Annotated in this window: 99 protein-coding genes and 1 tRNA gene (1 of these 100 running past the window's edge); 34 read left to right on the top strand and 66 right to left on the bottom strand. The window is 73.1% G+C overall.

What is annotated here, in order from left to right; genetic code table 11:
* Together C8054_RS13060 and C8054_RS13055 are read left to right on the top strand one after the other, a co-directional pair.
* Positions 1-8, top strand: partial view of a PP2C family protein-serine/threonine phosphatase gene (locus C8054_RS13060; protein WP_233219621.1) — the 3' portion only. It extends 1,660 nt beyond the left edge of the window; 8 of the gene's 1,668 nt are visible here — the last part of the coding sequence; its start codon lies beyond the left edge, outside the window; it ends in the stop codon at positions 6-8.
* Positions 5-1,000, top strand: a complete 996-nt coding sequence (locus C8054_RS13055) for a B12-binding domain-containing protein (protein WP_107157054.1) — start codon at positions 5-7, stop codon at positions 998-1,000. Before C8054_RS13060 ends, C8054_RS13055 begins: the two co-directional genes overlap by 4 nt.
* A gap of 64 nt (positions 1,001-1,064) precedes the next feature.
* Here C8054_RS13055 and C8054_RS13050 read toward each other — a convergent pair whose 3' ends face one another.
* Positions 1,065-1,643: a MarR family winged helix-turn-helix transcriptional regulator gene (locus C8054_RS13050; protein WP_107157053.1), complete on the bottom strand. Its 579-nt coding sequence runs from the start codon at positions 1,641-1,643 to the stop codon at positions 1,065-1,067.
* A gap of 95 nt (positions 1,644-1,738) precedes the next feature.
* On the opposite strand from C8054_RS13050, the gene C8054_RS13045 reads away from it, so the two are divergent.
* Entirely contained in the window at positions 1,739-2,872 is a 1,134-nt protein-coding gene (locus tag C8054_RS13045) for a PP2C family protein-serine/threonine phosphatase (RefSeq protein ID WP_107157052.1), read from the top strand.
* Here C8054_RS13045 and C8054_RS13040 read toward each other — a convergent pair.
* The 7 genes from C8054_RS13040 to C8054_RS13010 all read right to left on the bottom strand — a co-directional run bounded on the left by C8054_RS13040 (position 2,866) and on the right by C8054_RS13010 (position 11,391).
* Positions 2,866-4,347 carry a sugar transferase gene (locus C8054_RS13040; protein WP_107157051.1) on the bottom strand — a complete coding sequence of 494 codons (1,482 nt, stop codon included), beginning with the start codon at positions 4,345-4,347 and terminating at the stop codon, positions 2,866-2,868. The two genes, C8054_RS13045 and C8054_RS13040, sit on opposite strands and share 7 nt — an antisense overlap.
* 214 nt (positions 4,348-4,561) lie before the next feature.
* Entirely contained in the window at positions 4,562-6,316 is a 1,755-nt protein-coding gene (locus tag C8054_RS13035) for a substrate-binding domain-containing protein (RefSeq protein ID WP_107157050.1), read from the bottom strand.
* A 177-nt stretch (positions 6,317-6,493) separates the two neighbouring features.
* On the bottom strand, positions 6,494-7,528 hold the full coding sequence (locus C8054_RS13030; protein WP_107157049.1) for a lactonase family protein: 1,035 nt from the start codon (positions 7,526-7,528) through the stop codon (positions 6,494-6,496).
* Positions 7,529-7,637: 109 nt separating this feature from the next.
* Positions 7,638-8,240, bottom strand: a complete 603-nt coding sequence (locus C8054_RS13025; protein WP_107157048.1) for an ATP/GTP-binding protein — start codon at positions 8,238-8,240, stop codon at positions 7,638-7,640.
* Entirely contained in the window at positions 8,221-8,610 is a 390-nt protein-coding gene (locus tag C8054_RS13020) for a DUF742 domain-containing protein (RefSeq protein WP_107157047.1), read from the bottom strand. Before C8054_RS13020 ends, C8054_RS13025 begins: the two co-directional genes overlap by 20 nt.
* Entirely contained in the window at positions 8,600-9,022 is a 423-nt protein-coding gene (locus C8054_RS13015; protein WP_107157046.1) for a roadblock/LC7 domain-containing protein, read from the bottom strand. Before C8054_RS13015 ends, C8054_RS13020 begins: the two co-directional genes overlap by 11 nt.
* Positions 9,022-11,391: a nitrate- and nitrite sensing domain-containing protein gene (locus tag C8054_RS13010; protein ID WP_107157045.1), complete on the bottom strand. Its 2,370-nt coding sequence runs from the start codon at positions 11,389-11,391 to the stop codon at positions 9,022-9,024. The genes C8054_RS13015 and C8054_RS13010 overlap by 1 nt, the downstream gene beginning before the upstream one ends.
* Before the next feature lie 302 nt (positions 11,392-11,693).
* Between C8054_RS13010 and C8054_RS13005 the strand changes: the two genes are divergently transcribed.
* The 5 genes from C8054_RS13005 (at position 11,694) to C8054_RS12985 (ending at position 16,090) form a co-directional block, all read left to right on the top strand.
* Positions 11,694-12,293, top strand: coding sequence for a hypothetical protein (locus C8054_RS13005; protein ID WP_107157044.1), 600 nt, complete (start codon positions 11,694-11,696; stop codon positions 12,291-12,293).
* Positions 12,294-12,305: 12 nt separating this feature from the next.
* On the top strand, positions 12,306-13,448 hold the full coding sequence (locus C8054_RS13000) for a hypothetical protein (protein ID WP_107157043.1): 1,143 nt from the start codon (positions 12,306-12,308) through the stop codon (positions 13,446-13,448).
* A gap of 178 nt (positions 13,449-13,626) precedes the next feature.
* The gene (locus tag C8054_RS12995) at positions 13,627-15,282 is read left to right on the top strand and encodes a sodium:solute symporter family protein (RefSeq protein ID WP_107157042.1); all 1,656 of its coding nucleotides are present in this window, start codon (positions 13,627-13,629) and stop codon (positions 15,280-15,282) included.
* A 16-nt stretch (positions 15,283-15,298) separates the two neighbouring features.
* On the top strand, positions 15,299-15,619 hold the full coding sequence (locus C8054_RS12990) for a hypothetical protein (protein WP_107157041.1): 321 nt from the start codon (positions 15,299-15,301) through the stop codon (positions 15,617-15,619).
* Positions 15,620-15,706: 87 nt separating this feature from the next.
* Positions 15,707-16,090 (top strand): hypothetical protein, encoded by a 384-nt coding sequence (locus tag C8054_RS12985; protein WP_107157040.1) that lies wholly within the window; start codon positions 15,707-15,709, stop codon positions 16,088-16,090.
* A gap of 110 nt (positions 16,091-16,200) precedes the next feature.
* On the opposite strand, the gene C8054_RS12980 is transcribed toward C8054_RS12985, so the two are convergent.
* Entirely contained in the window at positions 16,201-18,003 is a 1,803-nt protein-coding gene (locus C8054_RS12980; protein ID WP_107157039.1) for a glycoside hydrolase family 6 protein, read from the bottom strand.
* Positions 18,004-18,603: 600 nt separating this feature from the next.
* On the opposite strand from C8054_RS12980, the gene C8054_RS12975 reads away from it, so the two are divergent.
* Complete coding sequence (locus tag C8054_RS12975) at positions 18,604-19,713, top strand: hypothetical protein (protein WP_107157038.1); 1,110 nt, start codon at positions 18,604-18,606, stop codon at positions 19,711-19,713.
* A gap of 79 nt (positions 19,714-19,792) precedes the next feature.
* Positions 19,793-20,626 carry a class F sortase gene (locus C8054_RS12970; RefSeq protein WP_107157105.1) on the top strand — a complete coding sequence of 278 codons (834 nt, stop codon included), beginning with the start codon at positions 19,793-19,795 and terminating at the stop codon, positions 20,624-20,626.
* A gap of 90 nt (positions 20,627-20,716) precedes the next feature.
* On the opposite strand, the gene C8054_RS12965 is transcribed toward C8054_RS12970, so the two are convergent.
* Positions 20,717-25,777 (bottom strand): NAD-glutamate dehydrogenase, encoded by a 5,061-nt coding sequence (locus C8054_RS12965; RefSeq protein WP_107157037.1) that lies wholly within the window; start codon positions 25,775-25,777, stop codon positions 20,717-20,719.
* A gap of 288 nt (positions 25,778-26,065) precedes the next feature.
* Between C8054_RS12965 and C8054_RS12960 the strand changes: the two genes are divergently transcribed.
* Positions 26,066-28,027: a penicillin-binding transpeptidase domain-containing protein gene (locus C8054_RS12960; protein WP_107157036.1), complete on the top strand. Its 1,962-nt coding sequence runs from the start codon at positions 26,066-26,068 to the stop codon at positions 28,025-28,027.
* A 25-nt stretch (positions 28,028-28,052) separates the two neighbouring features.
* Here C8054_RS12960 and C8054_RS12955 read toward each other — a convergent pair whose 3' ends face one another.
* From C8054_RS12955 to C8054_RS12940, 4 genes are all read right to left on the bottom strand, one after another.
* Positions 28,053-29,273, bottom strand: a complete 1,221-nt coding sequence (locus C8054_RS12955) for an arginase family protein (RefSeq protein WP_233219620.1) — start codon at positions 29,271-29,273, stop codon at positions 28,053-28,055.
* A 65-nt stretch (positions 29,274-29,338) separates the two neighbouring features.
* Entirely contained in the window at positions 29,339-30,256 is a 918-nt protein-coding gene (locus C8054_RS12950) for a tetratricopeptide repeat protein (protein WP_107157035.1), read from the bottom strand.
* A gap of 137 nt (positions 30,257-30,393) precedes the next feature.
* Positions 30,394-32,082 carry a methylmalonyl-CoA mutase gene (locus tag C8054_RS12945; RefSeq protein WP_107157034.1) on the bottom strand — a complete coding sequence of 563 codons (1,689 nt, stop codon included), beginning with the start codon at positions 32,080-32,082 and terminating at the stop codon, positions 30,394-30,396.
* Between the two features lie 61 nt (positions 32,083-32,143).
* Positions 32,144-32,407, bottom strand: a complete 264-nt coding sequence (locus tag C8054_RS12940; protein ID WP_107157033.1) for a hypothetical protein — start codon at positions 32,405-32,407, stop codon at positions 32,144-32,146.
* Between the two features lie 256 nt (positions 32,408-32,663).
* Between C8054_RS12940 and C8054_RS12935 the strand changes: the two genes are divergently transcribed.
* Positions 32,664-33,080, top strand: a complete 417-nt coding sequence (locus tag C8054_RS12935; protein ID WP_107157032.1) for a GntR family transcriptional regulator — start codon at positions 32,664-32,666, stop codon at positions 33,078-33,080.
* A 229-nt stretch (positions 33,081-33,309) separates the two neighbouring features.
* Here C8054_RS12935 and C8054_RS12930 read toward each other — a convergent pair whose 3' ends face one another.
* The 3 genes from C8054_RS12930 to C8054_RS12920 form a co-directional block, all read right to left on the bottom strand.
* Positions 33,310-33,723, bottom strand: a complete 414-nt coding sequence (locus C8054_RS12930; protein WP_107157031.1) for an Asp23/Gls24 family envelope stress response protein — start codon at positions 33,721-33,723, stop codon at positions 33,310-33,312.
* A 161-nt stretch (positions 33,724-33,884) separates the two neighbouring features.
* A complete protein-coding gene (gene meaB / locus C8054_RS12925; protein ID WP_107157030.1) occupies positions 33,885-34,877 on the bottom strand; it encodes a methylmalonyl Co-A mutase-associated GTPase MeaB in 993 nt (330 codons plus the stop codon).
* A complete protein-coding gene (locus C8054_RS12920; protein WP_107157029.1) occupies positions 34,874-36,073 on the bottom strand; it encodes an acetyl-CoA C-acetyltransferase in 1,200 nt (399 codons plus the stop codon). The genes meaB and C8054_RS12920 overlap by 4 nt, the downstream gene beginning before the upstream one ends.
* A 61-nt stretch (positions 36,074-36,134) precedes the next feature.
* Here C8054_RS12920 and mce point away from each other — a divergent pair, with 61 nt between their 5' ends.
* The 4 genes from mce (at position 36,135) to C8054_RS12900 (ending at position 41,985) form a co-directional block, all read left to right on the top strand.
* Complete coding sequence (gene mce, locus C8054_RS12915; protein ID WP_107157028.1) at positions 36,135-36,599, top strand: methylmalonyl-CoA epimerase; 465 nt, start codon at positions 36,135-36,137, stop codon at positions 36,597-36,599.
* A gap of 296 nt (positions 36,600-36,895) precedes the next feature.
* Positions 36,896-38,251: a crotonyl-CoA carboxylase/reductase gene (gene ccrA / locus C8054_RS12910; RefSeq protein WP_107157027.1), complete on the top strand. Its 1,356-nt coding sequence runs from the start codon at positions 36,896-36,898 to the stop codon at positions 38,249-38,251.
* 275 nt (positions 38,252-38,526) lie between these two features.
* Positions 38,527-39,783 carry a DivIVA domain-containing protein gene (locus C8054_RS12905; protein WP_107157026.1) on the top strand — a complete coding sequence of 419 codons (1,257 nt, stop codon included), beginning with the start codon at positions 38,527-38,529 and terminating at the stop codon, positions 39,781-39,783.
* Positions 39,784-39,954: 171 nt separating this feature from the next.
* Positions 39,955-41,985, top strand: a complete 2,031-nt coding sequence (locus C8054_RS12900) for a hypothetical protein (protein WP_107157025.1) — start codon at positions 39,955-39,957, stop codon at positions 41,983-41,985.
* Positions 41,986-42,110: 125 nt separating this feature from the next.
* On the opposite strand, the gene C8054_RS12895 is transcribed toward C8054_RS12900, so the two are convergent.
* The 7 genes from C8054_RS12895 to C8054_RS12865 form a co-directional block, all read right to left on the bottom strand.
* Complete coding sequence (locus C8054_RS12895) at positions 42,111-42,920, bottom strand: alpha/beta hydrolase (protein WP_107157024.1); 810 nt, start codon at positions 42,918-42,920, stop codon at positions 42,111-42,113.
* Between the two features lie 66 nt (positions 42,921-42,986).
* Entirely contained in the window at positions 42,987-43,319 is a 333-nt protein-coding gene (locus C8054_RS12890; RefSeq protein ID WP_107157023.1) for a hypothetical protein, read from the bottom strand.
* Between the two features lie 59 nt (positions 43,320-43,378).
* A complete protein-coding gene (locus tag C8054_RS12885; RefSeq protein ID WP_107157022.1) occupies positions 43,379-44,452 on the bottom strand; it encodes a hypothetical protein in 1,074 nt (357 codons plus the stop codon).
* On the bottom strand, positions 44,449-44,943 hold the full coding sequence (locus C8054_RS12880; protein WP_107157021.1) for a SigE family RNA polymerase sigma factor: 495 nt from the start codon (positions 44,941-44,943) through the stop codon (positions 44,449-44,451). Before C8054_RS12880 ends, C8054_RS12885 begins: the two co-directional genes overlap by 4 nt.
* 39 nt (positions 44,944-44,982) lie before the next feature.
* Positions 44,983-46,773 carry a 3-hydroxyacyl-CoA dehydrogenase family protein gene (locus C8054_RS12875; RefSeq protein ID WP_107157020.1) on the bottom strand — a complete coding sequence of 597 codons (1,791 nt, stop codon included), beginning with the start codon at positions 46,771-46,773 and terminating at the stop codon, positions 44,983-44,985.
* Between the two features lie 122 nt (positions 46,774-46,895).
* On the bottom strand, positions 46,896-47,960 hold the full coding sequence (locus tag C8054_RS12870) for an alpha/beta hydrolase (RefSeq protein ID WP_107157019.1): 1,065 nt from the start codon (positions 47,958-47,960) through the stop codon (positions 46,896-46,898).
* Positions 47,961-48,134: 174 nt separating this feature from the next.
* Positions 48,135-48,581 (bottom strand): FHA domain-containing protein, encoded by a 447-nt coding sequence (locus C8054_RS12865; RefSeq protein WP_107157018.1) that lies wholly within the window; start codon positions 48,579-48,581, stop codon positions 48,135-48,137.
* Positions 48,582-48,821: 240 nt separating this feature from the next.
* Between C8054_RS12865 and C8054_RS12860 the strand changes: the two genes are divergently transcribed.
* Positions 48,822-50,324, top strand: coding sequence for an aldehyde dehydrogenase family protein (locus C8054_RS12860; protein WP_107157017.1), 1,503 nt, complete (start codon positions 48,822-48,824; stop codon positions 50,322-50,324).
* A gap of 45 nt (positions 50,325-50,369) precedes the next feature.
* Here the strand turns inward: C8054_RS12860 and nucS are convergent, their stop codons facing one another.
* The gene (gene nucS, locus C8054_RS12855; protein WP_107157103.1) at positions 50,370-51,029 is read right to left on the bottom strand and encodes an endonuclease NucS; all 660 of its coding nucleotides are present in this window, start codon (positions 51,027-51,029) and stop codon (positions 50,370-50,372) included.
* 71 nt (positions 51,030-51,100) lie between these two features.
* Here nucS and C8054_RS12850 point away from each other — a divergent pair, with 71 nt between their 5' ends.
* The gene (locus tag C8054_RS12850) at positions 51,101-51,718 is read left to right on the top strand and encodes a DUF4126 domain-containing protein (protein ID WP_107157016.1); all 618 of its coding nucleotides are present in this window, start codon (positions 51,101-51,103) and stop codon (positions 51,716-51,718) included.
* A gap of 57 nt (positions 51,719-51,775) precedes the next feature.
* A complete protein-coding gene (locus C8054_RS12845; RefSeq protein WP_107157015.1) occupies positions 51,776-52,072 on the top strand; it encodes a DUF1540 domain-containing protein in 297 nt (98 codons plus the stop codon).
* Between the two features lie 73 nt (positions 52,073-52,145).
* Here the strand turns inward: C8054_RS12845 and C8054_RS12840 are convergent, their stop codons facing one another.
* From C8054_RS12840 to C8054_RS12825, 4 genes are all read right to left on the bottom strand, one after another.
* Positions 52,146-54,140 (bottom strand): protein meaA, encoded by a 1,995-nt coding sequence (locus C8054_RS12840; RefSeq protein WP_107157014.1) that lies wholly within the window; start codon positions 54,138-54,140, stop codon positions 52,146-52,148.
* Positions 54,141-54,252: 112 nt separating this feature from the next.
* Positions 54,253-56,406, bottom strand: coding sequence for an FtsX-like permease family protein (locus C8054_RS12835; RefSeq protein ID WP_107157013.1), 2,154 nt, complete (start codon positions 56,404-56,406; stop codon positions 54,253-54,255).
* Positions 56,403-57,083 (bottom strand): ABC transporter ATP-binding protein, encoded by a 681-nt coding sequence (locus C8054_RS12830; RefSeq protein ID WP_107157012.1) that lies wholly within the window; start codon positions 57,081-57,083, stop codon positions 56,403-56,405. The genes C8054_RS12835 and C8054_RS12830 overlap by 4 nt, the downstream gene beginning before the upstream one ends.
* Positions 57,080-57,604, bottom strand: coding sequence for a PadR family transcriptional regulator (locus C8054_RS12825; RefSeq protein ID WP_107157011.1), 525 nt, complete (start codon positions 57,602-57,604; stop codon positions 57,080-57,082). Before C8054_RS12825 ends, C8054_RS12830 begins: the two co-directional genes overlap by 4 nt.
* An 85-nt stretch (positions 57,605-57,689) precedes the next feature.
* Between C8054_RS12825 and C8054_RS12820 the strand changes: the two genes are divergently transcribed.
* The 3 genes from C8054_RS12820 (at position 57,690) to C8054_RS12810 (ending at position 60,271) form a co-directional block, all read left to right on the top strand.
* A complete protein-coding gene (locus C8054_RS12820) occupies positions 57,690-58,535 on the top strand; it encodes an ABC transporter ATP-binding protein (RefSeq protein ID WP_107157010.1) in 846 nt (281 codons plus the stop codon).
* Positions 58,535-59,380: an ABC transporter permease gene (locus C8054_RS12815; protein ID WP_107157009.1), complete on the top strand. Its 846-nt coding sequence runs from the start codon at positions 58,535-58,537 to the stop codon at positions 59,378-59,380. Before C8054_RS12820 ends, C8054_RS12815 begins: the two co-directional genes overlap by 1 nt.
* A gap of 81 nt (positions 59,381-59,461) precedes the next feature.
* On the top strand, positions 59,462-60,271 hold the full coding sequence (locus C8054_RS12810; RefSeq protein WP_107157008.1) for an alpha/beta hydrolase family protein: 810 nt from the start codon (positions 59,462-59,464) through the stop codon (positions 60,269-60,271).
* Positions 60,272-60,311: 40 nt separating this feature from the next.
* Here the strand turns inward: C8054_RS12810 and C8054_RS12805 are convergent, their stop codons facing one another.
* The gene (locus C8054_RS12805; RefSeq protein WP_107157007.1) at positions 60,312-61,160 is read right to left on the bottom strand and encodes a 3-hydroxyacyl-CoA dehydrogenase family protein; all 849 of its coding nucleotides are present in this window, start codon (positions 61,158-61,160) and stop codon (positions 60,312-60,314) included.
* 66 nt (positions 61,161-61,226) lie between these two features.
* Entirely contained in the window at positions 61,227-62,657 is a 1,431-nt protein-coding gene (gene murA, locus C8054_RS12800) for a UDP-N-acetylglucosamine 1-carboxyvinyltransferase (RefSeq protein ID WP_107157006.1), read from the bottom strand.
* Here murA and C8054_RS12795 point away from each other — a divergent pair.
* Positions 62,656-63,228 carry a cob(I)yrinic acid a,c-diamide adenosyltransferase gene (locus C8054_RS12795; protein ID WP_107157005.1) on the top strand — a complete coding sequence of 191 codons (573 nt, stop codon included), beginning with the start codon at positions 62,656-62,658 and terminating at the stop codon, positions 63,226-63,228. The genes murA and C8054_RS12795 overlap by 2 nt on opposite strands.
* Before the next feature lie 95 nt (positions 63,229-63,323).
* Here C8054_RS12795 and C8054_RS12790 read toward each other — a convergent pair whose 3' ends face one another.
* The 3 genes from C8054_RS12790 to C8054_RS12780 all read right to left on the bottom strand — a co-directional run bounded on the left by C8054_RS12790 (position 63,324) and on the right by C8054_RS12780 (position 65,995).
* Positions 63,324-64,052, bottom strand: a complete 729-nt coding sequence (locus C8054_RS12790; RefSeq protein WP_107157004.1) for a DedA family protein — start codon at positions 64,050-64,052, stop codon at positions 63,324-63,326.
* A gap of 81 nt (positions 64,053-64,133) precedes the next feature.
* Positions 64,134-64,826 carry a response regulator transcription factor gene (locus C8054_RS12785; RefSeq protein ID WP_107157003.1) on the bottom strand — a complete coding sequence of 231 codons (693 nt, stop codon included), beginning with the start codon at positions 64,824-64,826 and terminating at the stop codon, positions 64,134-64,136.
* Complete coding sequence (locus C8054_RS12780) at positions 64,823-65,995, bottom strand: sensor histidine kinase (RefSeq protein WP_107157002.1); 1,173 nt, start codon at positions 65,993-65,995, stop codon at positions 64,823-64,825. The genes C8054_RS12785 and C8054_RS12780 overlap by 4 nt, the downstream gene beginning before the upstream one ends.
* A gap of 129 nt (positions 65,996-66,124) precedes the next feature.
* Here C8054_RS12780 and C8054_RS12775 point away from each other — a divergent pair, with 129 nt between their 5' ends.
* A complete protein-coding gene (locus C8054_RS12775; protein ID WP_107157001.1) occupies positions 66,125-66,718 on the top strand; it encodes a class I SAM-dependent methyltransferase in 594 nt (197 codons plus the stop codon).
* A 40-nt stretch (positions 66,719-66,758) separates the two neighbouring features.
* On the opposite strand, the gene C8054_RS12770 is transcribed toward C8054_RS12775, so the two are convergent.
* The 13 genes from C8054_RS12770 to C8054_RS12710 all read right to left on the bottom strand — a co-directional run bounded on the left by C8054_RS12770 (position 66,759) and on the right by C8054_RS12710 (position 77,422).
* On the bottom strand, positions 66,759-67,310 hold the full coding sequence (locus C8054_RS12770) for a hypothetical protein (RefSeq protein WP_107157000.1): 552 nt from the start codon (positions 67,308-67,310) through the stop codon (positions 66,759-66,761).
* Between the two features lie 443 nt (positions 67,311-67,753).
* Entirely contained in the window at positions 67,754-68,209 is a 456-nt protein-coding gene (locus tag C8054_RS12765) for a DUF2550 domain-containing protein (RefSeq protein WP_107156999.1), read from the bottom strand.
* 12 nt (positions 68,210-68,221) lie between these two features.
* Positions 68,222-68,500 carry a F0F1 ATP synthase subunit epsilon gene (locus tag C8054_RS12760; RefSeq protein ID WP_047893558.1) on the bottom strand — a complete coding sequence of 93 codons (279 nt, stop codon included), beginning with the start codon at positions 68,498-68,500 and terminating at the stop codon, positions 68,222-68,224.
* A gap of 108 nt (positions 68,501-68,608) precedes the next feature.
* The gene (locus C8054_RS12755; RefSeq protein WP_107156998.1) at positions 68,609-69,751 is read right to left on the bottom strand and encodes an LCP family protein; all 1,143 of its coding nucleotides are present in this window, start codon (positions 69,749-69,751) and stop codon (positions 68,609-68,611) included.
* A 214-nt stretch (positions 69,752-69,965) separates the two neighbouring features.
* Positions 69,966-71,411, bottom strand: coding sequence for a F0F1 ATP synthase subunit beta (atpD, locus tag C8054_RS12750; RefSeq protein WP_107156997.1), 1,446 nt, complete (start codon positions 71,409-71,411; stop codon positions 69,966-69,968).
* Complete coding sequence (locus tag C8054_RS12745; protein WP_107156996.1) at positions 71,411-72,340, bottom strand: F0F1 ATP synthase subunit gamma; 930 nt, start codon at positions 72,338-72,340, stop codon at positions 71,411-71,413. Before C8054_RS12745 ends, atpD begins: the two co-directional genes overlap by 1 nt.
* Positions 72,341-72,344: 4 nt before the next feature.
* Complete coding sequence (gene atpA, locus C8054_RS12740; protein ID WP_107156995.1) at positions 72,345-73,997, bottom strand: F0F1 ATP synthase subunit alpha; 1,653 nt, start codon at positions 73,995-73,997, stop codon at positions 72,345-72,347.
* Between the two features lie 85 nt (positions 73,998-74,082).
* Positions 74,083-74,904: a F0F1 ATP synthase subunit delta gene (locus C8054_RS12735; protein ID WP_107156994.1), complete on the bottom strand. Its 822-nt coding sequence runs from the start codon at positions 74,902-74,904 to the stop codon at positions 74,083-74,085.
* Positions 74,904-75,443: a F0F1 ATP synthase subunit B gene (locus C8054_RS12730; protein ID WP_107156993.1), complete on the bottom strand. Its 540-nt coding sequence runs from the start codon at positions 75,441-75,443 to the stop codon at positions 74,904-74,906. Before C8054_RS12730 ends, C8054_RS12735 begins: the two co-directional genes overlap by 1 nt.
* A 28-nt stretch (positions 75,444-75,471) precedes the next feature.
* Entirely contained in the window at positions 75,472-75,699 is a 228-nt protein-coding gene (locus C8054_RS12725; protein ID WP_091422600.1) for an ATP synthase F0 subunit C, read from the bottom strand.
* A 70-nt stretch (positions 75,700-75,769) separates the two neighbouring features.
* Entirely contained in the window at positions 75,770-76,567 is a 798-nt protein-coding gene (gene atpB / locus C8054_RS12720) for a F0F1 ATP synthase subunit A (RefSeq protein WP_107156992.1), read from the bottom strand.
* 11 nt (positions 76,568-76,578) lie between these two features.
* Entirely contained in the window at positions 76,579-76,815 is a 237-nt protein-coding gene (locus C8054_RS12715) for an AtpZ/AtpI family protein (protein ID WP_107157102.1), read from the bottom strand.
* A 175-nt stretch (positions 76,816-76,990) separates the two neighbouring features.
* Positions 76,991-77,422 carry a hypothetical protein gene (locus tag C8054_RS12710; protein WP_107156991.1) on the bottom strand — a complete coding sequence of 144 codons (432 nt, stop codon included), beginning with the start codon at positions 77,420-77,422 and terminating at the stop codon, positions 76,991-76,993.
* An 87-nt stretch (positions 77,423-77,509) separates the two neighbouring features.
* Here C8054_RS12710 and C8054_RS12705 point away from each other — a divergent pair, with 87 nt between their 5' ends.
* Positions 77,510-78,976 carry an SDR family oxidoreductase gene (locus tag C8054_RS12705; protein WP_107156990.1) on the top strand — a complete coding sequence of 489 codons (1,467 nt, stop codon included), beginning with the start codon at positions 77,510-77,512 and terminating at the stop codon, positions 78,974-78,976.
* Between the two features lie 134 nt (positions 78,977-79,110).
* Here C8054_RS12705 and C8054_RS12700 read toward each other — a convergent pair whose 3' ends face one another.
* From C8054_RS12700 to prmC, 4 genes are all read right to left on the bottom strand, one after another.
* Entirely contained in the window at positions 79,111-81,222 is a 2,112-nt protein-coding gene (locus C8054_RS12700; protein WP_107156989.1) for a transglycosylase domain-containing protein, read from the bottom strand.
* 112 nt (positions 81,223-81,334) lie between these two features.
* On the bottom strand, positions 81,335-81,946 hold the full coding sequence (locus tag C8054_RS12695; protein WP_107156988.1) for a phosphotyrosine protein phosphatase: 612 nt from the start codon (positions 81,944-81,946) through the stop codon (positions 81,335-81,337).
* Positions 81,947-82,591, bottom strand: coding sequence for an L-threonylcarbamoyladenylate synthase (locus C8054_RS12690; RefSeq protein ID WP_107156987.1), 645 nt, complete (start codon positions 82,589-82,591; stop codon positions 81,947-81,949).
* Positions 82,591-83,481, bottom strand: a complete 891-nt coding sequence (prmC, locus tag C8054_RS12685) for a peptide chain release factor N(5)-glutamine methyltransferase (RefSeq protein ID WP_107156986.1) — start codon at positions 83,479-83,481, stop codon at positions 82,591-82,593. Before prmC ends, C8054_RS12690 begins: the two co-directional genes overlap by 1 nt.
* Positions 83,482-83,611: 130 nt before the next feature.
* Between prmC and C8054_RS12680 the strand changes: the two genes are divergently transcribed.
* On the top strand, positions 83,612-85,165 hold the full coding sequence (locus C8054_RS12680; RefSeq protein ID WP_107156985.1) for a diguanylate cyclase: 1,554 nt from the start codon (positions 83,612-83,614) through the stop codon (positions 85,163-85,165).
* A gap of 67 nt (positions 85,166-85,232) precedes the next feature.
* On the opposite strand, the gene prfA is transcribed toward C8054_RS12680, so the two are convergent.
* The 12 genes from prfA to argS all read right to left on the bottom strand — a co-directional run bounded on the left by prfA (position 85,233) and on the right by argS (position 105,082).
* Complete coding sequence (gene prfA / locus C8054_RS12675) at positions 85,233-86,321, bottom strand: peptide chain release factor 1 (RefSeq protein ID WP_107156984.1); 1,089 nt, start codon at positions 86,319-86,321, stop codon at positions 85,233-85,235.
* An 89-nt stretch (positions 86,322-86,410) separates the two neighbouring features.
* Entirely contained in the window at positions 86,411-86,635 is a 225-nt protein-coding gene (gene rpmE, locus C8054_RS12670) for a 50S ribosomal protein L31 (RefSeq protein ID WP_073828674.1), read from the bottom strand.
* A gap of 246 nt (positions 86,636-86,881) precedes the next feature.
* Positions 86,882-90,340 (bottom strand): phosphodiester glycosidase family protein, encoded by a 3,459-nt coding sequence (locus C8054_RS12665; protein ID WP_107156983.1) that lies wholly within the window; start codon positions 90,338-90,340, stop codon positions 86,882-86,884.
* Positions 90,341-90,481: 141 nt separating this feature from the next.
* Positions 90,482-92,662, bottom strand: coding sequence for a transcription termination factor Rho (gene rho, locus C8054_RS12660; RefSeq protein WP_107156982.1), 2,181 nt, complete (start codon positions 92,660-92,662; stop codon positions 90,482-90,484).
* Positions 92,663-93,001: 339 nt separating this feature from the next.
* Positions 93,002-93,904: a homoserine kinase gene (gene thrB / locus C8054_RS12655; RefSeq protein ID WP_107156981.1), complete on the bottom strand. Its 903-nt coding sequence runs from the start codon at positions 93,902-93,904 to the stop codon at positions 93,002-93,004.
* Positions 93,905-94,040: 136 nt separating this feature from the next.
* Positions 94,041-95,273: an MFS transporter gene (locus C8054_RS12650; RefSeq protein WP_107156980.1), complete on the bottom strand. Its 1,233-nt coding sequence runs from the start codon at positions 95,271-95,273 to the stop codon at positions 94,041-94,043.
* Between the two features lie 9 nt (positions 95,274-95,282).
* The gene (locus tag C8054_RS12645; protein ID WP_107156979.1) at positions 95,283-96,104 is read right to left on the bottom strand and encodes a polysaccharide deacetylase family protein; all 822 of its coding nucleotides are present in this window, start codon (positions 96,102-96,104) and stop codon (positions 95,283-95,285) included.
* 124 nt (positions 96,105-96,228) lie between these two features.
* Complete coding sequence (locus tag C8054_RS12640) at positions 96,229-99,471, bottom strand: efflux RND transporter permease subunit (RefSeq protein ID WP_107156978.1); 3,243 nt, start codon at positions 99,469-99,471, stop codon at positions 96,229-96,231.
* An 88-nt stretch (positions 99,472-99,559) separates the two neighbouring features.
* On the bottom strand, positions 99,560-100,609 hold the full coding sequence (gene thrC, locus C8054_RS12635; RefSeq protein WP_107156977.1) for a threonine synthase: 1,050 nt from the start codon (positions 100,607-100,609) through the stop codon (positions 99,560-99,562).
* A 112-nt stretch (positions 100,610-100,721) separates the two neighbouring features.
* Positions 100,722-102,026 (bottom strand): homoserine dehydrogenase, encoded by a 1,305-nt coding sequence (locus tag C8054_RS12630; protein ID WP_107156976.1) that lies wholly within the window; start codon positions 102,024-102,026, stop codon positions 100,722-100,724.
* Complete coding sequence (gene lysA / locus C8054_RS12625) at positions 102,023-103,408, bottom strand: diaminopimelate decarboxylase (protein WP_107156975.1); 1,386 nt, start codon at positions 103,406-103,408, stop codon at positions 102,023-102,025. The genes C8054_RS12630 and lysA overlap by 4 nt, the downstream gene beginning before the upstream one ends.
* A 6-nt stretch (positions 103,409-103,414) precedes the next feature.
* Positions 103,415-105,082, bottom strand: coding sequence for an arginine--tRNA ligase (gene argS / locus C8054_RS12620; protein WP_107156974.1), 1,668 nt, complete (start codon positions 105,080-105,082; stop codon positions 103,415-103,417).
* A gap of 98 nt (positions 105,083-105,180) precedes the next feature.
* On the opposite strand from argS, the gene C8054_RS12610 reads away from it, so the two are divergent.
* From C8054_RS12610 to C8054_RS12595, 4 genes are all read left to right on the top strand, one after another.
* On the top strand, positions 105,181-106,014 hold the full coding sequence (locus C8054_RS12610; protein ID WP_107156973.1) for a DUF3105 domain-containing protein: 834 nt from the start codon (positions 105,181-105,183) through the stop codon (positions 106,012-106,014).
* A gap of 10 nt (positions 106,015-106,024) precedes the next feature.
* The gene (locus tag C8054_RS12605; protein ID WP_107156972.1) at positions 106,025-106,699 is read left to right on the top strand and encodes a DUF305 domain-containing protein; all 675 of its coding nucleotides are present in this window, start codon (positions 106,025-106,027) and stop codon (positions 106,697-106,699) included.
* A gap of 154 nt (positions 106,700-106,853) precedes the next feature.
* Positions 106,854-107,549, top strand: a complete 696-nt coding sequence (locus tag C8054_RS12600; protein ID WP_107156971.1) for a winged helix-turn-helix domain-containing protein — start codon at positions 106,854-106,856, stop codon at positions 107,547-107,549.
* A 76-nt stretch (positions 107,550-107,625) separates the two neighbouring features.
* Positions 107,626-107,700 (top strand) — tRNA-Arg (locus tag C8054_RS12595).
* A 47-nt stretch (positions 107,701-107,747) separates the two neighbouring features.
* On the opposite strand, the gene ligD is transcribed toward C8054_RS12595, so the two are convergent.
* Entirely contained in the window at positions 107,748-108,707 is a 960-nt protein-coding gene (gene ligD / locus C8054_RS12590) for a non-homologous end-joining DNA ligase (protein ID WP_107156970.1), read from the bottom strand.
* 458 nt (positions 108,708-109,165) lie between these two features.
* Here ligD and C8054_RS12585 point away from each other — a divergent pair, with 458 nt between their 5' ends.
* From C8054_RS12585 to C8054_RS12575, 3 genes are read left to right on the top strand one after another with little or no spacing between them, the layout of a single operon-like run.
* On the top strand, positions 109,166-109,570 hold the full coding sequence (locus C8054_RS12585) for a helix-turn-helix domain-containing protein (RefSeq protein WP_107156969.1): 405 nt from the start codon (positions 109,166-109,168) through the stop codon (positions 109,568-109,570).
* A gap of 45 nt (positions 109,571-109,615) precedes the next feature.
* Positions 109,616-110,161 carry a TetR/AcrR family transcriptional regulator gene (locus C8054_RS12580; protein WP_107157101.1) on the top strand — a complete coding sequence of 182 codons (546 nt, stop codon included), beginning with the start codon at positions 109,616-109,618 and terminating at the stop codon, positions 110,159-110,161.
* A gap of 36 nt (positions 110,162-110,197) precedes the next feature.
* A complete protein-coding gene (locus tag C8054_RS12575) occupies positions 110,198-112,381 on the top strand; it encodes an MMPL family transporter (protein WP_107156968.1) in 2,184 nt (727 codons plus the stop codon).
* 60 nt (positions 112,382-112,441) lie between these two features.
* On the opposite strand, the gene C8054_RS12570 is transcribed toward C8054_RS12575, so the two are convergent.
* Positions 112,442-113,698, bottom strand: a complete 1,257-nt coding sequence (locus C8054_RS12570; RefSeq protein ID WP_107156967.1) for an erythromycin esterase family protein — start codon at positions 113,696-113,698, stop codon at positions 112,442-112,444.
* 81 nt (positions 113,699-113,779) lie between these two features.
* On the opposite strand from C8054_RS12570, the gene C8054_RS12565 reads away from it, so the two are divergent.
* Positions 113,780-113,974: a DUF2795 domain-containing protein gene (locus tag C8054_RS12565; protein WP_107156966.1), complete on the top strand. Its 195-nt coding sequence runs from the start codon at positions 113,780-113,782 to the stop codon at positions 113,972-113,974.
* Between the two features lie 76 nt (positions 113,975-114,050).
* On the opposite strand, the gene C8054_RS12560 is transcribed toward C8054_RS12565, so the two are convergent.
* A partial coding sequence (locus tag C8054_RS12560; protein ID WP_107156965.1) for a molybdopterin-dependent oxidoreductase occupies positions 114,051-115,343 on the bottom strand: 1,293 nt, incomplete at its 5' end.

Below are 115,343 nucleotides of genomic sequence, written 5' to 3'. Positions count from 1 at the left end.
CCGCGTGAGCCCGTCCTGCCGGATCGGGCCCGAGACGCTCGCCGCGTACCTCGACCACCTGGACCGGGCCGACCGGGTCGGCGCCGTGGCGCTCGCCCGCGACCTGGTGGCCGGCGGCTGTTCGGTGGCGGACGTCCTGGTCGACCTGGTCGCGGTGGCGCAGCGGGAGATCGGCCGGCGGTGGCTCACCGGCTCGTGGAGCGTCGCCCAGGAACATGCCGCCACCCACGTCAGTGAGCTGGTGGTGGACGCGCTCGGCGCGAGCGTCGGCGCGCCGCGCCACGGCCTCGTGGTGGTGGCCTGCGTGGAGGGCGAGTGGCACGCGCTGGCCGCCCGGATCGTCAGCGAGGTGGTCCGGGCGGCCGGCTGGCGGGTGACGTTCCTCGGGGCCAGCGTGCCGGCCCGGCATCTGGTCTCCTACCTGCACCAGACCGGGCCGGAGGCGGTGCTGCTCAGTTGCGTGCAGCCGAACCGGCTGGTGCGGGCGGCGCGGATGGTGGAGGCCAGTCGGGCCGCCGGGGTGCCGGTGCTGGCCGGCGGGCCCGGTTTCGGTCCCGAGGGCCGGTGGGCGACGGCGATCGGCGCGGCGGCGTGGGGCGCCAGCGCGCGGGACGCGGTGCGGTTGCTGGCCGGGCCGCTGCCCGCCGGCACGCACACCGGCCCGCCGCCGCCACCGGAGGACGACGCGTACGTGGCGGTGCTGCACCGCCGGCGCGAGCTGGTCCGGCTCGCGCTGGGCGCGGTGGATCCGCCGCCGGAGAGCGTCGAGGACGTCGCCTCCGGCATCGCGCACCTGGTCGACGCGCTGGTGGCGGCGGTACGGGTGGACGACGACCGGCTGTTGCGGGATTTCGTCAGGTGGCAGGAGGAGGCGCTCACCGCCCGCGGTGGCCGCCGCCTGCTGGACGACGTGCTCGCCACGCTGGAAGCGGCGCTGACCGAGTATCCCCGGGTGGCCGCGCGGCTGCGGACGGCGCGGGCCGCGGTCACGGCCGGCTGACCGGCGTGGCGCGCCCCCGCCGGCGCGGCCCGGCGCCGGCGTCGACGGACGGCGGGCCGCGGTGTCAGGCGGTGCGGACCGCCGAGGGGCCGTCGGGCGGGACCGGCTCGACGGGCCCGCGGGGCGCGCCCGGTCGACCGGGCGCCGGCGACGCGCCCAGACCCACCAGCGGGTCGCCGATCCGCTCCCCGGAGGGACGCAGCACCGGCCAGTCCTCGGCCGCTGTCGCCTCGTCGCGGCGACCGACCTCGTCGAACTCCCGCATCCCGCGCAGCAACGCCACCCGGCCCTCGGCGCTCATCCCGGCCAGGATCCGCGCCAGCCGGCGCCGCCGGTCGGCGCGCAGCTCGGCCAGGAGCCGATTGGCCGCCGGGGTGAGGTGCAGCGAGATCTCCCGGCGGTCGTAGCGGCCCGGCTCCCGCTCCAGCATGCCGGCCGCCACCAGCCGGTCGCAGAGCCGGCTGGCGGAGGAGAGCAGCATGTCGGTCAGCGAGGCGAGCCGGCGGAGGTTGATCCCGTCGTACTGCTCGACGACCATCACCGCGCGCAACTGGGCGCTGGAGAGGCGGCTCGTGGTCCGCTCCCGGGCCGCCTCCCAGACGGAGAGCAGGGTGCCCGCCGCCTCGTCCAGGGCGGCGGACATACTCGCTTCGGGTCCCACGGGACCGGGCTCCTCGGTCATGGTGGGCCCGAGACTACTCCCCGGCCCAGCCCGGCGACCTGTGCAAAGGAGCAAAGATGAGCGAAGCGGAGGCGCGCGCCCGCCGAAACGTGACGGACGCGCCGACCGATCTCATCGTGGCGCGCCTCGCCGACGAGCTACGGCGGACGTACGGGATCACCCGCACCGAGCTGTACCAGGTCGACTACCGGCTCGCCGAGTTGCTGCCGCTGGGCGGCGGCGAGGCGCTGACCGGACCCGGCCACCCGGCCTGGTACGCGTTCGACCACCAGGAGCCGGTGTTCGCCGACGGGACCGGCTGGTTCCCGGTGGGGATGCGGGGCGAACGACGCGGCGTGCTCCGGGTCTCGCCGGTGCCCGCCGACCCGGCCGCCCGCCGCGAGCTGGACACCGTCGCCACCGTGCTCGGGCACGAGGTGGCCGCCGTCACGTCGACCACCGACATCTACCTGAGCGCCCGGCGCAGCCGGCGGCTCACGCTGGCCGCCGAGATGCAGTGGGAGCTGCTGCCCGGCCGCAGCCGCATCCGCCCGTCGTTCAGCCTGGCCGGCCAGTTGGAGCCGGCGTACGCGGTGCGCGGCGACAGCTTCGACTGGTCCGACGACGGCCACCGGCTCTGGCTCGCGGTGCTCAACGGCTTCGGGGAGGGGGTGGCCGCGGCGCTGCTCACCTCGCTGGCCACCTACGCGCTACGCAACGCGCGCCGCGCCGGGCTGGCCCTGGCCGACCAGGCCGCCCTGGCCGACCAGGCAATCTACGAGCAGCACCGGGGCGAGCAGCACCTCTCCGTACTGCTGATGGAGCTGGACCTGGCCACCGGGGCGCTGGTCGCGGTGGACGCCGGCTCCCCGCACCTGATCCGGCTGCGCGCCGGCGAGGTGACGTCCCAGGCGTTGGAGAAGCAGTTCCCGCTCGGCATGTTCGAGGGCACCGACTACCGCGAGCAGCGGTTCCACCTGGAGCGCGGGGACCGGCTCTTCGTGGTCAGCGACGGCGTGATCGACGCCACCGCGGACCGGGTCCGCTACGGCGAGTCGGCCCTGGACCGGTTCCTGCGTCGCACCGGCCCGATGGAGCCGCTGGACGCGGTCCGGTCGCTCATCGGCGACCTGCGGGCCTTCGTCGCCGGTGACCTGGTGGACGACGCGGTGGTCGTCTGCCTGGACTGGCTGGGCCCGCAGGATCAGTAGGCGCCGCGGCTGCCCAGCACCGCGCCGAACGTCTTCCAGAGGATGGTCAGGTCCGCCGCGAGCGACCAGTTCTCCACGTAGTAGAGGTCGAGCCGGATGCCGTCCTCCCAGCTCAGGTCGGACCGGCCGCTGACCTGCCAGAGGCCGGTCATGCCGGGCTTGACCAGCAGCCGGCGTGCCACGTCGCCGTCGTAGCGGGCGACCTCGGAGGGCAGCGGCGGGCGCGGGCCGACCAGGCTCATGTGGCCGAGCAGCACGTTGGCGAGCTGGGGCAGCTCGTCCAGCGACCACCTGCGCAGCAGCCGGCCCGTCCGGGTCACCCGGGGGTCGTCGCGCATCTTGAACATCAGGCCGTCGGTCTCGTTGCGCGCGGCCAGCTCGGCGAGCAGAGCGTCCGCGTTGACCACCATGGTGCGGAACTTGAAGACGCCGAACTCCTCCCCGCCCTGCCCGACCCGGGTCTGCCGGAACAGCACCGGGCCCCGGCTGTCCAGCTTGATGGCGAGCGCGAGCACCCCCAGCAGCGGCGAGAGCAGGAGCAGGGCGATCAGCGAGAGCGACCGGTCCACGAATCCCTTGACCAGCTTGCGGGCGCCGCGGAACTCGGGCGCCTCGACGTGGATCAGCGGCAGGCCGGCCACCGGGCGGGTGTGGATGCGCGGGCCGGCCACGTCGGTCAGCGCCGGGGCCACCACCAGGTCGACACCGGTGCCCTCCAACTGCCAGCCCAGGCGGCGCAGCCGGGTGGCGGTCAGCTCACCGGACGCGGTGACCGCGACCGTGTCCGCGCCGATCGCGGTGGCCGCCTCCGGGATGCCCCGGAAGGATCCGACCACCGGCACGTCACCCAGCCGCTGCGGCACCGGGGCGAGCAGCGCGTCCGGGATGCACGCGCCGACCACCTGGTAGCCGGCGTACGGTTCCCGGCGCAGCGTGTGCACCAGCTCCAGCACGTGCGCGGTGTCGCCGACCACCAGCACCTTGCGGGACCAGCCGGCGCCCCGGTCGCGGGCGCGGTGCAGCCGCTTGCGCGCCGCGAACCGGGCCACCTCCAGACCGATCGTGCCGACCGCGAAGGAGATGGCCAGGAAGCCCCGGGAGACCCCGACGTCGGCGATGTAGCCGGCGATGGCGATGCCGCCGGCCAGCCGCAGGCTCGCGGAGCTGACCCGGCGGTACTCGTCCGCGCCGTAGCCGAGGACCTGGTCGTCGTAGCAGCGCATGGCCTTCAGCGACACCAACCAGACCAGCAGGAGCACCGGGGCGACCACCACGTACGGGATCTCGGACCCGGTGGGTTGTTCGTCACCGAACCGGGCCAGGTACCCGGCCAGGATGGCCACGGCCAGCACGGCGGTGTCGAGCACCACCAGGACCCGGATGTAGGCCCGCTCCGCGGCTCGCGTCGTCGCACCGGGTCGATCACCCCCGGGACGCGACGTCCTGGCAGGGGTCAACAACGTCGCCGAGGTCACCGGTCCTCCCCACTTAACTCAGGACCGCCCCGTCCCCGCCCGTCCCCCGGTTGGAGGGCCTGCGGTCGAGGCACGCGGACATCATGCCAGGACAATTATGGTTACCGATTGATTCGGACACATTACCGTCAGTTCACTTCCCAGGTCTTGACCCGGGAAGCCTTCCGCCGCACCGGATCGCCGGCACGGCGGAAGATTATCGCTGAGTGCGGGATCAGCGCGGCGCGGGTGGCCGCAACGCGATCGCCTGGAGGAAGATCTCGCCGATCTTGCTCGGGTCGGTGGTCACGAACGCGCCGCCGCCGGTGACGTCCGTGATGGACTTCAGCTCGGCCCGGTTCACCTCGTTGCCGATGCCGATGATGATCACCTGGACCGGCTGCTCGTCGTCCCGGAGCTTCTTGAGCTGGTCCAGCAGCGCCTTCTGCGAGATGCCGTTGTCGTCCTCGTTCTTGCCGTCGGTGAAGAGCACGATCGAGTTGACCTTGCCGGGCTCCCAGTCCTGCTGGACCTTCTTGTACGCCGCGAGCATGGTGTCGTACAGGCCGGTGTCGCCGCTGGAGGGCCGGATGGAGGCCAGGCCGCGCTGCAACTCGCCCCGGTTGCCGGACAGCGGCCGGATGCCGACCAGCTCGTTCCAGTCCTGCGAACCCTTCAGGTTGGTGGAGAAGGTCCACAGGCCGATCGACCAGGAGTCGTCGAAGAGTCCCAGCCCCTGACCGGCGGCGGCCACCGTGACCTGCTCCCGGCTGGCGCCGTTGGCGGTGGCCACCGGCTTCTTCATCGAACCGGAGACGTCGACGACACAGAGCATCCGACCGGACTGGGTGGCCACCGACCAGGTGGTGGTGGCCGTCGAGATGGCGACCGGATCCAGGTCGGCCGCGCCGCCCTGACCGGACGGCGGGACCTGCTTCTCCCCACCGTTGGACGGGCTCGGCGCGCCCGTCGGCGCCTGGAAGCCCCGACCCCAGTTGCCGTCCGGCGCACGCAGCGACTGCGCGGCGAGCCGGTCCTTGAAGTCGGCGGAGCGCAGCGCCTCGAAGAGCACCCGGGCGGCCGACGCCTTGCTCGGCTCGATGCCGGGCAGCACCGCGAACGGGAAGTCCAGCGGGATCGGCGGCGGGTCGAGGTAGAGCGCGGCGAGCTTGATCGGCGGCTTCGTGTTGTTGTAGGCGATCACGTCCTCCTCGGACAGCGCCGCCGCGCCCAACCCGTTGGCGATGGCCGTCGGGTCGGACGAACGCGGGAACCGCGCGAGCAGGTCCTGCCGCAGCGAGGAGCGGTTGGTGGCCAGCGCGCGCAGCGCCCCGACCATCGCCTCCTGCGCCTTCGGAGAGCCGGCCTCACCGGTGGAGCTGGCCGCCGCGGTGAGCGAGAGCAGGCCGGACAGGCCGGCCGCGTCCTGGGTCGGCTCGACGATCCCGGCCCGCAACGGCTTGCTGGCGGTCACCTGCTGGAGCAGGTCGGACCAGCGGAACTCCTTGTCCGGCCAGCCGATCCGGGTGGCGACCGGCTCGGGCAACGCGACCACCACCGGGCTACGCGCGATCGAGGCGCCGTTGGCCGGGGCGAAGGCGCTCGCGCCGCCGGCCTTCAGCCGGACCAGCCAGGTCGAGGAGTCGGGCACCCAGACGTCCGGGGTGACCGCGGTGCCGCTGGCCTGCCCGACGCCGGCCAGGGTGGCACCGTGCTTGCCCGCCACCGCGGCGGCCACGTCGACCGGCTCGGCCGAGGCGACGTTCACCGCGATGCAGGTGCCGCCGACCGCCGCGCCGTTGGCCACCCACTCGTCGGCAGCCCCCTGCACCGCTGGCGCGATCTCCGGGGCCGCCGACACCGACAGCTCGATCCGGCCCGAGCAGTTCGGGCCGGCCAGCTGCTGGTAACCGAACCAGGAACCGGCTACGACAGCGACGAGCGCGGTCGCCGCTGCGGCGGCGCCTGCTCCTCGGAGGTTGTGACGCATGCGATGGCGGCCAGACACGGTGACCATCTTGCGTATCTCGTGGGGTTACTGCCACAACCGTTCGGACGAAAGTTACGCAGGAGAAACAGTTGATCACTTAATCGGCACGCTGAGTTAGGAATCAGTGACCGAGGCGGCCACCGTCCACTGCGGATCGCGCGCTACGTGACCACTCCGTCACACCAGCACGCAGGTCGGACTCGCCATCGGCACCGGCTCCCCGACCGGCTCCGGCACCCCGCTGCCCGGGTCCACCCGGAAGACCCGCACCAGGTCGGCCCGCTCGTCGGCGACGTACAGGTGCGATCCGGCCAGCGCGAAGTGCCGGGGCCAGCCACCGCCGCTGTCCACCTCGGCCACCAGCTCCGGCGTCTCCCCCGCCAGCGCGAACACGGCCACCGTGCCGACGCCGCGGTTACTCACGTAGAGGAAGCGGCCGTCCGGCCCGACCGCCACCCCGGCGGGCTGCACGTGCCCGGTCCGGCCGCTGGCGTCGACCCGGACCCGCTGGCGCAGCCCGTCCGGCGTCAGGTCGTACCCGGTGACCGTGGCGTCCAGCTCACCGACCAGCCAGCAGCGCCGCCCGTCCGGATGCCGGGCCAGATGCCGCGGCCCGGTGCCGGCCGGCGTCCGCAGCCGCGGGCCCCGGGGCACCAGCCGCCCCGAGGCGGCGTCGAGGTCGTACCGGTAGACCGAGTCGGTGCCCAGGTCGACGGCGAGCAGCGGCCCGCCGGCCGGATCGGGCGAGACCATGTGGCAGTGCGCCGCCTCCTGCCGCTCCGGATCGGTGCCGTGCCCCTCGTGCCGCACCAGATCGGTGCGCTCCCCCGGCACGCCGTCGGCGTCCAGCGGGAACACCGCCAGGCTGCCGCCGCCGTAGTTCGCCACGAACACGTGCCGCCCGTCCGGCGCGATCGCGAGGTGGCACGGCTCGGCCCCGCCGGTCGGGCGTACGCCCAGCGCGGTGAGGCCGCCGTCCGGGGCCACCCGGAAGGCGCTCAGCCCGCCCTCGGGAAGCTCGTTGACGGCGTACAGCACCGGCTGCCCGGGGTGCCGGGCCAGGAACGACGGCGACGGGGTGACCGCCACGGTGCCGAGCGGGGTCAGCGCCCCGGTCGCCGGGTCGCGCCGGGCCGCGACGATCCCCTCGGCCCGCCCGTCCGACTCCGCCGTGTAGCCCCCGATGTGGACGACCTCGTGCTGCCCCGCCACCGCTTCCCACCTTCCGTCGGTCCTGCTGCGATCCAACCAGGCTTCCCGGGCGGTCGCCCGGTCAGTCGTCGAACGCCGCCCCGACCGGCGGGCGGGCGGGCGGGCGGGATCAGCCCACCGGGACCGGCTCGCCGCGCTGCCGGGCCACGTGCTCGACCAGCGTGATCAACACCAGCTTGCCGGACTGCCGGTCCCGGGCGTCACAGAGCACCAGCGGGACGTCCGGGTCGAGGTCCAACGCGTCGCGGACCGCCTCCAGGCCGAACCGCCGGGAGCCGTCGAAACAGTTGACCCCCACCACGAACGGGATGCCCCGCTGCTCGAAGTAGTCGATCGAGGGGAAGCAGTCGGCCAGCCGGCGGGTGTCGGCCAGCACCACCGCGCCCAGCGCGCCGAAGGCCAGCTCGTCCCAGAGGAACCAGAAACGGTCCTGGCCCGGGGTGCCGAACAGGTAGACCTGAAGGTCGTCGTTGATGGTGATCCGGCCGAAGTCCATCGCCACCGTGGTGGTCGACTTCTGCTCCACCCCGGAGACGTCGTCGGTGCCCAGACCGGCCCCGGTCAGCACCTCCTCGGTCTGCAACGGGCGGACCTCGCTCAACGCGCTCACCAGCGTCGTCTTGCCGGCGCCGAAGCCACCCGCGATGAGGATCTTCAGGGCCAGCGGCACCCGCGACGCGGCCGGCTCCGGGTCAAAGCGCACGGAGTCCATTGACCACCGCCTTGAGGATGTTGTCGTCGGGCAGGTACGCGGTGGCCGGTGGCCGGTGCACCGCGACGAACCCATGGGCGAGGAGGTCGCCGAGCAGCACCCGGACCACGCCCACGGCGAGGTCCAGGTCGGCAGCGAGGTCGGCCACGGCCTTCGGCCGCCGGGCCAGCTCGACCAGGCGGCGGTGCTCCGGCTGGAGACCGGGCACCCCGGCCGGCACGGCCGCGGACGTGGTCAGCACGAACGCCAGCAGGTCGAACCCGTCGACCGGCGGGCGCACCCGGCCGCCGGTGAGCGTGTACGGACGCACCACCGGGCCGGCGTCGGCATCGAGCCACTCGTGCTGCGGCCCGGGCCACTCAGCTCGCATCGGTGGGCTCCCCCGGGATCCGGGCCGGCGCGGCCAGGTTCTCCCCGACGCGGATCACCAGCATCGCCATCTCGTACGCCACCAGGCCGATGTCGGCGTCCGCGTCGCTTGCCACGGCCAGGCAGGCGCCCTGCCCGGCGGCCGTGACGAACAGGTACGCCGACTCCATCTCCACCACCGTCTGCCGGACCGCGCCGCCGCCCAGGTGCCGGGTGGCCCCCTTGGCCAGCCCGGAGAAGCCGGAGGCCAGCGCGCAGAGGTGCTCCGCGTCGGTGCGGTCCTGGTCGGTGGAGGCGCCGAGCAGCAGCCCGTCCGCCGAGAGCACCACCGCCCGGCTGGCGGCCGGCACCCGCTCCACCAGGTCGTCGAGCAGCCAGTCGAGATCGGCGTTCTGCCGCGTCGTGTGCACCACTAGGCGTCCCTCTCAGTCGCGGTTCGTTGGTCCGGCGCCGGCGGGGAGGGCTCCGGGGCCGGCTCCGGCGCGGTGGCCGGCGTACCGGGGTCCGCCGGCACGTCGGTGGGCGGGTCGGGAACGGTGCCCCGGATCCGCGCGACCGTCGGGTTGCCGGTGGCACGCGTGCCGTCCCGGCGTCCGCGCGCGGTGCCGGCCTGCAACGCGGACATGGTGCGGCGGGCCTCCTCCGGCGGGCGGCTGGCCGGGGTGTCGTTGACCACCGCGCGGGGTCGGGCCGGGCCGCGCCGGCGCACCCGCCGGGGCAGGCCGTCGCCGTCGGCGGGCGGTTCCACGGTCGAGGGCCGGGCGGCCGGCAACGGGATGACGGTGGACTCGGGACGCTCCCGGCCCGGTCGGGTGGGCCGCCCGCGGGGCACCGTGGTCAGCCGGCTCACCTTCGCCATCCGGCGCCGCTCCGGGCCGGTGGTGGCGTCCGGGCCGACCGGCGGCTCGTCGGTGATCAGATCCGACGGGACGAGGACCGCCGCGATCGTCCCGGCCGGCCGGCCCCGCCGCAGCTCCACCCGGACGCCGTGCCGCGCGGCCAACCGGGCCACCACGAACAGGCCCAGCCGGGCGCTGTCGGTCGGGTCGAACTCGGGCGGGGCGGCCAGCTTGCGGTTGGCGGTGGCCATGGCCGGCGGTGACATGCCGAGCCCTCGATCGGTGATCTCGATGGTGTAGCCGCCCGGCACGGTCCGGCCGGTGACGTCCACCCGGGTGCCCGGCGGGGAGAACGCGGTCGCGTTCTCGATCAGCTCGGCGAGCAGGTGGATCACGTCGCCGACGGCCCGGCCGAGCACCCCGGCCGGCTGCACCTCGCCCACGTCGACCCGGTCGTACGCCTCGACCTCGGAGATCGCCCCGCGCATCACGTCCACCGCGGCGACCGGCCGACGCCAACCCCGGCCGGGCGCGGCCCCGGCCAGGATGACCAGGTCCTCGGCGTGCCGGCGGAGCCGGGTGGCGAGGTGGTCGACCTGGAACAGCCCGGCCAGCTCGTCCGGGTCCTCGGTGCGCCGCTCCAGCCGGTCCAGCAGCGCCAACTGCCGGTGCACCAGGCCCTGGCTGCGCCGGGCGAGGTTGAGGATGACCTCGTTGAAGCCGCGGCGCAGGGTGACCTCGTCGGCCGCGGCCCGGACGGCGGTCCGGCGTACCTCGTTGAAGGCGCGCGCCACCTGGCCGATCTCGTCCCCGCCGTGGTCCAGCTCCGGGGCCTCGCGGTCGACGTCGACCTCCTCGCCCCGGCGCAGCCGGGCGACCACGTCGGGCAGCCGCTGCTCGGCCACCTCGGTCGCGGCGGTGCGGACGCCGGTCAGCCGGTGCGCCAGCGACCGGCCGACCCGCAGCGCCACCAGCACGCAGACCACGATGGCGACCAGGCCGAGCACGCCGGCGGCGGCGAGCTGGACCAGGATGCGTACCGCGATCGGCACCGACCGTTCGGCGAGGCTGTCCGCGCCGCGCAGCTCGAAGTCCCGCAGGCCCTGCCAGACCTCCGCGTGGCCGGCCTCCCAGGCCCGGACGTCGAAGCCGGCGGGGAGGTCGTCGGCGCGGATCAGCGTGTCCTGGAGCGCGCGCAGCCGGAGAAACGCGGTGCCCTCGGTGAGTCGTTGGTAGCCGGCCCGCTCGTCGGGCGGCAGGTCGGCGACCGCGTTCTCGGCCAGGAACCGCTGGTTCTCCACGGTGCGCACCAGTTGCTCGTGCTCGCCGTCGGCGTACCGGCCGGCGGTGACGGCACCGGCCAGCAGCGCGTCGGCCTGGCCGAGCAGCTCACGGGAGCGGCCCAGCGCGGTGAGCGCCGACGCCTCCCGGTTGAGCCGCACGTCGGGCAGCATCGCCATGGCGGAGAACGCCTGGAACGCCGAACCGATCATCCCGCTGTAGAGCCCGACCGCGCCGGCCCGGTCGACCTTCCGGTCGTCGATGAAGACCCGCCCCGCGGGGAGCGCCTCCAGCGCCGAGCCCAGTTGGTCGAGGCGCGCGTCGAGCTGGTCGTCGGCCGCGTCGCGCAACGCCTCGCCGTCGATCCGGCGGCGCAGCTCGTCGACGGCCCGGTCGGTGCGGTCGCGTTGCGCGGCCAGCTCCGGCAGGACGCCGTTCCCGGCGAGCTGGACCACGGAGAGCCGCCGTTCCCGCTGCAACTCGGCCACCACGTTCTCGCCCGGCCGGCCCAGGTCGTACAGCAGGGTGCGGGTCGCGAGCAGGTCGAGCGCGGGCCCGAAGGCGAGCGTGGTGGCGAAGATCCACAGTGCCAGCAGCCCGGTCACCGGGCCGATGACCAGCGCGGTCAGCTTGGCGCGGATCGGCCAGTCGCGGGTGTTCAATCAGACCTCGCCCGGGAAGGTTCGCTGGGTGGCGCCGGCAGTGGCCGTCAGGTCGACGGCCACGACGCCGGGACCCGGCCCGGACGCCTTGGGCAGGATACGTAATCCCCGACGGATGCACTACCGGCCGTCTCGCCGCTCACTACGGTCCGAGATGGTCCTGGCGGGCCCCGTCGGACCCCCGTCGCATGGCCGGACCGGCGGCCGCGGGCCGCGCGCCGGGCACCCGACCCGGGAAAGTGCCCCGGAACGGGATTGGCGATCACCCGGAGGAGGGAATACCAGCTGGCGAAGGAGGAGCCATGTCGCCCACGCAGGTAGTCGTCATAGTCATCGTCGTCGCCGTGGTCGCCGCGCTTGTCGCGTTCGCCGTGGTCGCGAACCGCCGACGGGCGCTGCGGCAGCGCTTCGGCCCGGAGTACGACCGGGTCGTCGCCGAGCAGGACAGCCGCGGCGCCGCCGAGCGGGAGCTGCGGGAGCGCGAGCGTCGGCACGCCGATCTGGAGCTGACCCCGCTCACCCCGGAGTCCCGGGCCCGGTACGCCGCCGCCTGGGAGGAACTCCAGGTGCGTTTCGTGGACTCGCCGGCCGAAACCGTCGGCGACGCCGACGAGCTGGTCAGTCACCTGATCGCGGAGCGCGGATACCCCACCGGGGACTTCTCCGACCAGATCGCCCATCTCTCCGTCGAGCACGCCCGCACGCTCACCCACTACCGCGACGCCCACGAGATCCGGCAGCGCAACGAACGCGGCGAGGCCGGCACCGAGGATCTCCGCCAGGCGCTGGTGCACTACCGGGCCCTCTTCGCCGACCTGCTCGGCGCGGACCCCGTCGGCCAGCGGTCGCCGGAGCAGCGCCACCCCGACCCCGACCCCGAGCACGACGCCACGAGCCGCTGAGGAGCCGCCGCCATGCGCCACGAAGAGCAGCAGGTCACGCCGGAGCACCCGGAGACCGTACGATCCGCGCCGGTGCCGGTCCCGCCGCCGGACGACCACGCCCACGCCGACCGGTCGGGGACCGACCGCGCCGGCCGGGCCGAGCTTCCGGAGGACGCGCTCGACGACCGGGGCACGTTCGACGACCCGGCCGTGACCGACGGGCCGGACGCCCGGCCCGACGAGACCCGGGCGTACGACGCCGACGAGCTGCGCGACGCGGCGAACCGGTCGGACGACGCCGACGGGACGCGGGACGGCGAGCGGCCCGCCTTCCACGAGCCGGCGCCGCTCCCGACGGCGTTCTGCGCGGCCACGGTGGGCGACGCGGTGGCCGCCTCGGCGCTGGCCGGCGGCCGTCCGCAGGACGAGCGGGACGCGCGTCGTGAGGACACCGCCGCGCCGGGCGACGGCGCACCCGGGCGCACCGACCCGCTGGACGACGAGCGGGCCGACCCGACCGCCGGGGACCGGCTGCACGACCGGGACCGCTGGGCGGCCGAGCACCCCGACGCGGACCGGCCGGACACCGTCGTCGACGACGCGGACCGGGACGACGACACGGTGAGCGACCGCCACGACGACGCGGTGCGCGCCGACCGGCACGACACGGTGGTCGCCGACCGCGACCGGGACGACGCGGTGGCCGCCGGCGCGGTCGGCTACGGCAGCCCCGAGCCGGGTCTGGTGGACCCGGACGCCGTGCCGGTTCGCGCCGACGCCGACGGGTCCGGGCGGCACCACGACACCGTCGACCCGGCCACCGCCACCGCGGCGGCGGGCGCGGCAGCCGGCGGCGCGGCGTTGGCCGGCGCGGGCCGGGGCACGTCCGGCGCGGTGCCGGCCGACGCGGCGACGCTGTTCGACTCCGACGCGGCGCAGGGCTTCCGGGACCGCTGGCGCGACGTCCAACTGCGCTTCGTGGACGACCCGAAGGCCGCAGTCGGCGAGGCGGAGTCGCTGGTCGAGGAGGCGATCGAGGCGCTGTCCACGGCGCTGCGGGAGCAGCGCACCAAGCTGGGCACCTGGCAGGAGTCCGGTTCGTCCGACACCGAGCAGCTCCGGGTGGCCGTGCGCGGCTACCGCGACTTCCTGGACCGCGTGCTGGGCCGCTGAGGCACCGCCACCTGCACCTCACCGGCCAGCCGGTAGGTGAGAAGGGGCCCCTTCTCGACGCCAGGCGTTAAGAAGGGGCCCCTTCTTGCGCCTCAAGTGGATCGAACAGTAGGCATGAAACATCGCGATCGGGGTACCTGCCGCCGCAGCACGCACCCACACGAGGGGAGCAACAGGCATGGGCAGCGGCCTACGGTTGAACATGAACGCCCTGGACTACCTGATCCTGGCGCTCTACTTCGTCACGGTGCTGGGGGTCGGCTTCGCCGCCCGGCGCGCCATCAAGACCAGCGTCGACTTCTTCCTGTCCGGGCGGTCGTTGCCCGCCTGGGTCACCGGCCTGGCGTTCGTCTCGGCGAACCTGGGCGCGCTGGAGATCATCGGCATGGCCGCCAACGGCGCCCAGTACGGCATCATGACGGTGCACTACTACTGGATCGGCGCGGTGCCGGCGATGGTCTTCCTCGGCATCGTGATGATGCCGTTCTACTACGGCTCGAAGGTCCGCAGCGTCCCGGAATACCTGCGGCTGCGCTTCAACCGCCCCACCCACCTGCTCAACGCGATCAGCTTCGCGGTCGCCCAGGTGCTGATCGCCGGCGTCAACCTCTACGCGCTGGCGCTGATCATGCAGGCGCTGCTCGGCTGGCCGCTCTGGATCGCGATCGTGGTCGGCGCGGTGATCGTGCTGGCGTACATCACCGTCGGCGGGCTCTCCGGCGCGATCTACAACGAGGTGCTCCAGTTCTTCGTGATCATCGCCGGCCTGGTGCCGATCACGGTGATCGGCCTGGTCAAGGTCGGCGGCGTGAGCGGCCTGATGGACGCGGTACGCGAGTCCAAGCTCGGCGAGGCCGGTCTGCACGCCTGGCAGGGCACCGGCAGCACCGACAACCCGCTCGGCGCGCACTGGCTGGGCATCGTCTTCGGTCTCGGCTTCGTGCTCTCCTTCGGCTACTGGACCACCAACTTCGCCGAGGTGCAGCGCGCCCTGTCGGCGCGGAACATGAGCGCCGCCCGGCGTACGCCGATCATCGGGGCGTACCCGAAGCTGCTCATCCCGCTGGTCACCGTGATTCCCGGCCTGATCGCCCTGATCACGGTCAAGGGGCTGGGCGCCGACCAGGGGGACCTGGTCTACAACAACGCCATCCCGCTGCTCATGCGCGACCTGCTCCCCAACGGCGTGCTCGGCATCGCGGTCACCGGCCTGGTGGCGTCGTTCATGGCTGGCATGGCGGCCAACGTCAGCGGGTTCAACACCGTCTTCACGTACGACATCTGGCAGGCGTACTTCCGGCGGGACCGCCCGGACGAGTACTACGTGAAGGTGGGCCGGATCGCCACCGTGATCGCGGTGGTGGTGGGCATCGGCACGGCGTTCATCGCGGCCGGCTTCAGCAACATCATGAACTACATCCAGGCGCTGTTCTCGGTCTTCAACGCGCCGCTGTTCGGGACGTTCATCATCGGCATGTTCTGGCGGCGGATGAGCGCGCTGGCCGGCTTCTGGTCGCTGCTGTCCGGCACCGTGGTGGCGATCGCCACCTACCTGCTCTACAAGACCGGCGTGATCAGCTTCAACTCGGACCTGGAGGAGAGCTTCTGGGGCGCCGGCCTGGCCTTCGTCACCGTCGCCGTGGTGGCCGCGATCATCACGCCGCTGACCCGGCCGAAGACGAACGACGAGCTGACCGGCCTGGTGTACGGCCTCAGCGACACCACTCTCGCCGACGACTCGCTGGCCGGCGACGCGGCCTGGTACCGCTCCCCGGTGCTGCTCGGCGTCGTCGCCGTGGTGCTCGCCGCGCTCTTCTACATCCCGGTCTTCTGAGGAAGGGACCCACGTCATGGCAGACAACGCGGACCGCTACCAGGGCGGCGAGGCCCACGACCCGCTGGTCGACGAGACCGAGGACGCCCGGGAGGCGAGCTCCGCCGCGGCCCGGCTGTTCGACATCCGCCGGGTCATCGGCGGGCTGTTCGTCGCGTACGGGCTGATCGTCGGTCTGATGGGACTCTTCGACTCGTCGGCCGAGATCGACAAGGCGCAGGGCCTGCGGATCAACCTGTGGGCCGGGGCGGTGATGCTGGTCTTCGGGCTGCTCATGCTGCTCTGGCAGCGGCTGCGCCCGACCGAGGCCCCACCGGCGCGCTCCGACGACTCCTGAGTCGCGCCGGATCCCCACTCCGACCGGCCGGCATGCCCGGCGTCGCACCGGGTACGCCAGGCGCGGATGGGGACAGGAGGCAGCAGCATGACCGATCGTGACCCCGGTGGCGAGCGACCGCTGGAGGAGACCCCCGAGGTGGCCGCCGCGGTGGACGACGACAGCACGGTGCCGCAGTTCCGCGGCGGTGGCACCGATCCGGACAATCCCGCGTTCGCCGAGCCGAACGGCGCGGTGCCGGACACCGGCTCGCCGGACCTCCTCGGCGACCCGTACGCGGCCGGCACCGGCGCGACCGGCACCGGCACCGGCGCGGGCGGGGACAACATCCGTACCGGCGCCGAGCAGCCCTGGGAACCGGAGGACCTGGTCCGGGCCCGTGGCCAGGACGTGACCCCGGAGAACGTCGAGCGGGCCCGCCGTGACCTGGCCGAGCTGGGCCGCGCGGCGATCGAGAAGACGGTGCCCTGACCGGAAACGGCCGGGGGCCCCTGGTCGACGTGGGCGTCGACCAGGGGCCCGGGGAAACCCGCGCGGCGGTGCCTCACTCCCGCCGCGGCGGGTGGTCCGGCCGCGGGGCTCTACAGCGCCGGGTAGGCGTTCTGCATGAGCTGCGCGAACTGGGCCGGGAACCAGGCGCCGGAGATCGGCGCGTCCGGCAGGGCACCGGACATGCTGTTCCCGTTGCGGGCGTTGCCGGTGTACGTCGGGTCGCACATCCGGTCGAAGCCCTTGCCCTCGTTGTTCGGGATCTCCTTGCTGGAGCCGTCCGACTCGCCCGGGGGCTTCACCCAGACGTAGGCGTCGATGCCGGACTCCGGCGCCGCCTTCGGCCGCTCGCCGAGGCCCGCACCGGCCTGGTTGCACCAGTTGCCGGCGTGGAAGCGACGGTCGATCCGACCACCGTTGACGTAGGCGTCCACGCTGGTCAGCGGGCCCGGGCCGGTGGGCCGGGCGGCGCCGCCCCAACCGTTGCGGGAGGTGTCGATCAGCATGCCGATGTTGCTGTCGAAGCCGATCGAGACCAGCTTCTGCCGGAACGCCTGGGCGAACGAGAGCTCGTCGACGTACTGGTTCCAGTCGATCCACTTGGACTGCCGCACGGTCTGGCCGTTCACCGAGTCGGTGACCTTGACGTACGGCTCCTTCAGCGCGGAGTAGTTCGCCGTGTTGGTGATGAAGCCGTGCACATTCTTCACGGTGCTGCCGGACGCGACGGCGGCGGCCTTGAGCTGGTCGGCGACCGGGCCGAAGTTGCTGTCCCAGCCGAGCCAGCCGTGGTGGCCGGCGTCGATGTAGTTGTAGACGTTGCCGAGCGCGCCGAGCTTCGCCAGGGCGTAGCCCACGCCGTTGACGTACGCGCCGTTGGCCTTGACCGTGTCGCACATCGCGGTGCCGCCCGGGTTGCCCGAGGTGTTGGTCACCAGGTTGGGCAGCGAGTCGATCTCGATGATGTTGACGATGCGCAGGTTCTTGTACTTCGCGTCGCCCTGGATCGCGGCGATCGGGTCGATGTACTCGGACTTGTAGCGGGGCAGCTCGTCCGGGCCCAGCTCACCGTTCGACGCGAGCGCCGAGCAGTCGCGGCCGGGCAGGTTGTAGACGACGAACTGGATGTAGCCGGCGCCCTGGGCGAGCGCGGCGTCCAGGTGGGCGCGGACGCCCATCGCGCCGTTGGAGCTGCTGTCCGGCGTGCCGTTGATGGCGGCGATCCGGTCGATCCAGACCGCGGTCGGGTTGTTCGACACCCGGCTGCCGCCGGCCACGGACTCGGCCTTGGCCTTCCACTCCGGGTTCACGTACCCCTTCACCCCGACGAACGGGTTGTCCACCTTCTGCCCGGGCGGGGTGCTGGTGGGGGGCGTGCTGGTGGGCGGCGTGCTCGTCGGCGGGGTGCTGGTGGGCGGCGTGCTCGTCGGCGGCGTGCTCGTGGGCGGGGTACTGGTGGGCGGCGTGCCGCCGTTGCAGACCGTGCCGTTGAGCGTGAACTGCGTCGGCTTCGGGTTGCTGCCGCTCCAGGCGCCGTTGAACCCGATGCTGGTGCTGGCGCCGGTGCCCAGCGAACCGTTGTAGGACTCGTTCTGGGCGGTGACGTTCTGGCCGCTCTGGGTCCACTTCGCCGACCAGCCCTGCTGGACGCGCTGGCTGCTGTTGCCGAACGTGAAGCCGAGGTTCCACGAACTGACCGGGTCACCGAGGTTCTTGATGACCACGTTCGCGGTGAAGCCACCGGCCCAGTCGCTGGTGGTGTAGTCCACGCTGCACTGCGTCGCGGCCTGCGCCGCGGTGACCGGAAGGGTCACCAGCCCGCCGGCCACGAGGACGCCGGCGCCGGTGAGCGCGAGCGTCCGGCTCCGGCCGGACAGCCTTCTCCACAGATTCATACCACTGATCTCCTTGGGCGAGACCGGATCCGCGTACGGCCCGGCGGAATGGCGGCGGTGGTCGCCCTGCGGGAACGACCGTGCGCGCCACGGGTTGTTTCGGGGGACGCCCGACCCGGACGGGCGAGGGTGGTGGTGGTGCCGACCGGTCCGCAGGACCGGTCGAAGGAGCCGGACGTCGTCCGGTGAGACCGGTTGCCCTCGACGTCTGCGCTCGCGGTGTGGCTCCCCGAACCGCGTGCAGCGATTCTTGCATGGGAGCGCTTCCATGGCAATGCCTCGATGGCGCACCCCGACCCTACCCCCACCCCCAGCCACCTGGCCGCGTCGATCATGAGGTTGACGGCAGGTGGAAGCGCCTCCCCGACCGCCAACCCATGATCACCGGTTGCCCGGCCGGCTGGGCGAGGGCCCGAGGACCGGGCGGTAGGCGCAGAGGGCGCAGGGGGTTCCGGGGTGGTCGGCGCTACGCGAACCGCCACATCATCGACAAAGCCCGAAAAACGAAACTTTCCCCGGATAGGTAGCGAAAAGGTCTAACGTCGGCCGTAGCTCGACTGACGTCGGGCTCAGGACGAACAGGGATGGAGTGACGCTGGTATGGCTGACAAGATGCTCGGGAAGATCGTCGCGGGTGCCGCTCTCGGCGGTGCGGGCCTTCTCGTGTTCACCCCGGGAATGGCCTACGCAGGCGGGCACGACGACGAGGGCAAGGTGATCGCCAAGCCGCACGTGGTCAAGGCCGGTGACACCGTGGAACTGCTCCAGATCTGCCCGGAGCCCCAGGAGCACGCCTACGTCTGGTCGAAGGTGACCGGCAAGGTCGACCTCCACCCGGCCCGGGACGGGGAGCACGGCGACTGGGCGGACCAGGGCGGCGACTGGGCCGAGGACGCGGATCAGGGTCCCGACGGCAAGGACGGGCACGGTGCCCCGTCCGAGGCCAACAAGGACGAGCACGGCAAGGACGAACAGGGCAAGGACGGCAAGGACGAGCACGGCAAGGACGGCAAGGACGAGCACGGCAAGGAAGAGCAGGGCAAGGGTCCCGAGGGCAAGGACGAGAAGGGCACGGACGGGCACGGTCCCGGCGAGGCGGGCATGCCGGAGCCGCCGGCCGACGCGCCGAAGCCGGGCGGTGTGGGCGCCGGCATGGCCGCCGACGCCGGGGATCTGGGACCGCAGGGCCACGAGGAGTACGGCCAGGACGCCGAGCCGGGCTGGACGGCTGCCGACTGGACCCGGGACGAGCACGGCGCCGACGGCAAGGACGGACACGGTGCCCCGCCCGAGGCCAACAAGGACGAGCACGGCAAGGACGGCAAGGACGAGCACGGCGCCCCGCCGGAGGCCAGCAAGGACGAGCAGGGCGGGGACGCCAAGGACGAGCACCACGGCGACTGGCAGGACGACAAGGGATACGGCCACGGCGAGGACGAGGCCGGCTGGGAGCACGGGAAGGACTTCGTCTACTACGGCGAGGCCCGCGTCTCCGAGGACGTCCACCCGGGCCGCTACGAGCTGAACGGCTCCTGCGGCGAGGGCGAACTGGTGGTCCTCCCCCGGGGCGGGGTCGACGGCGGTGACGGCGGCATGGCCACCACCGGCCTGGACCGTGGTCTCGCCACCGGGGGCGCCGGCATGATCGGCGCCGCCGCACTCGGCGGACTGGTGCTGATGCGTCGGCGGCGGGCCGGTGGCCTGGTCTGACCGGACGACGAACCGGGCCGACGGCCGTCACGGGAAACCGTGGCGCGCCGTCGGCGCGGCCGTCGTCGTCCTGCTCGCCATGGTGGGCTCCGGCCTGATCGGCGCGTCCGTCCGCACCGTGCCGCCGCCCACCCCGCCGCAGCCGATCGCGCAGGCCGGACCGGCCGGCACGACGGAGGCCACCGACCCGCCCACCGCCTCCGACACCGATCCGGACGCCGACGGCGGCGCGCCCTGGGACGGCCCGTCGACCGCCTACGCCGATCCGGCCACGCCGCCCGGCACGCCCTCCGGTGCCGCGCCCGGCACGCCCTCCGCTGCCGCGCCGACGACTCCGCCCGGGACCGCGCCAGGCACACCGCCGGGAACCGGGACCGCGCCGGGCACACCGCCGGGGGGCGTGCCGGTAGCCCCCGGCGCCGCGCCGACCGGGCCCACTGGTGTCCCGGCCGCACTGCCCCGCTCCGCGCCCACCACCGTCGTGATCCCCCGGATCGGGGTCCGCGCCGAGGTCATGACGCTCGGCACCAACCCGGACGGAACGGTCCAGGTCCCCCCGCTGGACCAGGCGATGAAGGCGGGCTGGTACTCCCCCGGCGCCAGCCCCGGCGAGGTCGGCAACGCCGTGATCGTCGGGCACGTCGACTCCGCCAAGCTCGGCCCGGCGGTCTTCTTCAACCTGGGCGCGCTGGTGCCGGGCGACACCATCGCCGTGTCCCGGCAGGACGGCTCGACCGTCACGTTCACCGTGGAAGAGGTCCGGTCGTACCCGAAGACGGCCTTCCCGGCGGAACAGGTCTACGGCCCGTCCACCGTGCCCGGCCTGCGCGTGGTCACCTGCGGCGGGGTGTTCGACCGCACCGCCGGCAGCTACCTGAACAACATCGTGGTCTACGCCCGTGTGACCGTGTGACCGCGTGACCGCGTGACCGCGCGGACCGTCGGGTGTTAAGCGGGGCCCCCTGCTATACCGCAGGCGTTAAGCGGGGGCCCCGCCTTACCGTCAGGCCGCCGCCGAGGTGCGGACCAGGGTACGGATCTGACGCAGCAGCACCGACAGGGCGGACAGGTCGGCGCGGGACTCGTCGAACTCCCCCATCGCCCGGTGCGCCCGGTGGATCGAGGTCGCGTTCGCCTGCTCCCACTCCTGCACCCGCTCCACCGGCGGCTGGCTGTCCGAGGTGGAGCTGAGCACCTCCGCGGTGAGCGCGGCCAGCGCGGCGTACAGGTCGTAGCGCAGCGCCATCCGGGCCAGCGTCTGCCAGCGGTCCTCCCGCGGCAGCAGGGAGATCTTCGACAGCAGCGCGTCCACCCGGAACCGGTCGGAGAGCACGAAGTAGACCGAGGCCACCTCGCTCACCTCCCGCCCGGTCGTCTTCGCCGTCTCGACGATGTCGAGCAGGCCGAAGCTGTACATCAGGCGGGTCGCCTGCACGGCCAGCTCACGCGGCAGCCCCTTGCCGACGAGCGTCTCGATGTGCGCCGCGATCGCCTCCCGCTCGGTGCCCCAGAACAGGTGCTCCAGGTCCGGCATGAGCTGGGCCACGCCGTCGCGCAGCCGGGTGATCTCCGCCGGCACGTCGATCGGCGAGCGCCGGTTGGTGACCAGCCAGCGCACCGCGCGGTCGAGCAGCCGTCGGGTGTCCAGGTAGACGGCGGTCTGCAACTCGGGCGAGACCTTGTTGTCAAGCGCCTCGACCGCGTTCCACAGCTCGCCCAGCCCGAACACCTCGCGAACCACCACGTACGCGCGCAGCACGTCCGCCGCCGAGGCGGCCGTCTCCTCGACCACCCGGAACACGAACGAGATGCCGCCCCGGTTGATCGCCTCGTTGACCAGCACCGTGGTGACGATGTCCCGGCGCAGCCGGTGCCGGCCCATCCGGTCGGCGAAGCGCTGCCGCAGCGGGGTCGGGAAGTAGTTGACCAGGACGTCGGTCGTCCACTCCTCGTCCGCCAGCCCCTCGCTGACGATCTCCCGCTCCAGCACGATCTTCACGTACGCGAGCAGCACCGCGAACTCCGGCGGGGTCAGCCCGGTCTCGGTGCGGACCGCCAGCTCCTCGTCCGACGGCAGCGCCTCCAGCGCCCGGTCCAGCGCGCCGGACCGCTCCAGCTCGTTGATCATCCGGCGGTGCACCGGGAGCAGCGAGGCGGCCTGGGTCTGGGCGTTGTTGAGCGCCCGCGCCTGGTCGTAGTTGTCCCGCAGCACCAGCTCGGCGACCTCGTCGGTCATCCGGGCCAGCAGCTCGTCCCGCTCCGGCCGGTCCAGTTCCCCGTCGGCGACCGCGGTGTTCAGCAGGATCTTGATGTTCACCTCGTGGTCGGAGCAGTCCACCCCGGCCGCGTTGTCGATGAAGTCGGTGTAGATGCGTCCACCGCCGGCGGCGTACTCGATCCGGCCCTGCTGGGTGAAGCCCAGGTTGCCGCCCTCGCCGACCACCCGGCAGCGCAGGCTCTTGCCGTCCACCCGGATGGCGTCGTTGGACTTGTCCCCGACCTCGGCGTTGGTCTGCGTCGACGCCTTCACGTAGGTGCCGATGCCGCCGTTCCAAAACAGGTCCACCGGCGCGGTGACGATCGCCTTCATCAGCTCCTGCGGGCTGAGCTGCGTGACGTCGTCGTCGAGGCCGAGCACCGCGCGGACCTGCGGCGTGAGCGGCACCGACTTCGCGGTACGCGGGAAGATGCCGCCGCCTTCCGAGATCAGCTCCGGGTCGTAGTCCTCCCAGGACGACCGGGGCCTGTCGAACAGCCGCTTGCGCTCCGCGAACGAGGTGGCCGCGTCCGGGTCCGGGTCCAGGAAGATGTGCCGGTGGTCGAACGCGGCCACCAGCCGGATGTGCTCGGAGAGCAGCATCCCGTTGCCGAACACGTCGCCGGACATGTCGCCGACGCCGACCACTGTGAAGTCCTGGGTCTGGGTGTCGTGCCCCAGCTCCCGGAAGTGCCGCTTCACCGACTCCCAGGCGCCCCGGGCGGTGATGCCCATCTTCTTGTGGTCGTAGCCGGCCGAGCCGCCGGAGGCGAACGCGTCACCGAGCCAGAAGCGGTGCGCGGTGGAGATCTCGTTGGCGATGTCGGAGAACGTCGCGGTGCCCTTGTCCGCCGCCACCACCAGGTAGGGGTCGTCGGCGTCGTGCCGGACCACGTCCTCGGGCGGCACGATCTCGCCGCTGACGATGTTGTCCGTGACGTCGAGCAGCGCGGAGATGAACTCCTTGTAGCAGACCACCGCCTCGTCCCGGTCGCCCGGCTTCTGCTTGAGCACGAAGCCGCCCTTGGCGCCCACCGGCACGATCACCGCGTTCTTCACCATCTGCGCCTTGACCAGGCCCAGCACCTCGGTACGGAAGTCCTCGCGCCGGTCGGACCAGCGCAGCCCGCCCCGGGCCACCGGCCCGAACCGCAGGTGCACGCCCTCGAACCGGGGCGAATAGACGAAGATCTCGAACTTCGGTCGCGGCGCCGGCAGGTCCGGGATGGCCTGCGGGTCCAGCTTGAACGCCACGTACGGCTTGGGTCGCCCGCCCACCGGCTTCTGGTAGAAGCTGGTACGCAGCGTGGCCTGGATCAACGTCAGGAAGGCCCGCAGGATGCGGTCCTGGTCGAGGCTGGCCACCTCGTCCAGCGCCTCGCCGATCGCGTCGACCAGCTCGGCGCCGCGCTGGCGCCGCTCGTCCATGGTGATGGGACTGGGCGCGAACCGGATCTCGAAGAGCTGCACCAGCAGCCCGGCGACGCTCGGGTACGCGATGAACGTCTGTTCCATGTACTCCTGGGAGAACACGGTGCCGGCCTGCCGCAGGTACTTCGCGTACGCGCGCAGCACGACCACCTGCCGCCAGGTGAGCCCGGTGCGCAGCACCAGCTCGTTGAAGCCGTCCACCTCGGCCTCGCCCCGCCAGGCGGCGGCGAACGCGTTCTCCACGTGCGGGCGCACCTCGGCCAGGTCCTGGTGCCGTTCCGGCAGTTCCAGCCCGAAGTCGTAGAGCCAGATCCGGCCGTCGACGCGCTCCACCTCGTACGGGTGCTCGTCGACCACCTTCACGCCGAGCGAGTGCAGCACCGGCAGCACGGCGGAGAGCATCATCGGCTCGCCGTACCGGTAGACCTTGAACCGCACGTCCAGCGACTCGTCGCCGTCGTTCGCCCGGCCCGAGTAGGCCCGCGGCGCCAACTGCTTGCGGAACAGGTGCATCTCGAGCTGACCGGGTTCCTCCAGCAGCTCCAGCTTGGCCAGGTCCTTCATCGCCTCGTACGGCGTGTGGCCGTCCTTGTAGCCCTCCGGGAACGCGTCGGCGTACCGGCTGAACAGGTGCTTGGCCTGCTCGTCGCCGAGCTTGCGCTCCAGCACCAGCCGGTAGTCGTCGTCCCAGAGCCGGGTGGCGTCGGCCAGCTCCTCGGCGAGCAGGTCGGCGTCGATCTCGCCGGGCGGGTTGTTCGGGTCGGTGCGGACGATGAAGTGCACCCGGGCCAGCATCGACTCGGTGACCCGGGTGGTGTAGTCGACGCCGACGCCGTTCAGCTCGCGCAGCAGGATGTCCTGCATGCGCAGCCGGTTCTGCGTGGTGAACCGGTCCCGGGGCAGGTAGATCAGGCAGGAGATGAACCGCCCGTACGCGTCGCGGCGGAGGAAGACCCGGAGCTGCCGGCGGCCGGCCATCCGCAGCACGCCGATCACCGCGTGGTAGAGGTCGTCGGTCTTGATCTGGAACAGCTCGTCGCGCGGGTAGGTCTCCAGGATCTGGAGCAGGTCCTTGCCGGAGTGGCTGCGCAGGCTCAGGCCGGAGCGGTCCAGCACCTCGGCGACCTTGCGGCGGACCACCGGCAGCTCCTGCACGCTGGTCCGGTACGCGGCGGTGGAGAACAGGCCCAGGAAGCGCCGCTCCCCGACCACCTCACCGGCGTCGTTGAAGATCTTGAAGCCGATGTAGTCGAGGTAGGCCGAGCGGTGCACGGTGGCCCGCGAGTTGGCCTTGGTGATGATGAGCAGGCGCTTCTCCAGCACCCGCTCGTGCGCCTCCGGGGTCATCGAGTTCAGCGACCGGGCCTCCGGCGAGTCGGACCGCAGGATGCCCAGCCCGGTGCCGAGGACCGCCTCCAACGCCTGCCCGCCGGCCGCCCCGTCCGCGTCGACCAGGCGGTACTCCCGGTAGCCGAGGAACGTGAAGTGGTCGTGCGCGAGCCAGCGCAGCAGCTCCACCGAGTCCGTGATGTCCTTCTCCGGCACCGGCGGGCGGCTGTCCGACGTCCGCGCGGCGGCCAGTTCGTCGGCGAGCGCCAACGCCCGCTGCCGCATCTTGGGCCAGTCCTCGACGGCCTCCCGCACGTCGGTGAGCACCCGCTGCAGCTCGCGGCGCACCGCTTCCCGCTCGGCCGGGTCGCGGACCGGGTCGATCTCGATCCGCATCCAGCTCTCGACCAGGTCACCGGCGATCGCGTCGTCCGGCTCCACGTCCGCGGAGACCTCGGTGAGCCGGCCCAGCGGCTCCCGTCGGACCACCACCAGCGGGTGCACCAGCAGGTGCACGTCGAGGTGGCGGGAGTTCAGCAGCGCGGTGACCGAGTCGACCAGGAACGGCATGTCGTCGGTGACGATCTCGACCACGGTGTGGTGCTGCTCGGCGTCCGGTTCGTGGATGCGCAGTTTCAGCTCGCCCGGCACCCGCTGCTGGGCCAGGTCCCGGTGGGCCCGGGCCGCCTCCAACATCTCCTCGGCGGTGAAGCCGATCAGCTCCTCGTCCGGCGCGAACCGCCAGAAACGGTCCACCAGCGTGGCCGCGTCGTGGTCGTCGCCGGCCAGCGCGACCGCCTGGGCGACCAGCCGCTCCGCGTTGGGCACCGGCTCGTCCAGCTCGGCGTCCTCCACGTCGTCGGCCAGGGCCTGCGCGGGCAGGCCCAGGTCGTAGAGGGTGTCGATACTCGAACCGGTCAGGCCGGTCACTCCTGTGTCGAGACGGCCGAAACCGTCCCCGTCGGTCGCCGAATCGAAGCTGTCATCGTCCCGGCTGGTGTCAGCCTGGAGATCGGGTCCCGGTTTGATCGCCGGACGCCGGTCCATCGGTGCCACTCCCCTCGACCCACCGCGTTGTGGGTCACTCTGCCGCCCAGCCTAGGCCCTGCCGTTGTGCCCCTCCGTCGGCGGACCACTGGCCGGACGTCCGGATCGGGACTGTGCCCTTTCACCTGTTGCGGGTCCGTGGTCGGCCGGTCGCGGATTACCCCGGCTGGCGATGTTCATCACACTGCCACATGTCACTTCTGAACCCGCCGCGGGCGGTGGCGGGGCGGTGGGGAGCCGCGTGGCGTACTAGCGTGCAGGTCAGCTTCACACCGGAGGGACCGCTTCATGCCCCTGTCGTACCCCGTCCACCCCCGTCGCCAATCCCGCCGCCGGCCGATCGCGGCGCTGGTCGCCGCGCTGCTGGCCGCCGGCGTGGTGACCGGGTGCTCCGGCGAGGACGGGCCGGGGAGCACCGTCGACGCCTTCCTGAGCGGCTGGCGCTCGGGTGACCTGCAACCGGTCGGCTTCCTCGCGCCGACCGGCGCGCGGGTGCCGGCGGCCGAGGTGACCAAGCAGTTGAAGGCGCTCTCCGGTGACCTGGCCGCGACGCCGCCGACGCTGGAACGCACCGGCGAGATCACGACCGCCGGCGACATCGCCACCGCCCGGATCCGGCTCACCTGGGCGCTGCCGGGCGGCGCCCGCTGGGCCTACGAGAACCCGGTGCGCCTCAAGGGCGGCGGCGACCAGTGGCAGGTGATCTGGGAGCCGGCCGTGGTGCACGAAAAGCTGACCGAGGGCGACCACCTCGCCCTGCGCCGGGAGCCCGCGGAGCGGGCCGCGGTGCTGGACGCCGCCGGCAAGCCCGTCGTGGCGCCCCGCCCGGTGGTCCGGGTCCAGGTCGCGCCCGGCGAGGTGAAGGACGTGCCCGGCCTGGTGCGCAAGCTCGACGCCGCGTTCAAGGCGGTCCGGCCCGCGCTCAGCCCGCCGGTCGACGTCAGCGACCTGCCGAAGCGGCTCAAGGAGGCCGACCCGGACGCGCTCGTCGAGGTGGTGACGCTGCGCGACGAGGCGTACCGGCAGATCAAGTCCCGCATCTACGACCTGCCCGGCACCCGGTTCCCCACCGACCAGCTCATGCTGGCCCCGACCCGGGAGTTCGCCCGGGCGCTGCTCGGCTCCGTCGACCAGGCCCAGGCCGACGATCTCCAGGCCCACCCCGACCGGTACGCCCGCGGCGACCTGGTCGGCCACGGCGGCCTCCAGGGCCGGTACGACGAGCGGCTGCGTGGCGTGCCCGGCGTGACCGTGATCACCGAGCGACCCGCCGCCGAGGGCGCCACCGAGCCCACCGGCACCGAGGTGTTCCGCAGCGACCCGAAGCCCGGCCAGCCGGTGCGGACCACGCTGGACGTCGCCACCCAGAACGCCGCCGACGCCGCGCTGCGGGGCCAGCCCCGCCGCTCCGCGCTGGTCGCGGTGCGGATCAGCGACGGCGCGGTGCTGGCCACCGCGAACGGCCCCGGCGCGGCCGGCGAGAACCTCGCGTTCACCGCCCAGGTGCCGCCCGGCTCCACGTTCAAGATGGTCAGCGCGCTGGGCCTGCTCGACCGCGGCGCGGTGACCCCGCAGACCACTGTGAATTGCCCGAAGACCGCCGTCGTCGATGGCCGCACCTTCAAGAACTCGGACAACTTCGAGTTGGGGGCGGTGCCGTTCGCCACCGACTTCGCGAAGTCCTGCAACACCGCCTTCACCGCGCTGGCCCCGCAGCTCGGCCCGGACGGGCTCGCCCAGGCCGGCCGCACGCTCGGGCTGGAGGCCGGGTGGGACCTGGGCACGGACGTGTTCACCGGCAAGATCTCCGCGAACGGGGAGCCCACCGAGCAGGCCGCCGCCGCGATCGGCCAGGGCACCACGCTGGTCAGCCCGCTGGCGATGGCCGGCGCGACCGCGGCCGTGGCGCGGGGCCGCTTCGAGCAGCCCAAGCTGCTGCTCGACCCGGCGCCGGGCAAGCCCGCCCCGGCCGGGCCGGCGCTCAAACCGGAGTCGGTGGCCGCGCTGAAGACCCTGATGCGCGGCGTGGTCACCGCCGGCACCGCCACCGCCCTGGCCAAGGTGCCCGGCGAGCCGGTGCACGGCAAGACCGGCACCGCGGAGTACGACAACAACCCGGCGCACACGCACGCCTGGTTCGTGGGCTGGCAGGGCGACGTGGCCTTCGCCGTCTTCGTCGAGCAGGGCGGTTCCAGCACGGCCAGCGCGGTGCCGATCGCCGACCGGTTCCTGCGCGGCCTGGCCCGCTGACCGGGTTCGCGCGGTCCGGCGTCGCTCAGGCGGGTTCCCCGGTGGCCGGTGCCTCCCCGACCGGTGCGCCGTCCGTCCCGGGCACCGCGACACGGCGGAGCAGCCCGGGTCCGACGGCCGGCCCGGAGTCCTCCTCACCCGGCTCCGGCAGCCATGCCGCCGTGTCGTCGACACCGTCGCCGTTCCCGTTCAGGACGGCCGGCGGGCCGATCGGGTCCGTCGCGACGGCGGGTACGGGCACCGTCGTCGCCGGGCGCGGCGTCCGGCCGTCACCCGCCCGGGGTGCCGGGGTCGCCGGGTCGGCCGGCAGCAGCCGGGGCGGCACCGCGTCCGGGGCGACGACCGGGGCGAGCCCGGCCACCACCGTGTTCACGATCTCCGCCGCGTACGCCCCGTCCGGGTCGTAGTCGGGGTCGAAGACGGTCAGCTCGACGCCGAGGCAGTGTGGCGTGTCCACCAACCCGGCGAGCAGGATCTCCAGCTCGGCGAAGGCGATGCCGCCCGGGTCGGGCGCGTCGACGGCGGGCATCACGGCCGGGTCGAGCACGTCCACGTCGATGTGCACCCAGTAGCCGGCACAGTCGACGAGCTGCTCGTGCGCCCACTGCGCGGTGCGGGCCGCGCCCTCGGCGCGCAACGCCGGCACCGGCCGGGTGGTGATGCCGGCGGCCTGGAGGTCGAGGCGGTACTCGTCCTGCGAGCGGATGCCGAGCACCACCACGTCGATGTCCCGGAAGTAGGGGCGCCGCCCCTCGATGGCGGCCAGGTCGGGCTGCCCCCGCCCGGTGACCAGGGCCAGGTCCTCCCCCGCCGCCGCGCCGACGTAGGAGGCGTTGCCGGGGTGCCGGAAGTCGGAGTGGCCGTCCACGAAGACCAGCCCGATCCGCCCGCCGACCGCCTCGCCGAGCCGGTGCATGGCCAGCGCCGAGCCGAGCAGCACCGAGCAGTCCCCGCCGAGCACCAGCGGGAACTCGCCTCGATCGATGATCGCGCCGATCCGGTCGGCCAGCGCCACCGAGTAGGTCGAGATCTCCGGCGCGTGGCAGACGCCGTCGCCGGGCCGCCAGTCGCCCGGGTCGTACCGGGGCGGGGTGAGACAGCCGGCGTCGCGGGCCCGCAGCCGGGCGAGCAGCCCGTGGTCGCGCAGCGCGCCGGGCGCCTTGCCGCAGCCGGGCACGGAGCTGACCGTCGGCGGGCGCAGCCCGAGGTTTGTCGGCGCGTCGAGGACGGCGATCCGGCGCATCATGAGCTCCCGTCCTCGATGGTCGGGCGGGCCGGCGGCGCGCCGGCCCGCGCGGGCGTACGACGAATTCAGAACAAGGCGCTGGCCAGGGCGCGTCGGGCGGAGGCCACGGCGGGGTCGTCCGGGCCGGCGATGGTGAACAGGCCGATCAGGTGCTGGCGGACCCGGTCCCGCTCCTCACCGGCGGTGCGGCGAACCAGGCCGACCAGTCGCTGGTAGGCCTGGTCGGCCAGGCCGCTGAGCACCTCGATGTCGGCGGCCAGCAGTTGGGCGTCCACGTCGTCGGGGGCCGCCGCGGCGGCGTCGAGCGCCCCCTGCGGGTCCGCGCCGCCCACCCGGCGGGCCAGCCCGACCTGGGCCAGGCCCGCCTCCGCCGCGGCGTCCGCCGGGGTCTCGGCCAGGATCTTCCGGTACGCCGCCTCGGCTGCGTCCAGGTCGCCGCTCATCAGCGCGTCGTCGGCGGCGTCGAGCCGCGGGTCCTCCGGCTCGGCCACCTCGACGCCGGCGGCCTTGAGCACGGCCTGGATCCACTGCCGCAGCTGCGCCTCGGGCACCACGCCCGGGAAGGCGTCGACCGGCCGCCCGCCGACGATGGCGTAGGTGGTCGGCAACGTCTGGAGTTGGAACATCTGCGCGAGCCGGGGCTGCTGCTGCACGTCGACCCGGGCCAGGAGCCACGCGCCGGCGCCCTCGGCGGCCAGCCGCTCCAGCACCGGTGCGAACTGGTCGCTCTCCGGGTACCCGGCGGCGCCGAAGAAGACCACGACCGGTGTGGCGAGCGAGCGTTCGAGCACCTCGGACTGGATGTTCGCCTCGGTCACGTCGATCACGGCGACCGAGCCGGCGGGGCTGCCCGGCAGCCCGGCGGGCGGGCCGCCCTGGGACGGTGTGGCGGGAGAGGTGTCGGCCGGTGCGGGGGTGCGCAGCGCGCTGAGGTCGACCGCGCCGCGGGTGAAGATCGACGAGGTGATCCGTGGGTCGCTCATGGTTGTCTAGTCTCGCACGTACCGCACGGAACTCCGCTCACCCGCAACGGCGACGTTGCGACTCTCACCCCTGCTCAGAGATGTAAGGCGGGGCCCCTTTTTAACAGACGTCTGTTAAAAAGGGGCCCCGCCTTACATCAGAAGCGGGCGGGCTCGCGGTAGACGCCCCACTCGCCGCGCAACGCGTCGCAGATCTCGCCCAGGGTGGCCTCGGCGCGGACCGCGTCCAGCATCGCCGGGATCATGTTCCCGCCGGTCCGACTGACCTCCACCATCCGGCGTACGGCGGCGGTGACCGCGGCGTCGTCCCGGGCCGACTTGCGCTCGGCCAGCACCCGGCGCTGCTCCAGCTCCACCTCGTGCGAGATGCGGAGGATCTCCAACTCCTTGGCGACCGTGCCGGTGTGGCAGTTGACGCCGACGATCTTCTTCTCGCCCTTCTCCAGCGCCTGCTGGTAGACGAACGCCGACTCGGCGATGTGCCCGGTGAACCAGCCGTCCTCGATGCCGCGCAGGATGCCGGAGGTCATCGGCCCGATCTGGTGCGGCCCGTCGCCGCCGAGCTGCCGGATCCGGGCGAAGATCTCCTCCGCCTCGGCCTCGATCCGGTCGGTGAGCGCCTCGACGTACCAGGCGCCGCCGAGCGGGTCGGCCACGTTGGTCACGCCGGTCTCCTCCATCAGCACCTGCTGGGTACGCAGGGCGATCTCGGCGGACTCGTCGGTGGGCAGGGCCAGCGTCTCGTCCAGCGCGTTGGTGTGCAGCGAGTTGGTGCCGCCGAGCACCGCCGCGAGGGCCTCCACCGCGGTGCGTACCACGTTGTTGACCGGCTGCTGGGCGGTCAGCGACACCCCGGCGGTCTGCGTGTGGAACCGCAGCCACATCGCCTTCTCGCTGGTGGCGCCGTACACGTCGCGCAGCCAGCGGGCCCAGATCCGGCGGGCGGCGCGGAACTTGGCGATCTCCTCGAAGAAGTCCAGGTGGGAGTCGAAGAAGAAGCTCAGCCCGGGGGCGAACACGTTGACGTCAAGCCCGCGCGACAGGCCCAGCTCGACGTAGCCGAACCCGTCGGCGAGCGTGTACGCCAGCTCCTGCGCGGCGGTCGAGCCGGCCTCGCGGATGTGGTAGCCGGAGACCGAGAGTGGCTTGTAGCGGGGGATCTCCGCCGCGCAGTACTCCATCAGGTCGCCGATCAGGCGCAGGTGCGGCTCGGGGTCGAAGAGCCACTCCTTCTGCGCGATGTACTCCTTGAAGATGTCCGTCTGGAGCGTGCCGTCCAGCGTGGACAGGTCGGCGCCCTGGCGCTCGGCGGCGACCAGGTACATGCAGAACACCGGCACGGCCGGCCCGGAGATGGTCATCGAGGTGGTGACGCCGGCCAGGTCGATGCCGTCGAAGAGCACCTCCATGTCGGCGGCCGAGTCGATGGCCACGCCGCAGTGGCCGACCTCGCCGAGCGACTGCGGGTCGTCCGAGTCGCGGCCCATCAGCGTCGGCATGTCGAACGCGACGGAGAGCCCGCCACCGCCCGCGCCGAGGATCATCTTGTAGCGCTCGTTGGTCTGCTGGGCGTTGCCGAAGCCGGCGAACTGCCGGATGGTCCAGGCCCGTCCGCGGTAGCCGGTCGGGTGCAACCCCCGGGTGTACGGGAACTCGCCCGGCCAGCCGATCCGCTCGAAGCCCGGGTAGGCGGTCCCCTCCGGCGGGCCGTACACCGGGTCGACCGGCAGGCCGGAGAGCGTGGTGAAGTCCGCGTCGCGCTTGCGGGCGGCGTCGTAGCGGGCCTGCCAGCGGGCCCGGCCGGCGGCGATCTCGTCAGCGTCCATGCGCGGAGCTCCTCCTCGGTCCTCGTGAAGACCGAGTGTAGAACGAATGCCTGAACGATCGCTAAGGACCGGCGTACCGGCCGGTAACCCGGGAGCAGGGTCCGTCGTGGTCGGCGCGGAGCAGGCAGCGTCGGCCGCCGACCATCCGCAGGTCGCAGAAGACCCGATGGCGTACGCCCTGCTCGTCCTCGGCCGACACGGTGGTCTCACCGGGGTCGGCCGAGGTGAGCACACCCGACCAGCGGGCGACCACCCGGGCCAGGCGCACCGCGCCGGCCAGGTCACCGGCCACCACGGGCAGGTGGATGACGAACCGTTCCCGCATCGCGCTCGCCTCTCGCGTCGGAGCACTGGAAGGGCGGATCCACCCGTCCGCCCCGCCCGGGCGGACCCGCCCGCCCCGCCACCGCAGCGTCACTCCGCAGTACGGCACCAGGGCAACCCGGTCGGTGCCGCCTCGACTGAGGGACTCTCGCCATCACCCGACACGCACCTGAAACGGAAACTACACTGATTGACATATGGCCACAACCCCCTACGGCCAGAACCTGAGATACCCACGGGGGCACAAGGCTGACGGCATGGCTATCGATCTGCGCTCGCACACGCCGGTCTATGTGCAGCTCGCCGACCTGCTGCGCGAGCAAATCGAGTCAGGTGGACTAGCACCCGGATCGACCCTGGCCAGCGAGGCACGGCTTTCGCAGGAATACGGCATCGGTCGCGATGCCGTCCGCATGGCGATCGCGCTGCTGCGATCGGAGGGCCTGGTCGACACCAGGCGCGGCCTCGGCACCCGGGTTCGGGAAGCGCCCCGGCGGCGGCAGGTCGAACTCGATCCGGGCAGTTCGGTCGTCGCCCGGATGCCGACCGGCAACGAGCGCCGGACGCTGCAGCTCGACGAGGGTGTACCGATCCTGGAGGTACACGGCCCGAGCGGCGACGTGGAGCTGCTGCCCGGCGACGAGGTCGAGCTGGTCCGCCCGCCGGACGCCTGACCCGACCCGGCAAAGCCGCAGCCGGGAGCGACCCGCGCTCACACCGCTGAGAGATCTTGGTACGAAACGGCCCCTCCGGGGGCCGTTTCGTACCAAGATTCACGCCGAGGCGGGTCCTGCGCCGCCTCGGTCAGCTCTGGGTCCAGCCGGGCGCGGGGTCGGGCCGGACGATCCATTTCTGCCATCAAGTTGGTAGGCGACGCGAGCGAGCGTCGCCCGTCGCGCACGATCAGCCGAGGGGCACGCCCGGCTCCCCGATCGCCACGTCGTCCACCCGGATGTTGATCTCGTCGACGCGCAGCCCGTACGCCTCGACCGCGGAGGTGACCGCGGCCCGTACGCCGTCGGTGACCTGCGGCACCGGGTGACCGCCGTCGATCACGAGGACCAGGTTGACCACGGCCGCGCCGTTGGTGACGTGCGCCGAGCAGCCGCGCCGGGCGTCGCCGACCTGGTCCAGGCCGACCCGGTCCAGCACGGCGTTGAAGAAGCGGGCCACATCGCCGCCCAGTTCGGCCACGCCGGGCACGGACTTCGCGGCGGCCACCGCGATCTTCTCCACCACCTCGTCGGCGACGTGCGTCGTCCCGCCCGCCGTTGCCGCCGGCGTGATCGACAGCTCCTGCGTAGCCTCGTGCTCCACGCTCTCCCCCACCCTCGCTCCAACCGACCCCGGGAGCGTACAAGCCACGCCGCCCCGGCCACGCCCCCGCCCGACACCACCATCGATCATGGACTCGGTGCCCGGCGAATGCCCCTTGTGCCGCCTTTGCCGGGGCAGCAACCGCAAGATCGACGAGCGGGTCAGGTGGCGAGTTGGGTGAGGAGGTCGTCGGCGGCGGCGTAGGGGTCCAGAGCGCCCTGGGCCACCTTCGCAGCCAGCGCCGGGAGCTGCGTACCGTCGCGCAGTGAGCCGATCCGGGCGCGGAGCGCGCCCAGCGCGATCGCCTCGATCTCGGCGGCGGCCCGCGCCTCCCGGCGGCGGCGCAGCTCGTCGTGGCGCTCCAGCCAGTCGCGGTGCTTGTCGATCGCGGCGGCGATGTCGTCGATGCCCTCGGCGCGGGCCGCGATCGCGCGCACCACCTGCGGACGCCACTCCCCCGGCCCGCGCTCGCCCAGCGCGATCATGCCCTGGATGTCGCGGACCGTGGCGTCCGCGCCGTCCCGGTCGGCCTTGTTCACCACGAACACGTCGGCGATCTCCAGGATGCCGGCCTTGACCGCCTGGATCGCGTCACCCATGCCCGGCGCGAGCAGCACCAGCGTGGTGTCGGCGAGCGAGGCCACCTCCACCTCGGCCTGCCCCACCCCGACGGTCTCCACCAGCACCACGTCGCAGCCGGCGCCCTCCAGCACGCGCACCGCCTGGGGTGTCGCGGCGGAGAGCCCGCCGAGATGGCCCCGGCTGGACATGGACCGGATGTAGACGCCGGGATCGGTGGCGTGGTCCTGCATCCGGACCCGGTCACCGAGGATCGCCCCACCGGTGAACGGGCTGGACGGGTCGATGGCCAGCACGCCGACCCGGTGACCGCGCGCCCGCAGCGCGCGTACCAGCTCGTTGGTGGTGGTCGACTTGCCCACGCCCGGCGAACCGGTCAGCCCGACCACCTGGGCGTGCCCGGCGTACGGCGCGAGGGCGGCCGCGACCTGCGGCAGCACCTCGTCGCCGGACTCGACCAGGGTGATCAGCCGGGCCACCGCGCGGGCGTCGCCCGCGCGGGCCCGCTCGACCAGCAGGGGTACGTCGCGGCTGCGGCGCACCGGAGGGGTGGCCGGGTTGGTCACGTCACTCACGTGTGCGACTCGCCGCCCGTCGGCACGTGGATGATCAGCGCGTCGCCCTGGCCGCCACCGCCGCAGAGCGCCGCCGCCCCGGTGCCGCCACCTCGTCGCTTCAGCTCCAGCGCCAGCGTGAGCACCAGCCGCGCGCCGGACATGCCGATCGGGTGGCCCAGCGCGATCGCGCCGCCGTTGACGTTGACCTTGTCCGCGCTGATCCCGAGGTCGCGGCTGGACTGGATGCCGACCGCGGCGAACGCCTCGTTGATCTCGATGAGGTCGAGGTCGTCCAGGCTCAGGCCGCCCTTGCGCAGCGCGTGGTTGATGGCGTTGGACGGCTGCGAGTGCAGGGAGTTGTCCGGCCCGGCCACGTTGCCGTGCGCGCCGATCTCGGCCAGCCAGGTGAGGCCCAGCTCGGTGGCCTTGGCCTTGCTCATCACGACCACCGCGGCGGCGCCGTCGGAGATCGGCGAGGAGCTGCCGGCGGTGATGGTGCCGTCGGAGGCGAAGGCGGGACGCAGCCGGCCCAGCGACTCGGCGGTGGTGTCCGGCCGGATGCCCTCGTCCTCGCTGACCACCAGCGGGTCGCCCTTGCGCTGCGGAATGATCACCGGGGTGATCTCCTCGGCGAAGTGGCCGTTCTTCTGGGCGGCGGCGGCGCGCTGGTGGCTGGCGGCGGCGAAGGCGTCCTGCTCCTGGCGGGTGATGCCGTGCTTCGCACCGTGCCGCTCGGTGGACTCGCCCATCGAGCAGCAGTCCCAGGCGTCGGTGAGACCGTCGAGCGCCATGTGGTCCTTGACCGTGACGTCGCCGTACTTGTAGCCGGAGCGCTGCCCGAGCAGCAGGTGCGGGGCGTTGGTCATCGACTCCATGCCACCGGCCACCACGATGTCGAACTCGCCGGCCCGGATGAGCTGGTCGGCCAGCGCGATGGCGTCCAGCCCGGAGAGGCACACCTTGTTGATGGTCAGCGCCGGGGTGGACATCGGGATGCCGGCCTCGACGGCGGCCTGGCGGGCCGGGATCTGCCCGGCGCCGGCCTGGAGCACCTGCCCCATGATCACATATTGCACCTGGTCGGGGGCCACGCCGGCGCGCTCCAGCGCGGCCTTGATCGCGATGCCACCGAGCCTGGTCGCGGGGAGGTCCTTGAGGTTGCCCAGCAGGCGCCCCATCGGGGTTCGCGCGCCGCTGACGATCACCGAAGCCATGCCTGCCTCCGAGGGGGTGCCGACCTGTACGCCTTAACGATTGTTCGGTCAGACTAGCGCCATGGCTGAGAACTCCCCCGTCGAGCCCGCTGCCGAGTTTGTCACAGACATCGGCCTGCGCCGCATCGACCACGTCGGGATCGCGGTCGCGGACCTGGACGCCGCGATCGACTTCTACCAGCGCACCTTCGGGATGCGCTGCGTGCACACCGAGACGAACGACGAGCAGGGCGTACGCGAGGCGATGCTGGCGGTCGGGCCGGACGCCTCCGGCGGCATGGTGCAGTTGCTCGCCCCGCTCTCCCCGGACACCACCATCGGCAAGTTCCTGGACAAGCGCGGGCCGGGCATCCAGCAGGTCGCGTACACGGTGGCGGACATCGACGTGGCCTGCGCGGCGCTGCGCGAGCGCGGCGTCCGGCTGCTGTACGAGGCGCCCCGGCGCGGCACGTCGGACTCCCGGGTGAACTTCGTGCACCCGAAGGACGCCGGCGGCGTGCTGATCGAACTGGTCCAACCCGCCTGAGGCGCAAGGAAGGGGCCCCGCTTAACAGACGTCTGTTAAGCGGGGCCCCTTCCTAACACGTGGGAAGACGCGCGGCCATGCGCGCTTGCGCGTTCCCACGGACATCTCCACGCATCGGCCGATGCAGTTTTTCACACAGCCCTTCCGACCCAAGCTACCGTTCAGTAACGTCCCGGCCCACAGGAGCGCGACCGGTGCCGGATGTGTCGATTGCCGACATGGCGGTCCCGTCGCACCGGCGCCGACGATGGCAGCACCCCTGCCCCGGTGCGGGTGCTGACGAACGGGAGGTCACCGTGCAGGACATCCTTGAAGCGATCATGGCGACGGAGGGCTCGGCGCGGCCGGAACGGGACCTCGCCGGCCTGGCCGGCCTGCCGGTGCCGGAGAGCTACCGGGGCGTGGTGGTGCGGGCCGAGGACACCCGGATGTTCGAGGGCATGGCCACCCGGGACAAGGACCCGCGCAAGGCGCTGCACGTCCAGGAGGTGCCCACCCCCGAACTGGGGCCGGGCGAGGCGCTGGTCGCGGTCATGGCCAGCGCGATCAACTACAACACGGTGTGGACCAGCATCTTCGAGCCGCTGCCCACGTTCAAGTTCCTCCAGCGTTACGGCCGGCTCTCCGAGCTGACCCGCCGCCACGACCTGCCGTACCACGTGGTCGGTTCGGACGCGGCCGGCGTGGTGCTGCGGACCGGCCCCGGCGTGACCCGGTGGAAGACCGGCGACGAGGTGGTCGCGCACTGCCTGTCGGTCGAGCTGGAGGACGCCGCCGGCCACGACGACACCATGCTCGACCCGCAGCAGCGGATCTGGGGCTTCGAGACCAACTTCGGCGGCCTGGCCGAGCTGTGCGTGGTCAAGGCCAACCAGCTCATGCCGAAGCCGCGCCACCTGAGCTGGGAGGAGGCGGCCAGCCCCGGGCTGGTCAACTCCACCGCCTACCGGCAGCTCGTCTCGCACCACGGCGCGAACATGAAGCAGGGCGACGTGGTGCTGATCTGGGGCGCGTCCGGCGGTCTGGGCGGCTACGCGACCCAGATGGCGCTGGGCGGCGGCGCCATCCCGGTCTGCGTGGTCTCCTCGCCGGAGAAGGCCGAGCTGTGCCGGAAGATGGGCGCCGAGCTGGTCATCGACCGCACCGCCGAGGGCTTCCGGTTCTGGAGGGATGAAGAGACCCAGGACCAGGACGAGTGGCGGCGCTTCGGCGAGCGGATCCGCGAGCTGACCGGCGGCGAGGACCCGGACATCGTCTTCGAGCACCCCGGCCGGGAGACGTTCGGCGCCAGCGTCTACGTCGCCAAGAAGGGCGGCACGATCGTCACCTGCGCCTCCACCAGCGGGTTCCTGCACCAGTACGACAACCGCTACCTGTGGATGCACCTCAAGCGCATCGTCGGCAGCCACTTCGCCAACTACCACGAGGCGTGGCAGGCCAACCGGCTCGTCGCGCTCGGCAAGGTGCACCCGACGGTGTCGAAGACGTACCCGTTGGAGCAGACCGGTCAGGCCGCGTACGAGGTGCACCGCAACGCGCACCAGGGCAAGGTCGGCGTGCGCTGCCTGGCGCCCACCGACGGGCTCGGCGTCCGGGACACCGAGCTGCGCTCCCGGCACGAAAGCGCGATCAACCGGTTCCGCGGACACTGACCGTACGGCGTCGCCGGATTGCCTTTCCGGTGGAGCGGCACGCCATTCGACTGTCGCCCGGACAGTCATGAAGACAGTCGTGAACACAAAGGGCCGCGGGCACCCGTCCGCGGCCCTTTCCCGCCGACCGTCCGGCGGCGCCGTCCGGCCCGGGACCTGCCAAGATCGCCGATTGGTCCGGCCCCCCGGCCGGCAGAAGTTGACCATGTAAAGAGGACGCGAAAGCTGCCGACCACTCTTGCGAACCACCCTGGGGCGTCTGCGAGTATGTCCCAATGCCCCAGCAGCAGTCCTCCCCTCTTGCGTTCTTCGATAACGCGAACTCACAGCCCGATTTCACTGTTGGCCTGCGCGGATACAACACCAACCAGGTCGACGACTTCATCGGCCGGCTGAGCGCCGCACTGAGCCAGTCCGAGCAGGCCCGCGCCGAGGCCGAGCAGCGGATGAACGACGCCCAGCGTCGGCTCCGGCAGGCCGAGCAGCGCCAGGGTGCGCTCGAGCAGAAGCTCACCGAGACCAACAAGCAGCTCGAGGAGAACAGCCGGCCGACCCTCTCCGGCCTGGGCACCCGCGTCGAGCAGATCCTGCGGCTGGCCGAGGAGCAGGCCAACGACCACCGCAACGAGGCCAAGCGCGAGTCGGAGGGCATCCTCTCCGCCGCCCGGCTGGAGGCGCGGGAGATCACCGACAAGGCGCGCGCCGAGGCGGCTGCCATGAAGGCCACCGCCGAGCGGGAGGCCGGCACCGTCCGCACCGCCGCCGAGCGGGAGGCCGCCGAGGTCCGCGTGCAGGCCCGCCGGGAGGCGGACACGCTGCGCGCCGACGCCGACCGGGAGACCAAGCAGCTGCGTACGGTCACCGCGCACGAGGTGGCCGAGCTCAAGTCGACGGTCGAGCGGGAGGTCGCCACGCTGCGCGCCACCGCCGAGCGGGAGATCACCCAGCAGCGGGCGAAGGCCGCCCGGGAGGCCGAGGAGAAGCGGGCCGAGGCGACCAAGCTGCTCACCGACGCGCGGGACAAGCGCGACAAGGACCTCCAGGCCCTGGAGCTCCAGCTCGCCGAGCGGCGGGAGAAGTCCGAGCGCGAGGAGTCGGCGCGACACGCCGCCCAGGTCACGCAGACCCAGAAGATGGTCAACGAGGCCGAGCAGCGGGCCCGGGCCGCCCAGGAGCGGGCGAAGGAGATCGAGCAGCGGGCCGAGGCGCGCCGGGTCGAGTCCGAGCGCACCGCCAACGACACCGTCGACAAGGCCAAGGCGCTGGCCGACAAGACGCTGAGCGAGGCACGGGCCGAGGCGCAGCGGGTGCTCAACGAGGCCCGCACCGAGGCGGAGCTGACCACGCAGGCGGCCCGCCGCGAGGTCGAGGACCTGACCCGCCAGAAGGACGCGGTCACCTCCCAGCTCGGGCAGATGCTCTCCGGCCTGGCCGGCATCGTGCCGGGCGTGCCGGCGGGCGGCAACAAGGCGGCCGAGACGCCGAAGTCCGACACCTCCGGGCAGAAGGTCACGGCCGAGTCGGCCGGCTGAGCCACCACCCGCTGACGGGGCATGAGCCACGGCGCGGGGTGACACCGGGTGACCGGTGCCGCCCCGCGCCGTCATGCTTTCCCCGGCCCGTTTCGCCAGGAGGGTGAAGTAGGTCCCAGAAGGGGCGTCCGTATCGCCCCCGCGGAGGCGGAGGCGTGTGAGGATGGGGGCATGTCGCACGGCGAGGAACTGTTCGCGCTCGGCGGGGACGTGACCACGGAGCCCAGCTTCGAGTCCGCGCTGCGGGGATACGAGAAACGACAAGTCGACCGCTACGTCGCCCGCGCGGAACACGAGATCGCGGCGCTGACCACCGAGCGGGAACAGGCGTACACCCAGATCCACAAGCTCGCCGGCCAGGTCGAGGTGCTCCAGCGCGATCTCGCCCAGGTGCGCAAGCAGGTCGGTGTGGTGGACCGCGCCTCGTTCCGGCACCTCGGTCCCCGGGTCGAGCAGATCCTCACCATGGCCGAGGAGCAGGCCGACGACATCCTCGCCGCCGCGAACGAGGAGATCGAGGCCCGTCGGGCCGCCGCCGAGCACATCGTCGAGGAGGCCCGGGAGCAGGCCGCGCAGGCGCTCAAGGACTTCGAGATCGCGCTCGCCGCCCGCCGCGCCGAGGAGGAGCGGCACACCGCGACCCGCAAGGCCGAGGCGGAGGCGACGCTGAAGGCCGCCCGGGACGAGTCCGCCAAGTTGCGTACGGCCGCCCAGGACGAGGCCGAGAAGCTGCGCCGGACCGCCCAGGACGCGCTGGCCAAGGCGCAGCAGGAGGCCACCCAGCTACGGGACACCGCCAAGGAGATCCACGCCCGGGCCCAGCAGGAGGCGGCCCGGCTGCGCGAGGCGGCCAAGGAGGTGCTGGCCAAGGCGCAGCAGGAGGCCACCCAGCTCCGCGAGGCGGCCAAGGAGGTGCACGCCAAGGGCCAGCAGGAGGCCAAGCGGCTCACCGACGCCGCCGCCGAGGCGGGCCGGGCCACCCACGCCAAGGCGCTCGCCGAGGCCAAGAAGATCGTCGACGACGCGGAGGAGGCCGCCAAGGCCACCCGCGGCCGGGCCCGCACCGAGGCCAGCCGGCTCACCACCGAGGCCACCGAGGCCGGTAAGCGCAACCGCGCCGAGGTCGAGGCGTACGTGCAGCGGATGCGCACCGAGACCGAGGCGTACGTGCAGCAGTCCCGCGCGCAGACCCAGCAGGAGCTGGGCGCGTGGCGGGCCGGGGTGGAGAAGGAGGTCGCCGGCCAGCGGGAGAAGGCGGAGAAGGAGCTGGCCCAGCGCCGCGCCGCCGCCGAGCAGGAGTTCGCCAAGCGCCGCGACGAGCTCGACAAGCAGCACACCAGCCGGCACGAGGAGCTGGAGCAGACGTACGCTGCCCGGCGCGACGAGATCGAGCGCAACGCCGCGAGCATCCGGCGGGCCGCCGAGGAAGACGCGCTCACCATGCGGCAGCAGGCCGAGCTGGAGGCCGCCGAGCTGCTGCGCCGGGCCGAGGCGGACGCCACCGAGCAGCGCCGCCGGGCCGACGAGCACGTGGCGGCCTCGCGTCGCCAGTTCGAGGAGTACGCGGCCACCACCCAGCAGCACCTGGCCACCACCCAGCAGCACCTCGCCGCCACCCAGCAGGAGGTGGCCGCCGGCCGGCAGCAGCTCGCCCACGTGATGCTGGAGATCGCCACCGCGCAGCAGGAGCTGGCCGACCTGCGCACCGAGACGTGGAAGTCCCGGCAGGAGTCCGACGACCTGGAGCGCCGGCTCACCGAGCTGCGTCGGGACGCCGACTCGGCCGGCATCTCGGCCACCCCGGTCGACCCGGCGGAGCTGGCCACCGCCGCCACCGGCGGCCGGCCGGCGGGGGACGGCGTACCAAGGGGTGGCGCCCCGGTGGGTCGTGGCCCGGCGAAGGGCACCGCCGCGGTGGCGGCCAACGGCGCCGGGCCGGAGCAGGGCGGGAACCGGTCGGCCGGCGAGCCGGCGGAGGGCGGGCCGGCGAAGCCGATCGCCGAGCCGGTGACCACGATGGACTCGGCCGCCGGCGCGGGTGTCGACGGGGAGCCCACCGTAGCCGCCGTGCCGGGCGAGGGTGGCCGGGGCGCCACCCCCACGAAGATCACCAGCACCGGCGAGAACGGCAAGCGCCCGACCAAGCCCACCACCGACGAGCGCAGCGCCAAGCCCAGCGCCGTCACCGTCGACAAGGACTGACCCCCACCTCCACCCAGGCAGCGCCGACCGGTTGAGTGATCATGAAGTTGACCGCCCTGGAGAGCGCTCCCTGTGCCGTCAACTTCATGATCGACGGGGTCGGAGGGGGTGCAGGGAAGGGTCGGCTACTCGGCGCTGCGCTGGGCCGGGCCGGGGACCGGGGTGTCGGCGAACGCGGCCACCGTCCGGTCCGCGTACGCGCTGACGTCGCCGGTCTCCATCGGGCCGTCCCAGCTCGTCGGCAGCGGCACCGGCACGCCCGGGGCGACGCGCCGGACGATCTCGTCGAGCGCCTTCTCCGCGTCGCCGACCCAGAGGTGCTTCGCGCCGTCCACGCCGACCACCTCGGCCTGCGGCACGGCGGCGAACCGCTGCCGGGCCTCGTCCGGGCGCAGGTAGTCGTCGAACTCCGGCACCAGGGCGGTCAGCGGCCGGCCCGACTCGGCCCAGACCGCGAGATCCTCCGGGGCGGAGAAGCGCAGCGGCGGGGAGAGCAGGATCGCGCCGGCGACGGCCGGGTCGCAGCCGTACTTCAGCGCCAGGTCGGTGCCGAACGACCAGCCGACCAGCCAGATGTTCGGCAGCTCGTGGAACTCCGCGTACTCGATCGCGGCGGCCACGTCGAACCGCTCGCTGACGGCGTTGTCGAACGCCCCTTCGCTGGTGCCGCGGACGCTGCTGGTGCCCCGGGTGTTGAACCGGAGCACGGCCAGGTCGGCCAGCGCGGGCAGCCGCCAGGCGGCCTTGCGGAGCACGTGGCTGTCCATCATCCCGCCGTGGGTAGGCAGCGGGTGCAGGCACACCAGCGTGCCGACCGGCTCGCGCTCCACCGGCCGGGCCAGCTCGCCGACCAGCGTCAGCCCGTCGGCGGTGTGCAGCTCGATGTCCTCCCGGCGGCCGGGCAGGATCGACGACGCGCGAATCGGAGTGCTCACCGTGCCAGTGTCCCGCGCCGCCGGCCCCGCCGCCCGCCGGGGCGGGAACCGGGTGATCCAGATCGCTCAGCCGTGCCGGGGGGCGCCCCGGCCGCGCTGGAGGTTGGGGGCACGCCGGTCCCGGGCCCGCCAGCAGCCGCTGTGCCAGTGCCGGCGGTCGGTCAGGTCACCCCGGTCGTCGGCCGGCCAGGCCACCAGGTGCGCCACACCCGGACGGATCTCCTGGTCACACCCGGGACAACGGTACGTCTTGGCGGACGCGCCGCCGCTGATCCCGCGCACCTGCCAGTCGCCGTCGCGCCACTGCTGCACGGTCGGCACGCCGTGGCGGGCTCGTTCGGCGTCCAGACCGGTGGTCTCGTCCCGGCGGGGCCGATTGCGACGGGGGCTCACGGTCACCAAGCGTACGGCCCGCCGCCCGACCCGGACCGGGCCGGGCGGTCCGTTCCGACGCGGCGTCAGTCCCAGGTCCGCGAGTCGGTCAGGTCCCGCGCCACCTGTGTCCCGGCCAGCACGCTCGCCGCCTCGGTCTCGGTGAAGTCGCGCTGCCCCTTGGGCGGGTCGTTCGACCAGCGCCAGCCGAACGTGGCGGCCAGGTGCGCCTTCGGGATGCCGAGCAGTTCGAGCTGGTGCCCGTCGGGATAGAGATAGGCGGGACGGCCTCCCACCGTCCGGTTGCCCTGGGCGACCTGCCCGGCGATCTGCGCCCCGTGGACCAAGCGCACCTCCATCGTCGCGGCCGGCGCGCGCACCAGCGTGAAGTCGGCGGTGAGCCCGCTCGGGAAGGCACCGACGTCGACCTCGCAGGAGTCCACCCGGGCGCCCTGCGGCACCGCGCCCAAGCGCAGCGGCGAGTCGCACCGGCGCGCCTCGTTCCAGCGGATGGCGCCCACCGCCTCGGCCAACGCGTTCCGGTCGCCGCCGAGCATGCTCGCCCGCGCGTACAGGCCGGGGGCCGGCTGCCAGGCCCGGACCGCGCCGCCACCCCCGACCTCGAACTCCCGCACCCGGCCGTCGAAGGTCACCGGAATCACGCCCTCGGCGCCGGGAAGACCGTCGAGCAGGAGTTCGTCCACCGCCCGGGCGTCCGGGCTCACCTCGACCAGCACCGGGTGCCCGTCACCGACGCGGAACCGGATCGACTCGGTCCGGGCCGTGGTGAGGACCGCCCAGGCCAGGTAGCGGGCCCGGCCGGTGTCCAGCCCGAGGTGCAGCACCCGGGGGTCGGTGCCGACCAACTCGGGACGCCGGGCGGCGCCGGGTGCCCCGTCGGCACTCGGCGGGAGCGGCGTGGCCGTCGCCGGTGCCGTCGCCCAGGGCAGGCGCTCGGCCAGCCCGCCCACGTCCGCCCGCACCCCACCGACGAGACCGAGCACGCCGACCAGGGTGAGTGCGGTGCCGGCGGTGAGCCGGCGACGGGCCTGCCGGCGCCGCCCGAGCGTGCGGGAACCGCGCAGCAGGCGGTCGGTGTCGACGTCCCCGTCGGCGCGCTCCCGCAGCGCCGACGCGATCCGCTGGTCGAGGTCGGTCACGGCCGGCTCCCCTTGGTCGTCGGGACGCCGCAGCGCTCCCGGAGGTGGGCGAGCGCCCGCATCGCGTGGGTGCGGACGGTGACCGGGGAGCAGTCGAGGATCTGGGCGATCGTCGCGTCGTCCAGGTCCTCGTAGTAGCGCAGCACGAGCACGGCGCGCTGGCGGTCGGGCAGGGCGCGGATCAGCCGCCACATTTCGTCCCGGTCGGCCGCCTCGCCGTCGAGGTCGCCCCGCTCGGGCCGCTCGGCGAACGTGTCCGTCGCCAGCTCGCGGTTGGACCGCCGCCGCCACCAGGAGTGGTTGGCGTTGACCAGCATCCGGCGCACGTACACGTCGGGCCGGTCGGCGCGGGCGATCCGCCGCCAGTGCACGTACGCGCGGGCCAGCACGTCCTGGGTCAGGTCCTCGGCGCGGTGCGCGTCGCCGGTCAGCAGCCGGGCCAGGCGCAACAGGGCCGGGCCCCGGCTGCCGACGTACTCCTCGAAGGTCACACCCTCATGACGCCGTCACCGGCGCGGGCCGTTGACCGGTCAGCGGTTGGTGTGGTCGCGGAACCCGCGACCGCTCTTGCGGCCCAGGTAGCCGGCGGTGACCAGATGCTCCAGCAGCGGCGCCGGCGCGAAGCCGGGCTCGCGCAGTTCGAGGTACAGCTCCCGCTGGATGGCCAGCGAGACGTCCAGGCCGACCACGTCGAGCAGCTCGAACGGGCCCATCGGGTACCCGCAGCCGAGCTTCATCGCGTGGTCGATGTCGTCGGCGGTGGAGTAGCTGGCCTCCAGCATCTTCACCGCGTCGTTCAGGTACGGGAAGAGCAGCGCGTTGACGATGAAACCGGACCGGTCGCCGCAGACCACGCCGGTCTTGCCGAGCGTGGCGCAGACCGCGCGGGCGGTGGCCGACGTCTCGGCGGAGGTGCGGATGGTCCGCACGATCTCCACCAGCGGCATGATCGGCGCCGGGTTGAAGAAGTGCAGGCCGATCACGTCGGCCGGGCGCTGGGTGGCCATCGCCACGTCGATCACCGGCAGCGACGAGGTGGTGGTGGCGAGCACCACGCCCGGCTTGCAGATCTCGTCCAGGCTGGCGAACAGCGCCTTCTTGACGCTCAGCTCCTCGACCACGGCCTCGACCACCAGGTCGACGTCGGCGAGGTGCTCCAGCGTGGCGGACCAGGTGACCCGGCCCAGCGCGGCGTCCCGGTCGGTCTCGGCGAGCTTGCCCCGGACGACACCCTTGTTGAGCGAGGTCTTGACCGCCTCGCAGACCTTGGCGGACTTCTCCGCGCCCCGGGTCACCGAGATGACCTCGTAGCCGGCCTTGGCGAAGACCTCGATGATGCCGGTGGCCATGGTCCCGGAGCCGACCACACCGACCTTCGCGACCACGCGCGCGCCGTCGGCGTGCGCGGCCGCCGCGGCCACCGGCGTGTGCTCGTCGGGTACGACCTTGGGCGAGCCCGGCCGCTCGTAGGTGTAGAAGCCGCGGCCGGACTTCCGGCCGAGCAGCCCGGCGGTGACCATCTGCTTGAGCAGCGGGGCCGGGGCGTGCCGGCGGTCCCGGCCGCCACGCCGGTACATCGTGTCCAGGATCTCGTACGCGGTGTCCAGGCCGATCAGGTCCATCAGCGCCAGCGGGCCCATGGGCAGGCCGCAGCCGAGCTTCATGGCCGCGTCGATGTCCTCGCGGGTGGCGTAGCGCGCCTCGAACATGCCGACCGCGTGGTTCAGGTAGCCGAAGAGCAGCGCGTTCGCGATGAAGCCGGCCCGGTCGCTGATCGTCACGTCGACCTTGCCGAGGCGGGCGCAGAGCGCCTCCACGTCGGCCACCACCTCGGCGGAGGTGACCACCGTGCGGACCACCTCGACCAGCTTCATCACCGGGGCGGGGTTGAAGAAGTGGATGCCGATGACCTGGTTCGGACGGGTGGTGGCGACCGAGATCTCGGTGACGCTCAGCGACGAGGTGTTGGTGGCCAGGATGGCGTCGGGCTTGCAGACCCGGTCCAGCTCGGCGAAGATCCGCTGCTTGAGGTCCAGGTGCTCGGGCACCGCCTCGATCACCAGGTCCACGTCGTGCAGCGCGCCCAGCCCGACCTGGAAGTCCACCCGCGCCAGCAGCGCGTCCCGGTCGGCCTCGGCTAGCTTGCCCTTGGCCACCGCGCGGTCGGTGGAACCGGTGAGCGTGACCCGGCCGCGTTCCAGCGCGGCGTCGGAGATCTCCACCGCGGTCACGTCGACGCCGTTGCGGGCGAACACCTCGACGATGCCGGCACCCATGGTGCCCAGACCCACCACGCCCACCCGGGTGAACTCGCGCGCCACGACCGGCCTCCCTCGGTTGCCTCCGCCGTTGCCGACATGAACGGCCGCTAGGGTTATGCGCCGGAGTCTGCCACGTGACGCTGTGTTGTCGAGACGCGGTGGGATATTTCACGCACCGCGCCTCACGCCGGCGCGGTCACCCCGGCGAGCGCCAGCAGCTCGGCGACGAACTCGGCCGGTCGTTCCAGGTGCGGGCTGTGCCCGCAGCCGGGCAGCGCCACCTCCCGGTACGACCCGCCGGCCGCCGCGTACCGGTCCAGCACCGCGCGGGTCTGGCCGACCATCGGCTGTGGCGGGCACCCCTCGGCGCCGGGCCAGCCGGGCACGATCCCGAGCTGACCGAGGTACGCCAGGTCGAACAGTGAGGTGTCCGAGACGATCACGTCGGCGTCGCCGCGTACCCAGGTCACCGGCGGCTTGACCGGCACGGCGACCAGTTCGTCGGCGAGCCGGAAGTGGGTCGGGGCCAACGCGTTGAGCACGCCGCGCCGCCCGGCGGCGGTCCCCGGCCAGTGGTCCGAGGCGGCTGCGGTGCCGGGATAGTTATCGTCCCCGGTGGCGGTGGTCAGCATGCTCTCCAGCAGCAGGTCCTCGTGGTCGCCGAGCGACGCCGGGTCGGCCACGTACGCGGCGCGCAGCACGTTGCGCGGGCTGGTGGGGCCGTCGGCGCCCCGGTCACCGGCGGCGAGCCGGGCCACGAAGTCCGGGTTCGCGCCGCCCGCGCCGGTGCCGGCGAAGTCGGGCGTGGTGGGGGCGCCGTCGAGGTCCCGGGTGCCCCCGAAGCCGTACGGCGACACCGGCGCCGCCAGCAGCAGCCCGGCCACCCGTTCCGGCCGGTCGACCAGCAGCCGCATCGCCACGCCGCCGCCGAGCGAGTGCCCGACCACCACCGGCCGGGCGCCGGGGGCGAACAGCCCGGGGGTGTCGAGCAGGGCGGCCACGTCGTCGGCGAAGTCACCGACGCCGCGGGTGGCGTCGACCGGCGCGGTGTCGGTCTCGCCGTAGCCGCGCAGGTCGGGGGCGACCACCCGGAGCGTCGCCGGCAGTTCCGGCAGCAGCGGTTCCCAGAACGCCGACGAGGAGACGTTGCCGTGCACCAGCAGCACCGGCACGCCGTCGAGTGGCCCGGCCACCCGGACCGCCTGGGTGATGCCGTTGGCCTGGACCGTGTGCCGCGCGCTCCGCATCAGCGCATGCTGGCACACCGCCCGCCCGGAAGCCATGTGCCCGCCCCACACACCGCCGCCCCACCCCGCGCGCGCCCTGTTTCCCGGAAAGTGCGCCCATTCGGGCCGCGACAGCCACACTTTCCGTGAATTCGCGCCCAACGGTGATCGTGGGGGTGCGCGCGGGTGCGGCGGTCAGCGGGCGTCGGCGGGTTGCGCCTCGCGGGACTCGATCGACTGTCGGGGCGCCGGGACCGGCAGCGGCAGCGTGGGCCGCTGGTCGCGGCGGGGCGCGCCGAAGGTCATCCCGACCGGGTCGGTCCGGGCCACGCCGGGATCGTAGAGGCGTAGGTCGGTGCGGCCGAGCCGGACCACGTCGCCGTCGGAGATCGGCACACTGCCGGTGATCCGGGTGTCGTTGAGCCAGGTGCCGTTGGTCGAGCCGAGGTCGGTGAGCAGCACCCCCTCCGCGGTGGCCTGGATGGTGGCGTGCCGTCGACTCAGGTGCGGGTCGGCGAGCACGACGTCGGCGGTCGGCGCGCGGCCGATCACCTGCACGCCCCGGCCGACCCGGAAACTGAGCCCGCGCATCGCTCCGCCCGACACCGTCAGCAACGGCATCAACTCCGGATGCTCCTCCATGGACAGTCGACCTCCACCCCACATCGCCCCGCGGCGTCAGCCTGCCACCTCACCGTAGTGGCTCCCACCCCCGCGCGGTCACCCGCGCGACCCCGGCCGGTCACCTCCCGTTCGCCGTTCGGGTGGCCGCACCGGGCGCGTTCGGACATCACGTGTGTCGATGTGATGGGCATCGGTCCGGGCAGCGTAGCGGGCCTCCGCCACCTACCCATGAGTAATATTCGGGTCTAGACTTCGGCCATGACCGCAGTGCATCTCCCCGGAACCCCGCTCATCGAGGCCGGTCGACTGGTGTCGACCAGCCCGGCGACCGGCGCGGAGGCCGGACGGCTCCCGGTGGCCACCGAGGCGGACGTACGCGCCGCCGTCGACCGGGCCCGCCCGGCCGGCGAGTGGTGGTCCGGGCTCGGCTTCACCGGCCGGCGGAACCGGCTCCAGCGCTGGCGCGGCGTGCTCGCCCGGCGCATCGAGGAGCTGGCCGACCTGATGCACACCGAGGGCGGCAAGCCGGTCGGCGACGCCGTGGTGGAGATCCTCACCGCGCTGGAGCACGTCGACTGGGCGGCCCGTAACGCCCCGCGCGTGCTCGGGCCCCGCCGGGTCCGCTCCCGGTTGATCCTCGCCGAGTTCACCGGCCACCTGGAATACCAGCCGTACGGCGTGGTCGGCGTGATCGGTCCGTGGAACTACCCGGTCTTCACCCCGATCGGCTCGGCGGCGTACGCGCTGGCCGCCGGCAACGCGGTGGTGTTCAAGCCGAGCGAGTACACCCCGGCGGTGGGCCAGTGGCTGGTCGACCGGTTCGCCGAGGTGGTGCCGGAGCAGCCGGTGTTCCAGGCGGTGCACGGGCTCGGCGACGTCGGCGCGGCGCTGTGCCGGTCCGGCGTGGCCAAGGTGGCCTTCACCGGCTCGACCGCCACCGCCAAGAAGGTCATGGCGGCCTGCGCCGAGACGCTCACCCCGGTGCTGCTGGAGGCCGGCGGCAAGGACGCCATGATCGTCGACTCGGACGCCGACCTGGACGCCGCCGCCGAGGCGGCCGTCTGGGGCGGGCTGACCAACGCCGGCCAGACCTGCATCGGCATCGAGCGGGTCTACGCGGTCGACCAGGTCTTCGACGCGTTCGTCGACAAGGTGGTGGCGAAGGCCGGCCGGCTGACCGTGGGCGCCGACGGCACCGACCTCGGCCCGATCACCATGCCGTCCCAGATCGACGTGATCCGGCGGCACATCGACGACGCGGTCGCCCGGGGCGGCCGGGCGGTGCTCGGCGGCCCGGAGGCGGTCCAGCCGCCGTACGTGCACCCGACCGTGCTGGTCGACGTGCCGGAGGACTCCGCCGCCGTCCGCGAGGAGACGTTCGGGCCGACGCTGACCGTCAACCGGGTCCGCGACGTCGACGAGGCCGTCGAGCGCGCCAACGCGCTGCCGTACGGGCTCGGAGGTTCGGTCTTCGGCCGGGCGCGGGCGGTGGCCGTGGCGCGGCGGCTGCGCTCCGGGATGGCCTCGGTCAACTCGGCGCTGACCTTCGCCGGCATGTCCACGCTGCCGTTCGGCGGCACCGGCGAGTCCGGCTTCGGCCGGATCCACGGCGAGGACGGGCTGCGCGAGTTCGGTCGCCCCAAGGCGGTCACCCGCCGTCGGGCCCGCTCGCTGCTGCCGGCCATGACGTTCGAGCGCACCCCGGCCGACGTCGCTCGCCTGGTCAAGGTCGCCAAGCTGATGTACGGCCGGAAGAGCTAGGAGCTAACCGCTGGCCGCTGGCCGCTGGCCGCTGGCCGCTGGCCGCTAGAACAGCGTCAGCTCGTCGCGCTCGATGCCGCGCAGCCTGTCGTAGTCGACCACCACGCAGCGGATGCCGCGGTCGGCGGCGAGCACCCGGGCCTGCGGCTTGATCTCCTGCGCGGCGAACACGCCGGTGACCGGCGCGAGCAGCGGGTCCCGGTTCATCAGCTCCAGGTAGCGGGTGAGCTGCTCCACCCCGTCGATCTCGCCGCGCCGCTTCACCTCGACCGCGACCGCGCCGGCGTCGGCGTCCCGGCAGAGCAGGTCGACCGGGCCGATCGCGGTCATGTACTCCCGCCGGACCAGCGTGTAGCCCTCGCCCAGGGTGCCCGGGTTGGCGGCGAGCAGCTCCTGGAGGTGCGCCTCCACGCCGTCCTTGCGCAACCCGGGGTCGATGCCCAGCTCGTACGAGGTGTCCTGGAAGATCTCCTCCAGGGTGATGCGCAGCTCCTCGCCGGCCTTGTTGACCACCCGCCAGACGCCGGGCGCCTCCTCCAGCCGACACGGCGGGCTCATCCAGTTCAACGGCTTGTAGGCCCGGTCGTCCGCGTGGATCGACACCGAGCCGTCCGCCTTGACCATGAGCAGCCGGGTGGCCGGCGGCAGGTGCGCCGAGAGCCGTCCGACATAGTCCACCGAGCACTTCGCAATGACCAACCGCACCCGACGAGGGTAGCCGAGCCCTCCGCCGACGCCGACGAGCGCCACTGGCGCACCGGTGCCATTCTGAAATCGTGCTCGAAGTCCTCACCGGTTCCGGTCTGGCCGCCTCGGCGGGCCTGAACGCCTACATCCCGCTGATGCTGATGGGCCTGCTGGCCCGCTACACCGACCTGATCGAGCTGCCGAGCGGCTGGCAGTGGCTCGGCAACGGCTGGGTGCTGACGATCCTCGCCGTCCTGCTGGCGGTCGAGATGGTGGCCGACAAGGTGCCCGTGGTCGACCACGTCAACGACATGGTGCAGACCGTGGTCCGGCCGACCGCCGGCGGTCTGGCCTTCGGCGCCGGGTCCGGCTCGGAGACGGTCACGGTCAGCGACCCGGACACGTTCTTCTCCACCCACCAGTGGGTGCCGGTGGTGGTGGGCGTGCTGATCGCGCTCGGCGTGCATCTGCTCAAGGCCGCCGCCCGGCCGGTCGTCAACGCCACCACTGCCGGTTTCGGCGCCCCGGTGGCCAGCACCGCCGAGGACGCGACGAGCGTGGTCATGTCCGTGGTGGCGATCCTGCTGCCGGTGCTGGTGCTGGTGTTCGCGGTCGGCCTGGTGGTGTTCGTGGTCTGGCTGTTCCGCCGTCGGAAGGACCGCCGCCGGGAACGCGCGGCGGCGCGGGCCGCCGGCTTCCGCGTCTGACCCGCAACAACCCCCAAAACCTCTAAAATCGGGGCAAGAGCCCATGGAGGTACGGGAATGACCGCGTCGATGGAAATGCCACGGGTCCAGGAGTGCGCCGTCCGCTCCTGCGCCTACAACCACACGAACGACTGCCATGCCTTCGCCATCACGATCGGCAGCAGCGATCACGCGCACTGCCACACCTTCGTGGAGATGCCGGTGCGCGGCGGGATCGCACAGTCGATCGCCCAGGTCGGCGCCTGCTCGCGATCCGACTGCCAGCACAATGCCGATCTGGAGTGCCACGCCCCGGCCATCACGGTCGGCCCGGACATGGACATGGCCGACTGCATGACCTACCGGGGCCGTTGACCCTCCGCGCTCGGCCGACAGGTGTTAAGAAGGGGCCCCGCCTCTACCGAATGCGTTAAGAAGGGGCCCCGCCTTACATCCGCTCGCGGATGACGGTGACCAACTCGTCGATGATGCCGGTGAGCGCGAAGTCCTTCGGCGTGAACACCCGCGCCACCCCGGCGGCCCGCAGCTCCTCGGCGTCGCGCGGCGGGATGATGCCGCCCACCACCACCGGCAGGTCACCCCGGCCGGCCGCGCGCAGACCGTCCAGCACCGCCGGCACGGCGGCCAGGTGCGAGCCGGAGAGCACGGAGAGCCCGACCAGGTCGACGTCCTCCTCCACCGCGGCGGCCACGATCTGCCCGGCGGTCAACCGGATGCCCTGGTAGATCACCTCGAAGCCGGCGTCGCGGGCGCGTACCGCGATCTGCTCCGCGCCGTTGGAGTGCCCGTCCAGCCCCGGCTTGCCGACCAGCAGCCGCAGCCGACCGGTGCCCAGCTCCCGCGCGGTCGCGGCGACCCGCTCCCGGACCGCCGTCAGGTTCGCGTCGCCACCGGCCCCGGCCGCGCCGGTCAGCCCGGTCGGCGCGCGGTACTCGCCGAACACCTGGCGCAAGGCGCCCGCCCACTCCCCGGTGGTCACCCCGGCGGCCACGCAGGCCAGCGTCGCCGGCATCAGGTTCACGGTGGTCGCGGCGTCCGCGCGCAGGCGCGCCAGCGCGGCGTCGACCGCCGTCGCGTCCCGGCCGGCCCGCCATTCGCGTACGCCGGCCGCGGCAGCCGCCTCGACCGCCGGGTCCACCTGCTCGATCGCCTCGGCGCCGGCCGCGGTCAGCGGGGACGGCTCGGTCTCGGTGAACCGGTTGACGCCGATCACCACGTCGGTGCCGGTCTCCATCCGCCGGCGCCGGTCGGCCAGCGAGGCGACCAGCGCGCTCTTGAGGTAGCCGGACTCCACGGCGGTCACCACGCCGCCCATCTCCAGCACCTTGTCCAGCTCGACCCGGGCACCGGTGACGATGTCGTCGACGAGCGCGGTCATCACGTGCGAGCCGTCGAACAGGTCGGGATATTCGAGCAGGTCCGACTCGTACGCCAACACCTGCTGCATGCGCAGTGACCACTGCTGGTCCCACGGGCGGGGCAGGCCGAGCGCCTCGTTCCAGGCGGGGAGCTGCACGGCACGGGCCCGGGCGTCCCGGGACAGCGTGACGCCGAGCATCTCCAGCACGATCCGCTGGATGTTGTTCTCCGGCTGCGCCTCGGTCAGGCCCAACGAGTTGACCTGCACGCCGTAGCGGAACCGGCGCTGCTTCGCCTCGGTCACGCCGTAGCGGTCGCGGGTGATCTCGTCCCAGAGCGCGCCGAACGCGCGCATCTTGGCGATCTCCTCGACGAAGCGCACCCCGGCGTTGACGAAGAACGAGATCCGCTGCACCACGTCGCCCATCCGCTCGGCCGGCACCTGCCCGGAGTCGCGCACGGTGTCCAGCACGGCGACCGCGGTGGCGAGCGCGAAGCCGACCTCCTGCACCGGCGTCGCGCCGGCCTCCTGGAGGTGGTACGAGCAGATGTTGACCGGGTTCCACCGCGGCATCTCCCGCAGCGTGTACGCGATGACGTCGGCGGTCAGCCGCAGCGATGCGGCCGGCGGGAAGATGTACGTCCCCCGGGAGAGGTACTCCTTGATGATGTCGTTCTGCGTGGTGCCGGCGCAGCGGCGCAGCTCGGCGCCCTGCTCGACGGCGGCCGTGCCGTAGAGCGCGAGCATCCACATGGCCGGCGCGTTGATGGTCATCGAGGTGTTCATCTCGGCCAGCGGGATGCCCTCGACGAGCGTGCGCATGTCGCCGAGGTGGGCCACCGGCACGCCGACCCGACCCACCTCGCCGGCGGCCAGCTCGTGGTCGGGGTCGTAGCCGGTCTGGGTGGGCAGGTCGAACGCGACCGACAGCCCGGTCTGCCCCTTGGCCAGGTTGCGGCGGTAGAGCGCGTTGGAGGCCGCGGCGGAGGAGTGCCCGGCGTACGTGCGCATCACCCACGGGCGGTCCCGCTCCGGCAGGCGTCCCGGCGTCGCGTCATCCATGGCCGGAGTTTAAGTTACCGTTCAGTAAAAGGGGCTGTGCAAAACCACACAGTTGGATGTCCGCGCCGGTGGGCCGGCCGGGCCCGCACATGTGGCCGGCCCACCGGGCGGGTCATTCGCTGCGGGCGGTCTGCGGGCCGGTGACGCGTTCCAGCAGTGGCAGCGTGGCGGCGATGACGGCCAGGCAGCCGAGCAGCCCGACGGCCACCACGGCGGCGAACCCGACCCCGGGCAGGCGCAGGTCGTAGTGCATCTGCGCGCGCAGGAACAGGTGCGCGGCGACCAGGCCCATCCCGACCGCGACCGCGGCGACGGTCAGCATCGGCACCACGCTCTCCAGCGCCACCACCCGGCGCAGCAGTCGCACCGGCGCGCCGCTGAGCCGCAGCAGGCTGAACGGCCGCCTCCGCTCGCTGAGGCCGGCCGCCACACCGACCGCCAGGCTGCATCCGGCGAGCACGAGGCTGGCCACCACGACCACGTCGGCCAGCCGCTGCCAGCCCCGCATCGTGTTGGCGAAGTCGGACTCGAAGTCGCCGGGCACGTTCGGCGCCACCACGTAGGCGGGGAACGCGGCCTCGATGACCGTCCGGGCCCGCTCGATCGCGACGGTGCCCTCCGCGTGGACCGCCACGGAACCCACCGGCAGCCGCGGGAGTGCGGCCGGCTCGACCGGGGACGCGGGCCAGACCCGGTCCGCCGAGGCGGACTCCCGCCAGGGGATCAGGTCCGACGCCACCTCGGCGACGCTCGCCCCGTCGGCGCACCGCCCGTAGGCGGCCGGGATGTCGGCGCAGGCGATCACCCCGTAGTCGTGGCCCGCGCCGCGCACCGGGTTCTCCCGGATGACCACCAGGTCGCGCACGCCGGGGACCGCGGACAGGTCGGCCGGCAGCGTGGCGGGCACCTGCGCGTCCTCCCCCAACCAGAAGGACAGCCGGCCGGCCTCCAGCGAACCCCGGGGGGCCGGGCCGCGCTCGGCGGCGATCGTCCCCATGACGCCGACCGCCACTGTGGTCACGAACAACGCGAGCATCACGCCGCTGACCGCTCGGAAGCCGGCGGCCGGGTTGTCGGCGAGCCGGCGGGCGGCGATCAGCGCCGCCGGTCGGCCGGCGCGGGCGGCCATCACCCGGGCGCCGACCATGGTCAGCCAGGGCCCGCCGGTGACCAGCCCGGTCATCACCAGCAGCAGGGAGGGAAGGAAGAGCGCGGTCTGACCGTCGCCGGTGTCGGGCCGGTAGAGCAGGCCGAGGCCCAGCCCGGCGAAACCGAGCAGGAGCGGGATCAACCGGTACGCCCGCGGCGGCCGCGGCGTCACCCGCCGGGTGACGCCGAGCGGGGAGATCCGCACCCGGCGCAACGCCACCCAGGCGGCGACCGCCGCGCCCGCCGGCACCCCGAGCGCCACCAGCAGGACGTCCGGCAACCCGAGGGCGAGGTCGTCGGGGAAGTACGGCACGCCGGTGAACGGGATCGCGGCGAGTTGCCGGCGGAACGCGAGGAACAGCGCGAAGCCGACCGCGGCGCCGGCCACCGCCGCGAGCGTGGCCTCCACGGCCGCGACCACCGAGATCTGTCGCGGGGTGGCCCCGACCAGGCGCATCGCGGCGAAGCGTTGCTCCCGGCGAGCGGCGCCGAGCCGGGTCGCGGTGCCGATGAAGATGAGCACGGGAAAGAGCAGCCCGCCCGCCACCACGCCCAGGATGAGGTCGATCGCGGTCTCCGGCAGCGGCGCCTCGTTGCCGTCCACCCGGGTGACCTTCCGGACCCGGTCCAGCGCGCCGACCTGCTCCGGCGTCCCGCCGACGAGGATCAGCAGGGTGTCCGGCGAGGTCAGCCCCGCCGGGCCGACGGGGCCGAGGTCGCGGCCGGGATAGCGGTCGCCGAGCTGGTCGGCCGGGGTGGTGGCGAGCAGCTTCCGCAACGCCGGGGAGGCGTAGTACTCGCCGGGGCCGGGCGCTCGGGGCACGCCGACCGGGGTGGGCGCGGCCGGCCCGGTCGCGGCGACGTCGATGCGCTGGATCTGGGTGCCGTGGAAGTAGTCGAACCGGGTCGACCAGAGCAGCGGGTCGACGTCGTCGCCCGCCGTCTCCTGCGGATACATCGCGGCGTACCGGCCGAGCTGGGCGTTGGTGGCGTGCACGCCGGCCACGGTGGTGAGCAGCAGCCCGGTGCCGATCGCGACGGCGGCGGCGATGGCGGCCAGCCGGACGAGCGCCTCCCGACCACCCGCGACGGCGAGCCGGAGCGCGAGGGATATCACGAGCCGACCCGGGCCGGGGCGTTGATCCGCCCGTCCCGCACCACGACCTCGCGGTCGGCGTACGCGGCGACGCGCGGTTCGTGGGTGACCAGGACGACTGTGGTGCCCTGCTCCCGGGCGGTGTCGACGAGCAGGCCCATCACCTCCTCGCCGGTGAGCGAGTCGAGCGCGCCGGTGGGCTCGTCGGCGAAGAGCACCTGTGGGCGGGCGACCAGGCCCCGGGCCAGCGCGACCCGCTGCGCCTGCCCGCCGGACAGCTCACCGGAGCGGCGGTGCTCCAGGCCGGCCAGCCCGAGCCGCTCGAACCAGGCGCGGGCGGCCCGCAGCGCCGGCCCACGCCGGATGCCGCCGAGCAGCAGTGGCAGCGCGACGTTCTCCGCCGCGGTGAGTTCCGGGACGAGCTGGCCGAACTGGAAGACGAACCCGAAGCGGTCGCGGCGCAGCGCGCTCCGGTCGGCCTCGCCGAGCGTGTCGATCCGCACGTCGCCGCAGCGGACCTCGCCGGAGTCGGGCACCAGGATGCCGGCCAGGCAGTGCAGCAACGTCGACTTGCCGGAGCCGCTGGGCCCCATCACGGCGATGATCTCGCCGGCCGCCACGGCCAGGCTCGCGCCGCGCAGCGCGGGGGTCTCGCCGAACGCGAACGTGACGTCGCGGGCCTCGATCGTCACGGTCATCGCCGGACCTCCTTCCGCAGCGCGTCGAGTCGGGCGCCGGTCGCCTCGATCCAGCGCAGGTCCGCCTCCAGGTGGTAGAGGCCGTGGTCGGCGAGCATCACGTCGACCAGCCCGCCGCTCCGCTTGATCTCGGTCAGCTCGCGCATCCGGTGCAGGTGGGCGGCGCGCTGGGTGTCCAGGTACGCCTCGGCCGGACGATCGAGCATCAGCGCGAGCACGACCTTGGCGAACAGCACGGTCTGCAGGTGGGGTTCCGGCTCGACCGGCTCGGTGAGCCAGTGCTCCACCTCGGTGGCGCCCCGGTCGGTGATGACGTAGCGCTTGCGGTCCGGACCGGCGCCGGGCTCGACGTCGCTGACCACCACCTTGCCGTCCCGGGCCAGCCGGCTGAGCGTCGAGTAGACCTGCCCGTACGGCAGCGGTTTGCCGCGCCCGAAGAACGTGTCGTAGTCGCGTTTCAGGTCGTAGCCATGGCTCGGCTCGCGTTCGAGCAGGCCGAGCAGGGTCAGGGGAACGGTCATGCGGTTACACTACACCGAGTGTATACCTCGCGTATATAGCTAACCCCGGAACCGGGCCGAGGGCCGCAGGACGCACACTTGAGTCATGGACCAGCAGCTCGCGATCTCCGTACGGGGACTGCGCAAGACGTACGGCGACAACGTCGCGGTGGCCGGGGTGGACCTGGACGTCCACCGGGGCGAGGTGTTCGCCCTGCTCGGCCCGAACGGCGCGGGCAAGACCACCACGGTCGAGATCCTGGAGGGCTACCGGCACCGCGACGCCGGTGAGGTGCGGGTGCTCGGTGTCGACCCGGCCCGGCCCGATGCCGCCTGGCGATCGAAGGTCGGGATCGTGCTCCAGGGCACCGGCGAGTTCGACGAGCTGACCGTGGGTGAGGTGGTCCGGCACTTCTCCGGCTTCTACCCGGATGCCGACGATCCGGCCAAGGTGGTCGAACGCGTCGGGCTGGGCGCCAAGGCGAAGGCCCGCACGCACACGCTCTCCGGCGGCCAGAAGCGCCGCCTGGACGTGGCGCTGGGCATCATCGGCCGCCCCGAACTGCTCTTCCTCGACGAGCCGACCACCGGGTTCGACCCGGAGGCCCGGCGCGAGTTCTGGGAACTGATCCGGGACCTGGCCGCCGCCGGCACCACCATCGTGCTGACCACCCACTACCTGGACGAGGCCGAGGCGCTCGCCGACCGGGTCGGCGTGATCGCGGCCGGCCGGGTGGTGGAGGTCGCGCCGCCGAACATGCTGGGCAACCGCCAGGAAGCGCTGGCGACCGTCTCCTGGCGTAACCCGGACGGGACGCCCGGGTCGGCGCAGACCGCGACGCCGACGGCGCTGGTGTACGACCTGGCCGCGCGCTTCGGCGGCGAGGTGCCCGGTCTCACCGTGACCCGGCCGACCCTGGAAGACGTCTACCTGCGGATGATCGGACACTGATGACCACCACGACGAAGCCGACGGCCCCGGTCGTCGCCGCACCGGCCCGGCGGACCGGCGCGGGCGCGCTGGCGCTGCGCCAGGGCCGGCTGGAGATCACCCAGTTCCTGCGCAGCCGGGAGTCCGTCGTGTTCACGATGGGCTTCCCGATCATCATGATCCTGATCTTCGCGGCGATCTTCAGCGACGAGATCGCCCCGGGCGTCAGCTACACGCAGTACTTCATCACCGGCATGATCGCGACCGGCCTGATGACCGTGAGCTTCCAGAACCTCGGCATCTGGATCCCGATCGAGCGGGACCGGGGCGTGCTCAAGCGCTACCGGGGCACGCCGATGCCGAAGTGGGTCTGGTTCGCCGGCAAGGTGATCATGGTGGTGGTGATCGGCGTCGCCGAGACCGCGCTGCTGCTCGCCGTCTCGGTGGCGCTGTTCGACCTGGACCTGCCGCAGACCGCCGCCAAGTGGCTCACGTTCGGCTGGGTCGCCGTGCTCGGTGTCACCGCCTGCACGCTCTGCGGCATCGCCATCTCGTCGCTGGCCCGCACCGCCCGCAGCGGCTCGGCCGTGGTCACCCCGGTCGCGCTGGTCCTCCAGTTCATCTCCGGCGTGTTCTTCGTCTTCACCAGCCTGCCCACCTGGATGCAGCAGGTCGCGGCGATCTTCCCGCTGAAGTGGATGTGCCAGGGCCTGCGCTCGGTCTTCCTGCCGGACAGCTTCGGCGCCCAGGAGCCGGGCGGCTCGTTCGAGCTGGGCACTGTCGCGCTGGTGCTCGGCGCGTGGTGCGTGATCGGCCTGATCCTCTGCCTGACCACCTTCCGCTGGACCACCCGCCGCGACGGCTGAGGTGTAAGGCGGGGCCCCCTCTTAACGCCTGGCGTAGAGGAAGGGGCCCCGCTTAACACCTGAGATGGCACACTGCCCGGCATGGGACGCACGTTGAGCCGGCGGACGGTGCTGACCGCCGCCGGCGGGATCGCCGGCGCCGGTCTGGTCGGCGGCCTGGCCGCCCGGCAGCTCGCCGAGCCCCGTCCCGGGCCGGGGCCCACCCTGCCGGACGCGCCGGCCGGCGACGAACGGCTGATCCGGATCGCCTCCGGAGCGCGGGGCCGGGAGGTGGACTTCTGGACCGCCGTGCCCGAGGGGTACGGCGACGGTCGCGGCCTGCCCGTCTGCCTGGTCCTGCACGGCGCCTCGGCCACCCCGCGCGACTACGGCCGGTTCGGGCTGGCCCGGTTCCTCACCGACGCGGTACGCCGTGGCGCCCCGCCGTTCGCGCTCGCCGGCGCCACCGGCGGCCGGCTCTCCTGGCGCCCGTCGGGCGACGACGACCCGCAGCGGATGGTGCGCGAGGAGGTGCCCACCTGGTGCGCCCGGCGCGGCTTCGACAGCAGCCGGGCGGCCGTCTGGGGCTGGTCGATGGGAGGCTTCGGGGCGCTGCTGCTCGCCGAGACGTACCCGGACTGGCTGCGGATGGTCGCGGCCTTCTCGCCGGCGGTCAGCCGCGGCGACGCGGTCTTCACCGGCGTGGACAGGCTGCGCGGCACACCGGTCGGGCTCTGGTGCGGCCGGCAGGACAACTTCCTGAAGGACGTCCGCGCGCTGGCCCGGGTGCTGCCCGAACGCCCGGTACGCGCGTCCTGGGCCGACGGGCGGCACAACTTCGGCTACTGGGGCACCGTCATCCCGGACGCGTTCGCGCTGATCGGCGGCGCGCTCACCCCGCCCCGGACGTGAGCCGCCCCCGGCCGGCACGGCCGGGGGCGGTGCGCACGACTCAGTACGGGTAGAAGCCCTGGCCGGACTTGCGGCCCAGGTCACCGGCGGTGGCCATGCGCTGGAGCAGCTCCGGCGGGAAGAACTTCTCGTCCGCCGTGTCGGTGTAGATGTTGCGGGTGGCGTTGAGCAGCACGTCCACGCCGGTCAGGTCGACGGTGGCCAGCGGGCCCATGGCATGCCCGAAGCCCAGCTTGCAGGCGGTGTCCAGATCCTCGGCGGAGATCACGCCGGACTCCACCAGCTTGACCGCCTCCATCGCCAGCGCGCAGATCAGCCGGGTGGTGACGAAGCCGGCGATGTCCCGGTTGACCACCACCACGGTCTTGCCGATCTCCTCGGCGAACGACCGGGCGGTGTCCATTGTCGCGTCGGCGGTCTTGTAGCCCCGGACCAGCTCGCAGAGCTTCATCATCGGCACCGGCGAGAAGAAGTGGGTGCCGACCACCGACTCCGGACGCTGCGTGGCGGTGGCGATCTGGGTGACCGGGATGGCCGAGGTGTTGGTGGCCAGCACCGCGTCCGCCTTGCAGATCTTGTCCAGCGCGCGGAACACCTCGTGCTTGATCTCGATCTTCTCGAAGACCGCCTCGACCACGATGTCCGCGTCGGCCGCCGCCTCCAGCTCGGTGGTCGGGGTGATCCGGGCCAGCGTCGCCTCGACGTCGGACGCCTCGATCTTGCCCTTCTCGGCGAACTTCGCCAGCGACTTCCGGATGCCGTCGACGCCCCGCTTCGTGGCCGCGTCGTCGACGTCGCGCAGCGTCACCTGCCAGCCCGCCTGTGCCGCCACCTGGGCGATGCCCGAGCCCATCAGCCCGGCACCGACGACCGCGAGTCGACCCGCCATCTACTTCTCCCTCGCCCGTTTCCGACAACGTCTGGGAGAACCCTACTTAACGAGGGATAAGGACCGTCAGATGGCCAGGTCCGGTTCCTCCGGCGCGGTGCCCCGCTCCACCTCGACGCCGAGCGCCCGCAGGTCCGCCACGAAGTCCGGGTAGCCCCGGTCGACGTGGTGCACGTGCGAGACCTCCGTGCGTCCGTCCGCGCACAGGCCGGCGATGATCAGGCCGGCGCCGGCCCGGATGTCGGTGGCCCGGACCGGGGCGCCGGAGAGCCGCTCCCGGCCGCAGACCAGGGCGTGGTGGCCGTCGGTGCGGATCTCCGCGCCGAGCCGCATCATCTCGTTGGCGAACATGAACCGGCCGTCGAAGATGTTCTCCGTGATCAGGGAGCCGCCGTGGCTCACCGCGGCCAGCCCGATCGCCATCGGCAGCAGGTCGGTGGCGAAGCCCGGGTAGGGCAGCGTGACCACGTCCACCGCCGCCGGCCGGTCGTCCATCCGGACCCGGAACGCGTCGCCGCGCGTCTCCACCAGGCCGCCGGCCGAGACCAGCTTGTCCAGCGCGACCTCCAGGTAGGCCGGATCGAGGCCGGTCACGGTGACGTCGCCGCGGGTCATCGCGGCGGCGAACGCCCAGGTGCCGGCCACGATCCGGTCCCCCACCGTGGCGTGCCGCACCGGGCGCAGGTCGGGCACGCCGACGATCTGCACCGTCGAGGAACCGGCGCCGGAGATCCGGGCGCCCATCCGGTTCAGCATGGTGCAGATGTCGACGATCTCCGGCTCCCGGGCCGCGTTGTCGATCGTCGTGGTGCCCCGGGCCAGCACCGCCGCCATCACCAGGTTCTCGGTGGCGCCCACGCTCGGGAAGTCCAGCACGATGTCCGCGCCGTGCAGCCCGTCGGGCGCCTCGGCGATGACGAAGCCGTGCTCACCGGCGATGTCCGCGCCCATCCGGGCCAGCCCGGCGATGTGCATGTCCAGGCCGCGCGAGCCGATCGCGTCGCCGCCGGGGTGGGCCACCCGGACGTGCCCGCGCCGCGCCAGCAGCGGGCCGAGCACGCAGATCGACGCGCGCAGCCGGCGGACCAGGTCGTAGTCGGCCTCCGCGCCCGGCCGTTCCGGCACGTCGATGACGACCGAGCGGGACCGCTCCTTGCCGCCGCCGGCGACCATCGGGTCGACCGGGTCGTCGGGGCCGAAGCGTACGCCGCAGCCGAGCCGGCGCAGCACCTCACCCATGATCGCGATGTCGGTGATCCGGGGCACGTTGGTGATCACGCTGCGGCCGGGCGCGAGCAGCGCGGCGGCCATCAGCTTCAACGCCGAGTTCTTCGCGCCCACCACGTGCACGGTGCCGGCCAGCCGGGCGTCCCCGCGTACCCGGATGACGTCGACGTCGCTGACCGCCGGGTCGCCGGCGTCGCCCGGCCCCACCGCGGTCGGCCGGTCGGGCCGTACCGGGATGGTCAGGTCCGGTATCCGTAGGCTGTGCGTCATGGCCGTCCACCTCACGCGCATCTACACCAAGGCCGGCGACGCCGGCATGACCAGGCTGAGCAACAACGAGCAGGTGCCGAAGACCGATCCGCGGATCGCCGCGTACGCGGACGTCGACGAGTGCAACGCCTCGATCGGCGTCGCGCTCGCCCTGGGGCAGCTCCCGGACGAGCTGCGCGGGGTGCTGGAGTCCGTGCAGAACGACATGTTCGACGTCGGCGCGGACCTGGCGACACCGGTCGAGCCGGACCCGGAGTACCCGCCGCTGCGGGTCACCGAGGAGTACGTCGAGCGCCTCGAGGGCTGGTGCGACGAGTTCAACGCGCGCCTGGGCAAGCTCGACTCCTTCATCCTCCCCGGCGGCACCGCGGGCGCGGCGCTGCTGCACGTGGCACGGACGACCGCCCGGCGCGCCGAGCGTGCGGCATGGGCGTTGGTCGCGCACGACCCCGATCGGACCAGCACGCTCCCGGCAAAGTATCTCAACCGGCTCTCCGATCTGCTCTTTATCCTGTCAAGAACGGCCAATCCGGGCGGCGATGTGCTATGGGTGCCGGGCGGGAAGCGCTGACGTCAGCGGGCCGCACCACGCGCAGGCCCGCATACCCGACCTGACGGCAGCCAGTCGTCCCCGGGACTGACCGGGTTGCCGGCGGAGCCGCCGGGTCAGCAGCGGTCGACCTCGCCCCGCCGGACAGGCGCGGTCCGGCCCGCCCCCGGACGGCGGGAACCCGGCCGGCGGCGGGTGCCGCCCGCCCGCGCCGGCACCGGCCCGGAGCAGGCGCGGCGGGCCGCGCGCCGTCGGCGTACCCGCAGACGCCGGAACGCCACCGCGAGCGCGACCGCCACCACCACCGCCACCCCGGCGGCGGCCGGGAGACCGGCCGGCAGTCCGCCGGCCGCCCAGCCCACCAGCACCGTGCCGGGCACCCAGACGACGACCGCGAGGCCGTCGAAGAGCACGAACCGGCGGTACGGCAGTCCGGCCGCCCCGGCCACCCGGGGCACCAGCGTGCGGGCGAACGCCGTCCAGCGACCCAGCAGCACCGCGGTCCCGCCCCGGGCGGCGACCAGCGCCTCGGCCCGCCGCCAGCGAGGTTCCCCCACCCACCGGCCGACCGGCCCGCCACGCAGGCGGGGGCCGAGCAGCCGCCCCTCCAGATAGCCGAGCTGGTCCCCGACGAACGCGGCGGTGGTGGTCACCGCCAGCGCGGCGCCCAGGTCGACGCGGCCGGCACGGGCCAGCAGGCCGACCGTCAGCATGGTGGTCGCGGCCGGCAGCACCAGCCCGGCCAGCAGCCCCACCTCGCCGGCGAGCACCGCCGCCGCGACCAGCAGCAGGAGGCCCGGCGGCAGGGTGTCGAGCCGGTCCACCAGGGGATCCAGGAAGGTCATGCCTCCCAGCGTCGCCGCGGCGTCGGCCGGTGACGTCCTGCCCGCGGCCGGGGCGGGTCCTCCGGGTGGCCGGTCGTGGCCCTAGGGTCCACCCGGATCCGGCACCGGGTTGAACCCGTCGTCGACCAGACCCAGCCGGTGCGCCACCACCGCGGCCTGCACCCGGTTCCGCAGCTCCAGCTTCTCCATCGCGGCCGAGACATGCGTCTTCACAGTGGTCACGCCGAGGTGCAGCCGGGCAGCGATCTCCGCGTTCGACAGTCCCGCCCCGACCAGCGACAGCACCTCCCGCTCCCGCGGGCTGAGCAGGCCCAGCCCCGCGACGGCCGGATCGGGGGTACGGTCGCGGTCGTGCGCGGCGAGCGCGCGGCGCAGCACCCGGGCCAGCACCGGCGGGGCGAGCAGCGGCTCACCCTGGGCGGCCCGCCGCACCGCGTCGACCAGTTCCTCGGGGGCGCCGTCCTTCACCAGGTAGCCCTGCGCGCCCGCGCCGAGCGCCCCGTAGACGTTCGCGTCGTCCGCGAACGTGGTCAGCACCACCACCCGGGCCGCCGGCTGCTGCCGCAGGATCCGCCGGGTCGCCTCGATGCCGTCCAGCCGGGGCATCCGCAGGTCCATCAGGATGACGTCCGGCCGTAGCCGCTCGGCGAGCCGGACCGCCTCGTGGCCGTCGCCGGCCTCGCCCACCACCTCGAAGCCCCCGGCCGTCCGCAGCACCAGGCCCACCCCGGCCCGGACCAGCGTCTGGTCGTCGACCACCAACACTCTGATCATTCGTTCTCCCTGATCGGCAGCCGAACCCGGACCCGCCAGCCGCCGCCCTCGGTGCCACCCGCGACGAGCGTCCCACCGAGCAGGCCCACCCGCTCCCGCATGCCACGCAGCCCGTGCCCCGAGGCCGGCAGCCGGGGCCCCGGACGCGCCGGGCCGCTGTCCCACACCTCGATCAGCAACGCGCCGGCGGTCGCCTGGACGTCGACCGAGACGACCGCCCCCGGCCCGGCGTGCTTCAGGCTGTTGGTCAGCGCCTCCTGCACCACCCGGGCCGCGGTCGTGCCTCCCACCAGCGGCATGTGCAGCACCTCGGGCATCCGCACCTGCACCGCCAGGCCGGCCTCCCGGACCCGGCGGGCCGCGTCCCGGATCACCTGCGCCGGATCGACCGAGGTCTCGGCCGGCGCCACCGCTTCCGGGTCACGGAGCACCTCCAGCAGTTCCCGCAGCTCGTCCAGCACCTGACCGGCGGTGTCCCGCAGCTCGTCGAGCGCCAACACCGCCTCGTCGGGGCGGCCGGTGTGCTGCACCGCGTACCGGGCGGCGCCGGCCCGCAGCGCGATTGCCGCGACGTGGTGCGCGACGATGTCGTGCAGGTCCCGGGCGATCGCGGTGCGCTCGGTCAGCCGGACCATCCGGGCCTCCGTCGCCCGCCGCTCCTCCGCCTCCCGGGCCCGCTCCTCGGCCGCGCTGGCGGCCTGGCGCACCCCGCTGAGGTAGCGGCCGAACGCCACCGGCGCGGCGGCGATCCCGGCCAGCATCACCAGCCGCAACACGCCGACACCGCCGCGGAGGACCTCCGCGTTGCCCGGATCGATCACGTTGACCAGCGTGACGTTCAGCAGCAGCGCGTACCCGGCGGCCGTGGCCGGCCAGCTCGACCGGTACGCGACGTAGCCCAACGCGACCGCGGCGGCGAACTGGGCGGTGTCCGCGCCGGTCACCGTCACCGCGTCGGCCACCACCAGCAGCGCCGACGTGGCGAGCAGCACCGGCCACGGCCAGCGCCGGACGCCCACCAGGACCAGGCCGGTGAGCACCGCGAAGACCCCCGCCCACGCCTCGCGCGGAATGCCGGGGACGACGATCCGGGTGCTGATCAACCCCAGCGCGGCCGTGCCGAGCCCGAGCAGCAGCTCGGGCCACCAGCTCCACCGCCTGCCCCCCATGCGGCCACCATACGGAGCCGGACGCGGCGGCCAGCCCTACCACCGGCCGGCGCCCCTCCTCCGACTGGCCGGTGTGCCGGCCCGCCGCACGAGACCCGGGCGGCGTCCGCGCGCCTACCGTCGGTCGGCGTGATCAGCGACGCCCCCACCTTCCTCGGCCAGTTCGCCCGGCACCCGTTCGCCACCGGCGCGGTGTTGCCGAGCGGTTCGGTCCTCGCCCGGGACATCACCGCCGCCGTGCCCCGCAACGGGCATCCGCTGGTGGTGGAGCTGGGCCCCGGCACCGGTGCCTTCACCCGGGCCATCCAGCAGCGGTTGGCCGGGCGCGGCCAACACCTGGCGGTCGAACTGAACCCGAGCTTCGCCGCCACGCTGGCCCGTCGCCACGCCACCGTCGAGGTGGTACGCGCCGACGCCGCCGGCCTCGACCGGGTGTTGACCGAGCGGCACCTGCCCGCCGCCGACGTGGTGGTGAGCGGGCTGCCCTGGGCGGCCTTCGGCCGCGGGCGGCAACTGGCTGTTCTCGACGCGGTGCGGGCGGCGCTGCGGCCGAGCGGCGTGTTCACCACGTTCGCGTACCGGCACGCGCTCGCGACCCGGCCGGCCCGCCACTTCCGGCACCTGCTGGCCGGCGCGTTCGAGGAGGTGACGATCGGGCGGACGGTCTGGGCGAACCTGCCACCGGCCCTGGTCTACCACTGCCGTCGGCCGGTGAGCCGCTGAAGGCCGGCACCCGTGTCCGGGTGCCGGCCTTCGCGTTGTCTCAGCTGTTCCAGTGCTTGGCGACGAGGTCGGTGGCCTGCTTCTCCCACTGGGCGTACGCGTCCGGGTAGGCCGAGACCTGCACCGTCTGCGCCGCCTTGGTCAGCGGCATGTCCTGCCAGCCGTCGACCTGCTTCAGACCCTTCAGGAACGCCAGCGTCGAGTACTCCGGGTCGGTGATCTGCTCCGGCGTGCCCCAACCCGAGGAGGGGCGCTGCTGGAACAGGCCCAGCGAGTCGTGGTCGTTGCGGTCGCCGAGGTGGCCCAGGTTCTCCAGCTTCGACTCCTGCAACGCGGTCGCGATCGAGATGACCGCGGCCCGCTCCGGCAGGCCGGCCTTCTTCGTCGCGGCGATGATCGCCTTCACGTTCGCCGTCTGCTCGTCGTTCAGGTTGATCGTGGACTGCTCACCCTGCACGCTCGCCACCGCGACCGGCTTCGCCGTGGCGGCGTGCGCGGACTCGACGTGACCGGCGATCGGACCGGCGAACACACCACCGGTGAACGCCAGACCAGCAATACCCAGCACACTCTTACGCAGCATCGTGTTCATGGGGGGCTCCATTCGGGGGTCAACACACCCGGGGGGGGTGCGGGCACCGTCAGGCGCACAACAAGTTCTCGGGGGGAGTTCCGGCTGCTCGCGGGGCGGGGGCCTCAATCGCGGCGCCGGAAGTGTGTGCAACGACCGGGGGCCCACCGTCATTCCCGGACGGGGGTCGGCGGCGGGGGCCGCTTGCCTTCCTCGGCCGTGCACCGGGATACAACGCCGCGACCCCCGGACCCATTCCACCGCCAGCGTGCCCCCCACCACCACGAAACCGGACACCCACCCCACCTCACCCCAGTCGGGCACATCCGAGCGCGACTCCTCGACCCCTGCTCGCTGATCTTGCAGTTGTGGCCCGCCCATACGGCACAAAACCGGCGTTGGGTGGGCGGCAAGTGCAAGATCAGCGAGGAGTGCCGGGGGTTGAGGGCCGGGGCCGGGGGCCGTCAGGCGGCGGGCCAGTCCTGGGAGGCCAGACGCGGCGAGGCCGCCCCCGGAGGGGCGGCCTCGAGCCAGGAGAGGAAGCCGGTCACCGTGGATCGCGCCATGGCGATCTCGACCGGAGCGTGGTCGCTGGTACAGCGCAGGATCACCCAGTCGGCCGGCATGGAGAGGCGCTCCTGCCCCTCGGGCAGTCGGCGGCGCTCCACCGCCAGCCCCTTACGGGAGAGCACCCGCTTCGGGCGGAGCGCGAAGCTGAACATGCGGTACCAGCGGAGCTGATCGCCGGCGAACCGCCCGAAGCCGGGCGACCAACCGCGGCCGTCGAGCACCGTGGTGACCCGGACGCTCAGCCGGATGATTCCCCCGCTACGGGTGAACAGGGCCCGCCGGATGAAGAGGATGAGAAGCGCGACGACGACGACCGCGACGCCGATTCCGATCCCTTCCACGATCTCCATCGGCGGGTCGGCTCAGCGGGCCGGAGTGGCCGGGGTGGCGCTCTCGGCGAGGACGGTCACGCCCTCACCGGTGACCGACAGGAAGCCGCCGGCGACGTCGTACGCGACCTGCTGGCCACCGGCCTGCTTGATGCGCACCTGGCTGGGCTCCGCGAGCTGGCCGAGCAGCGGCGCGTGCCCGGGCAGCACACCGAGCTCACCCTCGGTCGTCCGGGCGACGACCATCTCGGCCTCACCGGTCCAGACCTTCTCCTCGACGGCTACGAGCTCGACGTGAAGCTGCTGTGCCACGCTGTCTCCTTGCTGCGGCGGCGGATTGCCGAAAGTCTAGTCGCGCCCCCGGGCGCCACCCAACGCGGGTGGTGAGAGCCGGGCCACGGCACTCCGCACCCGCTCAGGCTACTGGCTCTTCTGCTTGAAGTCGGGGTGCTCCAGCAGGAACGCGTCCAACTGCTCGGCACGCAGCGCGGCGAAGAAGTCGTCGGCCGGCGCGAGGAGCTGTTCGCCCCGGTAGGCGCTGCCGCTCCCGATCGGTCCGCCGGGCAGCTTGATCGTCTCGATGGCGTCGGGACGGATGTCCTTGAGCGCGAGGCCGAAGTCGACGACGCTGTTGCCCCGACCGTTGAAGACCAGCGACTGCCCGGCGGCCCGCAGCACCCGGTCCAGCTTGACCGGGTTGGCCACCACGTCGGCGCTGAACGCCTGGCTCACCATCGCCTTGACGAACTGCTGCTGGTGCCGCTGCCGACCGTAGTCCGCGTCCGGCACGCCGTTCTTGGGGTAGCGCTGCCGGACGTAGTCCAGCGCCTGCCAGCCCGAGAGGTGGGCGTCGCCCTTCTTGTACCGGGCCTGCGGGCCGAGGTAGCCACCCCCGCCCGGCTTGAGCTGACGCGGCGTGCCATCCGGCTGGAGGTGCTCGGACTTCACGTCGCGCTCGATGTACATGTCGACGCCGCCCATGGCGTCCACGATCTTCTTGAACCCGCTGAAGTTGATGATCGCGCCGGCGTCGAAGCGCTTGATGCCGGTGACCCCCTGGACGGTCTTGGCGAGCAGTTCGAAGCCCTGCGCGGCGCTCGGGTTCTTGCCCGGCACGTTGCTGCCGTGCGACATGGCGGCGTTGATCCGGTCGGTGCCGCCGGAGTAGTCGGCCTTCGGGAAGGCCGGGATGTCCACCCGCAGGTCGCGTGGGAGCGAGAAGAGGTAGCCGCGGTCCATGCCGGCCGGCACGTGCAGGATCATGATCGAGTCGGAGAGCGGGCGGGCCGTCGAGGTGCGGGGGTCGATGCCGACGAGCAGGATGTTGAGCGGGCCCTTGATGTCGCTCTTCTTCTCGGTGGCGCCGGCGGCCTGGTCGCCGAAGAGGTCGCCCTTGCCGACCGCGCCCTCGTAGCGCGCGACGAGTGTGTGGTAGCCCACCAGCACCGAGCCGCTGAGCACCATCATGACGATGCCGAGGATGGTGCTGACCCGGGCCCACCGCGGCACGCCACGCCACATGGACCGCTTGCCCCGGTCCGTGCCGCCCTTACCCACGAGCATCTCCTATCGTCGCGCCCACGAAGAGGAGACGGGCGCAGGGGTCCGTTTCGTTGCAGAGATCAACGACGGTGACGCGAATTCGTGTCACGAACGGTACCGCGCGCTTCGGCGAACCGCCTGCCGGCCAACCGGACTTCTGGTACGGACCGGTCGTGAACAGGCGAAGGCCGCCCCGACGAGGTGTCGGGACGGCCTTCGTGGTGTGAGCGGGCTCTCAGCCCTCCTCACCCATCAGCTCCTCGGCCTTGGCCTTGAGGTCCTCCAGGCCGCCGCACATGAAGAACGCCTGCTCCGGGAAGTGGTCGAACTCCCCCTCGCTGATCCGGCGGAAGGCGTCGATGGTCTCCGCGATCGGGACCGTCGAGCCCGGCACGCCGGTGAACTGCTCGGCGGCGTAGGTGTTCTGCGAGAGGAACCGCTCGATCCGGCGGGCGCGGCCGACGGTGAGCTTGTCCTCCTCGGAGAGCTCCTCGATGCCCAGGATGGCGATGATGTCCTGCAGGTCCTTGTAGCGCTGCAGGATCCGCTTCACCTCGGTGGCGACGGCGAAGTGGTCCTCGCCGACGAACTCCGGGGCGAGGATCCGGGACGAGGACGCCAGCGGGTCCACGGCCGGGTAGATGCCCTTGTCGGAGATCGACCGCTCCAGGTTGGTGGTCGCGTCGAGGTGGGCGAACGTGGTGGCCGGCGCCGGGTCGGTGTAGTCGTCGGCGGGCACGTAGATCGCCTGCATCGAGGTGATGGCCTGGCCCCGGACGGAGGTGATCCGCTCCTGGAGCTCGCCCATCTCGTCGGCCAGGGTCGGCTGGTAACCCACGGCGCTCGGCATGCGGCCGAGCAACGTGGAGACCTCGGAACCGGCCTGGGTGAAGCGGAAGATGTTGTCGATGAAGAGCAGCACCTCCTGCTTCTTCACGTCGCGGAAGTACTCCGCCATGGTGAGCGCGGAGAGCGCGACCCGCAGCCGGGTGCCCGGCGGCTCGTCCATCTGGCCGTAGACCAGCGCGGTCTTGTCGATGACGCCGGACTCGGTCATCTCGGCGATGAGGTCGTTGCCCTCGCGGGTGCGCTCACCCACGCCGGCGAAGACCGAGGTACCACCGAAGTTCCGGGCCACCCGGGTGATCATCTCCTGGATGAGCACCGTCTTGCCCACGCCGGCGCCGCCGAACAGGCCGATCTTGCCGCCCTTGACGTACGGGGCGAGCAGGTCGATGACCTTGATGCCGGTCTCCAGCATCTCGGTCTTCGGCTCCAGGTCCGCGAAGGCCGGAGCCTTGCGGTGGATGCCCCAGTGGTCGTCGGCCTGGATGGTCTCGCCCTCGGTGAGGTTGAGGCACTCGCCGATCGCGTTGAACACGTGGCCCTTGACCGCGTCGCCCACCGGCACGCTGATCGGCGCGCCGGTGTCCCGGACGTCGGCGCCACGGACCAGGCCGTCGGTCGGCTGCATGGAGATGGCGCGGACCAAGTTGTCACCCAGGTGCTGGGCGACCTCCAGGGTCAGCGTCTTCTCACCGCCGGAGAGCGTCACGTCGACGTGCAGGGCGTTGAACAGACCCGGCATGGCGTCGCGCGGGAACTCGGCGTCGACGACCGGGCCGATGACCCGGACCACGCGACCCGTGGCCGTCTTGGTCTCCACTGCGGATACAGTCATCACACTTCACTTCCCGACGCGGCCAGCGCGTTCGCGCCGCCGACGATCTCACTGATCTCCTGGGTGATCCCGGCCTGACGGGCCGAGTTCATCTCACGCGTGTACTTCTCGATCATCTCTTCGGCGTTGTCGGTGGCGCTCTTCATCGCCCGCCGACGGGCGGCCGACTCGCTCGCCGCCGACTCCAGCAACGCCGCGTAGATCCGCGTGTTGATGTACTTCGGCAGCAACGCGTCGAGCAGCGACTCCGGCTCCGGCTCGAACTCGTACGCCGGCAGCAGGCCCTCGGACCGCGGGCGGTCCTCGACCTGCATCGGGCCGACGATCCGGGTCACCGGGTTCTGCGTCATCAGGGACTTGAACTCGGTGTAGACGATGTGCAGCTCGTCCACGCCGAGGATCCCGTCCGCCCCGGCGTGCCCGTCCGCGTCGTCCGCGCCGGCGGTGAACGCCTTGATCAGCGTGTCACCGACCTCGCGGGCGTCGTCGAACGACGGCTGCTCGGAGAAGCCCGTCCAGCTGCCGGCGATCTCCCGGTTGCGGAACCGGTAGAACGCCACGCCCTTGCGGCCGATGACGTAGAGCACCGGCTCCTTGCCGTCGGCGCGCAGCCGGGCGATCAGCGACTCGGCGGTCCGGATCGCGTTCGAGCTGTACCCGCCGGCCAGACCTCGGTCGGCGGTGACCAGCAGGACACCCGCCCGCCGCACCCGCTCACGCGGGGTGAGCAGCGGGTGGTCGATCCGCGCGTTGGAGGCCAGCGCCGTCAGCACGCCGGTGATCGCCTCGGCGTACGGCAGCGAGGCCGCCACCTTGGCCTGGGCCTTGGCGATGCGGCTCGTCGCGACGAGCTCCATCGCCTTGGTGATCTTCTTCATCCCCTTGGCGGAACGGATCCGCTGTCGGAGAACGCGTACCTGGGCGGCCATCGGATCAGCTCTCGGCGGGGCGGTCGGTGGTGCCGTCGCGGAAGCGGGTCACCGTCTCGCGGGTCTGCTCACCCTCCAGCGGCTCGGCCGGGGCCTCGTTGACGCGGACCTCGTCCTCCTTGCCCAGGAAGACCTGCTTGAACTCGGCGATGGCCGAGTCCAGCGAGGCGATGATGTCGTCGCCCCACTTGTTGTCCGCGATCGAGGCCAGCACGCCCTCGTGCTTGTGGCGCAGGTACTGGAGGAACTCCGACTCGAAGCGGCGGACCTCGCCGACCGGGACGTCGTCCAGCTTTCCCTCGGTGCCGGCCCAGACGGAGACGACCTGCTCGTTGACCGGGTACGGCGAGTAGTTCGGCTGCTTGAGCAGCTCGACCAGGCGGGAACCACGGGCGAGCTGGTTCTGCGAGGCGCGGTCCAGGTCGGAGGCGAAGGCGGCGAACGCCTCCAGCTCACGGAACTGGGCCAGGTTGAGCCGCAGCGAGCCGGCGACCTTCTTCATCGGCTTCACCTGCGCGGCGCCGCCGACCCGGGAGACCGAGGTGCCGACGTTGATGGCCGGCCGGACGCCCTGGTTGAACAGGTCGGTCTCGAGGAAGATCTGACCGTCGGTGATCGAGATGACGTTGGTCGGGATGAACGCCGAGATGTCGTTCGCCTTGGTCTCGATGATCGGCAGACCGGTCATCGAGCCGCCGCCCAGCTCGTCGGAGAGCTTCGCGCAGCGCTCCAGCAGGCGGGAGTGCAGGTAGAAGACGTCACCCGGGTACGCCTCACGGCCCGGCGGGCGGCGCAGCAGCAGCGACACGGCCCGGTACGCCTCGGCCTGCTTGCTCAGGTCGTCGAAGACGATCAGGACGTGCTTGCCGCCGTACATCCAATGCTGTCCGATGGACGAGCCGGTGTAGGGCGCGAGGTACTTGAAGCCGGCCGGGTCGGAGGCCGGGGAGGCGACGATGGTGGTGTACTCCATCGCGCCCGCGTCCTCCAGCGTCCCCTTGATGGAGGCGATGGTGGAGGCCTTCTGGCCGATCGCGACGTAGATGCAGCGGACCTGCTTCGTCGGGTCGCCGGAGCGCCAGTTCTCCCGCTGGTTCAGGATGGCGTCCAGCGCGACGGTGGTCTTGCCGGTCTTCCGGTCACCGATGATCAGCTGACGCTGGCCACGGCCGACCGGGGTCATCGCGTCGATGGCCTTGATGCCGGTCTGCAGCGGCTCGAAGACGGACTGGCGGGCCATCACGTTCGGGGCCTGGAGCTCCAGCTCGCGGAAGCCCTCGTTGGCGATGTCGCCGATGCCGTCGATCGGCTCGCCGAGCGCGTTGACCACGCGGCCGAGGAACGCGTCGCCGACCGGCACGGAGAGCACCCGGCCGGTGCGCTTGACGCGCTGACCCTCTTCGATCCCGCCGAAGTCGCCGAGGACGACGACACCGATCTCGCGCACGTCGAGGTTCAGCGCCACGCCGAGCGTGCCGTCCTCGAACTCCAGGAGCTCGTTGGTCATGGTCGAGGGCAGACCCTCGACGTGGGCGATGCCGTCGCCGGCGTCGGCGACGGTGCCGACCTCCTCACGGGAGACGTCGGCCGTGTAGGAGGAGACGTAGCGCTCCAGGGCGCCGCGGATCTCCTCCGTCGAGATGGTCAGCTCGGCCATCCTCTGCTTCCTTAAAGTTCAGGGGCCCGGGATACCAGGTACCGACCGGTCCGATGGCGTCGAAATCAGGGCTGCAAGACGCTGGTCAGCGCTTCGCGAGCGCGTTGCGGGTCTCGTTGAGGCGGCGCAGGACGGTGCCGTCGTACAGGTCGGACCCGACCCGTACCCGCACCCCGCCGAGCACGTCGGGGTCGACCGTCTGCTTGACGGACACCTCCCGACCGTACATGCCGGAGAGGCGGGCACCGAGGCGTCGCTCCTCCTCCTCGGTCAGCGGGGCCGCCACGGTCACGTACGCGACCTGACGGTCCCGCCGGTCCGCGGCCAGCTCGACCAGCCGGGTGAGCGCGCCACCGAAGGAGCGGCCCCCGAAGCCCGCGAGCGCGACCTCGACGAGGCGGACGGTGACCGGCCGGGCCTTGCCGGCGAGCAGTTGGCCGGCGAGGCCGGACCGCCGCTCGGCCGGGGCCATCGGGTCGGAGAGCGCGTTGGACAGCTCGGCGGAGCCGGAGACGACCTGCCCGAAGCGGAACAGCTCGTCCTCGACCTCACCCAGCTCGCCGGCCGAGTCGGCGCTCGCCAGGAGCGCCTCCACGCCCAGCCGCTCGACGCCGTCGAGCAGTTCCGACGGGGTCGACCAGCGACCGGCGACCAGCGCGGTGAGCAGGTCGAGCGCCTCCGCGCCGACCTTGCCGCTGAGGATCCCGGTCAGCAGGGCCGTGCGGTCCGCGCCGGAGCGGGCCGGGTCGGAGAGCGCCCGGCGCAGCCGCGGCTCGCGCCGCAGCAGGGCGGCGACGGAGAGGATGTCGTCGGCGGTGGAGGCCACCGCCGACGGCTCCGCGCCGCGGACGTACGCGTCGAGGCGCTCGACCCCGGCGGCGTACGACTCCCGGCTGGCGGCCTGCATCAGCGGGCCCCCGTGCTCTCGAGACCGCTCAGGAACCGGTCGACGGTGCCCTTGCGACGCGCCTCGTCGGCCAGCGACTCACCGACGATCTTGCTGGCCAGGTCCACCGCGATGGTGCCCATCTCGGTGCGCAGCTCGCGCACGATGGTGGCCCGCTCGGCCTGGAGCTGCTCCTTGCCGGCGGCGATGACCCGGTCGGACTCCTCGCGCGCCTTGGCGAGGATGTCCTGGCGGATGCCCTCGGCGTCGGCCCGGGCGTCGTCCCGGATCCGGGCGGCGTCGGTACGCGCCTCGGCGAGCTGGGCGCGGTACTGCTCGAGCAGCTGGTTCGCCTCGGCCTGGGCGGCCTCGGCGCGCTTGATGCCGCCCTCGATCGCGTCCACCCGGGCCTGGAACGTCTGCTCCATGCGCGGGAAGACGAACTTCATCAGCACGAAGCAGAGGACACCGAAGGCGACCAGCCCGACCACGATCTCCTGCCAGACAGGGATGATCGGGTTGTGGGTCGTCTCACCACCCTCAGCGGCGAGGAAGAACATGGAAAACCTCCCGGTCAGCGGGGTTGGGTCAGCCGGCCCAGATGAAGCCGAACGCGATGCCCAGCAGCGCCAGGGCCTCGATGACGGCGAAGCCGATCCAGACGTACGGAAGGGTCATCCGGGACGACTCCGGCTGGCGGGCGGTCGACTGGATGTAGGCCGAGAAGACCAGGCCCACGCCGATGCCCGGGCCGATGGCCGCGAGACCGTAGCCGATGGCGGCGGTGCTGCCCTCTACCGCGGCGTAGATGTCCATTGGTTGGTTCCTCCTGGTTATCACGCGTGACTCTCACGCGGGACGACAACGGTTGGTGCGAAAGATCGGATCAGTGCTCGTCGGCGAGCGCGCCCTGCACGTAGCTGGCGGTCAGCACCGTGAAGACGTACGCCTGCAGACAGATCACCAGGAACTCGAGGAAGGTCAGCGCGATCGTCATCACCCAGGACAGCACCGAGACCGGCGCGAGCCAGACGTTGGCGCTGAGCATGGCGAAACCGCCGAGCGTGAAGACCAGCAGGAGCATGTGGCCGGCGAACATGTTCGCGAAGAGACGGACGGCGAGCGAGAACGGCCGGACGAGGAACGTCGAGAAGAACTCGATCGGGATCAGCAGCGGCAGGATGTACCACGGCGCCGGCGGGACCAGAGAGTTCTTGAAGTACTTCACGAAGCCGTGGTGCCGGATGCCGACGAAGTTGAACATCAGGTAGCTGATCACGGCGAGGATGGCCGGGAACGCGATGTGCGAGTTCGGCGAGATCTGGAAGAACGGCACGATCGCGAAGAAGTTCGTCAGCAGGATGAAGCAGAAGAGCGTGGTGAAGTACGGCGCGAACCGCACCCCCGCGTGCCCGATCATGTCCACCGCGATGTTGTTGCGGACGAAGCCGTAGATCGACTCGGCGAACCACTGCTTCTTGGTGGGGACGAGCTGCGGCTTCCGGTAGCTGACCAGGAAGAAGATGATCAAGATGCCGACGGCGACCCACACCATCGCCGTGATCTTGGTGAACCAGTACGAGTTCTCCGCACCCCAGGGCAGGATGCTGGGCAGGTAGAAGTCCCCCACGCTCGGTGGGAATTCCGCCTGGCCCTGAGCCAGGACGTTCGCCTGTCCGAACACCGCGTCCCTTCCTAAGTAGGCGTGCCCAGCCGGCGGACGACCAGGATGATGCCCCCGGCCATGCCGAGCACGACCCCGATGCCGGTGGCGACGCCGCCGGTATCGAGCCAACGGTCGACCAGCCAGCCGACGAAACCCCAGACGAGCATGCCCCCGATGAGGTATGAGAGCGCGGTCCAACCCTGACCGGCACCGGACGGAACGTCGCCCGAGCCGCCAGCGTTGGGGGGTTTCTGGTCACCGGCCATGACGGGGCGAACGATATCAGCAAGGCAGAAGAGGTTGTGCCTCACCCCCCGCACAACCTGGTTGTGTGGGACACGGGCGGGCGAAGTCGTCTGGAGGCACCGTACTCCTCCCGCGCCACTGAGAGAATGACCGATCGCGGACGCTGTGGCGCGTCGCCCGAAGGATGGGACGCCGTCAGCGGGCGGCCCGTCGCGCGTGGACGGTGGCGAGCCACCAGATGTGCACGCCGGTCCAGATCACCACGCCCGCCGCGAGGCCCAGGCAGAACGGGATCAGCCCCGGCCAGCCGGTGGAGGCGACCAGCACCAGCACGCCGCCGAGCGCGGTCATCTTGGCCACGTAGAGGCCCAGCCCGAACGGCAGCACGAGCTGCGGATCGCGGGCGTCGGCCCAGGCCAGCACCACGGTGGTGAGCGTGTAGCTGGCCGCCGTGACGGCCACCCCGCCGGCCGCGCCGAGCGCACCGTCCGCGCCGCGCCACACCCCGCCGGCCACCGCCGCCACCGCGGCCAGCACGGCCACCGCGGCCAGCAGGACGGGCAGGTGGCGCAGTCGCCACCCACGGTCCGCGACCGCCTCCGCCGCGCGCGTCCCCGACTCAGCCACGGGGGTACGCCGGGAACACCGTGGTCATCTGCCGCTCCCTCGCGTTCTCCACAGCGAAGGAGTCTACGGAGCCGCACACTGGAGCCCGTGAGATGCCTCGTCACCGGTGCCACCGGCTACATCGGCGGGCGCCTCGCGCCCCGCCTCCTGACCGAGGGGCACACCGTGCGCTGCCTGGCCCGTAAGGCCGGGCGGCTGCGCGACGTGCCCTGGGCCGCCGACGCGGAGATCGTCGAGGGCGACCTGCGCCGGCCGGAGACGCTGCCGGCCGCGTTCGAGGGCGTGGACGTCGCGTACTACCTGGTCCACTCGCTCGGCCAGCGTGGCTTCGAGGCGGCCGACCGGGAGGCGGCGACGAACTTCGCGGCGGCGGCGCGCGCCGCGGGCGTACGCCGGATCGTCTACCTCGGCGGGCCGGAGCCGGCGGAACGCGACGGCCTGCCCTCGGCGCACCTGCGCTCCCGGGCGGAGGTGGCCCACATCCTGCTCGACAGCGGCGTGCCGACCGCGGTGCTGCGGGCCGCGGTGATCATCGGCTCCGGTTCGGCCTCGTTCGAGATGCTGCGCTACCTCACCGAGCGGCTGCCGGCGATGATCACCCCCCGCTGGGTACGCAACCGGATCCAGCCCATCGCGGTCCGGGACGTGCTGCGCTACCTGGCCGGCTGCGTGCACCTGCCGCCCGAGGTGAACCGTGGCTTCGACATCGCCGGGCCGGACGTGCTGACGTTCGCGCAGATGATGCAGCGCTACGCCCGGGTGGCCGGGCTGCGGCCCCGGATCATCCTGCCGGTGCGCCCGCTCACCCCCGGGCTCTCCTCGCACTGGGTCGGTCTGATCACCCCGGTGCCGAACGCGATCGCCCGGCCGCTGGTGGAGAGCCTGATCCACGAGGCGGTGGCGCACGAGCACGACATCGCCCGGTACGTGCCCGACCCGCCCGACGGGCTGACCGGCTTCGACCAGGCGGTCGACCTGGCGCTGGCCAAGGTGCGCGACGCGGAGGTGGAGACGCGCTGGTCGACCGCGAGCGGGCCGGACGCGCCGGCCGAGCCGCTGCCCTCGGACCCGGACTGGTCCGGCGGCACCGCCTACACGGACCTGCGGGAACAGGCGGTGGACGCCCCTCCGGCGGCGCTGTGGCGGGTCATCGAGGGCGTCGGCGGCGAGCACGGCTGGTACTCGTTCCCGCTGGCCTGGTCCGTGCGCGGCTGGCTGGACCGGCTGGTCGGCGGCGTGGGGCTGCGCCGCGGCCGGCGCGACCCGCACCGGCTCCAGGTCGGCGAGGCGCTGGACTTCTGGCGGGTGGAGGAGATCGTCCCGGGCGAGCTGCTGCGGCTGCGCGCCGAGATGCGGCTGCCCGGTCGGGCCTGGCTGGAGATGCGCGCCGAGCCGGCCGAGGACGGCCACAGCCGCTACGTCCAGCGTGCCGTCTTCCTCCCGCACGGCCTGCCCGGCCACCTCTACTGGGCCTCGGTCGCCCCGTTCCACGCCGTCGTCTTCGGCGGCATGGCCCGCAACATCGCCCGCAACGCCGCCCACCCCACCCCCTGACACCCCTCCCCCACCCACCCCACCCACCCCCACGCCCTCGGCGCCCTGTTTCACGGAAAGAGTGGCTATTCCCGGCCGTTTGGCCACGCTTTCCGTGAAACAGCGCCCGAGAGGGTGGGGTGGGGTGGGGTGGGTCAGTTGCCGGTGCGGGGGGTGGTGTGCTGGAAGGCGACCGCCTCGCCCGGGGGGACGAAGTCGCGGACGGGCTGATCGCGTAGGGCCCAGGCGAGGATGCGGCCGACGGCGGCGATCTGCCGCTTCTGCACGCCGCCGCCGACCGCGTCGCGCGGGTCGTCCGGGTTCGCGGCGATGGTGGCCACCGCGAGCTGCGGGGTGAACGCGACAACGGTCTCCGTGGCGTTCCGCTCCGAACTGCCGGTCTTGCCGGCCAACGGACGGCGCAGACCCGGGGCCAGTTCCTCGGCCGTGCCGCCGGCACACCTGCGGTACATCGACTGGTCGCCCACCGGGCAGCGGCTGGCGTCGGCCGCCGCGCGGGCCACCTCGGTGTCCAGCACCTGCCGGCAGTCGGCGTCCCCGGCTGCCACCCGCCGGCCGGTCGCGTCCGTGATGGAGACGACCGGGGTGGGTCGGCACCAGGTCCCCTCGGCGGCCACCGTGGCGTACGCGTTGGCCAGGTCGAGCGGCGTGGTGGCGGAGACGCCGAGGGTGAACGGCCCCCAGTTCGCCGCCCCGTCCCGGGCCATCTTCGCGTCCTGCGGCGCGCGGAACGCGATGCCCAGCCGCTGGGCCATCTCGACCACCCGGTCCGCGCCGACCCGCTCGGTCAGCCAGGCGAAGTAGGTGTTCACCGAGCGGCCGAACGCGTCCCACATGTCGCGGTCGCCGTCCATCCAGTACGTGTTGGCGTTCGCCGGACACCACCGGCCGCCGCAACTGGCCGGGCCGCCGGAGATCGGGTACTTCGTGACGTACACCCGGGGGGCGTCGAACTCGGTGTCCAGCGGCAGCCCGGACTCCAGCGCGGCCAGCAGCGCGAACAGCTTGAACGTGGAGCCCGCCTGGTAGCCGGTGATGCCGCCGCCCCCGGCCACGAGCTGGTTGACCGTGTTCGGGTAGTTCTGCTGCCCGGCCGGGTTGTCGCCCACGCCGTAGCCGCGGTTGACCGCCATGGCCAGCACCCGTCCGGTGCCTGGCTGCACGACCGCGGTCGGCGCGGCCCGCGCGATCGTCTCCGGATAGATCGTCCGTACCTGCTCGCTCGCCTTGGCCTGCACGTCCGGGTCGAGCGAGGAGACGATCGACCAGCCGCCCCGGCGCAGCGTGCGCTGCCGTTCGTCGACGGTCTTGCCGAACGCCGGCTGGGCGTTCCACCACTGGGTGAACCAGTCGCAGAAGAAGCCCCAGTCGTTGTGGCCGGCCGGCACCGCGGTGCAGTCGTTCGGGGTGGCGCTGGGCTTGAGGGCCAGTTCGGTGTCCTTGGCCGCGGTCGCCTCCGCCGCGTTCACCCGACCGGTCTCCACCATCCGGTCCAGCACGTACGCCCGGCGGTCCAGCGCCGCCCCGGCGTCGCCGTTGATCGGGTCGTCGTGGTCCGGTGCCCGCACCAGTCCGGCGAGCAGCGCGGCCTGGGCGAGCGTGAGCCGGTCCGGCGTGGTCGAGAAGTAGCGCTTGCTGGCGGCGGCGATGCCGTACGCCCCGGCGCCGAAGTACGCGATGTTCAGGTAGCGCCCGAGGATCTCGTCCTTGCCGACCTGGCGTTCCAGCGTCAGCGCGTACCGCATCTCGCGGATCTTGCGGCCGGCGGTGATCTCGGTGGCGGCGGTCCGCTGCGCCTCGGTCAGCCGGGGATCACCGGCCAGCGCGTTGCGCACGTACTGCATGGTCAGCGTGGAGGCGCCCTGCCGGGTGCCCTCCGTGCGGTTGGCCGTCAACGCCCGCAGCACGCCCCGCACGTCGACGCCGTGGTGCTCGTAGAAGCGCACGTCCTCGGCGGCCACGATGGCGTCCCGCATCACCGGCGCCACCTCGCCGACCGGCACGTCCACCCGGTCCTCGACGTAGAACGAGGTGATCAGCGTGCGGCCGTCGTTGGCGTACAGGTTGGCGCGTTGCGCCGGCTGCGGCGCCCGGAGTGCCTCCGGCAGTTCGGTGTACGGCATCAGGTTCTTCACGCCCAGCCCGAGGACCAGCGCGGCCGGCAGCGCGGCGGCGGCCAGGGCCAGTCCGGCGAGCACGCCGGCGAGCAGCACGGTGAACAGCTTGTCGAGATGGGCGCGGTTCATCAGCTCTCCCCGCAGGAGCCGGCCGTACGGACCCGTCAAGAATGACCGGATTTGCCGTTTTTGCCGGCGCCTTCGACGAAATGCGCAGGAAGTTCGCGAGAAAGGATGAACCTCAGGGCAGCAACGCGGCAGCCAGCGGCTGGACCGTCTCCTCGATCTCGTCGGCCACCCGGCTGAAACACTGGTCGCCCCGGCCCCACGGGTCGTCCAGGTCGTCGGTGGGCAACGCCGGGTCGCCCCGGCGGGCCGCGTCGGCGGCGGCCACCAGCGCCATCCCCCGGGCGTGCACCGCCTCCGGCGTCGGCCCGGCGGGGGGCAGGGCGGACCGGTCCAGCCCACCCAGCAGCCGGCCGAACTCGCCCAGCACGAACGTGCGCCCGGCGGCGTCCGGTCGCAGCGCCACCACGTACTCCTGCTGGTCGGCGGTGGCGGTGAGCACCAGGTCGGCGGCGTCGATCAGGTCCGAGCGCAGCCGCCGCGCGGTGAACCCGGCCACGTCACCACCGCGCGCGGTCACCTGCCGCGCGGCCGGCGGGTTCATCTCCTCGTCGGCGTGCCAGCCGCCGGTGCCGGCGCTGTGGCTGTGCACCAGCGCGTCCGAGCCGGCCGGGTCGACGTCGAGCCGGGCCAGCCGCTCCCGCACGGCGAGCAGCAGCAGCCGCTCGGCCATCGGCGACCGGCAGATGTTGCCCATGCAGACGTGCAGGACGGTGAAGGGCGGCACTCAGACCCCCCGCTCGTCGAGGAGCTCCGGCGCCACCTCGCGCAGCTTCGCCACCGACACCGCGCCCTGGCGCAGCACCCGCGGCACCTCGCCGGTCACGTCGACGATGGTGCTCGGCACCGGGTCCACCGCCGGCCCGGCCTCGAGGTACGCCCGGACGCCGTAACCGAGCTGGTCGCGGGCCTCCTCGGCGGTCAGCGCGGCGGGCTGGCCGACCTTGTTGGCCGAGGCGACCGCCATCGGACCGGTCTCCCGCAGCACCTCCAACGCGACCGGGTGCAGCGGCATCCGCACCGCCACCGTGCCGCTGGTGTCGCCGAGGTCCCAGGCCAGGCTCGGCGAGTGCTCCACCACGATCGTCAACGCGCCCGGCCAGAACGCCTCGACCAGGTCGCGGGCCACCTGGGGCAGCGAGAAGACCAGGCCGTCGAGGGTGTGCCGGGAGCCGATCAGCACCGGCGGCGCCTGCCGGGTGCCGCCCTTGGTGTCCGCCAGGGCCTTCACCGCGTACGGCGTGAACGCGTCCGCCCCGATGCCGTAGACCGTGTCGGTCGGCAGGACGACGAGTTCACCGTTCTTGACGGCCTCGATGGCAGCGGCGATGCCGCGGTCCCGGTCGGCGGGCGACCGACAGTCGTAGAGCATCACGAGGAGTCAGTCTGCCACGCCGCGCCGGGGTCGGCGTGTCGGCCGTCCGCCCGCCGGGACGCGGTCGCCCAGCGGGGCCGCCCGGCCAGGTCCCGGTGCTCCGCCACGTGCTCGTACCGGCCGTCGGCGGCGAGCAGGGCCGGCACCGCCGTGGCGTGCGTGTCGTCGTGCTCGACACCGATCACCCCGCCCGGACGCAGCAGCGTCGCGGCGCGGGCCACGACCGGCCGGATCACGTCCAGCCCGTCCGCGCCGCCGAACACCGCCTCGTCCGGGTCGTGGCCGGCCACCTCCGGCGGCACGGTCACCGCGCGCGGCACGTACGGCGGGTTGCAGAGCAGCACGTCGACGCGGCCGGCCAGGTCCGCCAGCAGCTCCGGGTCGGTGACGTCGGCGACCACCACCTCGACCGGCCGGTCCCCCGCGCCGGCCCGCCCGGCCGCGTTGCGCCGCAGCCAGGCCAGCGCGGCCGGGGAGCGTTCCACCGCCACCACCCGGGCCGCCGGCACCTCCTGGGCGACCGCGAGCGCGATCGCGCCGGAGCCGCTGCACAGGTCCACCACGAGCGGCGCGGCGAGCCGCCGGGCCACCTCGACCCCCCAACCGGCGAGCAGTTCGGTCTCCGGGCGGGGCACGAACACCCCCGGCCCGACCGCCAGCTCCAGGTGCCGGAAACCGGCCGCGCCGGTGAGGTGCTGCAACGGCTCCCGGGCCACCCGCCGGTCGAGCAGCGCGGCCAGGCGGTCACGTTGGACCGCGGTGAACCCGTCGGCCAGCGCCAGCCGGCCGCGCGGCACCCCCAGCACGTACGCGGCCAACTGCTCGGCCTCCGCCCGCGGTGCCGCCACGCCGGCGGCGGCCAGCGTCCGGGCCGCTCGGGCGATCATCGGCGAGACGCGTTCGCGTTCTGTCCCTTCGGACGGGTGTTGCGGGAGTGTGCTCACGCAATAATCATGAAGCGTCGCGGGTCGCCACACGAGCGGGTGCGTCCGGGCGCACACGTCAGGGAGGTCGCGAGTGGGCTGGCTCGACCAGGTCGAGGACCAGGTTGACGCCCTCCGACGTGCCCGGGCGTTGCAGGAGGCGAGCCGCTCCGCCGAGGCGTGCGTGCTGCTCGAACGCGTGATCCGCACCACCGACGACCCGTACGCCCGCGCCGACGCGCTGGTGCAACGCCTGTCCGCGCTGATCAATCTCGGTCGGACCGCCGAGTTCACCAGGGCCGTCGAGGACGCCTCGGCCGCCGTGCGCGACCTGGCCGAGCCCTACCTGCACGGGCACCTCAACGCGCTGGCCGCGCTCGCCGCCCACCACCAGGGCGCGCTCGACCGGTGCGTGATGCACCTGGTCCGGGCCGCCCGCGCGCTCGGCGCCGACGACACACCGGACCGGGACACCGCCTGGGGCTGGCACGACCTGGCGATGGCGTACTCGTACCTCAGCTTCCACGGCCACGCGCTCGGCGCGATCGAACGCGCGCGCGAGGTCGGACTGGGCGCGGGCATCCCGGAGGAGACGTTCGCCGCGCCGGGGATCCGGCTGCGCAACGCGGTGGCGCTGGACCACAACGGCGACAGCGACGGCTGCCTGCGGGTGCTGCGCGACGTGGCCGGCGACCTGGCCCGGTTCCTGCGCGGCGGGCGGGCCGCCAACCTGCGCCCCAGCAGCCTCGCCGCGTACGGGTACGCCGCCGCCCGCCGGGCCGCGCTCGGCGACCGGGTGGAGTCCGCCGGGGACGCCGACCCGAACCGCCTGCTCGGCCACGGCGGGGACAGCGCCCGCGCCCGCGACCTGCGCCAGCTCGGCCAGGTCTGCCTGGCGGTCGCCGCCGGCCGGCCGATCGAGGGGGTCACCCGGCTGGACGCGATCCGGGTCTCCGACGAGACGCTCGGCGCCGCCGAACAGCCCCGGCTGCGCAGCATCGCGCTGGCCCGGGCCGGCGACCACGCCGGCGCGCACCGCGCGGACCGGCACGCGTTCCGGCTGGCCGCCCGGCGCAGCGACCGCCTGCGGGACGTCTACATCGACGGCATCGCCGCCCGGATCGACCACGAGGAGATGCGCCGCGAGGCCGCCCGGTACGAGGGCGAGGCGCTCACCGACCCGCTCACCGGCCTGCCCAACCGCCGCCGGCTGGAGCGCTACCTCGGCGCGGTGGTGTCCCGGGGCGAGCGGGTGGTGATCGGCGTCTGCGACCTCGACGGGTTCAAGGCGGTCAACACCCGGCACGGGCACCACTCCGGCGACCTGGTGCTGCAACGGGTCGCCGGCGTGATCAACCGGGTGATGCGGCGGGGCGACTTCGTGGCCCGCTACGGCGGCGACGAGTTCGTCGTGGTGCTGCCGGACACCGTCATGCCGGAGGCGGTCGAGGTGGCCCGGCGGATCGAGGCGGCCGTGCGCACCGAGGACTGGGACACCCTGGTCCCGGGCACCCCGGTCGGGGTGACCATCGGGTTCGCGGAGGTCGACGGCAGCACCACGATCAGCGTCCGGGAGGCGCTGGGCGCCGCGTTCGAGCTGGCCGACCGGGAGATGCTGCGCGCGAAGGACCGCCTCCGCGCCAGCTGAGGGGGTAAGGCGGGGCCCCCTGTTAACGCCTTCGGTAGAGGAAGGGCCCCCTTTTAACAGCGCTCCCTCAGCGGCGGGACAGTTCGGTCTCGCCGGCCAGCCGGGCCGCCCGGTCCGCCTCGGTCAGCGCGTCGAGCACCCCGTCCAGCTCGCCGGCCAGCGCCAGGTCGAGGTTGTACGCGGTGTAGCCGATCCGGTGGTCGGTGATCCGGTTCTGCGGGAAGTTGTAGGTGCGGATCCGCTCCGACCGGTCCACGGTGCGGACCTGCGCCTTGCGGGCGTCCGAGGCGGCGGCGTCGGCCTGCTCCTGGGCCGCGGCGAGCAGCCGGGCGCGCAGGATCCGCATCGCCTGCTCGCGGTTCTGGAGCTGCGACTTCTCGTTCTGGCAGGACACCACGATGCCGGTCGGCACGTGGGTGATCCGGACCGCCGAGTCGGTGGTGTTTACCGACTGGCCACCGGGCCCGGACGAGCGGAACACGTCGATCCGCAGCTCGTTCGCGTCGATGGTGACGTCCACGTCCTCCGCCTCGGGCAGCACCAGCACGCCGGCCGCGCTGGTGTGGATCCGGCCCTGCGACTCGGTCACCGGGACGCGCTGCACCCGGTGCACGCCGCCCTCCCACTTGAGCCGGGACCAGACGCCGTTGCCGCCCTCGGGCACGCCCTTGGTCTTGATCGCCAGCGAGACGTCCTTCACCCCGCCGAGGTCGGAGTCCTGGGCGTCGATCACCTCGGTGGTCCAGCCCCGACGCTCGGCGTACCTGGTGTACATCCGCAGCAGGTCACCGGCGAACAACGCCGACTCCTCACCGCCCTCGCCGGCCTTGATCTCGACGATCACGTCCTTCGCGTCGTGCGGGTCACGCGGGATGAGCAGTTCGGCGAGCCGTTCCTCGAGCGCCGGCAGGGTGGCCGCGATGGTGTCCGCCTCGGCGGCGAACGCCGGGTCCTCGGCGGCCAGCTCGCGGGCGGCGACCAGGTCGGCACGGGCCTGTTCCAGCTCGCCGGCCGCCTTGTGCAGCGGCACCAGCTCGGCGTACCGCCGGCCGACCCGCCGGGCGGTGCCCTGGTCGGCGTGGATGGCCGGGTCGGCCAGCCGCTTCTCCAGGTCGGCGTACTCGTCGAGGAGGGCGGCCAGGCGCTCACTGCTCATGCTGCGGATGCTCCTTCAGAAGACGCCGGGTGGAAACGGACGAACGCCCGTGTCCGGCACGGGGCCGGACACGGGCGTCGTCGACGGAGCTACTTGGCCTTCTTGGCCTGAACCTTGGCGTACTTCTGCTGGAACTTCGCGACCCGACCGGCGGTGTCCAGCACGCGCTGCTTACCGGTGTAGAACGGGTGGCAGGCGCTGCAGGTCTCGACGCTGATGGCGCCGCCCTTGGCGGTGCTGCGGGTCGTGAACGTGTTGCCGCAGGAGCAGCGGACCTCGGTGGTCGCGTACTCCGGGTGGATGTTGGGCTTCATGTCGCCTCGGTCCTTTCGTGGGTGGTCGCCGGGTCGCCGTCGGTGTGCCCCGTCGTGGTGACGGGCTCGGGCGTGAACCGGAACCGGTGGCCGATTGACCAGTGTGCCATGGGCGTCGGCCGGCCGGCACAGCAGGTCCGCCCGCCACAACGCCCGACCACCTCCCCGCATTCCCGCCCACCCCCGGGGCATGCGCGCCCCGCCGGCCGGGCTCCTCCCCCAGGACGAGGAGCCCGGCCGGGGGACCTACGCGGCGGGGCGCGCCTGCGCCGCCGCGGTGGTGGTCACCGTGGCCTCGGCGCGGACGCCGTTGACGGTGACCGTGAGCAGGATCCGTGCACCGGCACGTAGCGCGGTGAGCTGACCGGTCGACGGGTCGAACCGGGCCACGTGCCACGGGCGTACCCCGGTCGCGCCGCCGACGTGCAGGTTGGGCGAGCCCGCCCAGTCGGCGCTCACCGGCGGCCCCACCGGCACCTGCCGGCCGCCGGGCTGGGTGAGCGTGGCGACGACAGCCGCGGGGGCGCCGAGGCGCACCTGGGTCGGCGCGTCCAGCGCGAGCCGGTCGACGTGGGCGTGCGTCTCCGCGGCCACCCACTCCGGCCCCTCGGCGAGCGGGTCACGGCGGGCCCGCTCCGCCTCCCGTGCGGTGACCGGGTCCACCCCGAACTCGGTCCAGCCGGTGAAACCGCCCTGCCCGGCCGGGGTGGACGGGTCCTTGCCCGCGTTCCCGTTGATCACGTACGGGACGCCGTCCACCCGGTCGGCGTGGAACGTGCCGACGTGCCCGTTGACCATCACCGCGCCCTTTCCGGTGCGGTGCTGGAAGTCGGCCAGCCACTGCTCGACGAGCGCGGCCTCCTTCCGGTCCCCCAGTTGGCTGGCCTTGACCGGGCCCGGGTCGCGCGGCGGGTGGTGGAACAGCACCGCCACCGAGCCGACGGCTCGGTCGGCAGCCGCCTCGTCGAGCGTCCGGCGCAGCAGTTCCACCTGGTCGAAGCCGCCCCCGCGCAGCGAGCCGCTGGCCGTGCTCAGGGTGAGGAACCGGGTGCCCCGGTGGTCGAAGACACGCGTGGTGTCCCCGAACACGCTGCGGAAGTTGTCGATCGGGGCGCCCATGATCTCGTGGTTGCCCGGCACGTAGTGGTAGGGCACCTCGCCGCCCAGCTCCTCGTCCAGGATCCGCTTGGCCAGCGCGAAGTCCGCCGGGTACGCGGTGTCCACGAAGTCGCCGTCGATGATCAGGAAGTCCGGCCGGGCGGCGCGGACCTCGCGCAGCGTACGGCGGGCCTGGGCGACCAGCTCGCTGTCCGGGTCGGCGGCGACGAACTGGGCGTCGGAGAGCACCGCGAAGCGCCAGGGCGCGCCGTCGACGGTGCCGTCGCGCAGCACCACCCGGTCGGTGCGGTTCGGCTCCGGCGGGGCCTGCACGTCCGGCGGCACCCGGGCCACCAGGTCGTCGATCACCACCTCGCTGCGGTACTGCTTCGCCGGGTCGGTCTCGGCCACGTAGAACCGGCGCACCCGCACCGGGTACTGCACGCCGGGCGGCACCGCGAACTCGACGTACTTCCAGCCGGTCCAGTCCAGGTACGGGCCGCGCAGCACGAACTGGGTGTCCTGCGCGTCGTGCAGGTGCAGGCTCGGCCACTCGCCGGTGCCGTTCGCCCTGATCCACATCCCGAACGCCTGCGGCTGGCCGGGCACGTCGATCCAGGCCGGCGGGTCGGCGTACGCGGCCCGGGTGCCGGTGGACTGGCTGAAGTCGTACGACATCTTCAGGCCGGTGCCGGTGTGCCCGTCCGCCGGGGCGACCGCGCCGGCGGCCCGGGCCTGACTGAACCGCCAGGACGCGGCGTCGTCGAAGCCGGCCACCGGCACGTCGGTCAGCCCGACCGTCACCGGCAGCACCGTGCGGTGCCCGCCGACTAGGGCGGTGACCAGCGCCGAGCCGGACCCGCCGAGCGCCGTCACGGACAGGTTGCCGTCGGCGGTGGGGGTGACGGAGAGCAGGTCGTGGTCGTACTCCAGCGTCAGGTCGGCCGGCTCGATCGGCGCGGTGTTGCCCTCGGCGTCGTAGCCGACCACGCCGAACAGGCCGGTGTCGCCGGCCCCGTCGAGGCCGACCCGGTCGACGGTGGCGTCGATCCGCGCCAGTGGGCCGAGCACGGTCAGGTCGAGCGTGCCCCGGGCCCGCCCGCGCGCGGCGGTGACGGTGCTCCGGCCGGGGCTGCCGGCCCGGAAGATGCCGTCGCCGTCCACCCGGCCGTGGGTGGCGCGCCAGCGCGGCTCGCCGGCCGCCGGCCCGTACGTCTCGTCGTGACCGGCGGCGGTGAGCCGGCGGGTGAGGCCCGGGAAGACCCGGTCCGGCCGGCCGCCGCGAACCGGGGCGACGCCCGGCGCGGCGGTCGGGTCGCTCGCGGTCTCCAGCCAGTACCCGGTGAGCCGGCCGCTGCCCTTCGGCGCGTAGACGGCCAGCCCGTTCGGCACCGGCCGCTCGCTGCCGTCGGAGGGGCTGTTCTCCACCTGGACGGCCGCCGCGCCGGGCTCCCGGGCCAGCAGCGTGGAGGAGCCGCCGCCGTCGAGGTTGAGCGCGTTCGCGGCACCCAGCTCGACCATCATCCGGCCCATCTCGGTCTGGGTGACACCACGGCTGTCCACCTGCCGGCCGTCCACCGTCAGCATGATCATCCGACGTCCGTCGGCGGAGAAGCCGACCGACGTACGCGGGGCCAGCGACTGGTCGGCGATGCTCTGCACCACGCCGTCCCGGACCAGCACGTTCCCGCCGCCCACCGCGGCGCGCAGGTCGCCGCCGTCGGAGGCGCGCGGACGCCAGGACAGGTCCACCGCGTCGCCGGGACGCAACGCGGCGAGCGCGTCCGCCCCGGCCTCCCGGCCGAGCAGCACCGTGCTGCCGGCCGGGATCGGCCCCTCCCCCGCCGTGGTGGCGACCGTGGCCACCCGCCCGCCGGTCACCGTCACCTCGACCACCCGCGCCGCGCCGTCCACCGCGCGCTGCCGGGGGTACGCGCCCCAGAGCGGCGTGAACACGCCCACGCCGTCGCGCTGCACCATGTTGTTGAACTGGGTCAGCGGCACCGGGCCGGCGGGCAGCGCGGCGGTGCCCTCGAAGCCGACCTCGACCACCCGGCCGATGCCGCCGGCGCTGATGCCGACCGCGTTGGGGTGCCCGGTGACCGGCGACTGCACCAGCTCGCCGGAACGGATGCCGACGCCCTGGGCGGCACCGGAGTTGTTGATGTCGAAGAAGTCGCCGTTCACGGCCGCCACGGCGCGGGACCGGTCCACCGCCGCCCGCAGCGGCTCGTCCCGGGTGACCGCGCCGGAGTTGACGTAGTCCACTGTCAGCCCGCCGGACAGGTCGGCGGTGAGCGCGTCGGCCCGCAGCCAGCCGGCGGCGTCGTACCTGTCGAAGGAGGTCAGGTCGAGACCGGGCGCGACCGGCCGGGTGGTCTTCGCGGTCTCCAGGCCACCGGCGGGTTCCACCGCGGCCAGCGTGACCGCCGACTCGGGTCGGGAGGAGGCGGCCGGCGCGTCCTCGGCCGCCGTGCCAGTGGGGGTCGCCGCGGCCGGGGTCGACGGGGTGGCCGCCGCCGCCGACGGCATCGGCGCGGTGAGGGTGAGCAGCGGCGTCAGCAGCAGGACGCCGGCGGAACGGATGGATCGACTGCGTAGTCGCATGGACGACAGTCAACCCGACCCTGAACAGAAGTTTCAATACCTCGCGGCTGAACCGTAGAAAAACTTCAGCAGGCCCGGGGGTCACGTACGCGAACGAGGGGCACGGCCGGTGGCCGTGCCCCTCGTCGTCGGTCCGTCAGGTCACTCGCCCGGAGTGGACTTCGCGATCTGCATCAGGAACTCGATGTTGGTACGGGACTGCTTGAGCCGGTCCAGCAGCAGGTCGAGCGCGGCCTGCGAGTCCAGCGAGTGCAGCACCTTGCGGAGCTTGTGGATGATCGCCAACTCCTCCGGCGCGAGCAGGACCTCTTCCTTGCGCGTACCGGTGGGGTTGATGTCGATCGCCGGGAAGACGCGCTTGTCGGCGATCTTCCGGTCCAGCTTCAGCTCGGCGTTGCCGGTGCCCTTGAACTCCTCGAAGATGACCGTGTCCGCCATGGACCCGGTCTCCACCAGCGCCGTGGCGATGATGGTCAGCGAGCCGCCGTTCTCGATGTTGCGGGCCGCGCCGAGGAAGCGCTTCGGCGGGTAGAGCGCGGTGGAGTCGATACCACCCGACATGATCCGGCCGCTGGCCGGCGCCGCCAGGTTGTACGACCGACCCAGCCGGGTCACCGAGTCGAGCAGCACGACCACGTCGTGCCCCAGCTCGACCAGACGCTTCGCCCGCTCGATCGCCAGCTCAGCCACCGTGGTGTGGTCCTGCGGCGGACGGTCGAACGTGGCCGCGATGACCTCGCCCTTGATCGACCGCTGCATGTCGGTGACCTCTTCGGGCCGCTCGTCCACCAGCACCACCATCAGGTGGCACTCCGGGTTGTTGCGAGTGATCGCGTTCGCGATCGCCTGCAACACCATCGTCTTACCCGCCTTGGGCGGCGACTGGATGAGCGCCCGCTGACCCTTGCCGATCGGCATGACCAGGTCGATGACCCGGGTGGTCAGGATGTGCGGCTCGGTCTCCAGCCGCAGCCGCTCCTGCGGGTAGAGCGGGGTGAGCTTGTAGAACTCCGGCCGGCGCTTCGCCTCGTCCGGCTCCATGCCGTTGATGGTGTCCAGCCGGACCAGCGGGTTGTACTTGTCGCGCCGCTGCTCGCCGTCCCGGGCCGCCCGCACCGCGCCGGTGATGGCGTCACCGCGGCGCAGGCCGTACTTCTTGATCTGGGACATCGAGACGTACACGTCGTTCGGGCCGGCCAGGTAGCCGGTGGTCCGGACGAAGGCGTAGTTGTCGAGCACGTCGATGATGCCGGCCACCGGGACGAGCACGTCGTCCTCGCCGACCTGCGGCTCGCGGACGGCACCGCCGTCGCCGTTCTCGCCCCGCTCGCCGCGGCCACGCCGACGGTCCCGGAACCGGCTGCGCCGGCCCCGCCGGCCGCCGCCCTCGTCGTCGTCGTCGTTGTCGCGGTTGTCGCGGTTGTCCCGCTCGGCGCGCTGCCCCCGGTCGTTGCGGTCGCTCCGGTCGCCCCGCTCGGCACGCTCGCCCCGGTCGTTGCGGTCACCCCGGTCACCCCGGTCGTTGCGCTCGCCCCGGTCGTTGCGCTCGCCCCGGTCGTTGCGCTCGCCCCGCTCGGCACGCTCGCCCCGGTCGGCACGCTCGTTGCGGTCGCCCCGGTCGTTGCGGTCGCCCCGCTCGGCACGCTCGCCCCGGTCGTTGCGGTCGGTGCGCTCGCCCCGGTCATTGCGGTCGGTGCGCTCGCCCCGGTCGTTGCGGTCGCCCCGGTCGCGGCCCCGGCCTTCGGCACGCTCGTCGCGCTCGCCGCCGCCATCGGCACGCTCGCCGCCACGCTCGGTCCGCTCGGCACCCCGCTCGGTCCGCTCGCCGCCGCGCTCGGCACGCTCGGTACCGCGCTCGGCACGCTCGCCGGTCTCGGCGGGCGCCTCCACCGCGGGTGCCTCGGCCGGACGCGCCTCGGTGGCCGCGGTGGCGGTCCGGGTACGGCGGCCACGGGTGCGGCCCTCGGTCGCCTCGGCGGCCGGCGCCTGCTCGGCGGGACGACGCCCGGTCTCGGCCCGCTCCTCACGGACCTCGGCGTGCACCTCCTCGCGTGCGGGAGCCGCCGCGGCCGCTACCTCGGCCCGCGGTCGAGGGGTACCGGCGGCGGCGCCGCCCTGCCGCTCGGTGATCGCACTGATCAGCTCGCCCTTGCGCATGCGAGCCGTACCAGAGATGCCGAGCGACGCGGCCAGGCTCTGGAGCTCCGGCAGCAGCATCGCCGACAGGCCGGTGCCGCTACGCCGACGGCGCGTGGGGGCGGCGGTGGTGGCATCGCCAGCGACGTTGGAAACATCCGACGTCACGTCGGTGGTGTCGCTCAATGGATTCCTTCCCTCGATAGGCCGGGGCTGCCCGGGGTCGTGGAACCAGGTGGCCGGGCGGCCTCGGTGCACCCGCCTCGCATGGACGCGTCGCGGGAGTCTGTAACACAGCAGCAGGGCGGTCTCCCGACTCACCAACCTCGGTGAGCAGGTCTCGCCGTCTGCGGCGACCTGCGGAAACTGCGGTGCGGCGTGGGCCTTGGGCAGGGGTGGCGGGCTGACCGCCGAGAGCTTCGGGGGTGCGCCGAACCGCAGGAAGATCGCATGCTTCGCGGCTGTGCTCGGTCTAGAGGGTAATCAACTCTTCCGACCTGCGGCAACAGGGTCCCGCTCGGCGTGTCAAAGTGTACCCCGGAAAACCCGGGCTCCGCTGACATCTGTCGGCAACTCCCACCTGCGCCATTCTGTTCCCAGCTCGAAGCCCGCCGGCACGTCGGAGAGCGCCAGCACGGTCGGGCCCGCCCCACTGATCACGGCAGCCACACCCGCCGCACGCAGCGCGGCGACCAGCCGCGCGCTGGCCGGCATCCCCGGGGCCCGCTGCTCCTGGTGCAGGCGGTCGACGGTGGCCGGCAGCAGCAGCGCCGGGTCGACGGTCAGCGCGTGCACCAGCAGCGCGGCCCGACCCGCGTTGGCCGCGGCGTCGGCGTGCGGCACGGAGGCCGGCAGGGCGGCCCGGGCCGCCGCGGTCAGGCCCCGCTCGGCCGGCACGAAGACGGTGGGCCGGACGGCGGACGCCACCGGCAGCGAGACCGCCCGGGCGCCGGACGGCTCCGTCCAGGCGATCGTGAAGCCGCCGAGCAGGCACGGGGCCACGTTGTCCGGATGCCCCTCCAGCTCCGCCGCCAGGCGCAGCGCGGCCGCGTCGTCCAGCCGCTGCCCGCCGTCGACCACCAGCGCGCGGGCCGCCAGCACCCCGGCCACGATGGCCGCCGAGGACGAACCGAGACCGCGGGCCTGCGGGATCCGGTTGACGCACTCCAGCGCCAGGCCGGCGGGCTGCGCGCCCAGCACGTCGAACGCGGCCCGCATGGCGGTCACCACCAGGTGCCGGTCGTCCGCCGGCAGCTCACCGGCGCCCTCGCCGGTGACCGCCACCCGGACGCCGCCGCCGGTCACCTCGGCCGTCACGTCGTCGTGCCGGCCGAGGGCCAGCCCGAGCGCGTCGAAACCGGGGCCGAGATTGGCGCTGGTCGCGGGCACCCGGACCCGGACCGGACCGGAGGCGAAAGTCGTCGGCACCGGCTCATGCTAGGGCCTGGCACCGACACCGCGGCGGACCGCCCGCAGCGTGGGACCGCCGGACGGGCCGCCCGTCCCGCCCTACCCGTTCGCCGCCGTGGAACGCCAGCATCACGCCGGCCGGCAGCACCCCCGGTCAACCGGCCGGCGGCCGCGCCGGGTCGGTGAGCGACAGGCGCCGGGTGGCGAACCGCCAGCCGATCGCGTAGACCACGGTGACCAGGCCGCAGCCGGCCAGCACGGTGCGCTCGTCCACCCGGTCCACCACCAGCGCCACCACCAGTTGGCTGAGCGCGATGGCCAGCGTGGCGAGCATCATGTCGGTGGCGAAGACCCGGCCGCGCAGCCGGTCCGGCACCTCGCCCTGGAGCGCGTAGTTGGACAGCACCCAGTTGCTGCCGCCCCCGAGGTGGGCCAGGAAGACCAGCACCAGCACCAGCGGGAACCAGGACACCGCCGAGGCCCCCAGGTAGGCCAGCCCGTACGTGGACATGGAGAGCGCCAGGCCGGTGAGCAGCCAGGCCCGGTTGCTGAGCACCCGGCGCATCAGGATCGGGCCGACCAGCGCGCCGGCGCCCCGGGCGGCGAACAGCAGACCGGCGCCGACCGCCCCGACCCCGTACACGCCGGCCAGCAGCGGGAAGACGGTCAGCACGCCGTTGCCCAGGCCGACCGCCGACTTCACCGTCACCAGGGCGAGCACGCGCGGCCGGCGGGCGATGTAGCCGAGCGCCTCGCGGATCGCCGCCGAGGGGCGCGGCACGCCCGCCGCCGGGTCCCGGGGCGCCTGGAGGGGCCGCCGGATCAGCGCGGCCAACGCCGCCGCCCCGGCCAGGCCCGCCGCGGCCACCCAGAAGCAGGCGTACGGGCCGGCGGCGGCGCTCAGGATGCCGCCGAGCGAGGCGCCGACCACCGCCATCGTGCCCCAGGCCGAGCCGGCGACCGCGTTGGCCGCCGCCAGGTCCACCGGATCGACCACGTTGGGCAGCGCGGCCTGGGCGGCCGGCGAGTAGAACGCCTTCGCCACGGCCACCACCGCGATGGCCAGCAGCGCCAGCCAGGCGGTCCCGGCGCCGCGCACACCGAGCAGCAGCAGAATGCCGGCGAACGCGGCCACGTTGGCCGCCATCATCACCTTGCGGCGGTCGAACCGGTCGGCGACGGTGCCCGCGTACGGGAGCAGCAGGGCGGTGGTGCCGGTGTCCACGGCCAGCACCAGCGCGCCCCAGATCCCGCTGCCGGTCAACTCCGGCAGCAGCACGAGCAGCGGCACCATGACGAACCAGTCGGCGCCGAAGACCACCAGCTCGGCGAGGAACAGGTGGCGGAAGTCGCGGTTGCGGACGAGGACCGAGAGGGTGGGTGACACGCCGGCACCCTATCGGGCGGCTCCCGGGGCGGTGGTGCGACGCAGCAGGTCGGAAACGGTGACGAACGCGTAGCCCCGGGCCCGCAGCCCGGCGATCATGTCGGGCAGGCCGCGGAGCGCGACCAGCCGCCGCTCATCGCCGACGTCGTGACCGAGCAGGATGGTGCCGGGTCGCACGTCGGCCACGATGCGCCGGGCGTGTCCGGCCGGGTCGTGCGGGAACTCGCTCTCCACCATCTGGAGTGTCCAGAGCACCAGCCGGTAGTCCAGTTGGGCCGCCGCGTACAGCACCGCCCCGCCCAGGTGCCCCCAGGGCGGGCGGAGCAGCCGGGGCGCCGAGCCGGTGGCCGCGGTGATCGCGTCGTGGCTGCGGCGCAGGTCGTCGTGGACCGTCGCGGCGTCCATCCGGGCCAGGTCGTGGTGCGCCCAACTGTGGTTGCCCACCTCGTGGCCGCCCATCCGGCCGCGCACCAGCGCGGCGTGCCGGCGGGCCCGCTCACCGACCAGGAAGAACGTGGCCGGCACCCGGTGCTCGGCCAGCGTGTCCAGCACCATCGGCGTCCACTGTGGGCGTGGCCCGTCGTCGAACGTCAGCGCCACCAGCGGCTCACCGGTGCGGACACCCCACACCACCTGCACGCCGCCCCCGCCGACGTCCTGGCGGCGGTTGCCGAGCGTCGCGCTGGCCGGGCCGCCGGCCAGCGGCAGCCGGCGGTCGGCCACCCACGTGCTCTCCAGTGTCGCGGCGGAACCCAGCGCGGCGCCGCCGAGCAGCAGCGCCGACCGGCGCAGCAGCGCTCGGCGACCCCACCGACCCCTGCCGTCCGCCATCGCGCCCCCGCACCCAAAGTAGGCACCAGCTCACCGAGCGTACCGCTCAGCGAGGCTTTGCCGGGGGGAGGTGTTAGGCGGGGGCCCCGCTTATGCAGAAAGCGTTAAGCGGGGCCCCCGCCTTTCACTCGGTGGGGGGAAGCGGGGAACGGCGGCTCTTCGGCAGCCGGAGCACCTCGAACTGGTCCGTGCCGTCGACCAGCGCCCCGGACGGGCGGGCCGGCGGCTCGGTCGGACCCTCCCCGCCGCCGACGGTCACCGGCGCGGGGGCCTCGGCCCGCTCGGCCGGCTCGGTCGGGACGGTCGGCTCCGGCACGCCCCGGCGGTGGTCCCGGCGGTCCCGGACCGAGCCCTTGGTGCGCTCGACCATGGTGTAGAGCGTCGGCACCAGGACCAGCGTCAGCAGCGTCGAGCTGAGCAGACCGCCGATCACCACGATCGCCAGCGGCTTCGAGATGAACCCGCCCTCACCGGTCAGCCCGAACGCCATCGGCAGCAGCGCGAACACGGTGGCGACCGCGGTCATCAGAATCGGTCGCAGTCGGCGCCGGCCGCCTTCGACCACCGCCTCGGTGACGCCCATGCCCTGTGCCCGGTACTGGTTGATCAGGTCGAGCAGCACGATCGCGTTGGTCACCACGATGCCGACCAGCATGAGCACGCCGATCAGCGCCGGCACGCCCAGCGGCGTCCCGGTGGCCAGCAACAGCGCGATCGCGCCGGTCGCCGCGAACGGCACCGAGATCAGCAGGATCAGCGCCTGGGTCAGGCTGCGGAACGTGGCCACCATGATCAGGAAGACGATCGCGATGGCGGCCAGCACCGCCAGGCCGAGGTCCGCGAACGCGTCCGCCTGGTCGGCGCTCACCCCGCCGATGACGTACGTGGCACCCGGTACGTCCAGCGCGTCCAGCTTCTTCTGGAGCTCGGCCGTGGTGGCGCCGAGGTTCGAGCCGGTGGCCGTGCCGGTCACCGAGACGCTGCGCTCGCCGTCGATCCGGGTCACCTGCTGCGGCCCGTCGACCTGGTTGACGTCGGCGATCGCGTCCAACGGCACCGGGCCCACCCGCAGCGCCCGCAGCTCCGCCACGCTCAGCGGCGGCTTCGCCCCGCTGCTCAGCACCACGTCCTGTGCCGTGCCGTCCAGCGTGACCTGGCCCAGCGGCGCCCCCCGGTACGTCTGCGCGACGAGCTGCCCGACGGCCGCCTCGGTGAGACCCGCGCGGGCCGCGGCGACCCGGTCCACCGTCACCTCGACCCGGGGCACCCGGGTGGCCAGGCCGCTGGTGACGTCCTCGACGCCGGAGGTGCGGGCCATCGCGGCCCGGACCTCCTCCGCCGCCCGGGTCAGCGTCTCCTGGTCGGCGGCCTGCACCACCACCTCGACCTGGTTGGCCGAGGCGTCCTGCCCGCCGCCGAAGGTCAGCTCGCCGACCTCCGGGCCGAGCGCGTCGAACTCCTTGCGCAGCGTCTCCCGCACCGCCTTGGCGTCGGTGTCGCCGGAGAGCGCCAGCGACCAGGAGGCGCTGTCACTGCCGCCGCCCCCGGCCCACGGGTTGTCCCCGCCACCGGCGCTGACCTGGTAGGTCTCCACGCCCGGCGTACGCTTCAGCACCTCCTCGACCCGGGCGGCGGCCCGGTCGGTGCCGGTGAGCCCGGTGCCGGCCGGCATCTCCTGCCGGATGGCCAGGGTGTCCTGGCCGGAGTCGTCCAGGAAGTTGGTCTCCAGTTTCTGCGCCAGGCCGAACGTGCCCAGCAGCACCAGCAGGCCGAGCGCCACGGTGGCCCACCGGCTCTTCCTCGACCGGGTGGCGAAGCCGATCACCGGCAGGTACGCCCGCTGGAGCGGGCTGCGCAGCTCCTTCTCCTCGGCGGCGCGACGGGCGGCCTCGTCGTCCGCGCCGCGACGCGGCCGGAGGAACCAGTACGCCAGCACCGGGATCACGGTCAGCGACACCAGCAGCGAGGCGAGCAGGGCCACCGTCACGGTGATCGCGAACGGCGCGAAGAGCTGCCCGACGAAGCCACCGACCAGGGCGATCGGCGCGAAGACGGCGACCGTGGTCAGCGTGGAGGCGGTGACCGCGCCGGCCACCTCGCGGACCGCGGCCAGGATCGCGGCGCGTTTCTCCTCGCCGTACTCCAGGTGCCGTTTGATGTTCTCCAGCACCACGATGGAGTCGTCCACCACCCGGCCGACCGCGATGGTCAACGCGCCCAGCGTGAGCAGGTTCAGCGAGTAGTCACCGGCCCAGAGCACGAGCAGCGCGACCAGCACCGACAGCGGGATGGAGACCGCGGTGACCACGGTGGACCGGACGGAGAGCAGGAAGACCAGGATCACCACCACGGCCATCAGCAGGCCGAGCAGGCCCTCGGTGGTGAGACTCTCGATGGACCGCTCGACGAACGGGGCCTGGTCGAAGACCACTGTCAGCTCCGCGCCGGAGGCGGTCTGCAACTCGGCCAGCCGGTCGCGGATGTCGTGCGAGATGCCGACCGCGTTGCCGTCCGGGCTGGCGGTCACCGCGATGCCCAGGCTCGGCTTGCCGTTGGTGCGGGTGAACGACGTCGCCGGGGCGAGCTGCTGCTCCACCCTCGCCACGTCACCGAGGCGCACCGGCGCGGCCGGTGCGGTGGTGAGCACGATGCCCCGCAGGTCGTCCACCGTACGGATCGGCGTGCCGACCTGCACCGGCAGCGACCGGTCGCCGTCGGCAAGCGCGCCGGCCGGCACCGCCACGCCGTTCGACTTCAGCGCCGACGCGATGGCGGTCGGGGCCACCCGGGCCGCGGCCAGCTTCGCCGGGTCGGGCGTGATCGCCACCACCTGGTCGCGGGCGCCGGTGACGTCCACCGAACGGACGCCGTCCAGCCCTTCCAGCTCCGGCACCACGGTGGCGCGCAGCTTCTCGGCCAGCGCCCGCTCGTCGCCGTCGCCGGTCGCGGCGACCACCACCGCGGGCAGGTCGTCGGTGCTGCCGGCGATCACCTGCGGGTCGACGCCCTCCGGGAGCCGCGCCCGGTTGATCGCGGTCTCCATCTTGTTGACCACGTCGTCCAGGTCGGTGCCGAACTCGTACTGCACCTGGACGGTGGCCGCGCCCTCGCGCGAGGTGGAGGTGACCTTCTCCAGCCCCGGGATGCCCTGGAGGCTGTTCTCGATCGGCTCGGCGACCTGGGACTCGACGATCTCGGGGGCGGCGCCCGGGTAGGGCGCCACGATGAACGCCGCGGGGAATTCCAGCGAGGGCAACAGCTGCTGCTTCAGCGACGGCACGGCGAACGCGCCGAACGCCGCGGTCACCAACGCGATCAGGGCGATCAGGCCCCGGTTGGCAAGACTGAATCTGGCGAGCAACGACATGGGCGTTGGTCACTCCTGGGAAGGGGTCTGCGGGGTGCCTTGAGTCTGCCGCACCCGGTCCCGCTCCCCATCTGCGGGGCGGGTGGGTTCAGGCCAGGTCGAGGGAGCGGGCGGCGGCGAGGGCGTCGTTGGCGATGGTCACCGGCGCCGGGGCGGTCGAGATGGCCCACTCCGGGTCCTTCAGGCCGTGGCCGGTGACCGTGCACACCACCCGCGACCCGGCCGGCACCTGGCCGGCGGCGGCCTGCTGGAGCAGGCCGGCCACGCTGGCCGCGCTGCCCAGCTCGACGAAGACGCCCACCTCGCGGGCCAGCAGGCGGTACGCCGAGAGGATCTCCCGGTCGGTGACCGAGGAGATCAGCCCACCGGAGGCGTCCCGCGCGTCGACCGCCTTCGTCCAGCTCGCCGGGTTGCCGATCCGGATGGCGGTGGCGATGGTCGACGGCTCGGGCACCACCTGGCCGGTGACGATCGGGGCCGCGCCGGCCGCCTGGAAGCCGAACATCCGGGGGGCCTTCGTGGCGTTGCCGTCGTGCAGGTCCTCGGAGTAGCCCATCCAGTAGGCGGTGATGTTGCCGGCGTTGCCGACCGGCAGGCAGTGGATGTCCGGCGCGTCACCGAGCGCCTCGACGATCTCGAAGGCGGCCGTCTTCTGGCCGTGCAGCCGGTACACGTTCACGGAGTTGACAAGCGCGACCGGGTAGTCCTGGGCGAGCTTGCCGGCCAGCGCCAGGCAGTCGTCGAAGTTGCCCTGCACCTGGAGCAGCTTCGCGCCGTGCACCAGCGCCTGGGCCAGCTTGCCCAGCGCGATCTTGCCCTGCGGCACCAGCACGGCGCAGGTGATCCCGGCGCGGGCCGCGTACGCGGCGGCCGACGCGCTGGTGTTGCCGGTGGAGGCGCAGATGATCGCCTTGTCGCCGTCCTCGACCGCCTTGGAGACCGCGAGCGTCATCCCCCGGTCCTTGAACGAGCCGGTCGGGTTCGCGCCCTCGACCTTGAGCCACACGTCCGCGCCGACCCGGGCGGAGAGCACCGGGGCCGGCAGCAGCGGCGTGTTCCCCTCGTGCAGCGTGACGACCGGAGTGGCGTCGGTGATCGGCAGCCGGTTCCGGTACGCCTCGATCAGCCCTCGCCACATGTCGCGCTCCTCGCCTCTTGCGCCCCGGTCCGGGGCCCGTCTCAAGCGTGGACCAGCCTGCCCGACCGGTCACCGGCACACTCCGAGCTAACCATCAGGCGGGACGCCGGGGTCACGCACCGCCCTCGACCCGCAGCACGCTGGTGACCGACCGGACGGTGTCCAGCCCGCGCAGCTCGCGCACGGTGGCCGCGAGCGCGGCGTCCGGTGCGACGTGGGTGACGATGACCAGCTCGGCGTCCCCGCCGGCGGGGCCCTGCCGGACGGTGGCGATGGAGACCTCGTGCCGGGCGAACACCCCGGCCACCGACGCCAGCACGCCCGGCCGGTCGGCCACGTCGAGGCTGATGTGGTAGCGGGTGAGCGCCTCACCCATCGGCCGCACCGGCAGGTCCGCGTACGCCGACTCGCTGGCCGCGTGCACGCCGGCGAGGCGGTTGCGGGCCACCGCCACCACGTCGCCGAGCACCGCGCTGGCGGTCGGCGCCCCGCCCGCGCCCCGGCCGTAGAACATGAGCTGCCCGGCGGCGTCCGCCTCGACGAAGACCGCGTTGAACGCGTCGCCGACGCCGGCGAGCGGATGGCTCAGCGGGATCATCGCCGGGTGCACCCGGACGTTGACGGTCTCGTGGCCGGCCGGGTCGGCGCCCCGGGCCGCGATGCAGAGCAGCTTGATGGTGCAGCCCATGGCCTTGGCGCTGGCCACGTCCGCGGCGGTCACCTCGGTGATGCCCTCGCGGTGCACGTCGGCGGCGGTGACCCGGGTGTGGAACGCCAGCGAGGCGAGGATGGCGGCCTTGGCGGCGGCGTCGAAGCCCTCCACGTCGGCCGTCGGGTCGGCCTCCGCGTACCCCAGCTCGGTGGCCTCCTCCAGCGCCTCGGCGAACCCGGCGCCGGTGGCGTCCATGGCGGAGAGGATGAAGTTGGTGGTGCCGTTCACGATGCCGGTGACCCGGGTGATCCGGTCGCCGTGCAGCGACTCGCGCAGCGGGCGCAGCAGCGGGATGGCCCCGGCGACGCTGGCCTCGTAGTAGAGGTCGGCGCCGCCCTCGGCCGCCGCGTCGTGCAGCGTGGCGCCGTCCTCGGCGAGCAGCGCCTTGTTGGCGGTGACCACGCTCTTGCCGGCACGCAGCGCCTCGACCAGCCAGCCCCGGGCCGGCTCGATGCCGCCGACGACCTCGATCACCACGTCCACGTCGTCGCGCTTGATCAACCCGAGCGCGTCGGTGGTGAACAACGCCGGGTCGACCGGCAGGTCGCCGCGGTCGCGGCCGAGCCGGCGGACGGCGATGCCGGCGATCTCCAGCGGAGCGCCGATCCGGGCGGCGAGGTCGGCCGACTGCGCGTGCAGCAGGCGTACCACGTCGCTGCCGACCGTGCCGCAGCCGAGCAACGCCAAGCGAACCGGTGAGGTCATCCCACATCCAATGCGAGCAGGTCGTCTTCGGTCTCCCGCCGAACGATCACCCGGGCGTGACCGTCACGCACGGCGACGACCGGGGGCCTCGGCACATGGTTGTAGTTGCTGGCCATGCTCCGGCAGTAGGCCCCCGTGCCGGGCACCGCGACAAGATCTCCGGGCTGCACGTCGGCGGGCAGGAATTCATCCTTCACCACGATGTCCCCGGACTCACAGTGCTTTCCCACCACGCGGGCGAGCATCGGCACCGTGGAAGACGCGCGGTTCGCCAGCGTCGCCGAGTACGACGCGTCGTAGAGCGCGGTGCGGATGTTGTCGCTCATCCCCCCGTCCACGCTGACGTACGTCCGCAGACCGTCCACGTCCTTCACCGTGCCCACCTCGTAGAGCGTGAACACGGCCGGGCCGACGATGGCCCGGCCCGGCTCGACCGAGAGGTGCGGCACGGCGAGGTTCTCCGCCGCGCACTCGCCGTCGACGATCTTGCGGAGCCGCTTGGCCAGCTCGTGCGGGGACGCCGGGTCGTCCTGCGTGGTGTACGCGATGCCGAAGCCGCCGCCCAGGTCCAGCTCGGGCAGCTCCACGCCGCGGGCGTCGCGGATCTGCGCCTGCAGGGCGAGCACCCGGCGGGCGGAGACCTCGAAGCCGCTGGCGTCGAAGATCTGCGAGCCGATGTGCGAGTGCAGCCCACGCAGCTCCAGCACGTCCTCGTCGAGGATCCGGAAGGCGGCCGTCGCGGCGGCGCCGCCGGCGAGGGAGAAGCCGAACTTCTGGTCCTCGTGCGCGGTGGCGATGAACTCGTGGGTGTGCGCCTCCACGCCGACGGTGACCCGCAGCAGCACCCGGGGGCGGACCCCGCGCTCGCGGGCCAGTGCGGTGAGCCGGTCGATCTCGGTGAACGAGTCGACGATGATCCGACCCACGCCGGTGTCCACCGCCCGGGTCAGCTCGGCCACCGACTTGTTGTTGCCGTGGAAGCCGATCCGTTCCGGCGGCATCCCGGCCGAGAGCGCGGTGGCCAGCTCACCGCCGGTGCAGACGTCGAGGAACAGGCCCTCCTCGGCGATCATGCGGACCACCGCGCGGCAGAGGAACGCCTTGCCGGCGTAGTAGACGTCCGCGTCTGGAAAGGCGGCCCGGAACTCGCGGCAGCGTCCGCGCAGGTCGTCCTCGTCCAGCACGTACGCCGCGGTGCCGAACTCGGCGGCCAGGTCGCGGACGTCCAGGCCGGCGACGGTCAGCGCGCCGGCCGGGCCGCGCGCCACGTGGCGCGGCCAGAGCTGCGGCACCAGGGCGTTGACGTCGACCGGGGTACGCAGCCAGGCGGGCCCCCGGTTGCCGATGTCGCCGTGCAGGGCGCCGGCCTCATGCGCGCGCACCGGGGATCACATCCTTTCCGGCGCGGAGACGCCGAGCAGGCGCAGGCCGTTGGCGATGACCACCCGGGTGGCGTCGTTGAGCCAGAGCCGGGCCCGGTGGGTGTCGGTGATCTCCTCGTCGCCCTGCGGCGCGATCCGGCAGTTGTCGTAGAACCGGTGGTACGCCTGCGCGACGCTCTCCTCCAGGTAGCGGGCGATCCGGTGCGGCTCGCGCAGCTCGGCGGCGGTGGCCACCACGGCGGGGAACTCGGCGAGCGCCTTGAGCAGCTCGTTCTCCTTCTCGTGGCCGAGCAGCTCGGGGCGGAACGCGGCAGCGTCGCCCCGGGTCAGCCCGATCTCGGCGGCGTTGCGGGCCACCCCGGCCGTGCGGGCGGCGACATATTGCACGTAGTAGACCGGGTTGTCGTTCTTGGCCCGGGTCCACAGCTCCACGTCGATGTCGATCGGTGAGTCGGCCGAGTAGCGGGCCAGCGCGTAGCGGGACGCGTCCACGCCGATCGCGTCGACCAGGTCCTCCAGGGTGACCACGGTGCCGGCCCGCTTGCTCATCCGCACCGGGGCGCCGTCGCGGACCAGGTTGACGAGCTGGCCGATGAGGATCTCCAGGTTGCGCGCCGGGTCGTCGCCGAAGCAGGCGGCCATCGCCTTCATCCGGCCGATGTAGCCGTGGTGGTCGGCGCCCAGCATGATCACGACCCGCTCGAAGCCGCGCTCCCGCTTGTCGAGGTAGTAGGCGCAGTCGGCGGCGAAGTAGGTCCACTCGCCGTTGGACTTGCGCAGCACCCGGTCCTTGTCGTCGCCGAAGTCGGTGGTGCGCAGCCAGGTCGCGCCCTCGGACTCGAAGACGTGCCCCTGCTCGCGCAGCCGGGTCAGCGCCGCCTCCAGCTCGCCCCGGTCGTGCAGGTCCTTCTCGTTGAAGTAGGTGTCGAACTCCACCCCGAAGTCGCGCAGCGAGGACTTGATCTCGGCGAACATGAGCTGGACGCCCTCGACCCGGAACACCTCCTGGGCGGCGGCGTCGTCGAGGTCGAGCACGTCGGGCCGGCGCCGGATCACCTCGGCCGCGATCTCGGCGATGTACGCCCCGCCGTAGCCGTCCTCCGGCGCCGGCTCGCCCTTCGCGGCGGCCAGCAGCGACCGGGCGAACCGGTCGATCTGCGAGCCAGCGTCGTTGAAGTAGTACTCCGTGCCCACGTCCGCGCCGGTGGCGCGCAGCAGGCGGCTGAGCGCGTCGCCGACCGCCGCCCAGCGGACCCCGCCGATGTGCACCGGGCCGGTCGGGTTCGCCGAGACGAACTCCAGGTTGATCCGCTGCCCGGCCAGGGTGTCGCTGCTCCCGTACGCCGGGCCGGCCTCGACGATGACCTTGGCGAGCTGGCCGGCGGCGGCCGCGTCGAGCCGGATGTTCAGGAAGCCGGGGCCGGCGATCTCCACCGACTTGACCCCCGGCGCGTTGCCGAGCTGCTCGGCCAGCGCGGCGGCCAGCTCCCGCGGCGGCACACCGACCTTCTTGCTGAGCTGCAGCGCCAGCGTCGAGGCGTAGTCACCGTGATCGGGGTTACGGGGTCGCTCGACGGTGGTCTGCGCGGGCAACGCGGCAGGGTCCAGGCCCCGCTCGTCGAAGACGGCGTGGGCTGCGGCGAGGACGACCTCGGCGAGTTCTGCGGGAGTCACCGAACCATGTTATCGGGGGTAGACTCGGGCACCGCGGCGGCGACCCAGCATGTGAACAGGCCCCGCGCTCCCCTGACCGACCGACCTGACGAGGCACGATGAGCATCAGCACCCCGGGCGGCCCGGAACGCCGTCCCACCGTGGTCAGCACCGGCAAGAAGCCGGCCGCCGGCCGGCCCGCGGCTGCCGAGAAGCCCGCCGCCAAGGCCGGCGCGACCAAGCCCGGCGGCGGCAAGGGCCCACGTGCGGGCGCCGGGGGCAAGGGCCGCAAGCCGGTCACCCCGGTCAAGGTGAGCCAGGGTCGCTCGTGGGGCCCGATCGCCCTCTTCGTCGCGGTCGGCGTGCTGGCCGTCGGCATCATCGGCATCGGCGCCTGGGCGGTCTACCAGGGCGCTCAGCCCTGGCAGAAGCGGGCCGACGCGATCGACGGCGTGGTCGACTTCCGCAAGAAGGACAAGGACCTGGTCAAGGGCGGAAACCACCAGCCCGGCACGATCAAGTACGACGTCTCCCCGCCGGTCGCCGGCCCGCACAACCAGGCGTGGCAGAACTGCATGGGCGACGTCTACGACGCCCCGATCGCCAACGAGCACGCGGTGCACAGCCTGGAGCACGGCACGGTCTGGGTCACCTACCGTCCGGACCTGCCGGCCGACCAGGTGGCGAAGCTCAAGAGCAAGGTGCAGGGCAAGGAGAAGCTGATGCTCAGCCCGTACGAGGGGCTGGACAAGCCGATCTCGCTCCAGGCCTGGGGCTTCCAGCTCAAGGTCGACAACGCCGACGACGGCCGGATCGACGAGTTCATCAAGACGCTGCGGGTGAACGCCTCGATCGAGGGCCCGAACGCGCTCTGCGACCAGGGCGTGACGGCCACCGGCACCACCCCGCGTGACAACCTCCAGCAGAACATGCCCGAGCAGCCCACCCAGTGAGGACGCCGCGATGACCGCTCCGGTGACCACCGACAGCGAGCTGGACGAGGCCCCGGCCGCCGACGAGGGCGGCCGGCCGGCGGCGCGCCGTTACGGCCTGCTGGCCGTGGCCGCCGCCGTCGCGGTCGGGCTGCTCCTCGGGTACGCCGGCGGCCTGCTCACCCCGACGCTCACCCGCCCGGGCCAGAACTCGGCCGAGGCCGGTTTCGCCCGGGACATGACCGCCCACCACAACCAGGCGGTGGCCATGGGTCTGCTGGCGTTCCGCCAGGGGCAGGACGCCGAGGTCCGCCAGGTCGGGGTGGACATCGCCACCGGGCAGCAGGGCGAGATCGGCACCATGCAGACCTGGCTGCGGTCCTGGAAGCTGGACCCGACCGGCGACCAGGCTCCGATGGCGTGGATGCCGGACGGTGCCGGGTTGGTCAAGAACGGCCTGATGCCGGGCATGGCCACGCCCGAGGAGATGGCGAAGCTGCGGGCGGCGAGCGGTCGCGAGTTCGACGTGATGTTCCTGAGGATGATGATCCAGCACCACATCGGCGGGGTCCACATGATCGACGGCATCCTCGCCGAGGGGCACGACGACGACGTGCTGGCAGTCGCCCAGGTCATGAAGAACACCCAGCAGAACGACCTGGCCAACCTCACCGCGGCGCTCAAGCGCCTGGGTGGCACGCCCTGACGGTCCCACCCTCCGCTCACCGGAGCCCGCGTCGCGCGCCAGCGACGCGGGCTCCGACATGTCCCGGCCCAACAACTTTGTCCGTTATGCCGCTCGTAGACTTTTTCTACCCACATATCGTGACCAGTTGTGATTCGGGGTCGTTGCGCAGGACGTGGGGGTTGCACTCAGAGACGCAGGGCGGTCGGTGACCAGCTGGTGCCGACGCCACACCATCGGCGGTGACGGAGCGGTGGCAGCCGTCCGTCGCGGACTGCGGCAGGGCGAGCCGGGAACGCTCAGCCGCGAACAGGAACTCGAACTCATCGACGTGCTGCGGGGCGTCCACCCGGACGAGTTCGGCCTCGACGAGGAGCTGTGGACGCGGCAGAGCCTGACCACGCTCATCGAACGCCGGTTCGCGCTGGCGATGGACGCCGGCACCGTCGGGGCGTACCTCCGGGCCTGGGGCCTGGGCCCCCGCGAGCCGCGCGAGCGGGCCTGCGGGCTCTGCGTGGGCGCGGTCGAGCGGTGGGTACGCAGCGAGTACCCGGCGATCACCCGGGCGGCCCAGGAGCACGCTGCGGAGATCTACTGGCTCGGCCGGGTCCGGCTGCGCGGCACCATGCCCGCCGCCGACGTGGTCTCGGCGGTCTCCTCCCGGGGGCGGGTGCGGTTCATGGTCACCACGCCGTCGGTGGACCCGCCGCTGCCCCGGGACTTCGTCCTGCGGCTCAGCGGCGCCGACCAACGCCCCGTGCACCTGATCGTGGACGGCTCCTGGCCGCGCAACGAGTGGCCCCGGCGACTGCCCCGCCGCATCACGCTGCACCCGCTGCCGAGCTGCGGTCGCACCGTCGCCGCCGCCTGACCGACGAAGATCGACTCGCGGGCGATACCGATTCGGTGATCCGGGAAGGGGTTTGCTACTCTTCTCGGGTCGCTGAGCCCCCGTAGCTCAGGGGATAGAGCACCGCCCTCCGGAGGCGGGGGCGCAGGTTCGAATCCTGCCGGGGGCACCAGACATCTCGAAGCCCGGGCCGTCGTGCCCGGGCTTTCGCGTTGCCGGTCAGACGGCCTCCCGGCGGGCCCGGGCCCGCCGCTTGCCCTCGTGCATCGCCTGGACCCGGGCCACCGGGATGCTCCGCCCCTCGGCGACCAGCTCCGCCGGCAGCGACTGCGGCGCGGGCAGCGCCTCGACCCACGGGTCGCGGTCGCCGAGCAGCGCCGGCACGGTCCTCACGGTGAAGTCGGCGGGCGTCGCCGACTCCAGGTCGGCCCAGCCGATCGGGTACGACACCGGCGTGCCGGGCCGGATCCGCGGGCTGTACGCGGCCACCACCGTCGCCCCGTGCGCGCGGGTCGAGTCCACGAAGACCCGGCCCCCGCGGTCGGCCACGATGAACGCGGTGGTGGCCAGCGCCGGGTCGAGCCGTTCGGTGTGGGCCGCGAGCGCCCGGGTCGCGGCGGCGGCCTCCTCGGCCGTGGTCTCCGGTGTCACCGGCACGATCACGTGCAGGCCCTTCGCGCCGCTGGTCTTGACCGCACCGGCCAGCCCGGCGTCGCCGAGCGCCTGCCGCACCAGCAGCGCGACGCGGACCGCCGCGTCGAACGTCTCCCCCGCCGGCGGGTCCAGGTCGAGCACCAGGTGGGTCGGGTGCTCGGGCGCCCCGGCGCGGGCCAGCGTGGGGTGGTACTCCACCGCCCGCTGGTTGGCGAACCAGAGCAGTGTCCGCCGGTCGTCGCAGAGCGCGTACGAGATGCGCCGGTGCGACGCCTCCGCCCAGACCTCGGTGCGGCGCACCCACTCCGGCGTGTACTTCGGCAGGTTCTTCTGCATGAACGGCTCCTGGCCGGGCCGCACCCGCAGCACCGACAGCGGCCGGTCGCGCAGCTCCGGCAGGATTCGTCCGTGCAGCGCGTCCAGGTAGTCGACCAGGTCGCGCTTGGTCGCGCCGGCGGAGTCGAACAGCGGCTGATCCAGGTTGGTCAGCGAGATCCCGTCCCGGGTCTCGTCAGGGGCGCCCATCCGACCACCTTCCCGGCCCGACGGCGGCTCGGCAACCCCGACACGGCACCGGCGTGTCGTCCCGCTCGGGGCGGGTGTCCGAACTCCCGCTGGGCGGAACGTCGAACGCCTGGAGGTGATGCACCACCACGCTACGAACTTGATGGCGTGAACGGGTCAACGGGTGCGCGACGCACGTCCGGAGCCACGGTACGGGTCGGCTCGGCCCGGCGCCGCTGAGGTCGCCCGGCACGGCGCGGGCCCGGCCCGGAACGTGCCGCCGGGCTGCCCTTCCGGCGACTGATGCATTCACGCCATCAAGTTCGTAGGCGGAGACAACCCAGGCCTTCCCCGGCCAGGCAGGCGGCAGCCGTACGCACTCCGGCGGTCGGCTGCCACCGGTGACGCATGATGGTCACCGAGGCTCCCGTCGGGGCCGAGCGGAAGGAGCCGTGGTGACAAGCCAGGACGACCGGTGCGTGTCCGACCCGGCCGGCCAGACCCCGGACGGGACGCAGGCGCGGGCCTGCACGGTGCGGGAGGCGCTGGACCGGGTCGGCGGCAAGTGGAGCATCGGCATCCTGATCGCCGCCTCGACCGGCCCGGTGCGCTTCACCGAGCTGGAACGGCGGGTGGAGGGCATCAGCCGACGGATGCTCACGCTGACGTTGCGCAACCTGGAGCGCGACGGGCTGCTGGTCCGGCACGTGCATCCGACGGTGCCGCCGAGGGTGGAGTACACCGCCACCCCGATGGCCCGGGAGCTGTACGAGTCACTTGTCACGCTCACCCGCTGGGCCGAGCGGCACCGCGAGTCGATCAGCGCGGCCCGGGCCTCGTATGACCGGGAGCATCCTGTGGCGAAGCCCACCCGATCCGTCTGACCGATCGGTCAGGTGCTGACCGATCGGTCAGGCATGCTGGAGGGCATGGCACGCGCTACCCCGGCCACCCACGACGAGCTGCTCACCGCCGCGGCCCGTCGGTTCGCCGTCACCGGCTACAAGGGCACCTCGCTCCAGGACATCGCCCGTGAGGTCGGCTGCTCCAAGGCCACCGTGCTCTACCACTTCGCCAGCAAGGACGCGCTGCTCTGCGAGCTGATGGCCCCGGCCATCGCGATGCTGGAGGCACTCGACGCCCGGCTCGCCGACCTCACCGGCGCGCCGGCCCAGCGGGCCGCCGCCGAGGGCTTCGTCGACCTGGCGGTCCGCTTCCGCCGGGAGATCGCGCTGCTCCGGGGCGAGTTCCCGGACCTGCTCCAGCAGCCGGCGTTCGCGCACATCCAGCAGATCTCCGAACGGCTGATCGCCGCGTTCGCCGGGTTCTCCGACCGGCCGGTGGCCCGCGTCGCCGCGCTCGTCGTGCTGGCCGGCATCGCCGAGACCTGCGGCGAGTTCCTGGACATCCCCGACGAGGAGCTGCGACCCGCGCTGCTCGCCGTGGCGCACCGCGCGCTCGAACCCACCACCTGATCCCACCAGTTCGCACCCGAGGACGAAGGAAGGTCCATGGCGACCCTGCTGTACCGGCTCGGCCGGGCATCCCTACGCCGGCGGCGACTCGTCGCTGTCGTCTGGCTCGTCGTACTCGTCGGCCTCGGCCTGGCCGCGGCCACGCTGCGGGGCCCGACGGCGAGCAACTTCACCATGCCCGGCACCGAGTCGCAGCAGGCCATCGACCTGCTCGCCGACCGGTTCCCGGCGGCCAGCGGCGCCACCGGCACCATCGCCGTCAAGGCGCCGCAGGACGGCGCGCTCACCTCGCCGGCCGGCCAGGCGGTGGTCAAGCAGGTCACCCAGGAGGCGGCCACGCTGCCCGGCGTGGTCGGCGCGATCGACCCCTACCAGGCGCAGGCGCTCACGCCGGACGGCCGGTACGCGCTGATCCAGGTGCAGTTCGCCGGTCGCGCGGACGACGTGACCACCGAGCAGCGCGACGCGTACGAGAAGGTCGGCCAGCAGGCCGAGGCACAGGGCTGGCAGATCGCCCCCGGCGGCGAGGTGCTCAACGGCGAGCCGGAGGTCGGCTCGACCGAGGCGCTCGGTGTGCTGGTCGCGGCGATCGTCCTGGTCATCACGTTCGGCTCGCTGGTGGCAGCCGGGATGACCATGCTGAACGCGCTGATCGGCGTCGGCGTCGGCATGGCCGGCCTGTTCGCGCTCAGCGGCACGGTGGAGCTGACCAGCACCGCACCGATCCTGGCGCTGATGCTCGGCCTCGCGGTCGGCATCGACTACTCGCTGTTCATCACCTCCCGGCACCGGCAGAACCTGCTCGACGGGCTCTCCCCCGAGGAGGCGGTCGGCCGCGCGGTCGGCACCGCCGGCTCCGCCGTGGTGTTCGCCGGCGCGACGGTGGTGGTGGCGCTGGCCGGCCTGGCCGTGGTGGGCATCCCGTTCCTCACCGTGATGGGTCTGGCCGCCGCCGGCACCGTCACCGTGGCCGTGCTGGTGGCGATCACGTTGGCCCCGGCGCTGCTCGGCTTCGCCGGCCGCCGGGTGCTGCCGCGCAAGCTCCGCAACCGCGAGGCGGTCGCCGACCCGGGCACCGGCTCGGAGGACCGCTCCGGTTTCGGGTTCCGCTGGGCGAACTGGGTGACCCGGTTCCGCATCCCGGTGATCCTGGTCGGCCTGCTCGGCCTCGGCCTGCTGGCGATCCCGTCGCAGGACATGCGCCTGGCGCTGCCGGACGCCTCCACCGCCGCCGAGGGCACCCCGGCCCGGGTCAGCAACGACCTGATCCGGGAGGGCTTCGGCCCCGGTTTCACCGGCCGGCTCGCGGTCGTCGTCACCGCCGACTCGCCGCAGGCCACCCAGGCCGCCGTGCCGCAGGTCGCGTCGCTGATCCAGAAGACCGACGGGGTGCTGGCGGTGGCTCCGCCGCAGCTCGACCCGTCCGGCCGCACCGCGCTGCTCGGCGTGATCCCGAAGACCGGGCCGACCGACGAGAAGACCGAGGAGCTGGTGCACGACATCCGCCGGCAGGTCGGCGGCATCGGCAACGCCGAGGTGCTGCTCACCGGCGTCACCGCGATCGGCATCGACGTGTCGGAGAAGCTCTCCGACGCGCTCCCGGTCTACCTGCTGCTGGTGGTGGGCCTGTCCGTGCTGCTGCTGATGCTGGTGTTCCGGTCGATCCTGGTGCCGGTGAAGGCGGCGCTCGGGTTCCTGCTCACCGTGGCGGCCACGTTCGGCATCACGGTCGCGGTGTTCCAGCAGGGCCACCTGGCCGGGCTGCTCGGCGTCGACACGCCGGCGCCGCTGGTCAGCTTCCTGCCGATCCTGCTCATCGGCATCCTGTTCGGCCTGGCCATGGACTACGAGGTCTTCCTGGTCTCCCGGATGCGCGAGGACTTCGTGCACGGGGACACCGCCCGCCAGGCCACCATCAACGGCATGGGGCACGGCGCCCGGGTGGTCACCGCCGCGGCGCTCATCATGATGTCGGTGTTCGGCGGCTTCGTCTTCCTGGACGACCCGATCATCAAGTCGATGGGCTTCGCGCTCGCGATCGGTGTCGCCATCGACGCGTTCGTGGTCCGGATGACCATCGTCCCGGCGGTGATGTCGCTGCTGAACAACGCCGCCTGGTGGCTGCCGCGCTGGCTGAACAAGCTGCTGCCCAACGTGGACGTCGAGGGCGAGGGCCTGCGCGCCCACCTCGCCAACCGCGAACCCACCCCGGTGAAGTGAAAGGAGGGGCCCCCTGTTAACGCCTCGTGCATAACAGGGGGCCCCTCCTAACACCCCACCTCACACGCCAGCGGGATACGTCTCCATCTCGCCCGGTGTCACCAACGCCGGCAGCGGGTGCAACGCGGTCGTCTCGTCGCACCAGACGAACGCGTCGTACCGCTCCCCCAGCCGGGTCGGCACGTAGTTGCCCCACGACTCGAAGCTCGGGTCGTACACCACGCCGACGGCCCGGTGGTCCGCCTCCCCGGTAACCCACTCCGGCTCGTCCGGGCCGCCGAAGACCAGCACCGCCCGGTCCGGCATCAACTCGTGCAACAGGTGCTCCACCGACCCCTCCCGGGCCGGCGGCACCACCATCGTCTCGGCCGGGGAGCCCCAGCGCGGCGCGGCGATCACGCTGCCCCGCCAACTGCCGAAGCCGATCAGCGCCACCGCGTCCCGGCCGTGCCGTTCCCGACCGAGCTGACCGATGTTCACCATGCCGTCGGCCGCCATCTCGGTGGCCCGCGCGTCGCCGACGTGCGTGTTGTGCGCCCACACGACGCCGCGCGCGTCCGGACCGTAGCGGTCGAGCAGCCGGTCCAGCGTGTCCGCCATGTGGATGTCGCGGACGTTCCACGACTCCGGACCGCCGCCGATCATGGCCCGGTAGTACCGTTCCGCGCCGGCCACCACCTCCGCGTTCTGCCAGGCCGAGAAGCGGTCCGGGCCGTCCGCGGCGGCCTGTTCCCGGGTACGCGCCAACAACCGGACCACCTCCTCCTCGCACCGGGCGGAGACGAACCGGCTGGCCAGGCCGTACTCCTCGGCCTGTTTGCCGTACGGCTCGAAGCAGCGGTACGCCTCCTGGGCCGCCTCCAGCGACGCCGGGTCCTCCTCGCCCAGGTAGTCGAAGATGGCCTGCATCGACTCCCAGAGCGAGTAGACGTCGAGGCCGTGGAAGCCGGCCCGCTCCCCCTCCGGCCGCTCCAGGTTCCAGGCGCGCAGCCACCGGCAGAACCGGGCCACCTCCGCGTTCGCCCACATCCACGTGGGCCAGCGCTCGAACCGCTCCAACGCGACCATCGGATCGGCCAGTCCGCCCGGTGCGCCCACCACCGAGCGGTGCACCCGGTCGCAGTCCGGCCAGTCCCCCTCCACCGCGACGAAGTCGAACCCCTGCTCGGCGATGAGCCGCCGGGTCAGCTGCTCGCGCAGGCGGTAGTAGTCGTAGCTGCCGTGCGTCGCCTCGCCGATCATCACGATGCGGGCGTCGCGGACGCGCTCCAGCAGCGGGTCGAAGTCGCTCGGTGCGCCGAGCCGCTGAACCAGCATGTCCGCGGCTACCCGGGCCCCGCCGGGGCAAACCGTCGTCCGGACCGGCATGCCGCGCCGCCGAGCGGGTAGCCGCGCGACATGACCGTCAGCGGCGCGCAGTTGCAGGAGTTCGTCGCCGGACTCGACTACCCGGTCTCCCGGGCGGACCTGGTCCGCTGGGCTCAGGAGAACGGCGCCAGCACCGAGACGCTCCAGACGCTCCGGACGTTGCCGGCCGAGGAGTTCGACACCCCGGCCGAGCTCGGCGAGGCGCTGGCCCCCTTCACCGGTTAGGCGGTCCCTGGCTCAGCACCTGGTGTTAAGCGGGGGCCCTTCCTCTACCGGAGGCGTTAACCGGGGGCCCCTCCTTTCACCGCACCGTGAGGGTGATGGTGTGGTGGCCGGTGGCGCCGTCGGGGAACGGCGGGCGGCGTCGCTCGGGCTGTGTCGCGCCGGTGCCGTCGGTGGCGCGTACCCGCAGGGTGTGCGCGCCGGCCGGGGCGGACCAGAGGTAGCGCCACTGCACCCAGGTGTCGGTGGAGGCGGTGGGCAGCAGTTCGGCCGTCCGCCACGGGCCACCGTCCACCGACACCTCCACCGCCGCGATGCCCCGGTGCTGGGCCCAGGCCACTCCGGCCACGGTCACCGGCCCGGCGGGGAGCCGGGCGAACGGCGCGGGCCGGTCGATCCGGGACGCGGTCTTCACCGGCGCCTCCCGCGCCCAGCCCCGCCGCACCCAGTAGGCGTCGAAGGCGTCGAAGGTGGTCACCTCCAGCTCGGTGACCCATTTGCACGCGCCCGCGTAGCCGTACAGGCCGGGAGTGAGCATCCGGACCGGGAAGCCGTGCGCGAACGGCAGCGGCTCCCCGTTCATGCCGACCGCGAGCATGGCGTCCCGGCCGTCGAGGAGCGTCTCGATCGGGGTGCCGATTGTCATTCCCTCGTCGGAGCGGGCGACGAGCTGGTCGGCGCCGGCCCGGATGCCGGCCGCCCGCAGCAACGGGGCCAGCGGCGCGCCGAGCCACCGGGCGGTCCCCACGTACGGGCCGCCGACCTCGTTGGACACGCAGCTCAGCGTGACGTCCCGCTCGATCAGGCCGCGGTCGAGCAGGTCGGCGAAGCTCACCTCGACCGGTCGCGCCACCAGCCCGTGCAGCCGCAGCCGCCAGGTGTCCACGTCGAGCCGGGGCACGGTGAGCGCGGTGTCCACCCGGTAGAACTCCCCGGTCGGGGTGCGGAAGCCGGGCGCCACGCCCGCGGGCACCGGCCGGGCCGGCGAGGCCGGCGCGGGCAGCCGCACGGACTCCCGGGACCGGGCCGCGTCGGCCACGGTCAGCCGGCGCAGCACGGTCGCGCCGGCCCCGGCGAACACGGTGCCGACGGCGACCAGCGTCGCGTTCCGCACCACCGTCCGTCGGGTGGGCCCGCCCGCCGATCCCGAGCCGCCCGCACCATGGCCGCCCTCACCTGGGGCGCACCTCTCCGGACCGTCCGCTCCGGCGGAACCGGCCGCGCCGCCTCCGGACGCCGCCCGGCCCACCCCCACCGGGTCGGGGGCGGCGTCCGGAATGTTCGGGGCGGCCGGCAGGCCGGGCAGGGGCAGCCGACGCAGCAGGCCGGCGGCCACCGCGGCGCCGGCCAGGGCCGGCAGGGCGTCGGCCGG

This window comes from Micromonospora sp. RP3T (assembly GCF_003027925.1).
Lineage (GTDB): Bacteria > Actinomycetota > Actinomycetes > Mycobacteriales > Micromonosporaceae > Micromonospora.
The sequence above is the reverse complement of the archived record's forward strand: the minus strand, read 5'-3'. Positions and strand labels throughout refer to the sequence as shown.

What these genes read in the sequence shown, in the direction of transcription:
- C8054_RS13050 (WP_107157053.1), bottom strand. Translation starts at nt 1,643, where the DNA reads ATGTCCGCCGCCCTGGACGAGGCGGCGGGCACCCTGCTCTCCGTCTGG.
- C8054_RS13045 (WP_107157052.1), top strand. Translation starts at nt 1,739, where the DNA reads ATGAGCGAAGCGGAGGCGCGCGCCCGCCGAAACGTGACGGACGCGCCG.
- C8054_RS13035 (WP_107157050.1), bottom strand. Translation starts at nt 6,316, where the DNA reads ATGCGTCACAACCTCCGAGGAGCAGGCGCCGCCGCAGCGGCGACCGCG.
- C8054_RS13025 (WP_107157048.1), bottom strand. Translation starts at nt 8,240, where the DNA reads ATGGACTCCGTGCGCTTTGACCCGGAGCCGGCCGCGTCGCGGGTGCCG.
- C8054_RS13020 (WP_107157047.1), bottom strand. Translation starts at nt 8,610, where the DNA reads ATGCGAGCTGAGTGGCCCGGGCCGCAGCACGAGTGGCTCGATGCCGAC.
- C8054_RS13005 (WP_107157044.1), top strand. Translation starts at nt 11,694, where the DNA reads ATGTCGCCCACGCAGGTAGTCGTCATAGTCATCGTCGTCGCCGTGGTC.
- C8054_RS13000 (WP_107157043.1), top strand. Translation starts at nt 12,306, where the DNA reads ATGCGCCACGAAGAGCAGCAGGTCACGCCGGAGCACCCGGAGACCGTA.
- C8054_RS12995 (WP_107157042.1), top strand. Translation starts at nt 13,627, where the DNA reads ATGGGCAGCGGCCTACGGTTGAACATGAACGCCCTGGACTACCTGATC.
- C8054_RS12990 (WP_107157041.1), top strand. Translation starts at nt 15,299, where the DNA reads ATGGCAGACAACGCGGACCGCTACCAGGGCGGCGAGGCCCACGACCCG.
- C8054_RS12985 (WP_107157040.1), top strand. Translation starts at nt 15,707, where the DNA reads ATGACCGATCGTGACCCCGGTGGCGAGCGACCGCTGGAGGAGACCCCC.
- C8054_RS12980 (WP_107157039.1), bottom strand. Translation starts at nt 18,003, where the DNA reads ATGAATCTGTGGAGAAGGCTGTCCGGCCGGAGCCGGACGCTCGCGCTC.
- C8054_RS12975 (WP_107157038.1), top strand. Translation starts at nt 18,604, where the DNA reads ATGGCTGACAAGATGCTCGGGAAGATCGTCGCGGGTGCCGCTCTCGGC.
- C8054_RS12970 (WP_107157105.1), top strand. Translation starts at nt 19,793, where the DNA reads ATGGTGGGCTCCGGCCTGATCGGCGCGTCCGTCCGCACCGTGCCGCCG.
- C8054_RS12965 (WP_107157037.1), bottom strand. Translation starts at nt 25,777, where the DNA reads ATGGACCGGCGTCCGGCGATCAAACCGGGACCCGATCTCCAGGCTGAC.
- C8054_RS12960 (WP_107157036.1), top strand. Translation starts at nt 26,066, where the DNA reads ATGCCCCTGTCGTACCCCGTCCACCCCCGTCGCCAATCCCGCCGCCGG.
- C8054_RS12955 (WP_233219620.1), bottom strand. Translation starts at nt 29,273, where the DNA reads ATGATGCGCCGGATCGCCGTCCTCGACGCGCCGACAAACCTCGGGCTG.
- C8054_RS12950 (WP_107157035.1), bottom strand. Translation starts at nt 30,256, where the DNA reads ATGAGCGACCCACGGATCACCTCGTCGATCTTCACCCGCGGCGCGGTC.
- C8054_RS12945 (WP_107157034.1), bottom strand. Translation starts at nt 32,082, where the DNA reads ATGGACGCTGACGAGATCGCCGCCGGCCGGGCCCGCTGGCAGGCCCGC.
- C8054_RS12940 (WP_107157033.1), bottom strand. Translation starts at nt 32,407, where the DNA reads ATGCGGGAACGGTTCGTCATCCACCTGCCCGTGGTGGCCGGTGACCTG.
- C8054_RS12935 (WP_107157032.1), top strand. Translation starts at nt 32,664, where the DNA reads ATGGCTATCGATCTGCGCTCGCACACGCCGGTCTATGTGCAGCTCGCC.
- C8054_RS12920 (WP_107157029.1), bottom strand. Translation starts at nt 36,073, where the DNA reads ATGGCTTCGGTGATCGTCAGCGGCGCGCGAACCCCGATGGGGCGCCTG.
- mce (WP_107157028.1), top strand. Translation starts at nt 36,135, where the DNA reads ATGGCTGAGAACTCCCCCGTCGAGCCCGCTGCCGAGTTTGTCACAGAC.
- C8054_RS12905 (WP_107157026.1), top strand. Translation starts at nt 38,527, where the DNA reads ATGCCCCAGCAGCAGTCCTCCCCTCTTGCGTTCTTCGATAACGCGAAC.
- C8054_RS12900 (WP_107157025.1), top strand. Translation starts at nt 39,955, where the DNA reads ATGTCGCACGGCGAGGAACTGTTCGCGCTCGGCGGGGACGTGACCACG.
- C8054_RS12870 (WP_107157019.1), bottom strand. Translation starts at nt 47,960, where the DNA reads ATGCGGAGCGCGCGGCACACGGTCCAGGCCAACGGCATCACCCAGGCG.
- C8054_RS12865 (WP_107157018.1), bottom strand. Translation starts at nt 48,581, where the DNA reads ATGGAGGAGCATCCGGAGTTGATGCCGTTGCTGACGGTGTCGGGCGGA.
- C8054_RS12860 (WP_107157017.1), top strand. Translation starts at nt 48,822, where the DNA reads ATGACCGCAGTGCATCTCCCCGGAACCCCGCTCATCGAGGCCGGTCGA.
- C8054_RS12845 (WP_107157015.1), top strand. Translation starts at nt 51,776, where the DNA reads ATGACCGCGTCGATGGAAATGCCACGGGTCCAGGAGTGCGCCGTCCGC.
- C8054_RS12840 (WP_107157014.1), bottom strand. Translation starts at nt 54,140, where the DNA reads ATGGATGACGCGACGCCGGGACGCCTGCCGGAGCGGGACCGCCCGTGG.
- C8054_RS12830 (WP_107157012.1), bottom strand. Translation starts at nt 57,083, where the DNA reads ATGACCGTGACGATCGAGGCCCGCGACGTCACGTTCGCGTTCGGCGAG.
- C8054_RS12825 (WP_107157011.1), bottom strand. Translation starts at nt 57,604, where the DNA reads ATGACCGTTCCCCTGACCCTGCTCGGCCTGCTCGAACGCGAGCCGAGC.
- C8054_RS12820 (WP_107157010.1), top strand. Translation starts at nt 57,690, where the DNA reads ATGGACCAGCAGCTCGCGATCTCCGTACGGGGACTGCGCAAGACGTAC.
- C8054_RS12815 (WP_107157009.1), top strand. Translation starts at nt 58,535, where the DNA reads ATGACCACCACGACGAAGCCGACGGCCCCGGTCGTCGCCGCACCGGCC.
- C8054_RS12810 (WP_107157008.1), top strand. Translation starts at nt 59,462, where the DNA reads ATGGGACGCACGTTGAGCCGGCGGACGGTGCTGACCGCCGCCGGCGGG.
- C8054_RS12805 (WP_107157007.1), bottom strand. Translation starts at nt 61,160, where the DNA reads ATGGCGGGTCGACTCGCGGTCGTCGGTGCCGGGCTGATGGGCTCGGGC.
- C8054_RS12795 (WP_107157005.1), top strand. Translation starts at nt 62,656, where the DNA reads ATGGCCGTCCACCTCACGCGCATCTACACCAAGGCCGGCGACGCCGGC.
- murA (WP_107157006.1), bottom strand. Translation starts at nt 62,657, where the DNA reads ATGACGCACAGCCTACGGATACCGGACCTGACCATCCCGGTACGGCCC.
- C8054_RS12790 (WP_107157004.1), bottom strand. Translation starts at nt 64,052, where the DNA reads ATGACCTTCCTGGATCCCCTGGTGGACCGGCTCGACACCCTGCCGCCG.
- C8054_RS12785 (WP_107157003.1), bottom strand. Translation starts at nt 64,826, where the DNA reads ATGATCAGAGTGTTGGTGGTCGACGACCAGACGCTGGTCCGGGCCGGG.
- C8054_RS12780 (WP_107157002.1), bottom strand. Translation starts at nt 65,995, where the DNA reads ATGGGGGGCAGGCGGTGGAGCTGGTGGCCCGAGCTGCTGCTCGGGCTC.
- C8054_RS12770 (WP_107157000.1), bottom strand. Translation starts at nt 67,310, where the DNA reads ATGAACACGATGCTGCGTAAGAGTGTGCTGGGTATTGCTGGTCTGGCG.
- C8054_RS12765 (WP_107156999.1), bottom strand. Translation starts at nt 68,209, where the DNA reads ATGGAGATCGTGGAAGGGATCGGAATCGGCGTCGCGGTCGTCGTCGTC.
- C8054_RS12755 (WP_107156998.1), bottom strand. Translation starts at nt 69,751, where the DNA reads ATGCTCGTGGGTAAGGGCGGCACGGACCGGGGCAAGCGGTCCATGTGG.
- atpD (WP_107156997.1), bottom strand. Translation starts at nt 71,411, where the DNA reads ATGACTGTATCCGCAGTGGAGACCAAGACGGCCACGGGTCGCGTGGTC.
- C8054_RS12745 (WP_107156996.1), bottom strand. Translation starts at nt 72,340, where the DNA reads ATGGCCGCCCAGGTACGCGTTCTCCGACAGCGGATCCGTTCCGCCAAG.
- atpA (WP_107156995.1), bottom strand. Translation starts at nt 73,997, where the DNA reads ATGGCCGAGCTGACCATCTCGACGGAGGAGATCCGCGGCGCCCTGGAG.
- C8054_RS12735 (WP_107156994.1), bottom strand. Translation starts at nt 74,904, where the DNA reads ATGCAGGCCGCCAGCCGGGAGTCGTACGCCGCCGGGGTCGAGCGCCTC.
- C8054_RS12730 (WP_107156993.1), bottom strand. Translation starts at nt 75,443, where the DNA reads ATGTTCTTCCTCGCCGCTGAGGGTGGTGAGACGACCCACAACCCGATC.
- C8054_RS12725 (WP_091422600.1), bottom strand. Translation starts at nt 75,699, where the DNA reads ATGGACATCTACGCCGCGGTAGAGGGCAGCACCGCCGCCATCGGCTAC.
- C8054_RS12715 (WP_107157102.1), bottom strand. Translation starts at nt 76,815, where the DNA reads ATGGCCGGTGACCAGAAACCCCCCAACGCTGGCGGCTCGGGCGACGTT.
- C8054_RS12700 (WP_107156989.1), bottom strand. Translation starts at nt 81,222, where the DNA reads ATGAACCGCGCCCATCTCGACAAGCTGTTCACCGTGCTGCTCGCCGGC.
- C8054_RS12690 (WP_107156987.1), bottom strand. Translation starts at nt 82,591, where the DNA reads ATGCTCTACGACTGTCGGTCGCCCGCCGACCGGGACCGCGGCATCGCC.
- prmC (WP_107156986.1), bottom strand. Translation starts at nt 83,481, where the DNA reads ATGATCGCCCGAGCGGCCCGGACGCTGGCCGCCGCCGGCGTGGCGGCA.
- prfA (WP_107156984.1), bottom strand. Translation starts at nt 86,321, where the DNA reads ATGAGCAGTGAGCGCCTGGCCGCCCTCCTCGACGAGTACGCCGACCTG.
- rpmE (WP_073828674.1), bottom strand. Translation starts at nt 86,635, where the DNA reads ATGAAGCCCAACATCCACCCGGAGTACGCGACCACCGAGGTCCGCTGC.
- C8054_RS12665 (WP_107156983.1), bottom strand. Translation starts at nt 90,340, where the DNA reads ATGCGACTACGCAGTCGATCCATCCGTTCCGCCGGCGTCCTGCTGCTG.
- C8054_RS12645 (WP_107156979.1), bottom strand. Translation starts at nt 96,104, where the DNA reads ATGGCGGACGGCAGGGGTCGGTGGGGTCGCCGAGCGCTGCTGCGCCGG.
- C8054_RS12640 (WP_107156978.1), bottom strand. Translation starts at nt 99,471, where the DNA reads ATGTCGTTGCTCGCCAGATTCAGTCTTGCCAACCGGGGCCTGATCGCC.
- thrC (WP_107156977.1), bottom strand. Translation starts at nt 100,609, where the DNA reads ATGTGGCGAGGGCTGATCGAGGCGTACCGGAACCGGCTGCCGATCACC.
- C8054_RS12630 (WP_107156976.1), bottom strand. Translation starts at nt 102,026, where the DNA reads ATGACCTCACCGGTTCGCTTGGCGTTGCTCGGCTGCGGCACGGTCGGC.
- C8054_RS12610 (WP_107156973.1), top strand. Translation starts at nt 105,181, where the DNA reads ATGAGCATCAGCACCCCGGGCGGCCCGGAACGCCGTCCCACCGTGGTC.
- C8054_RS12605 (WP_107156972.1), top strand. Translation starts at nt 106,025, where the DNA reads ATGACCGCTCCGGTGACCACCGACAGCGAGCTGGACGAGGCCCCGGCC.
- ligD (WP_107156970.1), bottom strand. Translation starts at nt 108,707, where the DNA reads ATGGGCGCCCCTGACGAGACCCGGGACGGGATCTCGCTGACCAACCTG.
- C8054_RS12580 (WP_107157101.1), top strand. Translation starts at nt 109,616, where the DNA reads ATGGCACGCGCTACCCCGGCCACCCACGACGAGCTGCTCACCGCCGCG.
- C8054_RS12575 (WP_107156968.1), top strand. Translation starts at nt 110,198, where the DNA reads ATGGCGACCCTGCTGTACCGGCTCGGCCGGGCATCCCTACGCCGGCGG.
- C8054_RS12570 (WP_107156967.1), bottom strand. Translation starts at nt 113,698, where the DNA reads ATGCTGGTTCAGCGGCTCGGCGCACCGAGCGACTTCGACCCGCTGCTG.
- C8054_RS12565 (WP_107156966.1), top strand. Translation starts at nt 113,780, where the DNA reads ATGACCGTCAGCGGCGCGCAGTTGCAGGAGTTCGTCGCCGGACTCGAC.